The sequence below is a fragment of the Enterococcus sp. DIV2371 genome (assembly GCF_050498525.1).
GTDB classification, from domain to species: domain Bacteria; phylum Bacillota; class Bacilli; order Lactobacillales; family Enterococcaceae; genus Enterococcus_B; species Enterococcus_B mangumiae.
In genome coordinates, this window is sequence record NZ_JBIPAJ010000001.1 from 2,782,475 (window position 1) to 2,897,817 (window position 115,343).

Sequence of the window (115,343 nt, forward strand, 5' to 3'; positions counted from 1 at the left end):
TTGTTTTAACAAAAAAATCATTTTATCTACTGTTTTTTTTAAAAGAGCAACAACACAGAAACCTTGTTTTATAGAGATAAATCAAGAATAAGTTTTTTATATTTGTTATTATACGAAAAACCATACGAAAATATATACCAAAATCCATATTATTTATTTCTAACAAATACAATGATAGTGGTAAGGAGCCTTATCAGGCTTTAAAGAAATTCAGCTGAGGAGATATCCCTATGGAGACAATAAGACAACTCATTGCATCGATTTTTGGTTGGTTAGATTCTTTCGCATTGATTCTTTGCTGTATCACTGTTTTCTTTTTAAGTTTAGAGGTCTCATCTTTGGAAAAAGAAATCAAGGAATTAAAGGATGTTTTTCAAAAACATTCAAAATAAACAAACAATAACCGAAAAGTTTGCTATCTTTTCGGTTTTTTGTTTACTTCCAAGAAATATCTTTTTTTAGTCTTCTATGTTAAAGGTATGTTCGATCTTGTATTGTGATTCAAATTTATGTAAATCAGCTAAAAATTCATTCCTCAGCTTGGTCGCTCCAATCAATTCTAACCCCTTGAAAAAATCCTTTAAATTTTTACTGACAGCCTCTCCTTCAATACGGGCAAGTAAAAGTTGATAAAACCGATGATATATTTCAGTTTCTCGCTGAAAAATAATTCTGCGCCGAGTCTCGAATAGTTTTTCCAAATAATACTTCGCTAATTTTAGCTCTTCTCTTTCCACCATCAGTAAAAACACATTATTATAAATACCTGATAATATAGAATGGAATACCTCAAAATCTCCTTTTTTCATTACATTTTTTTCTACTTCTTTCAACCGCTGCTTGATGTAACTTGTTTCAAATAAATAGAGGAGAGAGGCAAAGGTAGTCATTTCAAATCTTCCCCACTCATCGATTTTTTCCAAATAATCGGATAATCTTTCGAGATAACTCGTATCTTTTTTATTTAATTTTTTTATCCCATCGATCTGTTCATACCACTTGTAAGTTTTAACAACAAGATAATTTCTCATGACTACTAAATCATCTGAGTATTCTAATTCTTGTGCTAGTTTTTTTAATTGATAACTAATTGCACCATTACGTTGTTCTAATTTACGAAACATTTTTTTTAAACTCATATTTTTATTAGAGACTCTGTCACCATCAAGATAAAAGATGAATTCATCAATATTCATATTGAGTCGTTCCAATAATTCTAAAAACACTAGTAATGGTAAATTACTTTGGCCATTTTCATATCTGGCTAACGATTCGCGCGAAACAATTCCATCGGCTAGCTTTTTTTGAGAGATGCCTCTATCAACACGCATTTTTTTTAATAATTCATGGACTTCCATAAATTCCTCCTTATCTTATCAACTAACAGAGCAAAATAATGATCAACGATTCACAAATGATTCGTTACGTTTTCACGGCTACTATCATAAAAAGATAATAAAAAAATAGAGCTTCCAATCGATTAATAACCATGGATAGCTCGCCTTTTATTTGATTAGTATTAATTATTGCAAAATCCACGCAAACAAACTTTGGATCGCTGTATCCATCACGAAAAACATCAATCCGAAGATGATCGCAGTCTCGATAACGACTAACGTATCTTTACGTAGTTGTTTTTTACTTGACCAAGTTACTTGTTTCATTTCGTCTTTTACACTTTTAAGAAATTTCATCGTAATCCTCCTCCTTGTTATTTTGTTTCTTTATGTAATGTGTATTGATTACAATATTTACAAAATTTATTGATTTCCAAACGTTCGCCGCTTTTTCCTTCACTAATCGACTTCGTATAGTTTCGAGAACCACAAACGGAACATGCTAATGCCGCTTTTTTCTTTGCCATCCGTTTCCCCTCCTCACTGAAATCCAAATTTATACCATACTACATTATCATGTAAATTATTTTATGTCAATTAGTGATCGTACGCTCTACTGTTTTTATTTTAGTTATGATATGATTACTTAAAGGATTTTAAAAATGAGCAATCTGGAGGTATGACTATGCTATTAAAAACACTTGTTTACAAGAAAAAAGATTTGACGACTGTCTCTGAGACAAGCAACTTAGAAGAAGCACTAGAAATTTTAGAATCATCCGGTTACCGTTGTGTACCGATCCTTGATACTTCCGGTAATATTTTCCGTGGGAACATCTATAAAATGCACATCTATCGTCATAAAGCAAACGGTGGCGATATGACTTTACCGGTCACTCACCTATTGAAAAACGCAACAAAATTCATTTATTTGGATACCTCTTTCTTTAAAGTATTCTTTACGATCAAAGAGCTTCCATACATCGCTGTACTTGACAGCCAAAACCATTTCTATGGGATTTTGACACACAGCACGTTATTGAGCATGTTGTCTCAATCTTGGAGTGTAGAGCAAGGTAGCTATGTTTTGACGATTGCTTCAACAGGTAAACAAGGCGACTTAGCGGCGATTTCAAAAATCATCGCTAAATATAGCAGTATTGCTAGTTGTATCACCTTAGATGTCGAAAAAGACGAATATATCCGTCGTACTTTGATCACACTGCCTGCGGATACAGAAAAAAGTGTCTGTGATTCGATCGTTAATCACTTAGAGAAGAAAAATTACAAAGTGATCGAAATTGAAAACTTACAAGATTCTGAAAAATAAGAATCTGAACAATCACAAATAGTTATTGATTGCATGCCAAAAAAGCCAGAAACCCCAAAATCATCGATAGATTTTGGAATTCCTGGCTTTTTTAGTCTTTTGCAAACAATCATACTCGATCGTTGAATTTTACTGCTCGATCTAAATAATACATCAATGGTGCAGAGACAGCCATCACGATAAATTCACTTAATGCAAGCGTACCGTAAGTCGTCCAAAATGCTTGTCCTCCGGTTGGTACTAACATATAAGCGATCATAAACATACTGATTGTAAAGAAAGCTGTATTTAATGCTAAACGGACTTTGACATTTTTTACTTTATTCTGGATAAGTGCAGTCAATCCCAATGCCAACAATGTTTGGCCACCGCCAAAAATCACATCCATGACACCAAAACCATAAATCGCATTATAGACGATCACGCCACCTAAGACACCCCATAATAACTTCCGATTGAATACAACTAAATGATTTAAACTCTCTGAAATCCGAAATTGGATTGGTCCTGAAGACACTGGTGCAACCAAAATCGTTAAAGCTAGATATAAGGCCATGATCAGCCCATTGACAACTACTACCATCAGTCGTTGCCTACTTTTTGTTCTCTCCATTTTCTATTCCTCATTTCTCCTAGTTTTGTTAACGCGGGATGGTCGACGAACCGCAAGGCGTATTATAACACACCAAATGAAGATTACAACCTTCACTCTAAAAAGGGATTCTTTGTATGTTTTTCATTCAGAAAAATTATCCCAGTGACTATTCGCACATTTCTCAGACCAAAAATTGGCAGAAATAGTGAGGCAAAAACAGGCGTTTGTGAAAAATGTTATAAAAAGCAAAGCAACAACGAGCAGTGACTCTTAATGATCAGCCAATGTCAAAACGAATGTCTATACACAAAGCAAAGCGCAAAGCTTGCTAAGTCAAGGGATGTTAGTATACATGACAAAAAAATCAGCCTAAGTATTGGCTGACGACACTTGAATGATTTTTCCAGTCCTTTCTTTTACCTACGTTTTTTGCTTGTTCTTTATTCTGTTTTCTAATTGAACTTCTTTTTCATTTGCCTAAACCTCTGCTATAATAACCAAGATTGTAATTCTTTTGATCACATTGACGAGGCGTATCGTTAACTATTCAATGACCGATTCACCCTTAAAAGCTTAAAGCTTTTTTTGTTGCGAAAACATTGATCGAAGTTTCGTCAATCTATTTACATGATTAAAACCACAAGTATTCACGGATGCTGAATAAACAGGGCAATGATTGCTTTTCCTTTTGCTACGTTGTTAGCGTATGCCAACGAAAAATCTTAAAAGGCTTGTTTCCACCAACCGTACGTTCGATACTTTGGTGTATTCCAGGAGGAAAAAATGAATTTTCATTATCACCTATTAATTAACGAAGCCGCTGGCAGCGGGAACGGAAAGAAAACAGCTGAGAAGATCTTACCGATTCTCGATAAAAAGCAACTTTCCTATACTGCCCACTACAGTGAATATAAAGGACACGACGCTCTAATAGCGGAACAATTAGCAAAAGATACACTTATGGAGTGGGAGGCGGAACAAGTTACTGATTCTTTAGGGTGGTTTCCACTTCTAATCGTTGTTGGCGGCGATGGCACCCTTCATCAAGTACTGAACACTTTTCATCAGTTATGTGTATCATTTCCTGTAGGCTTCATTCCAGCCGGTTCAGGTAATGACTTTGCTCGGGGCATTGGTATCAGTCGAGACCCTGAAAAAGCATTAGAAGCGATTTTATCGACCAATGAACCCCAAAAAATAAATGTCTTGCACTATGAAGAAAAAGTCAGCGATCGAGAAGGTCTTGCGCTCAATAATTTTGGGATCGGTTTAGATGCAGCGATCGTCCATGCAACGAATCATTCGAATGCAAAAAAAAGACTGAATAAATACAATCTAGGCTCACTTTCTTATTTATTTTCTTTATTACATGTCCTTTTCACACAAAAAGGATTTCCGATTCTTGTCGATATCGGTGGGAAACGGGTTAATTTTAAAAAAGCTTTCTTATGTACAGCTACCAATCATCCCTATTTTGGTGGGGGGATCTCAATCGTTCCTACGGCGGATATCACAAAACCGACGATTGATTTTGTCGTAGTTGAACGTATCAACCCATTGAAAATCATCTGGCTGTTTCTTTTGTTACTCCAAAAAAAGCAAATGAACTCTAAGTATTTTCATCACTATACAACAAGTAAGCTTCGAATCGTTTCCACCCTTCCTCAATATGGCCAAGAAGATGGCGAGGATTTGGAAAAACAATCTTTCGATCTACAATTAGCGAATAAAACGCAATTATTATGGTGTGAAAAAATAGTCATCCGTGAGGAAGATCCAAATTCTTGATACGCTCAGTCCTAAGATTGCTTGTTAATCATACCGTCTAAAAAAGACATCCGAAATTTATAGTTTCGGATGTCTTTTCGTTTTTTATGATTTACAATCTCAACTTACGCTTGTAGTTTGATGTTTTCCATACCGATCATCGGATCGATCCATTGTTTTTCTACAGCTTCGGTTGTCAGGATGTAGTTTTCAGGCAACTGTGGCGCTTCAGCTTCTTTCGCTTCATTTTTTTCTTCTTCCACAGCAAAAAGTGACACTTCTTGTGCTGGTTCTGTGGTCTCATTGTGGTCAACCAGTTGTTTCTTAGGCTCAGCTGCTTGTTCAATGGAGGCTGAATATGTTCCTTCTTCAAATGGATCATCACCTGTCAAAGAATCTTCATAGGCGGCTAGTTTCGTCCGCAAATGAAGCGTCATTTCGTTGTCTTCAATCCGTTTTTTTAGTGTCGTCAAACGAACGGCTGATTCGTTTTTAGCGCAAGTCAAATACGCTTGCTCTTCCCCTAATAGGATCAACAACTCCTTACTTCGAGTCACGGCTGTATACAACAGATTTCGTTGAAGCATCCGTTGATATTGATGGACCATCGGCAAAATCACCATCTTAAATTCGCTACCTTGCGATTTATGGATCGAGCAACAATAAGAAAGGGTGATTTTATTCCATTCATTTCGTTTATAGGTGACTTCATTGGCATCAAACTGGATGACAAGTTCATCTACTTTATCTTCCGAATCCTTCGCTAAAACGATCCCAGTGATCACGCCCATGTCCCCATTGAACACATTTAATTCCGGTGTGTTGACTAAATGAAGGACTTTATCGCCAATCCGATAAATCGTATCATTCCAGTGAACTTCCTTGCGATTTCCTCCACCTGGATTGAAAATATTTTGCATCATTTTATTAAAAGCATCGATACCAGCTGCCCCTCGATACATTGGTGCCAACACTTGGATATCTTGTGCTGTAAACCCTTTGTTTTTGGCTTTTTCCACGATTTTAGAAATCAGTGGTTCGATTTGATACGCATCACTTGCAAAGAACGAGCGATCTTTTTGATTTTTGGTAAAATCCGCTGGTAATCTCCCTTCTTTGATTTCATGCGCTAATGGGATGATACTCGAGCCATCTCCTTGTCGATAGATCTGATTCAGTTCGATTTTAGGGATCTGGTCGATTTCTAATAGATCATGTAGTACTTGACCTGGTCCTACTGATGGCAATTGATCTTTATCCCCTACTAGTATGACTTGCATATTTGTGGGGATTGCCTTGAATAACGTGTTCGCTAACCAAGTATCGACCATCGACATTTCATCGACGATCAATAAGCCTCCGTCTAACTCTTTCGTACTGATCGAAGGCGTTTTTTCACGTCCATTCAAACCTAAGAGGCGATGGATCGTACTAGCCGGCAATCCAGTGGTTTCATTCATTCGTTTAGCGGCTCGTCCCGTTGGCGCCGCTAATAAGATCGGAAAAATCTCTTGCGTGTATTTTGTGGGATCAAGATCTAAGCCATTCAATTCGGCAAACAAATGAACGATCCCATTGATTACTGTCGTTTTCCCAGTCCCAGGGCCCCCCGTCAAGATGAACAGTGGCGAGCGGATGGCTTCAGAAATTGCTTTTTCTTGCGAATCTCCATACTGGATGCCGAACATTTTCTCGATTCGTCGAATATTTTTTTTGACTTCTTTTGATTCGTATTTGATTTCCTTTTTCCGACTCAATAAGCGCTGGACCGAGTTACCGATGCCCCATTCAGAAAAATACAAACTATTTTCATATAGATTTGTTTCTTCTTGTTGGATCTTTCCCTCTTCGACTAATTGGATAATGACCGTTGCGACTTGATCCGGTTCGATTTCAATCGGACGACTCGATTCTAAGATTTTGATCGTCTGCTGCAATAAAGATTCTGCGGGGACATACGTATCACCCGTTTGGATCGCCTGTTGAAAGATCTGATGTAAGATCGCAGCCCTGATTCGACGCGGCGAGTCCGCCGCTATACCGATCTGTTCTGCTAAATTATCTGCACGCTTGAACCCGATCCCTTCAATCTCTTCAACTAATTGATAAGGATTTTCCTGGATGATATCCAACGCTTCGTTTTTATAGGCTTGGTAAATACTAAAGGCCAGTTGACTACCAAAACCATAGCGGTTCAACCCCATGATCACTTGATCCATCCCATGATTTAAGCGGATCGTTTCAGCAATCATCTCTCTTTTTGGTTTTGTTAACCCAGAAATCTCTTGTAATTGTGACGGATCTTCGATGATTTTTTCAATCGCGTCTTCACCAAGCAATTCCACGATTTTTTCTGCGGTTTTTTTACCAATACCTGGAAACTTGTCACTTGATAGATAATTGACGATCCCATTTGCTGTCGTTGGTTTTTCCTGTTCGTATCGTTCTACTTTCAACTGTCTGCCATACTTGGGATGATCGACTAACTCGCCATAAAAGCGATACAACTCGTTTTCTTGCACATCGCCAAAACTACCCGTTGCGACGATTTCTTTTTCTCGATAATCGGCACTTGTCTCGCTGACTTGGATCAGCAAGACTTTGTAAAAGTTGCTAGGATTTTGAAAAAAGATAGCGGCAACTGTGCCGACAAAATAAGGCATTTCTTCTGGCTGCATCGAGGCCGCCTCCTTCATTTATAGTAAAGGCTCTGGCTGTCCATTACCTAAAAAATCGACCTCATTCCATACTTTCAGCTCGTATGGTAAAAGGTTATTGGGTTCTCCTGTTTCTAAAATCGTCAAACTACTATTAAACAGTCCGCCCATTTCTCGCAATTGGCTCAAGTCTTTCCCAGTCATCCACTGGATCGCAGCCGTCAATGACGCCCCGTGACCAACGAAGAGAATGGGCCCTTGATGTTGACATACCGCATCAGCAACGACTGCTTCGATCCGTGTGATCGCTTCGGTGATCGGCTCACCATCAAAAGGTGTTGGGTCATATTTATCTAAATGGTTACGTAAGTTAGGTAAATTCTCTGGAAATTTTTGGTACATCGCTTCGATCGATTGCCCTTCCAGTTTTCCTAACCCTAGTTCTCTTAATTTATCTGTATAAATGATTTCTGTCGGATGTACTAATTCTTGATTGATTCCTTTTGCCGTATCTCTCGCACGCTTTGCTGTACTGCAATAGATGGCTTCAAAAGGAATCGACTTGACCTTTTGACCAAATGCTTTGATTTCCTCATAACTTTGAGGTAACAACGGTGAGTCTCCTTGGCTCCCTTGAAAGCGTCTTTCAAGATTCCATTCCGTTTTACCATGTCTTGTAAAGTATAGTTCCATAGGTTTTAGACTCCTCACTCTGTACTTCCTTTTTTTCGCTATACTATCTATCATATAGGATTTTGCCAGTGGATTGTGTAGAAAAGCTTATTTCTTCAAAAAAATAGAAGCTTTCGCCAACCGATGCTCACTGAAATCAATTGTAAAGAAGCTCCCCTGCCAATTATGTAGTTTCGTTTTCAATCAGCGATACGCAAGAAGCAACACTTCATTCTCAGTGTCGATAAACGGTGTTCGCAAGGAAGCTCCTACTATACGCCAAGCGAAGGTCAAAAAGTCCTTCACTTCGCCTTGATATTAGGAGCAAATCCTTTCTCACAACCTTTAGTCTAGCTTATCATTTTCGTAGTGATGTGTTAACTCTAAATTTGGGAAGCCTTGTTGGCGCAATGCTTCATACACGATCATCGCAGCTGTATTCGATAGATTCAATGAGCGGACATGGGTGTCATTCATTGGGATGCGTAAGCATTTTTCTGCATGTTCGCGCATAAAGGATTCCGGTAATCCAGTTGTTTCTTTGCCGAATAAAAAGAAATGCTCTTCGCCATCCGCAAAATTTTCATCACTATATACTTTATTCGCAAACTTAGAGATCAAATGCAACTTCCTATCTCCTAAATAAGACATAAAAGCTGGTAGATCTGCATGGTACGTAATATCTACATCATGCCAATAATCAAGCCCTGCTCGTTTCAACTGTTTATCATCTGTTGAAAATCCTAGTGGTTCGATCAAGTGTAGCGGGGTGTTCGTTGCCGCACACGTTCTCGCAATATTTCCTGTATTTGCAGGGATCAAAGGTTCAAATAAAACAATATGGTTCATACTATCCATCCTCTCATGTATATGTGAAATCCATTTTAGACTAAATCTTGATTTTTGCATAAAAAAAAACGTATCAACTCGGTGTCAGTCACTGCGAGTCGTTACGTTAGTGAAGCTCTTCTCACTATCTTTTATCAGAACAGGAACCTGATAAAAACCAATGAAAAAACAACTTGTTGCTACTATATCACCATTAAACGCATTTTGCAACCTTAACTCTACAATATTCTTATTGGAATCGTTTTCTCTTATTTCCTTTTAACAATTCTATGTCAATTGTAATTTTTCTAAGAGGTTCTGCCATAAGTGCCTCTTTTATTTCTTTTGTTACTTGCCATTCGAGTGGCGACATTGCTAAGAGATCTCGTCGATTCTGTTCAGGGATCGAAAACTCATAAGTCACACGCTGACGTTCTACCAACTCCATTGATTCCATGAATTTGTCAACGACACGCTGATTCGAATAATGGTGTTTTTCTGGTTGATCGGGATAAAAGGCTTGGCGTAATTCTTTTAAATAGCCTGATTGCGGAACAACTTTCAACACCACACCGTCATCTGCAAGCACTCGGTGAAATTCCTGATAATGAGAAGGCGAAAAAATATTCAATATCGTCGAAAATTGCTGATCAGCAAAAGGGAGATTCGTTAAATCTGCGACACACCAAAATGCCTTTATTGGCTGTTCAGTTGCTGCATAGACGCCTTCTTTAGAAATGTCAAAGCCGATTGCTTGTTTTAACGGCTGTAATTGATCGATGGCAGTCAAAAAGCTGCCTTCTCCACAACCGACATCTAACACACTTGCATCAGCCGGCAGATGTTGTGCTAATAATTCGATCACAGGCTGATACATACCCGCTTGGATCATTCGCCGTCTTGGTTCAAACATTCCTTGGTCATAGTCCGTTTTAACAGCGTGGGACAAAAAATACAACGTCCCTTTTTTTGATAAATCAAAACGATGATTATTTTGACAAATGAGCCCGTTCGTTGTTGAAGTAATCGCTTCATGACACAACGGACAGCGAAACAGCTGAGCATTCTCTGATAAAAATAGTCTACCTTGGTCTATTTTTTTTAACATAATGATTATTCATTCCTTTAAAAACTTAGTGAGAAAGCAATAACAAGACAAAATAGCTTTTTAAAACATACGTTACGTATTAGTGCGATTGTACTATTCACTTCATCTTACCGTTTGATGAACGCTTTAGCAACTGTAAAAACTATGGTATACTTTCAAAAAAGTAGGCATCACAAAGGAGTAAGAATATGATCAAAGAATTTTGTGCGGAGAATTATACATTGATTCCCTTAGCGATTGCTAAAGGTGCGAGTCGAATCGAATTGTGCGACAATCTGGCAGTAGGTGGCACTACGCCAAGTACTGGCGTGATCGAAGAAGTCCTAAGCTACGCGAGTGAAAAAAGCGTACCAGTCATGACGATCATCCGACCACGTGGCGGTGATTTTGTTTATAACGATATCGAATTGAAAATCATGCACACTGACTTGATTGAATCAAAAAAACTAGGAACTGACGGTGTGGTCATCGGTTGTTTAACGCCTTCTGGCTGGTTAGACGAAGAAGCTTTGGAAGTCCTTATAGATTCCGCAGAAGGCTTGCAGATCACCTTTCATATGGCTTTCGATGCGATTCCTCAAGAGCGTCAATTCGAAGCAATCGATTGGTTAGTGGAACATGGTGTTCATCGCATCTTGACACACGGTGGCGCTGCCGGCACGAACATCGAAGAGAATTTGGAGCATTTAAAACAATTGATTGCTCATGCAAATGGCCGGATCATCATTTTACCTGGCGGTGGGATCACTTCTGAAAACGCACAAGCAGTTGCAGATGCTTTAGAAGTCCACGAAGTCCATGGCACAAAGATCGTTCCTTTATCTGAGTAAAACTAAAAGATAGACGAAACCTCTCCTTGTCTCAAACAAGAGAAGCTTCGCCTATCTTTTTTATCTCTTACATAAAATACCCCATAAACAAAGAAGCGATATTGAAATAGATCAACACACTGGTCAAGTCACTCAAAGTGGTAATAAATGGCCCACTCGCAACGGCAGGGTCAAAGCCTAAGCGATCCATCAACATAGGGATCAAACTTCCCGCAAGATTCGCCACTGTGATCGCAAAGAGCATCGCAATACCAATGACAAAGCCTAAAATAAAGTTTTGTTTCCAAATCCCTACGATCAAGAAAATCGTTAAACCAGTCACAGCACCAGTGACTAATCCAGTCAACACTTCTGCTACGATCAAGCGGACAAAGCCATGGTTTTTATCATCAGAGATCGCTAAACGCCGCACAGCGACCGCCAACGATTGCGTGCCGGCATTCCCAGCAGTACCTGTGATCAAAGAGATAAAGACAGCTAAAATGCTCGCTTCACTGACCAAAGCTTCGTAGTGACTGATCAAAGAAGCTGTTGACATACCTAAGAATAACAAAGTGATCAACCAAGGCAATCGCCGAGAAGCAGACTTCACTGGATTCTCATTGATTTCTTCGACATTGACCCCCGCCAACCCGGAGTAGTCACTCGCTGCTTCATCATCGATAACGTCGATGATGTCATCGACCGTAACGATCCCTAACAAATGATCATCATAATCAGTTACGGGCAAAGCAAGAAAGTCATAGTCACGGAAGGTTTGTGCTACGTCTTCTTGGTCGTCGCCTACGTGAACAGACAACACCCGCTCACTCATTAAATCAGAAATCATGGCATCATCATCATTAACGATCAAATCACGTAATGAGATAACTCCAACCAGTTGATTGTCTTGATTGACGACATAGATATAATAAATCGTTTCTGCTACATCAGCTTCATTTTTCAAGACATACATCGCCGAACGGACCGTTTGATTAGCAACGATCGAAATAAATTCGGTCGTCATGATCGCCCCTGCTGTTTCATCTTCATAATGTAAGAGGTCTTTGATCTCGCTTGCATCTTCTGCTGGCATCAGGCTAAGGTATTTCGCCACTTGTTTCTTATCTAATGTATTCAGCAAGTCGACCGCGTTATCGGTATACATCTCAGAAAGCATGTCTGCTGCATAATTAGGGCGCATTTCTGCCAAATATTCTTTCATGTATTCATTGTCTTCTTCAATGACATCGAACATATCCGCCAATTCCTTAGGCGAAAGATAGGTATAAATCTGTTGACGATCTGCTTCCTTAAGGGATTGATAGAATTGCCCCTGCTCGTAGATGTGCATCTCTAGGAAGTTGTTTCTAAAATCCTGGATGTTGTTTTCTCTTAGATCCAGAGCCAACTGGGCAAATCTTTCCTCTAATTCTTGATTTTCGTCCAAACCAATCTCACCTCACCTTAATCTTCAAATCGTTTCACTATTGTCGCCATATCTTTTGCTAAAGGCTGTTTGAATTCTAATAATTTTTCTGTAAACGGATGATAGAACCGTAAGTCATAGCAGTGCAAAGCTTGTCTAGCAATACCTAGATCCATTCTTCCGCCATACATGTCATCCCCTAAAAGAGGGCAGCCGATTTCAGAGAAATGCACTCTGATTTGGTGCGTGCGACCTGTATGCAGTTGGATATCCACTAATGCTACATCCGTTGATTTATTTTCTAACCAGTATTCCGTCTGCGCACTTTTTCCTGTAGGAGAAACTTTGCGTTTCAATAATGATGTCATATCCCGAGCAATTGGTAAATCGATTTGCCCGTGATCTTGCAAAGTATCTACAACCCCACTGACCAATGCTTGATATTTTTTGACGAATTTCTTTTCACGAAGCTGTACATCCAGCTTGGCATGAGCAAATCCATGCTTTGCAAAAAGCATCAACCCTGAAGTATCGCGATCCAGTCTAGTCACCACATGGATCACCTGATCCTCATAGTCTTGTTGTTGATAATATGCTTTCACTCGATTCGCCATTGTTCCATTCGGATGATACTGTGCTGGTATCGAGGATATCCCAGCTGGTTTATCCACGACTAAAATGTGCTCGTCCTCATAAACGATCACGATCGGTGTTTCATCTAACAGAACAGTTTCATGTTCACCTTCAGCCGGAATCACAATGGTTACCTTATCATTTTGCGTCAGAGAAAACAAGACGTTTTCCACCCGATCATTGACCATGATCGTACCGCCTTGGAACTTGATTTTTGCTAGCAAGCCTTTCGATATCCCTTTTTCTTTCAAAAAATATTTCACTTGCTGCGGCTGTTCTTTTTCGTAGGTCCATGTAAACTCCATTGCTAGACCTCACCGATAAAGGCATCTTTCACGCGATGCCAAAAGTGCATGTGCCGATACGAAGCGAAGTGGATTCTTTCTTCTGCGATCCGATAATAAATGGCTCGGATATTGTCTTTTGAGACATCCAGTTGATCGATCGTAACTAAATAATCTGCTGTATTCTCTAAACGGATCTCTACCCATTCATCTTGAGCGATGACCATCGGCGCACCTAACGTACGAAACACACGGTTATTCAATGAAGCAATTTCTGCTAATTGAAACGCATTGATACTTGGATGGATCACGGCTCCACCCACACTTTTATTATAAGCAGTCGATCCTGTAGGCGTAGATAATGCTAAGCCGTCTCCCCGAAAGCTTTCAAAAAATTCGTTCTTGATATAGACATCCGCGACCATTGTACGGTTGGAACGTTTGATCGTGGACTCGTTCAACGCAAAAAAATGTTGGTCGGGTTTGTCATCTAAATAGCTGATTCGGACATCCAACAAAGGGTAGCTAACGCTTTGTTCACGATTAGTTTTCAAGCTATCGACTAATTCTTCTAACTCATAGTCGCGCCAGTCCGTATAAAAGCCTAGATGGCCCGTATGGACGCCTAAAAAACGCACATCGTTCAAAGCATGGCTAAAGCGATGGAACGCCGCTAACAGCGTCCCATCACCGCCCACAGAGATCACTAATTCTGGTTGTTGGTCATCGATTTTGATATTTGCTTGAGCCAAAAGATTTTTCAATCGTTCGGTGACTGCTAATGTTTTCGGTTCTTTGTTATGAACGATCGCTACCTTCATCTTTGGCCTCCTCTTGTTTATTCTCTTGGTCGATCAAAGATCGGTAATAGGCATCTTCAGATCGTCCTCTTCCATGAGAGAATAATCGTTGTGCTTCTTGGATCTCTTCTCGGATATTCGACATTTCTTCATCCAGTTGATAAGCGGCTTCAGCTGCACGCTGCAATCGTTCACTCATCTCTTCTGGGAATACTCCCTGATATTTATAATTCAAGGAATGCTCGATCGTTGCCCAAAAATTCATGGCTAATGTGCGAATTTGGATTTCTGCCAAGATTTTCTTTTCACCACTGATCAGTTGGACTGGATATTCGATCACTAAATGATACGAGCGATACCCACTCGCTTTTTTGTTGGTGATATAATCTCGTTCTTGTATGACTTTCATATCTTTACGGTTACGGATGATGTCAACCACTTGATGGATATCTTCCACAAATTGACACATGATCCGCAACCCAGCGATATCTGACATTTCTTCTTCTAAACGTGCCATTGGGATATGGCGTAATTGGGACTTAGTAATGATACTTTCTACCGGTTTAACCCGTCCCGTCACGAACTCAATCGGAACATGTCGGTTTTGTTCTCTGAATTGTTTTCGTATTCCTCGTAATTTTACTTTTAACTCTGACACTGTCTGTTCATAAGGTGCTAAAAACTCTTCCCAGTCTCGTTCCATAATCGTTACCTCTACTTTGTTAACATTCATAGTTATTCTAACATATAAACATAGTTTTTTTGCACCTTCTGTCTTTGAAGTTGACCAAAAACAAAAAATTAGGCAAAATAAAAGGAAAGGGGCGAAGCCAATGACAGAAATGGTAGAGATCGAATTTAAAACACTACTAACAAAAGAGGATTACATGCGTTTGCTTTCGCACTATCAGCTTACAGCAGACCGTTTCCATAGCCAAACGAACTTCTATTACGACACGCCCGATTTCCAACTAAAACAAAATGGCTGCGGCTTACGTATTCGTGTGTTAGATAATTATGCAGAATACACGTTAAAAACGCCAGCTATAGAAGGTAAATTGGAAACAACGGATTCCTACACGGTCCAAGAAGCCACTAAAATGATCGAAGAACACAGGTTGCCACGAACTGGAGCTGTCTTTCAAAAACTTCAGGAGTTGTCGATCGATTCAAGCCAACTGATCAACATTGGGCATCTCACGACGAAGCGTGCCGAATTTCCTATTGAAGAAGGCTTGTTAGCGATTGACGAAAGTTGGGGAGAGCAACTTCACGACTATGAATTAGAACTAGAAGTCACTGATGCTAAAAGCGGTAAAAAAGCATTTGAGCACTTTCTTCAGCGACAATCGATTCCTTATCATCCTTCCAAAAATAAAATCCAACGAATGTTCGAGGCTAAAAATTAGAATTCTATCATTTTCCCAAGGCACTTGAGTTCATTTTTTCGAGTTTTTCTGGTAAGTTATACGATGTGAATATTATTCATCATTTGCATAGAATCTAATTTGGGGGAGATTCGTATGATCGAAATCTATTTTTTTGTTAATCCATTGGGGAAAAACTGCTTTCATTTAGAGCAACAGCTTGTTCAGTTTATTGATGAGGAATATACTAAGAAACCTAAATTCAAAATACAATTTCGTTTTCTTCCACTAGTTAACTTGCAGACAATCGGGGATGTCATGCAAACTAACGGAATTTCTCAAACTAATCTAGAAGAGCGTAACAAACTATTTTCAACGACTTATTCAGCCGCATTAGATTGCAAAGCGGCGCATTTCCAAGGAAAGAAAAAAGGAAGACAATTTCTTAGTCGATTACAAGAAGCCGTCAGCTGTAAAAAAATTCCATATTCTCAACATCTTGCTGAATCGATATTTTCAGAAATCGGAGATCTAAACATGTTCAAGGAAGATCGTCAATCTGAGTTTGTCAAAGAAGCATTTTTCTCAGACCAAAAAATGGCCCGTGAAATGGGAATAAAGAAACATCCATCAGCTGTTATTTACAATTATGATCGTGAACAGAATTTTGGTGTATTAGTAGAAGGCTTGAATAGCGTTCGCCAAATCAAAGCAATTTGTCAAGGCGAAGACAATTATCACCTATTTGACAGCCACTCATTACAAGCAACGAATGCACAACTCCATTCCGGAAATAGCCATTTATCTTTGCTTTCAAATTAAATCATAGATGTGTGTATCACACAAAATAAAAAGACACAAAACAAGGTAAACTGTTTTATGTCTTTTTTCGTTTTTTTTGATTTAAATAGCTAATGATTAAAGATTGCCTGTTACTCTAATAATAAAGCGTTGACTAGCTGTTCCGGTGCCTTGTCCTTCACGCGCAACTAGTCCTTGTGCATCGTATGGGTTACCATTTGGTAGGTCTAATACTTTACCCGATTCAACATTTTTTAAAACATAAACACCAGCGCCAACAGCATCTCCTACTCTATAAAGTTTCCAATTCGCTCTTAATCCAGTCGTAGCAATCTTTGGATTTCCTTGACCGTCAAACACTCTTTCAGATACACACAAGGATGCTGCTTTGATAAAACCATTGAATTGGTGAGGATCGGTTAAAAAACTATACGTATCAGAAATATCATCATAAAACATATTCCATTTTTGATTCCATAAACCATTATTATTATACATGATTACTTGATCAAGATTCGCTTGATCCCAATCAAGTGCCTTTCCCAAATCCATACCACTTTCAATTCTTACAACTTTGTTACTAAAGAAGTTGCCAACATTAGATCCTGGTATATTTGGGTCCAAATCTGCCGAAACTGTTTGACTTCCTCCAATTACACCTAATGTCGTTGCTACAAACGCTCCTACAATAAATTTTGTTACTGTTTTCATTTTTTAGTTCCCCTTTTATTTTATGTATTTTTTCAGTTTTCGTCGATTTATAGGAAATAATATATGTCTAAAGATTAAACGTCACCTACTATTTTAATAACAAAACGTTGACTAGCTGTTCCTCTTCCTTGGCCTTCACGGGCAACTAGTCCCTTAGCATCGTAAGGGTTTCTGTTTTCCATATCTAAAACTTTACCCGATTCAATATTTTTTAATACATATACGTCACCCTCATCGACTTTGCCTACTTTGTATAATTTCCAATTCACTCTTAATCCAGTCGTAGCAATCTTTGGATTTCCTTGACTGTCAAAAACTCTTTCAGATACAGCCAACTGTGCTGATCTGATATAGCCATTAATTTGGTGAGGATCAGTTGAGATAGTATATGTCTTAGCATTAAAATCATAAAACATGTTCCATTTTTGATTCCATAAGCCGTTATTATTGTACAAGATTACTTGATCAAGATTCGCTTGATCCCAGTCCAATGCCACTCTTCTATCCATTTCACTTGAAATCGTTACTACTTTGTTATTAAAGTAATTAGAAACATCATGACCAGGTATGTTTTCTTCTATATCTGCCGAGACTGTTTGACTTCCTCCTACTACACCTAACGCCGTTGCTACAAATGCTCCTACAATAAATTTTGTTACTGTTTTCATTTTTAGTTCCCCTTTTTGTTTTTATTTGATACAAATCGATTTGTTGAACATAGTATGCCATGTTTTTATTTGTTAAATTTCTTTTGAATGGTAATACAACACTATTTATTTTATATTTAATAAGTGTGTTAATTATGATAAAAAGCGATTGAATTCTATCCTTTTTTTCTTCTTTTTGTTTTATTCTATAAATATAAATATATATTTTTTTGAATCTGAATAAAAAAGAGAATCGTCGGCTTCTTGACACACCTACGATTCTCCAAAGGCTTCTATTAAGTTATAAATGATACAAATAGCTACCAAACTATCTATCTGAATTAGCAGAATCATTCAACTTTCTTTTTTTATTGACAACAATTAATAAAATCAAACATATGATGATACTAATGATTCTCAGCGCAGGAGTAAACAATAGTACGATCATCAAATTGGCAAATCCCTGAACAATGGCAGAATCGGATTGATACAATTGATCCAAAGGCTCTACAAACACACTCACATGTCGATAAACGTACTCAGTAAATAAATACATGGCAATCCCAAATCCTACTATAAGGATATTCTTTGTTAATTTCGACAACGCCTATTCCTCCATTTAGTGTTTATTGATTTATTCTCCACTGAGAAATCAATTTCACCTTTTACTAAAAAAAACATATGTACATACTTCCGTCTTAGATTAATAACCTATACTTGTTGATCGAACATTTACTTACCCGCTTTCTTATCAGTTAGTCAACACACTTTCATTTCCCAAATTTTATGACGTATGCAATAGATTTCTTTTATACGTATTCATTATATAACTAGTAGATCATCCACTCAACAAGGACAAAAAAGGAGTAACACAGGATCAGCTCTCCTTTGTTACTCCTCATTCGCTATCAAATAATAGTTCACTTATTCAATGATTTGCTTTTGTATACTCGCAACATCCAACCCAAATTCTCGTTGCAAGAAATCTGGTGTGCCCACTTGACCGAAACGTTCATTGACGCCGATTCGTTTCAGCGGAACGCCAACCCCTTCTTCTGCAAGAACTTCAGCGACTGAACTTCCTAACCCGCCCGTGATCGAATGGTTTTCAATGGTTACGATTTTTTTCTTACCGACTGATTCACTGAGAATCAGCTCTCGATCAATTGGTTTGATCGTAAACATATCGATCACTTCACAGCTGATTCCTTGTTCCATCAATTGTTCGGCTACTTGCAACGTTTCAGAAACAAGTTGTCCCGCCGCAATCAGCAGATAATCGGTACCTTTACGTAAAACATTTCCTTTTCCTAACACGAACGTTGAGCCTTTTTCATACACAGGTGTGACACCTTTACGATTTCCACGAATATAATGGATGCCTGACATTTGATGGAATTCTTTGAGAATCCATGCCATTTGGACGTCATCTGCGGCATCGCAGACTACGGAATGAGGAATGGCTTTCATCAATGCAACATCTTCCCAAGTCGTATGAGTCCCACCATTATGGCCGGCTGCAAATCCTGGGTCTGAACCGTAGATGTTGATCGTGTTTCCGCCATAACCACCTGAAATAAACAGTTGATCAAATACCCGCCGTGTCGCAAATGGACCAAAAGTATGGATAAATGGTGTGTATCCCGTCAAACTCAATCCAGCAGCAACACCTACCATATTTGCTTCGGCGATGCCCATGTTGATGAAACGGTCAGGGTGTTCTTTCCCAATTGCAGTCCAGCCACTTGCCGAACCTAAATCAGCATCTAACGCAATGACTTGCTCATCGATGTCCATCAGTTCATTGATTGTTTCTACTACACAAGTTCGTAATTCTTTTTCAATAGCAGTTGATTTACTTAAATGGAACATCCCTTATCTCATCCTTTCGATTTTTTCTTCAAGCATTCGAATGGCGTCATCTGCGGCTTGATTGACTGATTCCGTATTGAATTTTACAGAATGATTGGCATCTAACGTTTCAAAATAAGGAATCCCTTGTCCCTTCACGCTATCAAGTACAATACACACTGCTTGATCAATCACTTCTTTACATTCGTTGATTGCAGCATCGATTCCTTGTAGATCTGACCCTTTTACTTTTAAGGTATAGAAACCGAATGCTTCCATTTTTTTCTGTATATCGAACGGGTCAAGGATGTCCTTTGTTTCCCCATCTAATTGTTTTTTATTATCATCGATGATCACGATGCAATGATTTAATTTAAAGTGAGCGATATATTGGAATGCTTCCCAACATTGCCCCTCATTCAATTCTCCATCGCCCACGATCAAGTATACATAGTTATCTTTTTTTGCGTGCTTAAAACCGGTAGCGATCCCCGCAGCTATAGAAGTGCCTTGTCCTAAAGAACCCGTAGTTGCATCAACACCAGGCGTTTTTTGGCGATCTGGATGAGAAGGCAAGCGTGTTCCACCTTCATTGATCGTCAATAACCATTCTCTGTCGAAATATCCAACATTGGCTAATGCACTATATAAACCGGCACCTGCATGTCCTTTAGATAAGACTAATCGATCACGTTCTTCCCACTGTGGATTTTTCGGATCGATCTTCATCTGTTTGCCATATAAAACCGCTAGCAATTCAACAATCGAAAATGATCCACCTAGATGTCCTTGCCCCATATGTTTGATACTGATCAACGTATCTAATCGTATTTTTGTCGCTAATCGTTCCAGCTCTTTTAACTGTTCCTCATTGACGGTCAAAGTAATTCCTCCTTACTCTGCTACTGTATCTGTTTTTTTACTTTTCTTTAAAAGCGTCAAACCGATCAAGACAGCAAGTACAGCGACCACACCAGAAATAACTGCAATTTGTCCGCCCATATTTGCTAAGTTTCCTAAAAAGATTCCTGCAACACCGTAATCTGTATCTGAGAAAGTCGATCCTTGGAAACCAAGATCGCCCATTACTGGCATCAACAAAATTGGCATGAAACTAATGATGATCCCGTGGATAAATGAACCGATGACCGCTCCACGTACACCGCCAGTCGCATTTCCATAAACGCCTGCTGTCGCTCCGCAGAAGAAATGTGGCACTACGCCAGGAATGATCACTGTTGTTCCTGTGAAGACCATGATCACCAAACTTACCAAGCCACCAACAAAGCTTGTTAAAAAGCCAATCAAGACAGCATTCGGTGCATATGGAAATACGATTGGGCAATCCAATGCTGGAATTGAATTTGGCACTAATTTTTCAGAGATTCCTTTAAATGCAGGCACGATTTCTGCTAAGATCAAACGGACACCGGCTAAAATGACAAAAACACCTGCGGCAAATGAACCTGCTTGTTGTAAGGCATAAATAATATAATTCGTGCCATCGCTCAATGTGCTAGTGATATAGTCACTTCCAGCAAACAACGCAACGATCACATAAACGATCGCCATCGTAATCGTGATACTTACTGTTGAATCACGTAAGAAAGCTAAACCTTTAGGAAAGTTGATGTCTTCGGTTGATTTTTCTTTATTTCCCACATATTTACCGATCAACCCACTCAACGCATAACCGAAATTCCCTGTATGTCCTAAAGCAACAGAGTCATTTTTGGTGATTTGACGAGTGAAAGGCTGGGCAATTGCTGGGAAAATCGTATTACAAATCCCTAGTGCTAATCCACCAAATAAAACAAGACTAAAAGTGCTCATCCCTGTAACATTTAAAATAACTGCGATCATACATGCCATATATAGTGTGGCATGTCCTGTCAAATAGATATATTTGTAACGAGTGATTCTAGCAATCAAGATGTTGAATGCCATACCCGCTAACATAATAAGAGCAGTTAACGTTCCATAAGTCGTTAGCGCTAAAGCCACGATGGCTTCATTATTGGGAACAACCCCTTGCATGTTGAACGCTACTTGAAACATCTCTCCAAATGGCGCCAAAGAACTTTCGATGACTCCCGCACCAGCTGTGACAACAAGAAAACCTACAAATGTTTTGATTCCGCCTTTAACAATCGTTGCAACGTCTTTTTTCTGCAACATATTCCCTAGTACCGCAATCAATGCAACTAAGATCGCTGGTGTACTTGCAATATCGATTAACACATCTAAAATACTACTCATTTATTTTTCCTCCCCCAAAAAAATTGTTTATAGTAATCCTTTTTGTCTACATGTCTCAGCTACTTTTTCTTTCAATTCATCTAGATCGATGATACTCTCCAACACGACGATTTCTCCTAAATGCTGGGCACTATCTGCTAGGTCTCTCTCTACAAAAAAGACATCCGCCAATTCTGGTGCTGCACTTCCTAAATCGTAATGAGCGACTTCCACGCCACTCACGCCTAGATCACTTAATACTGAATTGATATTCATCTCCACCATAAAACTTGATCCTAATCCTGACCCACATACTGCTGCAAATTTCATTTTTCATCTTCCCCTTCTTTGATCACATTGATTATTTCTTCTACATCTTTTGCTTCGAGTAATAACGCTAAACGTTCTTTATTCGACAAAATTTTCGTCAAGCTAGCTAAAGCTTTCAAGTGCATCTCGTTGTCCACTGCGGCTAGGCAGATAAATAACTGGATCGGATGTTTTTCATCATCGTTCAACAAGACTGGATCGACTACCTTCAATAAGGACATACCGATTTCTTTGACCCCCTCTTCCGGTCGTGCATGAGGTAAAGCAATCCCTTGGCCAATATGAATAAAAGGCCCATGTTCATTGACCTTTTCGATCATTGCTCCCACATACTTTTCTTCAATTTTATTGGTCGCTAACAAAGGCTGTGCTGCTTCAGTGATAGCTTCTTGCCATGTCAGTTGTTCGTTCGTAAATTGGATCGTTTCTTTTGTTAATAATTCAGATAACATCGGCCGTTGATCTTCCCTTCTGTTCAATTCTTTATTTATTTTTCTCTCGACGATCTGTCGTAGTTTCGTCTTTGTCATTCCTTCTCTCAATTCGATATAAGGAAAAATCACTTCCAAAATCTCTTCGATTGAATGAACGCCTCTTCCTGAAGCATAAAATGCTTGTTGGACTTTTTTTACTAACTCATTTTTCTCTAAAGGTGTCATGATGGGTTTCACGACATAACTTGTCACCGGCGTTTTCAACGGGACACTGGAAAAGACCATATCAATATCTTCTGAAAAACGAAGCATCTGATATTCTTCTGTCGATCGTGCCGGCAAAAACTCGATTTGTGGAAACAACTCTTGTAATTCTGATTCCATGATCAAACCAGAACTGATGCCACTTGGACACACGATCATCGCCTTTAATCGCTGATAATGGTGTCGCTCTTTTTGTTTTCTGATCTCTCCTCCAAACAGAATCGTAAAATAGCCGATTTCTGCGTCAGGGATCTCACCAACTAATTGTTTGAGCGGATAAAGGGCTAAACGAGTCAATTCGAATAATTCATGATATTGATTTTTGATTTCATCGATCAACACATTATTCAATGTGAATCGATAGCGGATACGAAAATATGCTGGGACAAGATGATAAAAGAAATTCATCAACAATTTCCGATAATCGACAAACCGTACCGCTGATAAACGTTCCATCTCGTGGATGATCTCTCTTGCACATTCCAATAGAAACTCTACAGAATGGTCCTCGATATCTCCTTGGATCACGGTCTTTAATAGCACAGTCATGTAACATTCTTCTTCTGCTTGGTTTTTGATCTGTCCAAAGTCTGTTAAAAATTTCTTGCTGGCTTGATAGACAGTCAAAGAAGTCAACATTTGCTTGTCTTTTTCAGTTAGAAAAACTTCTTTTTTGGTGATACGTGACAATAAGAAACTAATCAGATACAACATTTCCTCAAATCGACTAGGAACGATAACTAAATCGAATTCCTCTAAAATGCGAATCAGTCGATCTCTCACTACAACATAGTTCGTTCTTGAACTACCATAGATTCCCTCAAAAAGTAACCAGTGACCGGTCTTAGTATCTGTTAGTAGCCCAACGGTAGAAGAAGCGACACGTCGCAGTGCAAATTCATCCCCGTCTAAGTAGAAGCCTTTTTTTCTCGAATAAAGCAAACGGATATGCTCCTCTTGAAGTTTGACTCTTAAATTCCTGACATCTTTCAAAACCGTATTCTTACTTACATTAAAGAATTCTTGAAAATAATATACGGATAGGTCATCGACCATCGAGAATGCAAGAAGATAAATCATGGCTTGCCTTTCTTCTTCTGAAAAGTACAGCTCTTGCTTCGATACTTCGAAAAGGACTTCCGACCATCGTCGTCTAATCCCTTCTGGAATCAGTAATTCGTCGCCATTGATTCTTATTTTTTGCCCAAACGTTTTTTCAGAAAAAACATGGATTCTTGTTAATTCCTTTTTTAGTGTTTCTTCCTCCAACTTCGTTAGATCTATCAATTTCTGTAGATTTGTTTCTTCAAACAGATAACTCAAGCGGTAATTGATCATTCCCGTCCCCCCATTTCAACTATAGTATCTCTCCGTTGGAAACGCTATCACATTTCAGCGCAGTTTGATTCCTGACTTTCTATTTCGATGGACCGAACAGAATCAATCATGCGTGATTACGTTAAAAATAAAAACAAAAATGAAATTTCTCAAAATATTTTCTTTGAAATAAGCAGTAGAATCCAAAGTAGTTTTTTCCTAATTTGGATTCCACTGCTTCTATTATCTAGACCTCTCTAGCATGACTCATTCAATCTCGTCGAATCAATTTCTGGTCGTTGATTTCATAAATTTGATCTGCCACTTGTTGAACAAAATACGGATCATGTGAAGTAAACAAAACAGTTCCGTGATATTGTTTTAAAAAATACGCTAAGGCATTCATTGTCCGTAAGTCGATAAAATTAGTTGGCTCATCTAAAATCAAAACATTCGAGGGCTTTGCAAATAGCACAGCCAAGGATAATCGTGTTGCTTCTCCTCCACTTAGCGCACAAACAGATCGATGAATCGTCTCTGATGAAAAAGCCAAATGATGAAGCATACTGCGGATCAAGCTTTCTGGATATTCCGTTTGACGTAGCAAATACTGCAAAACGCTCACATCCTCAACAAGGTGATAATCCATTTGTTCATAGACAGCAAAGATTACTTTAGGACTTACTTTGACCCCATTTTTTTGTTGCAAGATATGACGCAATAAACTAGATTTCCCACTCCCATTTGATCCAATAATGGCAATTTTTTTCCCTCGGTCAAAAGCAAAATCAACTTGATCAAGTAAGATTTTTTCTTCGTACTGGAGGATCACGGATTCTCCTGCCACCGGAAATTTATTGTGTAGGACGGTCGTTTTAGATTGTGGAAAATCAATCGGACGGTCTTTCTGTACGCTTGCTACTTCCGTTAATTTTTCTAAACGTTTCTCGATTGATTTAGCCGCTCTCATTACACTTTTTTGGCTGCTCTCTTTTTGCTTGGTCCCTGACAAACGATCAGGTTTACGACTATTTTTATTACTCCTGCTTTTTTGATTAGCCGATTGCGCTAATTTTTTCGCTTGCTGCTCTTTTTTGATGATGCTGTTTTCTAACTTTTTTCGTTCTCTTAAATAGTCGTCATGCGCGTTTTCTTGCGCAATTGCTTCTTGCTCTTTTTGCTTGAGATAATCATCATAGTTGCCTTGATATTCTTTTATCGTCTGCTCCGATACTTCCCATATTTTGTCAGCCAACTCATTTAAAAATAAGCGGTCATGGCTCACGAAGATTAAGGTTCCATAATAATAACGGAGTTCCTCAATCAGCATTTGCACACTTCGTTGATCTAAATGAGTTGTCGGTTCATCTAGTAAAATACCTGGTGTATACGTAGATAATACTTGTGCCAAACGATATTTTGTTTCTTCTCCGCCACTAAAATGAGCAGTTTGATCGGGCACTTGGAAACGACTAAGCAATTCAAAATCGATTTCTGCGATTGGATTTTGCTCCAACGCTTCAATCTGCGCAAAATAGTGGAAATCCACCCTTCGATCCACTCTTCCTTTTTCAGCATCGATTTCTCCAGCTAACAGTTTAAGTAACGTGGATTTGCCACTGCCATTATCCCCAACGATACCGATCCGCGCATTTTCATAAATTGCTTGTTCTTTGATTGCTAAAATTTCTTTTCCATCATAACTAATCTCAATATCTTTTAATTTTACTGCTAATGCTTCCATTGTTTGCACTCCTTTTGTGCAAATGAACAGCTTTCTGACGGAAACACAAAAAAGAAGCAGCCTGTGAAAGACTACTTCTTCAAGAAATTTGTCCATACTAAAATAAGCATAGAAAAACAGCAAGGTTCCCGTGAATTGTCATTTACAAGTTGTTTTTAAACGATTCAATTAATTGTTTAAAAATACTTGATCCAAATAAAACAACCACATGTCACATCGCTCCTTTTCTCTAATATACTTTCAGTTTATCATGATTGAAACCGTTTGACAAACGATTTCAGGGCTGATGAAGTGTGTTAAGCAACAAGATCCTTAACTCCTCAACTGTTCAAATTTAAGGATTACGAGATGACCAACAAGGATTTGATTGCTTTTCGTTCATCCATCGCTTCATAAGCAGCTTGGATTTGATCTAACTCGAATTGTTGCGTAAAGACTTTTCCTGGTTCGATTTCATTTGATAAGACTGCTTCTAATAGTGAAGCTCGGTCGTGGGTCGTCACCGCAGTGATCCCTCCACGTAAGCCAATATTTCGATAGAACAAAGCATTCGTATCCAATTCATCCACATGAGGAACACCTACACGTCCAACTACCGCACCAGGGCGTCCAACTTTTACTGCCGTTTCAACCGCTTGTTGCGTGCCAACGCATTCTAACACTGCATCTGCGCCAGCCCCTGTCATTTTCATGACTTCAGCGATTGCTTCTTCCCCGCGAGCCGCAATGATATCTGTTGCCCCAAATGACAAAGCTAGCTTTTGGCGGTCTTCGTGTCGACTCATCGCAATGATTCTTGATGCGCCTAACAATTTTGCGCCAATCACGCCACATAAACCTACAGCACCATCGCCGATCACGACGACCGTATCTCCTTCTTTCACCTCAGCACTCACTGCTGCATGATAGCCAGTCGCCATGACATCCGCCAACGTAACAAACGAATTTAACATGTCTTCAGAATAATCTTCTGGTTTTCCTGGGATCTTCACCAATCCCCAGTTCGCATTACGATAACGAATATATTCTGCCTGATAACCTGTTGAACCCGAAGTATCTGATAAACAGTCGCCATCAAACCCAGCTAAACAAGCCTCGCATTCCCCACAGCCATGAGTAAATGGCACAATGACAAAATCTCCTGGCTGAACATTTGTTACATCTTTCGCTACCTCTTCCACAACACCGATCGCTTCATGACCTGCTGAAGAACCTGCTTCTTTTTTAGAGATTCCCCGATACCACCATAGATCAGAACCACAGACACTCGCTCGTACCACACGAATGATGGCTTCGTTTTCTCGTTGCAACTCTGGCTTTGGAATTTCTTTAATGGCCATTTTCCCTGGCTCTAAAAATACTGTTGCTTTCATAGCTTCCACTCCTTCGATTGATTGCTTCTAGTATAGCCCCTTGAGTCAACTCCAAGTCAAATGAAAACAATTATAATCCTCTTATTACCAACGAGACGGGAGAAAATGTCTTCGCTTTTATGTATTCGCTATGGTATTATGGCCTTGAAAAAGAGCGTTGCGCCAACAACTCTCTCTTCAGATAACACCGTTTTACTGGTGACTAGTTTGGTTATCTTGTCGCTGATTATCAGAACCAATGTTGCAAATGCCAATGCAAATATCAATGCCTCAAACACAGACATGCTTATTCCTTTTCTAGGAGAAAGCCACAGATCAACATAGGCATCACCTCTTTTCTAAAGGCTAGCCACCGCATAAACTATACGATCCTTGTCAGGATACTATAAACTGAAAATCTAAACCTTAATTTTTAAATTTTCTTGTTATTTTTAGTATTGCGATTTCTACCTCTTTTTGTTCTTCTACCAGAACAAAAGAAAGTGAACTCGCTTTTATGTAGCAACTATGGTATCATGACGTTGAAAAGAGGAGTTGCATCAACAACTCCCCTTCAGATAGCATCGTTTAAAACAATGGCTAGTTTAGATATTTACAAAAAATAACCGTTAAACCTTCCAAAGTTTAAGTGGCGGTTATTTTTTGTTGTCTTTGTCGCTGATTATCAGAACCAATGTTGCAAATGATAATGCAAACATCAATGCCTCAAACACAGACATGCTTATTCCTTTCCAGGAGAAAGCCATAGATCAACATAGGCATCACCTCTTTCTTAAAGGCTAGCCACCGCATAAACTATACTATCTTTGTCAGTATACTACAAACTAAAAATCCAAACCTTAATTTTTAGATTTTCATGTTATTTTTAATGATGCAAAAACGGAAAAGCCTGCGAGTTCCTCACTCCATACTTTTCCGTTTTTTGCTAAGATTAAAAAGAATGATTAATGATCAAATCAACAAAATCCCTCAGCTCAAGCTTTTTATAGCTTTTCCACTAATGCTTCTAATTCATTCAATCGTTGTTCAAACATAGCCATCGCATCTTCAATGTAAGCAGCTTCTGTCATATCGACACCCGCTTTTTTCATTACTTCTACTGGATAATCGCTATTTCCTGATTTTAGATAAGTTAGGTAAGCATCTAACGCACCTGGTTCTTTATCCCAGATTTTTTTCGCTAAAGCAGATGCCGCAGAGAAACCAGTTGAGTATTGATAGACATAATAATTATAGTAAAAATGAGGGATACGTGCCCACTCATATTTGATCTCCGGATCTTTCTCAACAGCTGGACCATAATATTTGGCATTTAATTCGCCATAGCTTTCACTTAGATATTCACTAGTCAAAGGTGTTCCTTTTGCATCTTCTTGATGCATGAAATGTTCAAACTCAGCAAATTGTGTTTGACGGAAAATCGTGCCTTTGAAGCCATCTAAATAATGATTCAACACATAGGCGCGGACACGAGGATCTTCTTCGGTTGCTAATAAATGTTCAGTCAAAATATTTTCATTTGTAGTTGAGGCAATCTCTGCTAAAAAGATTGAGTAATCACCGTAGACGAAAGGTTGATTCGAACGTGTGAAATAGCTGTGAACACTATGTCCCATCTCATGGACCAACGTGAATAATTGATCCAACGTGTCATGCCAGTTCATCAAGATGTATGGATTTGTATCATAGCTGCCAGAAGAATAAGCGCCACTGCGTTTTCCTTTATTTTCAACCACATCGATCCAACGGCTTGAAAAAGCTTCTTTGACAACCGCAAGATATTCTTCGCCCATTGGTGCAAGTGATTCAATCGCTTTTTCCACTGCTTCTTCATACGTGAATTTGATTGGCGCTTCACCTAATACTGGGGTATATAGATCGTACATGTGTAATGTATCTACGTCCAATAAACGTTTACGTAATTCCATATAACGATGCAATAGTGGCAAATGTTTGTTTACAACAGTCACCAATGTGTCATACACACTTTCAGGGATATGGTTATTACTCAATGATGCTTCTCTTGCAGAAGTGTAGTTACGTGCTTTTGCTTTGAAATTATGCCCTTTGATATGTGTGCCAAGCGTAGAAGCAAAGGTATTTCTAAATTGCTCATATACGCTGTATAGACCTTTAAATGCCGCTTCACGTACTTCACGATCGGTACTCTCTAATAGTTGACCATATACACCATGTGATAGCTGGATTTTTTCACCATTTTCACCAGTGATCGTTGGGAACTCTAAGTCAGCATTATTCAATACTGCAAACGTACTACTTGAGGCGCCAAAAATTTCTCCAGCTCCAGCAAGTAACGCTTCTTGGTCCGCTGATAAGACGTGTTTGCGGTTATCGACCATTTGTTTGACGTAATGACGATAAACCTCTAATTTTGGCTCTTCTTCAAAATAGCGCCAAATTTGCTCGTCAGAAAGTTGTAGTACTTCTGGCTCATACCAAGCAATCGCTTCACTGACTTTTGAAAGTAAGCTTCCTGCGCGTGCGTATAGTGCTTGATACGTTGTGTTTGTCGTATCTTGGTCATTTTTCAAATGGGAATAGACATAAATAAGCTCAACTTTACGATACATCGCTAAGACAAATTCAAGCGCATCCAAAAATGCTGTTGCGCCATTACCCAATGTACCTTTGTAATGCTCAGAATTTTTTAATTCTTCAGTCAATTCTTGGTATTTTTTATCAAATTCTTGATCACTTGAGAAGATCGGTGTTAGATCCCACGTCAATTTCTCAGGCAAATCTTCTCTTTTTGGTAACTTTGTTGTTTCGCTCATCTGTTCCACTCCTTTTGATCATCTTTGTAACCAGACTTATTTTCCTAGAAAATATCAGTTACTTTTTTATTTACTCTCTTGAGTTTATCATAACTCCTTAATGTTTTGTATAGAGAATTCTTCTCCTATTTTTCTACCAATCGTTTACATTCCTCATAAAATAAACGATAAATGTTTTCTTCCTCGATCAAAGGAAATAACCACTCGCTTTTATACTCCTTGATTTTTTGATACCACGTATTGAAATAACTTGTTGTTAAATCAGTCTTTTTACTTATAACCTGTGAAAACAACAGCCGATAAAAGAAGACTTGTTCAGTAAAAAAGAAAAAGAAGTCACTTTCTTTGTAGATCCATGATTCAAGATAAAGCAGGTGCTTCTTTCTTAGGTAACACTGTTCTTGCACTGCTAATACTCTTTTGTTTTTGCGAAGAATTTGTTTTGCTAACCAGTCTTTTGTTTTCACTGAATGTGCGTTTGTTGCTTTTCGCAAGGATTCACTTCCTCGTTCTAACACCGTTAATAGATCCTTCTCAAAAAAGGCCCAAGAAAACTGTTCAAATCTGATCTTTCCCGATAAACCTGTAATGATCTGACTATATAAATAAATCATCTGTGTGGACCAATCGATTTGCCAAAAATGAAGACCTCGTAAATGGTCGTAGTAACAGAACTTTTTTTCTGGAATCAACCGATCTTTCTTTTTGAAAAACTTCATTCCTAACAGCCACCAGACAATATAACCATTTGCTTGATAGTTGGTTGTCCGTTCGATCATTCGAGTATAGGATAGTTGCGAACATTGAATCTCAAACACATGATGTCCAGCTATAATGTCAGGTCGTTGTGCCAATGGTGATAAATAACCTTCCATCTCTACTCTTGGATAGCTTTTTTTTAACCAGCCAAAACATTGTTTTTTCAGATAAAGATGTTCTTCAGATTCTGCCTCACTGAACACTTGGCAGTTCGTTGGATCATGATGAGAAAAATGGGCGATTCTTTTCTTTCCTCTTTTTAAAAAGACTTGATTCCCACAACTTGGACAATAGTACTTGCGCTCTTTTCTCGCCTCAGTTGCTAAAAAAACAGAACCTTCTTTGTCTTTTGCAAGCAGCATCTACTCACTCCCTTTCACTGGGTAAATACGCAAGCCATTAAAATCATACTCATACTAGTAAGCAATTTTAGAAATGGTTCATAAAATCATTTGACCTTAGAGCCACTCTACCCTCTAAACTATAAAAAGTAGTCTTCTAAATAAAATTAGTTGTATACATTAATAGAGCGAGGGAGAAAATTATATGTTAGATAAACAGATATATAGAAAATTATTTTCGGAATCTTTTTCAATCCCTATAGAAGTAACCTATTGGGATGGCAGTAATGAGAGATACGGATCACCAACGACAGATTTAGCAGCATCAATTACTTTTAATGAAGAAATAGCTATCAAAGAAGTGATCAACAATGCATCGATTACTTTTGGAGAAGCATACATGAATAAGAAAATTGAAATAAATGGGAACATCCAAAAAATTATTGCTGATGCTTATCTTCAACAAAATAGCTTCTTGCGATCACGTAAATATATGAAATTCCTACCTAAATTAGCTAGACACACCAAAACACAGAATAAAAAGGATGTTGAACATCACTATGATTTAGGAAATGATTTTTATCGCTTATGGCTAGATCCCACATTGACTTATTCATGTGCATACTTCAAAAATCCTGAAGACTCACTAGAAACTGCTCAATTAAATAAAATTGGACGTATCTTAGATAAATTATTTATAAAAAAAGGGGATACCTTACTTGATATAGGATGTGGTTGGGGAACATTGATTCTTAAAGCAGCGAAGGAATACCATGTGAAATCAACTGGGGTTACATTGAGTAGCGAACAATATCACTATATTAAACAAAGGATAAAAGAAGAAAAATTAGAAGATAAATGTGAAGTGATTTTAGCAGATTATCGTGAACTAAAAGGGAAAAAATTTGATCATATAACAAGTGTCGGAATGATTGAACATGTTGGTCAAGACGGGTTGAATGAATACTTTATGAGTATTGATCAATTACTAGCAGAAAAGGGAACAGCACTTATCCATGGCATCAGCAGGCAACAAGGTGGAGCAACGAATGCTTGGTTGAACAAATACATCTTCCCAGGGGGATATGTTCCTGGGGTCGTAGAATTGGTTGATACAATCACTACAAATAATCTTCATGTTATTGATCTCGAAAGCTTGAGAAGAGACTATCAATTGACATTAGAACATTGGATAAGTAATTTCCATGAAGCCAAAAAAGAAGTGATTTCTATGAAGGGAGACACTTTCTATCGGATGTGGGATCTATATCTACAAGCCAGTGCAGCCGGGTTTCAATCAAGTAATATTGATGTAGTACAATATTTAATCGTAAAACCTGCTAATAACGAGATTCCCATGCGTCGTATATAGTTAATGGTACGTGTCTATTTACTTTGATCTCCTTTATAACATAGAAAATCCGGAAGAAAAATGAAACAACTTTTCTTCCGGATCTTTTTCGATTAAACACTTCAGTCATTATTGATAACGAATTATTTGGTCAAGCAGAGACTCTTTATGGTTTTTGTCTCAGTCTCCACGATAAAGCCTACCTAGCAGTTCCAACTGTCGCTATGGTAACTTATCTTTGCTTTATTCAAAATAAAATTTCACACGTTCCAAAGCATTTCGTTCCATCAATTGTTGCCCATATTCATTCAATGCTTCAGCGGTTCGTGTACTTTTTTCGGCGAATTCTAAAATACGTGCAAATTGATTTTCAACGTCCGTTTGGTTTAGATTCTCCATCCAGAAGTGAACGACTAAATAATAGCGTCCATCTAATTGGTATAGATCTGTCCAAGCTGATTCTAACTGAACGTCATTCGCAAGCTGGATCACTTGTTCAAAGTCACTGAACACAAAGATTGCTCGTTGCTCACTTGCAGTAGTAGATTCTGTTAAGTCGCTTTCCTCTTCATTCGCAAGCATTTGCCCTTGAAGAAACTCACTAACATCTGCGCTATTCAATGTCGATTCATTGTTTTGGCCCAGCTCTTCGTCTGGCATATTCTTACTGATAAACAGTTCTAGGCCATCTCCTTTTGGCAAAACTTGGAAAGTGACAGCTTCGCTACTTTGGAACTCCTCTTCAATATCCACTTCTTCTAAGATACTATAAAAAAAGTTTTCTATTTCTCTGTGGTTACCTAATAAATCTAAAAATGAGACACCTCGTTCTTCTAGGTCCTCATGACCGATCATCACACGAATCGTATTCTCATTGATATGTTCCATTTCCATTTGCTACACCTCACTTTTTCCCAACTATCCATATAGATTAATTGTAGCGAAATAAGAATAAATGTAAAGAAAAAATAATTAAGTCCTCAAAAAACACAATCTATTTTTAATAAAAAAAAACTTAGGAAGACTTCTTATCTTCCTAAGCTTGATCTGTGTTTTCTATAAGCCAGCCATTAGCTGGGCTTGACGTAATTCTAACTGACGAACATCTCGTGGTAAGAAACGACGAATTTCATCCTCATTAAAACCAACTTGTAGACGTTTGTTGTCGATCATGATTGGTCTACGTAACAATCCTGGGTTGTTTTGTACAAGTTCTAAAAGTTCTTGTAATGGTAACTCATCAAGATCCATGTTTAATTTTTGAAAAACTTTCGAACGTGTAGAAATAATTTCTTCTGTTCCGTCTTCCGTCATTTGTAAGATCGCTTTTAACTCAGAGCTATTAAGTGGTTCTGAAAAAATATTTCGCTCTACAAATGGAATCTGATGCTCTTGCAACCACGCACGAGCCTTTCTGCAGGAAGTACAACTTGGGGAAGTATATAGTGTTAACAACGTGCATCACTCCTTTTTGTGATTATAGCCACATTTTTGTAACAGAGGATCATGAAATTCCTCTATCTGTCCCTATTATACCTAATCAACATTTAAATAGCTAGCTTTTTTTAAAATTATTTTTTAAAAAAATGAAAGTTATCTAAGATAGATATACAGTTAAACCAAGGTTTCTCCTTTATTCGCAGTTAAAAAATTAGAGTTTTCAAATACTTTCACAATGTTAAATATATATATAACAGCATATAAATCTGTACCAATCTTTTTTAAATCTCAAAAAATGAGAACGTTTTTTCTACATTAAATGTTTTTTATTTATTTTAATAACAAACAATTTAAAAAACTCAGAAAATATTGAAATTAAAAAAAAGCTTATTTTAACGCTACAACAAAATCGTATGTACACAATCATTCGATCAAAAAGTCAAAAATCACTCGTTATCTTACGCGTTAACGTTATTTTATATTTTACTAATTTTATTTTTTCTGTATTAAAAAAACAAGTTATCTTTTGTTTTATTTATTTTTATAATTATAATCCATTTGATAAAGACGAAATGGATTTGTTGATTTCTTTATAATAAAATTAATTATTTTTAGTTAAAAAAACTAAAAACGATAAACCTTACTCTGTCAAGCAATTAGAAATATAGTAAGAAAAACCTTTAAATTTCAACGTTTTTACCGCCTTTTTTTTGATACAATAAGCGAGGATTTGTGAAAAGATAGAATATTGAAAGGCGTGTAATAATTTGATTAAATCAGTTGTATTTGATGTTGACGATACAATGTATGATCAGCAACAACCATTTAAAAATTCAGTCAAAAACGTAATACCACAAGTAACAGATGAAGATATGCATGACTTATATATCCGTTTCCGTCATCATAGTGACGAGAATTTCCCGAAAGTCATGGCTGGAGAATGGACACTTGATTATATGCGTGCACACCGGATCAGCCAATCATTGATCGATTTAGGTTATTCACCTATCCCAGATGACAAATGCCTCTTTTTCCAAGAAGTGTACGAAGAGGAGTTGGCGAATATCTGCCTTCACCCTGAAGTGAAAAAAACACTTGATTATCTTAAAGAAAATAATGTTCCATTAGGGATCATCACGAACGGCCCAACGGACCACCAAACCAAAAAATTAAATCAACTTCAATTAACAAATTGGATTCCTGCTGATTGCATGTTAGTTTCACAAGCAACTGGCTTTCAAAAACCAGAGAAAGAGATTTTCCAATTAGCGGAAAAAACGTTCAATATGTCACCAGATGAAACACTATACGTCGGTGATAATTACGAAAACGACGTGTTAGGCGCGAAGAGTGCCAATTGGCAGACCTTGTGGTTCAATCACCGGAAACGTTCAATCAATGAATGTCCAGTGTGTGATAGCGAGATCAATGAGTTCGATCAGTTGCTACCAGCTATCAAAGTCGCTTTAGGCGAAGCTCAGCTTGTCTGATCACAAAAGGATTCAACCCTTGAAACAATCATAAAACCAAGGGAGCAAGCTTCGCAGGTTTGCGAAGCTAACTCCCTTGGTTTATTTACAATCTATACTAATAATTAAGCAATAACTATCTTTGGCTTTTATTCGTCCGTTTCACCAATACTTAGAATCAAACGGATATCCTCTTCTGTCAGCTTCGTCAATTGTTCTTCATTTCCTTGGATCACTTTTTGGAATAATTCCCGTTTTTCTTGCTGTAAAGAATCCATCCGTTCCTCAATGGTCCCTTCGGCAATCATTCGCCAGACCTCAACGACATTTTTTTGCCCAATACGATGCGCTCTTCCCGCAGCTTGTTCTTCGATTGCTGGATTCCACCATAGATCATAAAGGATGACTGTATCTGCTCCCGTTAGATTCAATCCAGTGCCTCCGGCTTTGAGTGAAATCAGAAAGACGTCTTTTTCACCTGCATTAAAAGCATCGACCATCGTTAAACGGTCTTGTGCTTTTGTACTTCCTCGTAAATAGAATGTACTCAAACCTAAATCGGCTAATTCCTGTTGCAGTATCGTCAGCATCCCTGTAAATTGTGAGAACAAAAGGACACGACGGTTATTTTCTTTTGCCGCTAATAACAAATCTTTCACTTGTTCTAACTTACCTGATCCCCCTTGGTAGTCTTCGACAAATAAACGAGGGTCACAACAAATTTGACGTAACCGTGTCAATCCTGCTAAAATACCGATCCGATTCTTTTTGAATGACTCTGAATCCATCGCTGATACTTCTTCACGCATTTGTCTTAAATACGCAAGATACACTGTTTTTTGTTCTTCTGTTAATGCAGAATAAAGATTCATCTCTGTTTTTTCTGGCAAATCTTTGAGAACGGTTTGTTTATCTCTTCTTAAAACAAATGGACGGATCATTTGTGCGATTTCATCTGTCGTCAACTCTCTAAATCGTGTCCGATTCGGAAAGAATCCTGGCATGATCGTAGCAAATAACGACCATAACTCTTCAAGACTATTTTCAATCGGTGTACCGCTCAAAGCAAATCGCTGAGGGATATGCAATTCTCTTAAAGCTTGGGCAGTCTTTGTACTGCTGTTTTTCACCATCTGCGCTTCATCCAACACTAAATAATTGATGGTCGATGCTTGATATTCAGCAAGATCTTGGCGTAAGCTCGCATAAGAAGTCACACGAATATCTACTTTTTCAGCTAACAAAGCTTCTCGTTCTTTCTTATTCCCATTGATCACTTGGACACTCAAGGTCGGAGCAAACTTCTTCACTTCCGCTTGCCAGTTATAGATTAAACTCGCCGGTGCGACGATCAAAGCAGCCAGTGAACCTTTTTCTTCCTTCTCTGAAAGTAGAAAAGCAATTGTCTGTAAAGTTTTCCCTAGACCCATTTCATCGGCTAAAATACCACCAAATTGATAATGCCCTAACATTTTCAACCATTGAAACCCTTGTTTTTGATAATCTCTAAGCTCTGCTTGCAAATTTTTCGGCAAAGCGGCTTCGTAATTCGTAGGATCGATCAAGTCACGGGTCATTTGTTGGAAAGAGTCACCAAAGCTGGCATTACTCCCAGAAAATTGTTCTTTGATCAGCAATCCTTGATTTTTAGGTACTTGGATGATGCCATCTTCTGAACGGATCGTTTCTCTAAACTGTTGCAATATTTTGCTCGTTTGTTGGAACTCTTCTGAATCAAACGATAGCACTTGCCCACTTTCTAACGTGTAAAACGCATCATTTCGTAGCAAGCTCTGCAAGACACTGTCGATTTCATGCTCATTGATACCCGTCACATCAAAGCGGATATCTAGCCAGGAGCCTGTTTCTTCTACTTCGATCTGTGGTTGATGTTTTTGCGCATCTAGATATAATTCGCGTAATTTTTTACCTATACGCACTTCGCCAAATTGACGAAAAACAGCTAGTTCTGTTCGGAAAAACAAATACAATGCTTCGCCTTCGGGTAATGGACGTTCATACCCGGTTTGATTTTTCCGATAACGATACATGCGGAACAAATCAAGGACGCGCTGTTCTTGCGCTGTGTCTCTTAATATCTCGGTGGTTTGCTTAGCGTGTGTTTCATGGCGTTCATCCGTCGAAAACACAACGTCACCATATACAAAGTCGATTCTTGCTTGGATCTTTCCTTTCATTTTTTTGAAAACAAAGACAAACTCCACAGGGATATCAGCGATTTCGGCTGTCACTTCTTCTGCGATGTCAACTGTCCCTATTTGATTTAACAGCGGTAAAATTTCTTTGAATAAAGAAGACAGTTCTTTTTTTCGAAAGGCAACTTCTGGCTCTTCAAATCGTTTCATCAGCTGTTTCCAAGTTAAGTAGACTGCCTGTTGTTGTTTCGTCAAATGGTAAAAGGTCCCTTGCCTGATTCCCCACTGATAGTGAGACAAGAACAAATCAAAATCACTCACAGCAGTCAATTGATACTGCGTGTCAATTTTTTTGACTTGAAAACTTAGCGGTTTAGTCTCTTCAGAAAATTGGATGCCATGGTAATTTTGATCATTGATCTGTAATTGCAACCGTGTGGATTGATTCATTCGCTCTAACAAAGATTTCGATTGATCGATTGGCAAAAGCAAGTAACGTTTGTCCAATTTTCCTTTTACCAAGACTCCATTTGCCCCTAATAATGTTTGCGTTTGGGCAATCCCCGCCAGTAGATCCATTAGTCGTTGATCTTCTTGTTGGAAGACGCGACGTTCTAAACGAAATTGGTATTGCTTATTGACGGTATAGGTATCCCCTTCTGCATAAGCCTGTAGAAACTCATAAATATTTTTTACGATATATGTTTTCTTCGGCGTTTCTAAAAAGCCGATACGTAGATACACCGCTAAAATCGAAAGTTCTGGATGGTATTGATTGGTTTCGATCTGCTCGACATGATAATCGATCACTAAAGGTTGCAAAGCTTTCGTAGAACTTTTCCCTTTTAGTCGGGCAAATCCTTTTGTCAATAATTCTCCTTCACTCGTTTTCTTCGTCGGTTCGATCATTTTTTGATCTTTCTGCATGATGCGAGACAGTTGTTTTGATCGTAAATACAACTCTACTGCAACAGTGTGCTTGCAATAATGATGCTCTTCCCAGTAAGGGCATTGACAGTAGTCGATTTCTTTTGCCGTGCCATCTAAATCGACTAAATACAGCTCACTACCTAAAACCTCTGCATGCCACACATATTCTTCTGGATCTGGGACAACCGATAACACACGGTCTTCTTGCAAATATTGACGCCCTCTTGCAATGACTTTTTCCGGAATACTCCATTTCATTTGTTATCAATCTCCCTTCTTAACCAAAATGATAGCGTATCTCGCTTTGTCCACTACCTTTTGTATCAATTCGTATTTGTTGTAAGACTCTTTCTTTCAACTCACGTACATGGCTGATGATCCCAATCATCCTGCCTTCACTTTCAACTGTTTCTAATGCTTCCATGGCCATTTCTAACGCTTCTTCATCGAGAGAACCAAAACCTTCATCAATAAACAAGGCTTCGATCGTGATACCACCGGCCTGTGCTTGGATGACTTCTGCTAAAGCTAAGGCTAAAGACAACGCTGCAATGAAACTTTCGCCACCAGATAATGTATGCGATCCTCGAGTCGTTCCTGCTTCATCATCGTACACATTGATCTCTAAACCAGTCTTACCACGATAACTACCTACTTCTTCATCTAGCTCAAACTGATAACGGCTTTTTGTCAATCGCATCAGATGTTCATTTGCTACTTGTAACACTTCTTGTAAGTAAACTTGTAAGACATAGCGTTCAATACTCGTTTTTTTAGGATTTTCCCCATTCATCGTCTGTGATAATTGTTGCAACTCAACCAACTCATCTAATTGTTCCTGACTATTTTGATAAGATGTCGTATATTCTACCATCACTCTTTGATTATTCCGATGTTCTTGTTGTAAGTGATAAATCAGTTGTTGCTGTTCTTCAATCGCTTGTTTGATTTTTTCGATTTTTTCACTCAAAACAGTTAGATCTTGGGCATTTTCATCGAAGGTCACATGTTTCAATTGTTCCAAACGAGTAGAAAGCACTAATTGCTTTGTTTGATACTCCTTGATCATTGTTTTCGCATGTTCGTAAGTAGCTGTATCTTGTAACAATGCGGCTACTGCTTCTTGTGAAGAAAAATCACTATGTTGTTCCAAGAAACCAGTGATTTTGCGTTGTTCTTTTTCAACTTGAGCAGTTGTCTTTGCAATTTGTTCGGTCAACGTGTCGATTTTAGTTGTCAAAATCGCTGATTCTTGTTGGAGTTTCTCCCCTTGTGTGAGCTGAGCTTCCAAGTCTTTCTTATTTACGACTACCTGTTCAACTAATTGATCCGCTTCTTTTGCTAAAGTATCGATATTCTCTGTCCCTAATTGTTGACTCAATCCTGCAAGTTCACCTTGGATTCGTTGGATTTTTTCATTATGGCGAGTTTGTTGGGCTTTCACTTGCTCGCTTTTTTCCTGATTGCTTGCGAGCTCTTCCACGATCGTCACTTGCGCTTCTTCTGCTTCTTTGATTTTCTGTAAACGATCCTTGAGATTTTTTTCGATTTCTGCAAACGCATGAACAATATCCTCTTTTGCATCAATTTGAAAGATTGCTTTTAATTCTGTACTTAAATAAACGGCTTGTTGCTCCAACTGTTGACTCGTTTCCAATTGTTGCTGCTTCAAACGAGCAAGCTGTTGCTTCATTTCTTCGATTTCCGCTTCTTTTCGACCAATTTCTTGGTGCGTTTTTTCAATCGCTTTTTCTGCTCGCGTCATATTTTCTTCAAGCACAGCGATGTTTTCTTCAACGGAATCATGATGATCCGGTGTCAAAGGATGCTCTGTAGCACCACAAACCGGACATGGTTCACCAGGCACTAGCAATGTTTGTAAATAAGCAATTTGGGACTTTGCCCAATCACTTTTACATTGCTTGAATTCTTGTGTCTGTTGCTCTAATAATTTTTGACTTGCTAATAATTGCTCTGTAGCTTGTTCCAATTGTTGATGATTTTGTCCTAGCTCTTTCTCGAGTTGTTCGAGACGTTGCTGTTGTTCACAGTACCGCTCCTCTTCTAAACGTAAACGTTCATAGGCTAACTGTTCTTCTTGTAATTTCCCTTGGGTAGCTAAGATTGTCTGACTCTCTTGCTGTTTTTCTTGGAGGATCAATTGCTCTGTTGCTAACTGTTGGGTTTGTTGCTGTAAGTCACTAAACGCTTTTTCTAATTCCGAAAGCGCCGATTGTTTTTCTCTAAAAGCATCGGCAACTGGGATCAATCGTTGTTTATCTTGGAGCGCTTGGCTCATTTTCGCTATTTTTTGTTCGAGATTTTCTCGTGTCTCTTGCTGTTCCTGCCAGTTCTGTAAAGCACTTGCCACTTCATTGAAACGTGTCGTCAGTTGTTGCTTTTCCTCATTTTGTTCCGCAAGTGATCCTTGGTACTCTTCGCTACGTTCAAGTGGCATCCGCAATTCTTGAGCAAGTTCATAACGCGTCAGCCATCTTTGTTTCTCCTCGATCATTAGCTGTTGTTCATTGAGTTCTTGCTGTTCTCCTAACAGTTTTTGCTTTTCTTCATACGCAGATTGTTGATTTTTCCCATGGTAATAATCTGTTTCGCTGATTTTTTGTTCTTCTTTCAGTTGCTCGAGCACTTCTTGCTCTGTGGCAATCTTTGTTGCAATTTGGGCTTGTTGCTCTTCCCACTCATTGATGACTGTTTCAAAAGAGTGTAAGCCAGCCTCTTGCTGCTCATCATGGGAACTAAATTGCCTTTGCAATAAGACTAATTCTTGTTCCAAATGATCCAGTTCTTTTTGCTTGTTCTTGGCCTTTTCTTTCAATTGTTCGTTGAATCGTTGAAAAAATTGTGTGCCAAACAAGTTCCGTAAAACTGTTTCTTTTTCACTACTAGAGGAAATCAAGAAATTTCGGAATTCTCCTTGCGGCAATAAAACGATTTGTGCAAACTGTTTCGCATCTAAGTGCAATAATTCTTTAATTTCTTGATCCACTTCGCTGCGTTTTGTTAGTTGTCGGATCTCTTTTCCTTTTTCATCAAAAATCGTCAAACTAACTTTTGCTGCCTGTTTTCTCATTCCCTCGCCTTTGCGTTTCGCTAACAGCTGTTCTGGCTTACGCTCGATTTCATAACGTAACTGTTGATGTTCAAACGAAAAAAGGACGATCGTTTCATCTTCTGGTGTCGCAAACAACGACCGCATCTCTTTACCTGAACGCAATCTTCCCGATGTTTCCCCAAAAAGCGCATAAGTCATGCCATCAAAAATCGTTGTTTTCCCTGCTCCGGTTTTTCCTGTGATCAAAAACAAGGAAGCTTGGGTCAATTTTGAGAAATCAATCGTTTCATTGATAAAAGGGCCAAAATTTTTCAATCGTAACGTCTGTGGTTTCATGCTTGATCATTCCGTTTCTGTGAGTTCTTGCAACGTTTCTTCTAACCAACTCATCTGTTGTTCTGTCATCGGCTCGTCGACCATTTCGGCGAAGAACGTTTCCGCGAGTTTTTTTGGCTGTTTGATTTCAAGTGTCTGTCGTTTGTTCGTGGAACGATGACGACCATTCACACGTTCGACACCCAGTATTCGTGGATAGATCGCTCGTAGTTGATTCATAATATTGGGAATAACTGCGCGGTCTTTTAAATAAATCTGCAAATAGTTTTCGCGGTTGATCGTATGGTAAAAAGTTGGGTCTAATAATTCTTTAAAACTGGCAGTCACTTCCGCAATATCATATAAAGGCGTGATTTCTTGAAAATCCAAAACCAATTCGTCAGTGAGATCAACAATCCAAACACCTTTTTTCTGATTGATCTCTGAAAGTGAGAATTTAAGTGGCGAACCACTATATCTGGCATTGGCTTGTTGCAAAGCTGCTTGATTGTGTAAATGTCCCAATGCGACATAATCAAAAGGAGCTAATAATCCACCTGGAATCGCATCTAAACCGCCCACCTCGATTTTTGTTTCTGAATCCGACTTCTTGCTGCCAGTTACAAAAAAGTGACTGACCAACACCTGTTTTTTCTCAGGGTCAAACGCACCTTGCATCCGCTCAATCACTTTTTCCATCGCTTGTTGGATCGTCCGGATCGTATCATCCTCAAAATAACTTCTAGCGGAGATTGGCTCAAAATAAGGCAATAAGAAAAATTGAGTATTTTGATATTCAATGGGTTCAAAAGCTTCAGCAAAACGTGTTTGTAAAAAAAATTTCGTTTGACTGAACCACTCTGTTCCAGCAGATAACCGCACGCTGCTGTCATGGTTTCCTGAGATGGCAAAAATCGGGAATTTCTCGTTCAAGTTCCAATCGATCATCAAACGATTGAAGATCTCTACTGCTTCTACAGCTGGAATACTTCGATCATATAGATCACCTGCAATGACGATCGCATCCACTTTTTCTCTTTTGGCAATCGCTAAAATCTCAGATAATGCGTGTTCTTGCTCTTTCAGTAAATCGTAGCCCTGCAATTTCTTTCCTATATGCCAATCTGCTGTATGTAAAAAACGCATCTCATCACCTCAAAAAAATATCCTTCTAACTATTATAACACTTCCCCCTAGGACATGACAGCTAGAATCATTTGGAAAAAGAGCATTTTATAACAAAAAAGCGATAAAGAAACGGTGTCTTAGACGCCCCGTTTCTCTTATCGCTTTCATCTTCATTTATTCTGATTCGTTCTTTTTAATGATTTCATATTTGAAATCAGGGTTTACTTCCTTGTCTAATTGATCAAACGCCGCTTGAGTACGTCGTTCGATTTCCGCCATCCCTTCCTTGTCAGTTTTTTTGATGTCTGACAAGTCGATCGGTTCACCAAAGCGAACAATCACACGTTTTCGCTTGAATAGATCACCCAATGTCAGTGGCCCTTGGTACACTGCGGGGACGATTTTTACTTTTGCCATTTTGGCAATCAACGCCATTCCGCCTTTTAATTCAGTCGCATGTCTTGTTCCACTTGGAAACATGATCAATCCCAGATCTGTGGACTTCAAAATCTTGACTGGCGTCTTGATCACACTTGGCCCAGGATTTTCTCTTTTAACTGGAAACGCATTTGAACGGGTCAAGATAAATCGCAGCACAGGATTTTTGAACAGTTCCTCTTTTGCCATAAAACTAAATGATTTAGGTGATGCAGCCACAGCCAGATACAATGGATCCCACCAAGTACGGTGTGGGGCAACGAGTATGTAGTTCTCGTCTTTAGGTAAGACTTCTTTATTCTCATAGCGGGCATTGCCGTTGATAACAGCTAAGATCACTTTAACGACCCCGCGCATAAATCGATAAAACATAACCTCTTCCTTTCTTTGGTTCTCGTTCCTATAGTATGCCTAAAAAAGACTGATTTGACAAGTTCTCTTGGTTCTTTTGATCAAAAATAGTATACTACATACGATTAGTTTTTTCATTTGGAGGGAATCAGATGCTTCACGAACATGAACGTATTGACCAATTATATGCAAAAGATATTAAGATTATTCAAAGTTCCCAAGTTTTTTCCTTTTCTATAGATGCCGTCTTACTTGCCAATTTTGCTCGTGTCCCAAAAACAGGACAAGTCGTTGACCTCTGTGCAGGAAATGGTGCAGTCGGACTATTTTTAAGCAAACAAACAAAAGCAAAGATCGATGCGATCGAACTACAGCCACGTTTAGCTGATATGGCGCGCCGCAGCATCTCACTGAACCACTTAGAACAACAAATGACCGTGCATACCATTGATTTAAAAGAGAGCTTATCAGTTGTGCGGCATAATTCTTGTGATTTAGTCGTTTGTAATCCCCCTTACTTCAAAGGGTTGCCTACTAACAAAAAAAATCCAAATGAACATTTAGCCATCGCCAGACATGAAATCCACACAACACTGGAAGAAGTGATCCAAATCTCCAGTAAACTATTAAAAACAAATGGTCGTTTTGCTCTCGTACATCGGCCAGATCGCTTCTTGGAGATTTTGGCACTTATCCAAACCTATCAGATTGCACCAAAACGCGTCCAATTCGTCTATCCTAAAGCAGGAAAAGAAGCCAATATTTTACTGATTGAAGGAATCAAACAAGGAAAAGCAGACGGTTTTAAAGTCGCTCCTCCCTTATTTACTTATGATGCGCAAGGTGAGTATACACCTGAACTCCGTGAGATGCTTTATGGAAAGTAACCATTACTTTTATGTGCTGCATTGCCAAGACAATACGTTCTATGGCGGATATACCACTGACTTAGCTCGCCGTTTACAAGAACATAATAAAGGCACAGGTGCTAAATACACACGTTTGCAAAAAAGACGTCCTGTAAAAATGATCCATGCGGAAGCATACGCCACAAGAAGTGAAGCCACAAAAGCCGAAGCAGCATTCAAGAAACAAACGCGACGTCAAAAAGAAAGCTATTTGAAGACCCATCCTTCCCTACCTTTGCCAGATCAAACATCGTAAAAGAAATTTTTAGAGAAAAAGAATGCCTCAACAAAAGATCGAAGAACGATTTTTCGTTGAGGCATTCTTTTTTTAGAGATTCATCTGACTGCTCAGGTCAACATCGTCTCTTTTATTCACTTGCTTGAGTACTATCAGAAGTCGTGTCGCTCGTACTAGTTGAAGAAGTCTCACTCGTTTGATTTGTCTCAGACCCCTTTGTTTCACCTAATAGCGCTTCGCTGACTAAATGGATATAATTCAACATTCCATCTGGATTAGGATGGACTTGGTCATCATAGAACCACTCATTATGAGCATTACTATACGAATACCAATCGATCACTGTCATATTGTCATATTTCTTTTCCATTTCTGCCAGCATCGCATTGACTTCATTTTGCCAACGTTTCGTTGGAACGCGGACATTGACCCAATAAACCTTACGATCCCCGATCGCACTCATCAAACTATCGAATTGCGATTCAGAGAAAGAACCATTTGTTCCTAAACCAACTAATACCGTATCCTTCAACAAGTCGCGATTTTTTAATTCTTCGATGTACGGAAGACTTGTGTATAATTGACGACCAACATCACCATCTACGACTACTTGTGGATATAATTCTTTTAAATCCGCTGCTGCATCTAACATGACTGAATCACCAAATGCAGTCAACTCTAATTGTTGCGCTTTTTCACCTTGCTCTTTGGACAAATCGTATTTATCCAAGATCGCTTGGTCAATAGGCGCTACGTTGTTTCCTTGGTTATTCTGACTTTTTTCAGCTAATTTTTTACTTTCAGCAATATTTTTTTGCAATTGCTCCTGATCAGCTGTCACTGCATTTTTAGGTGCGGTTACGAACCCTACTAACGCAATCGCTACGACTAATGTTCCAGGAACCACCCAAGGCTTTTTCCAGCTGAAGATAGGTTTAGTAAACCAACCTTTGACAACACGAAACGTTTGACCATAATCAAAACGCGCCAATGGACGTTCAATAAAGCGGTAGGACAACTCACTGATCAATAAGATCAATGTGATCTCAATGACGGTATGCAAGAAAACATGATCCGCGATCCCTGATACCTTTGCTTCATAAAAAATCATCACTGGAAATTGGTACAAATAAATCCCATAACTTCGCTTACCGATCCAAGTAAATATCGGATTGGTCAACCAGCGATTCAAGCTCGCACCTGGATGCGCTGTAACTGCTACAAGAACCATACATAAAAGACTGACTAAAAATAGCCCCCCATAGTAGATAAAGCTCAAATGATCATCTAAGAAAAAGAAAAAGAGGATCAATGTGATCAATGAGGTGAACCCCGCTATATTCAGTACCTTCTTTGCTTGTTTCGGAATGTTTTTCTTCAATCGAGTACTTGGCCAAATAAAAGCCAACGCACTCCCCATCCAAATCGAGAATAAACGAGTATCAGTTCCATAGTAGACACGAGTCGGGTCACCATTTGGTGAGTACAACACCATCATCAAAATAGCTGAAGCAATCGCTGTTCCCATGATCGTATAAAAAATCCATTTTTTCTTACGGACAACTGCCATCAAAAAAACAAAGATGATCGGCCAAATCAGATAGTTCTGCCCTTCTACTGCTAATGACCAAATATGAGTAAACGGTGACTCATTTGCAAATCGATCAAAATAGGATAAACCATTATTGATCTGCCACCAGTTATTGACATAAAATAAACTACTAAGTACAACGCCCCGAAGATTATTCAATAATCCTCGCTGGAATATCGTAATATATGCTGAAGCAGTAATAAGCAAGAAAACGAGTCCAGGATACAATCGTTTCATTCGCCGCACGTAAAATTGCCAAATACTGATTTTACCATTTTGTTCCCATTCTTGTCGCAAGAGATCGGTAATCAAATAACCTGAAACGACAAAAAATATCGGAACTCCGAGGTAACCACCCTTCATACTTGTTGGCAACAAGTGGTACAAAATAACTCCGATGACCGCTAATGAACGAATCCCATCGAAGCCAGTGATATACCGGCTACTTTTTAATCTTTTTTGTTTTTCCATTCAATATTCCAACTTTTCATAAACTTTTTTCATTCGTAATATACGTGCATTACAAAAAAATAGCAAGCAAAAACTTCATAAAAGTTGCCACTTTATACTATAATCCCATAGTTTGTCTAAAAAGAACACTTTTTTTAGCAACCTTAACAAAATTTCAAATATAACAAGTTGACTTATTATTTCGTATGAAGGAGACAAAAAATCGTAAACAAAAACTATTTACTTTGAATAATAGAAACCAAATCAACTGATATTAGCTTCATTAGAAAACAATTTCTTTCCCTTTACAAGATAAAGCCTGCCATTGATCTTTTTCATAATACTCCGCCTTTTCTTTGCCTTCGAATGGATCTTTGATCTTGGGAATCAGAGTAATTGTTCCATCTTCTGAATAGACGACAATATATACTTGATTTTCGGGAGGTAGATCAATTATTACAGAACTGCGTTGTCGTCTTGATTTCGTTGTAAGCACCCTGTCACTCCTTTTCTATGATTACTTTACGCACTTATGAATACTTATTACGAAAAAACATCACCTGTCCTTTAGCAGACAGATGATTGTTCTCTTTTGTGTCATATCTTTAATTTTTGGACCAAGGCTTCAGACATTGTTTTTGAAAAATTTATACCTTCGTTTGTTGCACGCACATTCAACCAATGAGGAATTTTTATTGTCTTTTTATCTAGTTGGACATCTTTTAAGTAATCATTTAGATCCACAGAAATCAAAGTAGCAAATTCACGCTCAGAATCAATCGAAAGATCATTGATATTAGTTGGTTTTGGCAAAGGTTTATTATTCTCAACTAAATCTCCGAGCATGATCCCTAAAGCATCCGATGCAACTTCTAACCCCTCGATAATATCTTTTGATTGTGTCACTGCTCCTTCGATATCAGGAAAATAAATTCCATATCCAACAGGATCCTTTTCAAAAATAGCTGGATAAACTTTTTTCATTCATCTCCCCTTCTTTCATAAAAGCACAGCGGGCTTAAATGCCCACTGCTTTTCGAACAGAATCTTCTACTCTTCTAGATAACTCTTTTGAATGGCTAGTAAGGATAACGGGTCTAGGATAATCCTTTTTAGTGAATTTCCTATGTGAGCCCTTCCCACCTTTCACTTCAACAAAGCCAGCATCTTTCAGTAGCTTTTCTGCTTCTCTGATTGTCATGGGCATTGCACATACCTCCTGACTATTATATAGTAGCACGTACTGGGCGTACTGTAAAGGTACACACTATACCTTCAACGAAACTTCAAAAATGCTCTTACATTTTTTTTAGTGACAACATCTTAATATGTAAGATAAGTCAGTTTCTATATAATTAATCTATATTAGTAGCGGGCTAGTGGTTTTATTTAACCTTTCTATACAAATTAAAAATAAAGGATTCTACAAAATTGATTTCGAAAAACTGTTCGTATACACTGTATATACAAAAAAAGAGAGGGAGATTCATATGCCTATTAAAGAAAGAAAATTTAGAGAAGTAGGAAATTCAGTGGTCTTGACTATTTCAAAAGACTTTCTTAAAGAAAATGGATTGAAACCTGGGGATACAGTTTTTTTAGATGAAGAGAAACTGAAGGCTGCAATTACAAAGAAACAGCCTATATCTGATGAAATCGATGTGGCAATCGCCCAAGCATTAATGGATTATGACACAACTTTCAAAGAACTGGTGGATAAATGACCGTAAAGTATCTTGAAGCTAGAGATATCATAAAAATGAATGTGATCCAGATAAAGAAATACTCTCCTAATGAACCAATTGGTGTAAAAGATCCTGATGCTTTAGAAATGTGTGTTGGCCAACTACAAGTAACTGCTTTTGGTGAGGAAATTAGCGCTTCCATTTATGAGAAAGCAACGATGCTACTGATACAATTGATTAAGAAACGTCCCTTTCATAATGCAAATAAGAGAACTGCTTTCTTAGCATTATTTGTATTCCTAAAGATTAATGGTTACGTTCTAACTATTCCAGAGAAAAAAGCAATTGATTTAGTGATAAATATTGCTATTTATGATGGTGACTTTGATCAATTAAAAGAAGAAGTCTTGATTATGATAAAAACACATACAAAGCCAAGTTAGTCGACTTTGTATGTGTTTTTATTATTAAATATTAATTTGCATTCAACTGTATAGAAAACGTAAATTTTCTATATAATTGAAATGATAATGCAATATATTACTAACTAGATATTACATTTATTAACCTAAAAACAATTATACTGTCGAATACGTGCAGCCACTTGTTCTGCCATTTCCTTCACCACGATCTCAACTTCTTCTTTCCTCGTGTAGTCCTTCGGTAGCACCTGAGAATCCCCATAAGATTTCTCTTTAGTTGGTTCTGCGATATCCGTTCGAGCAACCCCATTCGCATGAAAATAGAGCTGTAGTCCAATATCCTCTAGTTGCCTCTTGAGCGCGTATGGGTCCAAATTGGCTAAATCTTTAATACTCAGAATCTCCATGTAGTTCAATCTTTTTTTCATGCGTGATCCGATACCCCAAAAGTCCGTCATTTCTTTAATCGCCCAAATTTTTTCTGGCACATTTTGATACGTCCATTCCGCTATAAATCCCTTATTATGCTTGGTTTCATTATCTAAGGCTAATTTAGCTAAAACAGGATTATCACCAATACCTACGGTCGCGATCAAACCAGTTTGACGGTAAACGTGTAACTGTAACTGTATCCATCTTGCGAGCTGTTTTCGTCTCTCACTTCTTGTACCAGGTGTCGTAAATAAGTTCAGCGATTTTGTTACCTTTAGAATCGACTCATTAATCGAATAAATCAATAAGCCTTCATCTGCGACGTATTGCCGAAAAATACTGTTTACTTCCATATTCTTTTTAATATATAAGTTCATTCTTGGGGGTACAATGTGTAATTCTTTGGGCAAAGGATAAGGTAAATCACGTGGTCTACTAACGTTTGTGATTCCATATTTACTTTTGGCAGTTGGTGACGCTGCTAAATTAAGCCCTGCCCCTGTATTATCTGCTCAACTCATAACGACTAAAGCAGTTGTTAATGGATTTAAATTTCTTTCTACACACTCAACACTCGCATAAAACGACTTCATATCAATTAAGTAGTAATCATTTACTGGTTCATTTGAGTAATCAAGCATAATAAATCTCCCCTATTTCAACACAATTAAACAACCGTACGTTCGCTTTTGTAAAGGGGAACTACCGAAAAAAAATCAGACAAAAATGTCTGACTTTTCTTTACTCAACTAGATTAGCTATTAGTAAGTAGGTTCTAATTCGACCTGTTTGACCAACTATATAACCTATAAATCCTAAATGACCTTAGAATCATCGTATGAACACTAAATACCATATCATTTTCTATATTCTATATAGATTCTCTTATCTGGAATAATTGTTATTCTAAATTTGCTATTTGCTAGATCAATATATTTTAGTACGACTTGATCTAAGTTTACAAGTGCTAAATTATTTAATAAAAGAAGTCTCTCGAGTCATATTTTTAAAATGCGTAGATAAAGGACTATTATATACATTAACTTACTAAAATTAATATTTCAGAATAAAATACTGAGGAGATAGTAATTGCAGTAAATACTTAAATAAGATTATTATATGTTTCACCAAATTTTTTCAAAAGTGTTACTTTATTTTTTTTTCGTTTGATTAATTGTTTATTCTCGAAATCTTTTAATTTTCTAGACAATGTTTCTGGACAAATAAATAAGTAACTAGCAACTTCTTTTTGAGTCATCGGTAATGTTACTGTATAACTTTCTTCTACAAAATTAGTTATTCTCGATAAATGGATTAAATATAAGGCTATTCTATTAGAAATGCTATTTATCGATAATAATTTGACTTGTATTTCTAAATCCATAGTTTTCTTTGTATTAATTTTTAGTAATTCGTAACTAAGTTGTGGGTAATCATATAAAATTTTTCTCAATTCAGAATTATAAATCATACAAATTTTGGAGTTTTCTATTGCCTCACCATAAAACATAGTATTTTTTCCATTAAATAAATAATTTTCTCCTTCACAATCTCCTTCTGAAATAATTCTAAATAAATGTTCTTTTCCAGAATCAGACAGTCTATAGATCTTCACTTTACCAGTACATACAATTAATATTTGCTCTTGAGAATTAGGTGAAAATATTAGTTCTTTTTTTTCAAATTCTTTATATAAAAATAATTTTTCAATACGCTTTTTCTCATTTTTCATCAGATGATTAAATATAGGTATATTACAGCTTATTTTTTCTTTCATAATATTTTCTCCAATACAATTTTATCTTTATAAAATTAACAAAAATTGATTAGGAATCAATTGAATAAAACTTTAACTGATATAAGATAAAAACACAATATATAGTGTTAGAAAAAAATAAAAATACTATATATTGTTAATAAATTATACACTAGGAGGAAATCTATGGAACCAATAAGAACTATAAATATTTTCTACATTAGTCTCAGTGGTAACACTACTAATTTTATTGAAAGATTAGATGGTTATATCATGAAAAAATACAGATATAAAGTTCTATATACAAATGTACGTAATATTATTAAGGAAAATCCGGAAGATATTTTTCTTATAACTGATCCTTATTTTCTATTTCTCCCTGCATATCTAGAAGGTGGCAATGGAATCAATAATGGTTTTAAAGAAATTTTAACTACACCATTAAAAAAGTTAGTAGCTTATAAAAATAATGCCACATTTTGTTATGGAATCGTGGGTAGTGGAAATCGTAATTTCAATAAACAGTTTTGTTTAACAGCATATCAATATTCATCCCAGTTTAATTTTCCAATGATAGATGAATTTGAATTAAGGGGAAATGATGAAGATATCAAAAGAATTGGTAATAAATTAATTACTATAATTAATAATAATCAATTGGAGGTATCAAAATGAGTACTAGAGCAAATGATCAAGATTATTTCACTTTAAACAACATGTTAAATTTACCAATTAACGGTAAGATTCCTCTAGAATATGATAAAGCAGCTCTTGAAAAGTATCTGGAGACAGAAATAGAACCTAAAACACTTAAATTTAATAGCATTATAGAAAAAATTAATTATTTAATTGAAAATGAGTATATAGATGTTAACGTATTGCAAAAATATTCAAAATGTACTTTTAATACTAATGATTATGATAAATCTTTTATAAAAAAATTGTATGTACATGCCTATAAATACAATTTCAAATTCAAAAGTTTTATGAGTGCATATAAATTTTACACTCAGTATGCACTAAAGAGTAATGACTCTAATTATTATCTTGAAACATTTGAAGATCGTGTAATTTTTAATGCACTATATTTAGGCAATGGTGATAAAAATCTCGCATTTAAATTAATCGATGAATTACTTTCCCAACGTTATCAACCTGCTACTCCAACCTTTTTAAACGCAGGTAAAAAACAGCGAGGAGAAATGGTATCTTGTTTTTTGATTGATATAAATGATTCTATGCTTTCTATTGGTAGGGGGATCAATTCTTCTCTGCAGCTTTCAAGAATTGGTGGTGGTGTCGGAGTTAATTTATCAAATTTAAGATCTACTGGTTCATCGATAAAAGGAATTCAGAATGCTTCCTCTGGAATATTACCAGTGATGAAACTATTAGAGGATACCTTTAGTTACAGTAATCAACTTGGACAGCGTAATGGAGCAGGTGTGGTATATCTTAATGTTTTTCATCAAGATATTATCTCATTTTTATCTACAAAAAAAGAAAATTCAGATGAAAAAATACGTGTAAAAACTTTATCGCTTGGTTTAATAGTTCCAGATAAATATTATGAACTATTAAAAACAAATCAACCAATGTATCTTTTTAATCCCCAGGACATTGAAAGAGTATATGGGAAACCTTTTTCTTATATAGATTTAACTTCAGAATACGATAAACTTGTTTCAATAAAAGACATTCAAAAGACGTCTATTCCCGCACGTGAATTAGAACAGGAAATTTCACGTTTACAGCAAGAATCAGGTTATCCATATATTATTAATATTGATACCGTCAATAGAGATAATCCTGTAAAAGGTAAGATAATTATGAGTAATCTTTGTTCTGAAATTTTACAACCACAGGAACCATCAGAACTAAACCCTGATTTGAGCTATAAAAATATTGGAACAGATATAAGTTGCAATCTTGGCTCGATGAATATATTAAACCTACTGGATTCACCAGATTTTGAAAAATCAGTTGAATGTGCTGTACGAGCCCTTACAACCGTAACTGATAGTGCGAATATCAATGAAGTTCCATCAATTGCTAAAGGTAATAGCCTTTATCATACTATTGGGTTAGGTGCAATGGGCTTGCATACAGCACTAGCTGTTAATAAAATCGAATATGATTCTAAAGAAGCTTTAGAATTTGTCGATGCTTTCTTCCTAGCATTAAATTACTATTCTTTAAAGATTAGTAATCAAATCGCTATTGAAAAAGAAATGAAATTTCATGAATTTGAAGAATCAACTTACGCAAATGGTAGTTATTTTGATAAATATTTAAATAATGATTTTACTTTCCAATTCAAAAATGTAGCTAATTTATTTGAGCATATCAAACTTCCCACTACCAAGGACTGGCTTTTGCTAAAAGATAGTATCATGAATCATGGGCTATATCATAGAAACCGCCTAGCCATAGCTCCTAATGGTTCTATTTCATATATAAATGAAACAAGTGCATCCATTCATCCAATCACTCAATTAATAGAAAATAGGCAAGAAAAAAAAGTAGGCTCTATTTTCTATCCTGCGCCATATTTATCAAATTCAACTATTGATTATTATAAAAATGCATATGATATGGATCAGCGAAAAATTATTGATGTCTATGCTGTTGCGCAGAAACATATTGATCAAGGTCTGAGTTTAACACTGTTTATGCGATCAGTACTTCCCCAAAATCTATATGACTGGAAAAATGAAAATCAATCCAAGTTAACTACGCGTGATTTGAGTAAATTACGTAATTATGCATGGGCTAAAGGAATAAAAACACTTTACTATGTAAGAACTTATACAGAAGATGATGAATTTGAAAGTATTAATAATTGTGAATCTTGTATGATTTAAAGGAGGAGTTATTTTGAGTAATTATTTACACTACAAAGCAATCAATTGGAATGTCGTAGAAGATGAACTAGATAATGCTACATGGGAAAGAGCAACTTCTCTTTTTTGGTTAGATAATAGAATACCTATTGAAGAAGATAAAAATAAATGGAATAAATTAACTAACAATGAACAAGATCAATTAAATAAACTACTTGCTTTATTAGCTAATCTCTCGACTTTCCAATCTATTAAAGCAGGTGAAATGATTCGAGACAATAAAAAGACTCAACAAGAGATCGCTATAGTAAATAATTTGCAATTTACTGAGATGGTTAACACCAAGGCCTATAATCGTATATTAAAAACTTTTAATCAAAATATTGATTTAACTAGTTTGTTCAATTATATAGATAACGATCCTATAGTAATAAGCTATTTACATGATATTGATTCTATTTATATAGAAAGTGATGATCCTTTAAAAAAACGGTTTATGGCAATTTGTATAGAAGGTATTATAAATTATGCGTACCTTGCTTACCCTTTAGATCTATGGACTAGTCAACACTTTAATAATCTTGGGAAAATTGTAGAAATGATTATTCGCAATGAATCACTCCATTGTTTTTATTTAAGGCACAAAATCAATATTTTACTATCTACTTATGAAAAAGATAAAGAAGACGAATTTAAAGTATGGGTAAAATATCAAATAAATATTATCATACAATATTGTGATCAGCTAATTAATCAGTACTACAATTTAGCAGCAAATAAAACAATAGCAATAAATCTTGTTAGACAAGAAGCAAATAAAATTTTAGAAGGTTTAGATATACCTCTAGTTTATCAAGTAGATAAGACAACTATACTAAATATTAATAATAAGTTAAACAAACTTTGTAAACATTCTCTAATATCTAAAAACTTTAAAAAAAATATCTCTATACATGACGAAATGATTAATGAAGACTATAATTTTTAGGAGGATCTAATGTGCTTAATAAAACAATGAATTGGCAACAAATAGAAGATGAATTAGATGAGTATGTGTGGGATAAAGCAACTACTCAGTTTTGGCTCGACACACGCGTCCCTGTCTCTAATGACCTATTAGATTGGCAGAATCTATCTGAAAAAGAAAAAGAAATCGTAAAAAAAGCAATAGGTGGACTGGCTTTACTTGATACTCTCCAATCTGAAGAAGGACTTTATGCTATTAAAAAAAATGCTAGAACTCAAAAAGAAGTAGCTGTTCTAAGTAATTTTGCTTTTATGGAATCGATCCATGCAAAAACATACGGAACAATCTTAATCTCCTTAAACAATTATAAAGAAATCGAGAAAATCTATACTTGGATGAATAATGATCATAGAATGCAGTTTAAAGCAAAACGAATAAATGATATTTATCAAAATGGTACAGGTTTACAAGTTATGGTTGCTAGTATATTTTTAGAAGGTATACTTTACTATAGTAATTTTTTTATACCACTTTGGTATCGTGGGAAGAATAAATTAGCTAATGTAGCAGAATTAATAAAATTAGTTATTCGTGATGAATCAGTTCATGGTACCTACCTTGGATATAAATTTAGACAAGGATTCGATGAGCTTTCAAAAAAAGAACAAGAACAATTTAAGATTTGGATGTATAATTTTCTAAATGATTTATTAGAAAATGAGTTTGCTTATACTGAAGAAGTTTATCATGATCTTAATTTAGTTGATGATATAAATATATTTGTTAAATATAATGCTAACAAGTCTTTACAAAATATGGGCTTTGACACTTATTTTGATGAAGCTACGGTAAACGATGTTAATCCGATTGTTATCAATGGTATATCTATTGAAACATCTAATCATGATTTTTTTTCGCAAGTTGGAGCTGGTTATTTAATGGGAGAAGCTGAATTGATGAACGAAAATGATTATAATTTTTAAATGTATCTAAAACTATATAAATAAAAGTAAGCAAAAATAATTTCACCAAAATTAAAATTTATTTGATAAAATTATTTTTGCTTCTTATTATACTTTTCTGTTTTAGACACTATATTTAATACGAAGTTTTTTAAATAGCTAACAATTGATCGATTTTTTGTATTTTATTTAGTAAATCTTCTTCATCTGTTGCATACTTCAAATCTGTATCAACATCCCATAAAATATTAAATAGACTTTGGCTATCATTAAATGTAAAAACCACACCAATATATTTTTTAAAAGCCTTATATTCACTTAAATTTGTCATTGGAATATCAATTTGATGTAATTTTTGTTCTAAAGCTTTTTTAGCAAGCCGTAATCCAATCTTTTTCATTTTAGTATTTATTCTATTAGCCCTTCTTCTTTCAGAAATTATTGGCAAGAAAAGGGCAACAATTAAGGCGACTGTTTCTGCGATCCCTTCTATCCATTCTGCAAGGCTTCCAGATTCCATTCGTATTCTCCCCTTTATAAGTTATAAGTGGTTTCCAATGTATAAAGTATTTTTGTTAGTTCAATGTTTTTATCTTCATTACCAATATTTTTTTTTAATATATTACCAACTTTTTCCGAAATCGCAACTAGTATTTGATTATCACTAACAATTGCTAACATTGAATTAAAACTTTCAAGTTGTTCATACGATTCTTTGTCTTGAATGGATATAGCTTCTTTTATTAATACATATTCTCTTCTAGCAAGTCGCTTAACGGAGTTTTCTTCTTTTTTTCGTTGTTGTATGATTGGAAAAGTTATAGCCCCAATAATAGCAATTATCTTTGAAATACCAATTATCCACTCTGCCATACTCCCGAGCTCCATTTTCAGACCCCCTTCAGTATTGTTTTAAGAATAAAATTTAAAATAATTTTTATTTAACTATTAATTGTTAATATAGACTATTCTTTATTTTCTTTCAATACTGAAGCATTGCCTTTTAAAAATAGCGATTATTTACATAATTAATTATTGTTAATAAACGGGCAACTTTTTTGAGCTGACTAAATTTTTATATTTTCTTTGAAGTAACATATTAATCATATGCTAAAATATCTTCTCTATCTCAAAAAATTAATTTTTTATTTTTATTATTTTATGTTATAACGTTTTGATAATTTATTAAGCAACCGCTCTACTTCATTATCGGAAGATTCAAAATTACTATTATTTTTTAATAAATAACTAATTTTATTAGATATATTTGTTAGTTCTACGTCATCATTAATAATCATTAGCAATGAATTGTAATGTTCTAATTGCTTAAAAGATTCAAGGTTAGCACTAGCACTTTGTTTTTCTTTACGTTCCATAATAACGTCATATACTAGTGCATACTCCCTTCTAGCCAAACGTTCTGTTCCGCTTTTTCTCTTTCTCTTTTCTTGTATTAATGGATAAATAATAGCACTAATTATTGCTACTATTTTAGAAACTACTGCAATCCATTGAGCAATATTACCAATGTTCATGCAATGATCCTCCTTTAATATTTTTAATTATTCTTCAGAAACAATGGCCAGTCAATTATCAATAATTCTCCTTTAGAATTTTTAGGTACAATTTCTTCAATTGAATGTTCTTTTAATACAGAAAGATAACTATTTTCTGCTTCTTTTAAAATATCTAATGTTAGATTACCATACTTATCTACAAGTTTATCAGATAAAAACATTGTATGTATAACATCAGTTTTGACATTTTTTAAAAAACTATCTGAATTTTCAACTGCTTTAAAGACATCATAGAATGTGATATCTCTTACTGACTTATTTAAAGAATAGCCACCTGTTTTTGATGCTTCAGATTGAATAATACCAGCATTATTTAACTTTTTAGCAATTTTCTGTAAATATGTGTGGGAAACTCCCATTCGCTGGCTTATTTCAGAAGATTTTAAATGAGACTTTTCCGGTAATTCAGCTAGCATTACAAGAATAGCAACAGATTGGATAAACGAATTACTTAATTTCAAACAATTACACCCTTTCTAAAATCTATTGACTTTTAATGTCTACAGTCGCACATCTAATATAGACCATATTAGTTATTCTTTCAATATAAATGGACTAAAAATTTGTCTTTTATAAAAAAATAGAGAAAAACTAGAGTAAGTAGAACCTAGATTTTTCTCTATCTTTATATATATTTAAAGTAAACTATTTAAATCTATCTTTATTATTTTCTGCCTTCTTTTTAAATTGTTCACCCACTTTTTTACCAAGTTCAGCATATTCTTTTCCTATATCTTTACCTTCTTTTTTATACATACCACCTAAAATTTCTCCTTCTTTTTTTAATTTATCAATTTGTTCTCTAAATGTCATAATATTAACCTCCTTTTTTATGACTATATTCTATGTCAATTTTATTGACTTTTTTATTTTTAGAGGTTATAAAAAATAAATTTAAAAGATATTTAAGATACAAGCATTAATTTAGGTTATTAATAGTATATTCAATTTAATCAAATAAATATAATGTGTAAAAAAATCTTTAAACATTAAGATAGCTTATATTTAATAAAGTAGAAAATATAGACATCCCCCATTAAAGATTATTCTAATAAGAGCAAATCAATTAAATATTTTAATTCCTCATATCCTTTCATATAATCTCTAACTTATTTTTTAAATTCTATTATTCTTAAAATGATAAGTTAGAACTACCTGACAATAAAATCCTTTAATTTATCAACTTCTATAATTCTTTTTCTTTGTTTCTGTCATTTTAAATTTTTAAAAATTTCCAATTTATAAAATTCGTGTTTTCTGTTGACAAATAAAATCTATAGATTTATTATGTCTGTAGTCAAAAGATATCTGCGGTTTACGTGGGTTATAAAAATAAAGAGGTGTTTATTATGAAAAAGAAAATTGTTTTAGGATTTGTATTAATATTCTTATCCCTTATTCCTATGATTTATTCTGGATTGTTTTTAGGTGCATCATTAGATCCATATGGTAATATGGATCAATTACCAGTAGCTCTAGTCAATTCCGAAAAAAATATAATTCAAGATAAATTAGTTGAAGAAAAATTATTTGATTTAAAAGAAGAAACAAACATGGATAGCGCGATGGAAAAGTTAAGAGACGGAAAAGTATATGCCATTATAAGTTTTGGTGAAGATTTTCAAGGTAAAATTACAACTTTTCCAAAGCTAAAAGAAAACGCTGAATTACAATTGATAACTTCTGAAGGACTTAATTCCTTTTCTTCAAAAGTCATCACTAGTACAATGAACCAATTTGTACAACATGTTAATGCAGAACTATCTTCTAAAATTATTGACAAGATGCAAGGCATGAATATTCCAGATTCAACTGGTTCTATCGTTAAATTACAAGTCAAAAATATTCATCCAGTAAAAAATAATGGTGAAGCAATGGCTCCATATTTATTTTCATTAACACTTTTTGTTGCTGGGATATTTGTCAACCAATTTACAATGCGTAATTTGAAGAAAAAAGGAGAAAAATTTACAACGTACTGGACAAAACAATATGTTTTTCCTGTAATAATTGGTTTAGTTCAAGTACTTTTATTACTAAGTGGGAATTTCTTATTTATCCATATTCCAGTTAACTCACTCTATCAATTAATGGCTTTCTTATTTTTAACTTCTGCAACATTCTTGAGTATAATTGTAGGATTTAATAAATTGATTCCAGGAATTGGATCTTTAATTGTTTTAATTTTAACTATGCTCCAAACGTCAGCTGCAGCTGGTGTTTATCCTATTCTCTTAACCAATAGTCTATTTGAAAAAATTAATGCTTGTATTCCAATGACCTATACAATAAGAGGATTGAGAAGTATTATCAGTTTGGAAGGCATTAATTTAGCAGAAAATGTTTACGTATTAATCGGCTTCTTAATTTTTGGCCAATTCTTAATTTTACTTTCCTATTTAATACATGAACGACGCTTCAAAAAAACATCAAACTAAACAATAAAGGTGGGAAATAGTAATGAAAATCTATAAAATTGATGCTGCTAAAAAAAAGAAGACGGAGATTAGAGAAAGACATGATAAATTAGGACAAGAATATACAGATATAGATACTTTTGTCAAAGATCTACTTAAAGAAAAAAGAGAAATAAACAAAAACAGGAATTGCTTTAAATGAATTTACAGATTATTATTCTTCTAAAATCTTATATAATTAACTGTACTTGAATTTAATATTTAGGCAATACTCTAAATATAAAAAGAGACAAACGCTGAGTTCGTCTCTTTTTATATTTAGCTTTAATCTTGAAATTTTTATTAAATCCTATTTGATTAACATTAGTTTATGTGGGATTTTTAAGACTCTGTATAATCCTTAAAATTAGCAGTTGTCGCAATTCTGTCTATAGTCCATTATTTATCTATTGGTAAACATACTTTTTTGGGTAGTCTTCACAAAACAATAATAAACTAATTAGTTTATTATTTAAAATAGTAGAATAAAAATATATTATTTTATAAATTAAAAATAAATAATTTTATTAGTGTGTACATAAAATCACCATAAACGTGCCTGGAAAGAGCTTCAGAAGGACTTATCCATACTCTAATGCAATCATGCCTTGGGGCTGTTTCAAAAGCTACTTTCCCATTTTTTGAAAATTTCTTTGTTTTTTTAATCGCCGTATTCCCGCAAAAAGTGATCAAACAGCTGTATTGTCCTTTAGTATACTTCAAATATTCAAAAGGTTTTTCATTGAAACAAATTCCTGTCGCTTTTATTCTCGTTTGCTGTTTTTCTGCTAATAACCAACTTTTCTTAGTCGAATGCTCTTGCAAGCGTGCTTCTACTGAAATAATCGAGCCATCTTCCTGTTCTAAATAAATGGACGAATAATACTCCTTAGAGATAGGAACTGCCTTACTTAATTCTGAAATCTGTCTCCCTAATAATCGACAACCAGTTTCCTGGGCGAACGTATAAACCAAATATTCTGAACCATCTTTGAACAAGAGAGAATAGACTTGATACACTTTTTTTGGCTTCGCCTTTTCCTTTTTGGGGACTGCGGCCAACTGTTGAATCACTGGTTGTTTCACTTCGTGTGTTTTTTCATACTGCATTAATTGTTTTAAAGTAGGCTGTAGCTTATCTTGGATTTCTTGATACTTCTCACAGTATAGACAATAACGATCCTTACCAATCGGATGAAACAAATCCGGATCAGACTTATGTTTCTTTTTGATTTCTTGCAATTTCTCCTCGTAAAAATATTTCATTGTCAGCATTTGTTTGTACTCTGATCGATTCAATTCTTTTACTCCTTTTGTATATTATCTACACATAATAAATTTTTTCTTCAAATAGCTTTCTATTTATTCTATCACACATCAATTCCCTTTATTTTCATTAAAAGGAATATTCGTTTGCTTTTCGATAGCGAATAAGCTATCATAAAGGTATGGATAAACCACAATTTGATTACGTTAAACGGAAAGACGGAACAAGCGAATTTGAAGATTTTTTGAACTCTATACCTGAAAAGGATTCTTCTAAGTTATTAGCAATAATTGAAATAACAGAAGAAAAAGGATTGCTCATTGCTCAAAGAATGGAGTGGGTAAAAAAATTAGATAATGATTTGTATGAATTACGTTCTAAAGTAGGAAAAAATATTCAACGAGCAATATATTTTCAAAAAATCGACAATGAATTTCTTATCACACATGGTTTTACTAAGAAAACTCAAAAGACCCCACAAAAAGAAATAAACCATGCAAAAAGTGTTAGAGAAAAATATTTGAAGGGAGAACTAATATGAGCATTAAAGATCTAATTGAAAAGAAAAAAGCGGAAAGTCCGACTTTTGCTCAAGAGTTTGAAGCAGAAAAACAGCGCTTAGAAATTGCAGTAGCAGTTACTGAATTAAGAAGCGAACTAGGGGTTTCCCAACGAGAATTTGCTGAAAAAGTTGGGAAACCGCAGAGTACGATTGCACGCATAGAGAATGGAAGCATGAATCCAAGTATAAAAATTTTATATGAAATTGCTACAAAAGTTGGTAAGGAATTGCATGTAGAATTTAAATAATGAATATCCGTCAGGTTTAAACTGACGGAGTTTTTTTTATCTTATTTTACGTATTTGCAACGAGGCTCTTCTCTAAATAGAAAAATAGCCAGACGACTGCCCGACTATAAGATACCTACTTATTTTTTTCGTTTAGTAGTTGAAAGTCTTGATCAATAAATTGGTAACAATTCCCACAATTTTTACAAGGATATTGTTTCGTTTGAATATTGAGCTGAATCAGCTCACCATAATCACAATCGATCAATACAGCCATTCTTCGTTCTAATCCGTATTATGGACGTCTCCAGAAACTATAGCCTAATTGTTTTTCTTTTCAATGCAATTAACCAATCTAGATCCACTTCATCTTCTTTTTTTATTTTTTTCGTAATACTCTTTCATTTCCTCTTTATTCATAAAAACCATCCTATAAATATTATTTAATCATCTAGTCGACATAACCCTAAATTATATCTAGTTATCATCACTGAATTTTATCAAGCAATGGTTTAGCTATTTTATCTTCTAGTCCCACGACAGAACCATCTATATATGCACTAGAATCAATAGAAGTAGTATTTATTTTTTCTTGAAATAAATATGCTTTAAATGGACTTTCCTTTAAAACATAAGAAAAAATAAAATATTTATTGTCATCAAGATTATTGATATAAATTTCATATTCGTAACGCTGACCTTTTGGATAATATTTCATATTAGTTTTTTTTATTTTCTCTTTAGGAATACCTTGTTGGATTGCATAAGAAAACATTCCATCTTCTAACTTTGTTTCGTATGCTTTCTTTCTAATAAAATAAAAAGTAATAGAAAAGAATAAGATACATAAAAATACTACCAAAATTTTAAATTTCTTCTTATACATATAAATACCGCCTTTTTAACGTTTACTAATTTTATCATAGTTATATTAACAATTAGTAAACCATATTAAATTTAACATTTAACATGATATATAATTTTTTCTAGCCCTCTTTGTAATTGGAGTGCATGGAACATTCGTATGAAATAGTGAGGTATAAAAATGATACAAACAAGAGGTTTATCGTTGTAAAATTTGGGTGTACCCTAGATAGACATTAATTGGATATTTTTCACATATATGGTACGGACAAGAATAATTTATTTTTTAATAATATTCATAATAATCATACTTAAATTTTTATTTGAAGTTCACTAACAAATTCCCCATCATGTGAACTATCAAAATGATTTGCCATAGAAACCTCGTAAACAATTGGATTCCCCTTACAACCTAAATTTTCATATGCTTCTTTAAGGACAAGATAGTTCTTCAAATAGTTCTGCACATTCCAATTAAATTTAACACATAAGTATTCTCCCTCAGCTATTTCATCTGTCATACCATGTAGAGATGGATCTTCTGTTGGATAAACATTGATAAAAAGATAGTTATAATTTATTTCATCCAATGAGTCATAGTTTCTTAAAGTAAATGAACAATTGTATTGATAAGATTTTGGAACCCAACTATTCGTTTCAAGTAGATGATATAACTCTGAAAAATAAAGATCTGGTTGAGTCAAAGGTGTAATTTTTCCATTACAAATCTGCTTTACAATTGTTCTCTTTTCAATCATCCTTCGATAAATCTTTCCTTCAGTCTTATCTAACAATTCATTCTGAAAACTAAGTTCTATTCTTTGATTTTCAAGTAAATTTTTTATATGATTTAACTCATTTATTTGACTATTTATTTCTTTTTCCTGTTTTTCTAAAAAATAATTTAATTGTTTAGGCGAAAGCGACATGGCATTTTTAATATCATTAATAGGCATTTTTAATTTTCTCAAATACTTGATTATTTCTAAATAGAATAATTGTTGGATCGAATAATATCTATAGTTGTTTTCTTTATTTATATATTCTGGTTTAAATAAGTTGATTTGATCATAGTATCTTAAAGTTCGAATAGAGATATTACTCAGTTTTGACATTTTCCCAATTGATAAATATTTCATACAAAGTCTCTCCTCTTGACCCTCTAGTAACGTCATAGTTTATTGTAAAAGTAGTTTAACACAAAGGAGAGAATATTATGACTAAAACTTTACGAATACTAGCTGCTGATTGGCAAGGTGGGAATAAGCCAGAATATTATTTTGGCGCAGAACTTTTATCTTGGTTAGCCCCCAAAAATGAAAATCAAAAAGAAGTTCGGCTGCCAATTGAGTATCCTAATACTGCATCATTGTTAAAGGAAAATAATGTGATCGCACAGAAAGTTGTGAAAGAGAATGTTCAAGTCTCAAAAAGAATCCTGGAAAAAGAGCAACCTGAAAAAATCATCACATTAGGAGGGACTTGCTTAGTATCTCAAGCTCCACTTGATTATTTAAAAGGTAAATACAAAGAGGAATTAGGTGTGATCTGGATTGATGCGCATCCAGATATATCAACTCCAAAAATATATTACAATGAACATGCAATGGTTCTAGGCAACCTATTGGGTATGGGAGATCCAGAACTGTCAAAAATAGTAGAAAATCCACTATCATCAGATTCTATTCTGTATGTAGGTTTGCAAGAACCCAACTTTGAAGAAAAAAATATATTATCTGACCTAGATATTAATTATACGATTCAACAAGATAAACATTTGAATTATGCTGAAATCCAAGAATGGATTAATAAAAATAAATTCAAAAAAATTGCAATCCACTTCGATTTGGATGTTTTAGATCCAAATATATTCCGATCAGTTTATTTCTCAGAACCTGGACAAGACAAGTTCCCATCAAGCGCTGGAAATATGTCTCTATTAGAAGTCACAACTATTTTAACTAGTCTATTTGATAATAATGAAATTGTAGGACTAACTATAGCAGAATATTTACCTTGGGACGCCATAGAATTGAAGAAATTACTCAATAAATTGAGTATCTTTAATCAATAATTTTTTCTACAATAAAATGAAGTTTATAATACTTTTTTTAAAGTTTCAAAAGTTTAAATATGCGAGAACCTAAAAAACAGAGTGTCCAGAATATCGTCCGTTTCTGAACACTTTGTTTTTTGTCTATATTTTTCAAAAAAACAATTCATTCCGTGTTCATAAACCCATGCCAAAATCTATGTTCAATTAAACTATATAAATAAAGTTATGGTACAATAGATTTTAATGAGGAGTGATTATTTTGAAAATAGGATACGCTCGAGTATCTACTGGATTACAAAATTTAGATTTACAAGAAGATAGTTTAAACAAATTTGGTTGTGAGAAAATTTTTACCGATCATATGAGCGGTGCAAAAAGTAATCGACCAGGATTAGAAACGGCCATCAATTTTGTTCGTTCTGGAGATATTCTCGTAGTTTGGCGTTTAGATCGGCTAGGAAGAAATATGGAAGATTTGATTTCGATCGTCAATCGATTGAATGAACGTGGTGTAAGTTTCCATAGTCTTCAAGAAAATATTACAATGGATAAATCTAGCTCTACTGGACAACTTATGTTTCATTTATTTGCGGCTTTTGCAGAATTTGAGCGCAATTTGATTTTGGAAAGATCGGCTGCTGGTCGAGAAGCTGCTCGTGCAAGAGGTCGTTTTGGTGGACGGCCTGAAAAACTAACTGATCAAGATTCAGACTTACTAAAAACCTTAGTTGATAACGGTACTCCTATTAAGACAATTGCGGAACGTTGGAATGTTTCTCGAACAACTATTTATCGTTACCTCAACAAAATAGAAGAAAAAAATAAGGAAACACCTAAGTAACCCTTGGGTGTTTCCTTATTTTTCAAGGCAGTGTACCCTAAATATACACTAGCGGATCATTGAAAAATCTCGATTTCTAGTGTGTGATTAGGGTGTATTTTAAATAGTTCGAGAAAGTAGGTAAAAAAATTGAAAGTTGCATATATTCGAGTCTCTTCTCTTGATCAAAATGAACAATGCCAAATTGAAGAAATGAAACAATTTGGAGCAGAAAAAATTTTTATTGAAAAACAATCTGAAGCCACAATTTCAGAACGGCCAATTTTTCAAAAGGCTTTAGATTCTGTACGTGAACAAGATACTTTTATTGTAGAAGCCATTGATCGATTAGGTAGAGATTATGATGAAATTATCGCTTCAGTTAATTACCTAAAAAATAATAACATCCGGCTGATCATTACTAGTCTACCTATAATGGCGGAAGCAATTGGAAATCCACTCCTGGATAAATTCATTAAAGACTTAATCATTCAAATATTGGCCATGATTGCCGAACAGGAACGTAAAGAATCCAAACGACGCCAGGCACAAGGAATTAAGATTGCTAAGGCTAATGGTGTTTATAAAGGCCGTCCTAAGCTATACAGTGCGGACGCAAAAGATCCCCAACGTCGCCTTGTTTATAAAAGCATCGTTGAGGATCTTAATAAGGGGGTTGCTATTTCAAAGATTGCGAAAGACTACAATATTACAAGACAAACAATCTACCGTATCAAAAAAGAGATCTGAACCTATTTCGTGTACATTCTTTTAATGTTATACTTTTTGGCAACTCGCTTCAAAAAAACTAGGCTATTCTTAAAAGAAGTAAAACTCTCTTATACAAAAACATATTTTTTCTTTTACTAAATTAGTTGGCATAATTTTAATTCATTTGTCTTCACTTATATGGTGATTAGGAAAACTAATTTCTATAGAAATTGATACATAATATTCTACTGCATTTTAGTTTAGAGCATCTTAGGTAATTCTTTTAAGAATGCTTTTCTTCGTTCATCGGTTGTACGATTTACTTGAGAGAAATGAATCCACTTCATATTTTTTTGAGGAATTCCTACTCCATTTAATGTGCTGTTCATAAGGACTCCTTCAACAGCATCACCATATTTCGTTAATGACTCTTTTGAGTAAGTGGAAGTTGTTATCACTGTCGTTTTTTCGATATAAGTTAAGAGTGCTTGCCAATATTTTATGCTGGATTTGATATAGTTTGACTTTATGTTATCTTCATTCATATATTTAAAAATATTTATAAAATATTAAAAAAAAGAGACGGTTTTGTTTTTTCACGTAAATTATATCCACTAAGTTCTTTAAAATAAGATTTATAATCGTTACTTATAATTCTTATCATCTCTTCATCTGAAAAGTCACAAATTTCCAGTAATTCTAATACTAAACATAGTTTTGCATCTATTCCTAATATTATAGAAATAGATTTCCAAAAATTATCTTGAGAAATTTGTTCAATACACTTCTCAATTTCCCCAATCTGTTGCTCTATATATTCAATAAATGGGCCTGAGGTAATTTCGTATCTATTAAATTCTTTACAAAAGTCTTCAATATACTTAGGGTAGCCATAAATATAATCCATTTTAGTATCTCTTTTCTCTTAGATTATCGTGTATAACATTAAATTCTAATTTTATTTTGTATACACTAAACCTCAATTTTAAGGAACTATACTTAAAGTCCACAATAAATTAGTATTATATGCCGTTGCATCCGGATTTGAACCTTTGGGGATTTTTAAATATACGCTTTTATTCGCCGTTTCCAAATCACCAAAGCGATAAATCCAGGTTCCTTTTCCTGTATTTTCTTGAGCTTTTAATAATACATGCTTTACGTTAGGGACTAAAGTTATATCATCCGTTTCCTGTAATGAAGGACTATTTCCTCCAATGTTAGTAACTAGCTGTTGATTAGTCATACCTATACTTGCTCCTAAAAGCTCATTTCCTCTGTAATCTGTAAATTGTTTGTTTTGTGTTACTGACAATTCCCAACCTGTTTCACTATTATTAGCTCGACGATCACTTATCTGGATATAATTAGGACGGCTGCCAATGTAATTATTTCCCATGTCATTTAAAATTTTTTGTGAATTAGCATAATAAATTTTATCATTTGCAGAAATTTTTTGTTCTCCAAATACGAATTGAGAAACAAAATCGAGACTCAACAATCCTTGATATTCAGGAACCTCTGGTTTATTTTCAGGATTGACCTCATTTTCAGGATTGATTGGGTCGATAGGATCCGGAGTAGCTTTCTTTCCTTCTACTATAGTACTAGCGATACCATCTTTTCCGTTTAAAAAAGCGTAGGCCGTAACTTCATTACCTGCAGAAAATCTTAATCCTTGCGGTAAAGTATAATTATAATCTCCATTATGATCGGCGATAGTATGAAATTTCTCACTTTCAGAAGTATTTGGGGATAGAATACTTCCTGAAGGTATGGATGAATCTCCTGAAAAACGTATATAACTAAATGGATTCGATTTTCCAGTAATAGTAGTTGAATTTGAAGCTACAGAATCTTCCGACAAAGCATCTATTGTTACTTTTACATCAGGTATCTTTTCAAACAAAACTCTTTGCACATTCTGAGTGGTAAAAAACCTTTCAAAATCCGTAATTATATTTTGGTTAATTGATGAAACACTTTCTATCCTAGATGTAAAATTTGAATAAACTAAATTTAAATTAAAGATTGGTGTCCATGTATAGGTCGGATGCACAGCATTATAGTTCCCTCTAGCCCACATTTTAACTGTCTGAATATCAATTTCTAGTAAACCGCTATCTCCTGCTATTCTTATCAACCCATTTTCCGTAGATGTACCTGATATTTCACTTACACGCTGTAAATTGATTCTTTTTGCATCTACAAATTTAAATTTTGAATTTGAGCTAGTAAAATTCATAATACTTTGATTATTTGACGTACTATCACTTGTTATATCTATAACTGCATCCTTGCCAACACTAAAGTCTGCACTACCCTGTACTTCAATAATATTTGAACTTGATGCTCCCATATTTATTCCTTGAATATGCAGTTTCCCACCATCATCTATTTCAAATTTACTACCTCCATTCATAAAAATAGCATTCCACCATACTCCATTTCTATTATCTTTATCACCTGAAGAAACTACACTTACATAGGAATTTTTTCCAATGCTGACCTTTGAATTCGATGAATAAAGACTAATCCCTCCTCTTTTATTTTGTGTTTTCAATTCAACACGAGCATTTTCTTCCACTATAAAATTTCCATTTCTAAGAAGAATATTTACCCCTTCAATTTCTCCCGCATGACCATTTGCTTCAGCTAGTAAAGTCGAATTCTTTTTTAAAGTCAAGGTTCCACCATTTAAGACATCAATATTCCCAGCACCAATTGTTTTTACATCAAGTGTAGCATTTTCTGAAATCTCTACATTAGATACCTCTAAATTTGCCTGATGGGTAGTATATATTTGCCAGTTTTCTCGAAACTTGGATGTATAATATTGTACTTGATGATTTACAACTGTTCCTTTGATGTATATATCTGTATACGGAGCATGTAATAGCTGATTCCCATAATTTGTAATGTTATAATATGTCATTTTGGATGTACGTTGATTGGAATCACTCAAATTTACCAACGAAATAGGTCCATACCAATTACCGTGGTAAATAGTTAGATTTTTTATTTCTATATCCCATGGAGAAATCTGACTTACAGTTCTATTTTCAAATCCTAACATAATAGACCGAAAATCTATTTGATGATTATTCCCTTCAATTATAACTTTTCTAGATATGGAAGCTTCCCTTAACCGAACAAAGCGCTCGGAATTAGGTACATTGTCAGTATTTCCTTCAGTGATATTCTCAATACCTATTCTAGGATTATTAGGTGTTTCAAAATCCGCAATTATGTTTATTGTATGAATTTCTTTGTTTGAAAAAGCCTTAATGAATTCTTCCCAACTAGCAACATCCTTTATAGTTGGATTTCCAATAACGTTAACCTTCGATTGATTCTTCTTATTATCTTTCAAATCACTATTTTCTTCCAAACCTATTTGATTCGAGTAATTTTCATGCTCTTGTATAATGCTGCTGTTCATTTCATTTCTATCTTCATTTATATTAATGTCTTGGTCCTTATTATGAGCTGCGGCTTCTCTATCTTTGTTATCATTCCACTCTTGAACTTCTATACTATGTTTTACTTCATCAATAGAAAAAGTATGTTTTCCAGAATGTTCTATATTAATTCTGATTTCAAATAAATTTTTAGGTATACTTGATTGTATAACCCATTTTCCATCGCCTGTATTGGTTATTGCTTGATCTGATGTTTTATCATTTATTATTTTGGAATCTAATGGAATACTGATCTCAAACTCTGTTGTCACGTTTCTTGTTTTAACAATCAAAGTAAATTCTTCACCAGCTAAGTATTGTGATTGTGTTTCTTCAAAATAAAAGTCTTCTTTTTTATTTTCTGGATGATCTTTTGAAGGACATGAAGAATCTAGCATTTCATCTAATATAGGTTTATTCTCATCTGCATACAAATAACCTACAGTAAAATTTATAGGGAGTATTATATTTTGAATAAAAACAAATAGTATTGTAACTTTTACTATGATTCTTCGTAGCTTCATTTTTTATAGTCTACTCCTTTATTCTAGATTTTAAAAATAACCATATAATTGTAAGAATTAAAATAATAAGTAATATGGAAACAACCAATGTATTTAATTCATTATTATCTGTAACCGTTACATCTGTGCGATTTAGCTCCCTTGCAACATCCGTCTCTATTTCAAATTCTCTTTTCCATTCCCAAATGTCCTTTCCAGACTGAGCAACTAGTTCTAAAATATAGTCTCCACTTTCAAATTTTTCACCATTTAAAGAAATCGGAAAATTGAAACTAGAGTTTGGCGCCATCTGCATATTTTCCTTTTGAGTGCGATACAAAATTTCATTCTCATTTTTTCGTCTTACAGTTGCATCAACTACTAATTTATTAATAAATGTGGGTGTTATGTTTTGTATTTGTGCGCTTATTACATTACGATAATTAAGTTGATCTGCAAAAACATCTTGTAATTCTAAATATGGTTGCACAGATGATCGGTTGTTGCTTACTAATACTCCAATGATATAAACAAACTCATTTGTAAGTGTAAGGCTATCTTCCTTAGTCTCTTCTCCAATATCGTCATTTATTTCTGCAATTCTCAACCCTCCGGCTAATAAACCATTAAATTGTTCGGTAGGCATATTCAAAGTAATTTCAACATTTTTAGATTCATTGGCAGCAAGCTCAATTGGCTCAATTGGCTCAATCAAATCTTCTAAAGAATGCTCTAACGTAGGGTCAATAAACTCAGCATTTTTTCCGTACTCCACAGAACCTAATACATTGGTAAATGCAGTATGTGCTGTTATTTGTACTTTCTTTTTTCTAGCATTACCGTTTTTTAGATTTAGAGTCAACTTTTGAACACTTCCTGGCTCAGCATTCATGTCAAAGTATCTTACGTTTCCATCAACTTGGCTTTCAGAAAATTCTGGAGTAACATAAAAGTCTAATGACTCTTCAGCAGCTACTACTTTCAGCGGAATAAATATAGCTGTCAATATTAAAAGAATTCCACCTATATAACTTTTAAAATAAAATCTTTCGTATGTATCAATATCTCTCACTTAAATTTCAACCTCTTTCTTTGAGAATAGTAGTATCACAAATTTTGTAATACTACTATATTCGTTATCCTCCACATAAATCTATATTGCTATCTTCTATTATTTCTCCCGTACTCAAATATTTCTATTTGTTACAACAGTGTTGTCTACGTCATCCCCCCCGTCTTCACCATCTTCAACGTCTTCTTCTGGTGTTGTTATTAGTTCCCAAGTTAACTTGGCTTCATAACTTGTAGCATCTTTTGCTGTTGAACCTGGTACAGATAATTGAATAGCATTATTAGTAACAACCTCTACATTTGAAGATGAAAATTGTTCGTTTAAATTTGTTTGATTTCCCCATACAATAGATGAGGATCCGGCTCCTTTTCCTGTCTCAGCAGTCATTACGGAAACTGATCCAACATTAGGAATTAACTTTAATCCTTTTGTATGACCAGTAGGGGCATTATTTTGATTAAGTCCTTCATAACGAACCATTGAATCTACAAAAGTAATTTCTGCTCCGGATAAAACATTGTTTTGTGTATCTGACTTAAAGTCACTTACGCTAACTTTTAAATCCCATCCCGCATTTGTTCCACGCAAATCTTGGACCTGTGCAAATGAAACATATGGTACTAATTCTCCCGTTTCTTTAAGAGGTTGTAATTCAGCAACCATACTGTAGGTTTGATCTTGGTTTGAGATTACTTGCGAACCAAAGCTAATTGTTGCGGCTTTCATAATTGATAAAGGCCCTGTCGTACCTGGAATTTCTGGTTCAAGCTCAACATCTGGACCGCCGCCTTCCGGTCCAACTGGTGGTATAACTATTAGTTCGCCATCTTCATCCGCTACAAATTGAATTTCCCCCTCCGTGATTACCAATCTTGTCTCATCTGCAAAAGCTGAAATCGGTCCTCCTACTAGGATAGTGGATAGTAGTAGAGCGATAGGTGATAAACGTATGGTTTTCATAAAAATATTCCTACTTTCTTTCTATTAAATGTTTGTTGCTTTAGGTCTTATTTCTCCTCTTTAATAATTCGTATCCCAAAATAATTAAAGTTAAGCCTATCCAAAAATTCGTATAAGAACTGAAAAAATTAGTTCTTGGTAAATGTTTTCGATTCTGCGGGCCATTATTCCAAATTTTTTGGGATGTTAAATCGGGAGGGGGAGGGGATGGTTTTCCAACTGGTTCGTAAATACCATAAAATCTAATCGTACCTTCTGTTTTCGTTACATCTAATTCTACGGCCTTTGCATTTAGCGTGAAAAAAATTAAAATCACATAACATACGATCACCCCAAGAAACCTCGGTTTAAAATATTTATTAAAAACTCAAAATTTTATCCCTCCTATTACAGCTTAAATTTAAACTTATTAAATCAATCAGTTTATAGATTAAGATTACAACAATAAAAAAAAATAGGAAATCCATGTTTTTCACCCAGTTGTGAACCCACTTTACTATAATTTAATAGCCCTAGAAGGGCTCACCATTCGCTAGCCCCTTAAAAGGGACTTTTTAAATGACCACCAATCTCTCACACCCCTATCTCTCTTTAACTATTTAAATGGATCTACATACTCTTGTTTACTTATACTATCTCTAATTCGACCACCTGCTTCTTATTCTCGAATATATTTTTCAATTGTTTTTTGATTTAATCCAACCGTTTTCACGTAGTATCCTTTGGACCAAAAGCTTTTATTCCCATACTTATATTTCAAATTCGCATGTTTTTCATGGATTAAGGTTGTACTTTGTCCTTTTAAGTTGCCCATAAAACTAGAATACTAATCTTTGGCGGTATTCTTACTAACATATGAATGTGGTCAGGCATTGCATGAGCTTCAATGATTTCAACGTATTTCATCTCACACAATTTTCTTCATATCTGACCAATACTTACTCTTAACTTTCCATAAATCATTTTTCGTCGATACTTCGGGTTAAAGACTATGTGAACCTTACAATTCCATCTCGTATGTACTAAACTTTTATCGCTAAAACTATTTCGTCCACGCGTAGAAACGTACGTTTTTTTTGTACGCTACGCAAACGAAACTGACTAAAGTCAATAACTAAAAAAGCATACAAAAAGCTGCCTGACAGGCTTTTTGTATGCTTTAAATAATTAATAGTTATGAAAGACTTTACTCATCAGCGGATTCAAGTAAGTAATAATATTTATCCAATCCTGCTTATCAGGAACCTTATTGATTAATAAGTAATCTTTTTTTATAACATAATCTAAAAGATAAGGTCGATAATTTGTTACAATCAAATCAACATCTTGTCCAGAAAGAAAGTTCTCTGTCTGACACTCGATTGGAACAAAAAATACATCGTACTTTGATTGTAAGAATATCTGAGCTTGGGTTCGTATTAATTGAATCAACAAATGATTTCCTTCCAAAATGAATATGATTTTTTTAGAAACCGAGTACTTTGTTAACAAAATCTCCATTAACATTGTTAAGCTAGTTGCGATATCTTCGATATTATCATCAAACAATCGTAGTTCCTTATTTCGCTTTATTATGAAATTAACAAAGCGATTATATTCAATAGGGTAGAATTCTTTCACTATTTGTTTCTCTTCTTTTAATTGCTTGTTCCATATAGGACTAATTACTTCATTTATTTTCCTTGATAAAAAAAACGATAAGAGAAAAGTGAATATCTCTTGTTTTCCTTGATTCAGTATTTGCTCTTCTTTAATGAAATCATTGACTAGAACTGTGATCTGAGGCCATTGATTAAAACGCTCATAAAATAATTTCTCAGCTACCAAATTATCTGAGGTACGTTGACTAGCGGTTAATAAGTGAATTCCTATAACTTCATCTTTTGATAAGTTAATACCATATTCTTTCTTTATAAGTGGTATTAGAGACTCTAGCAATACGAAATCCCTTTTATGATCAAATATCATCTGCCTAACGATTTGAGGCAATTCTATAAATTGTTTTTGAGAGCTTCTTATCATAGAAATGAATAAGTAATAATAAAATGATTGCGCCATAGCTCCCGTATCAATCTCATAATTCCCTAAATCATTTGATAGATGTGATAATACTATCTCATGCAAGCCTTCCGGAGGATATACAGTGTAGGGAGTTTGTTCGCCCTCATAAAAAAAATCATAAAAAAACTTTCTTATATTTGCTTCTTTTCCAGTCAGGTTTACTGGATTCTGTGTTAATCTTATTCCATAATCTGTGAAAATAGGCTCTACTTGAAGAAAAAAGCGTTGTATCTGGCTCTCTGAATAATGATAGTAATCAGCTAAATTAGATAAATTTTCTAAGTCTCCCCAAAATATATTACCTATTACTTCAAACCATAACTCTTCTTCCAAAAGAAGTGTTTTCTTTTCTCTATACAATACACGATCTATTTCTTTAAAAATATATCCAGTATTTTTAGGAATGAATTCAGCAATATTAAAAAAATATTTTTTTAGCTTAGCAATATCTTTTATAATAGTTCGATTAGATGTATCTACACGCTCAGCTAAACCAGCGATTGTAAATTTTTTTTCTTGTTCAATTACCGATAAAATACGCATCCATCGTCGAGTAACCGTATTGGTAATGAATTTTATTTGAAGATCTCGCAAATCTATCCCTCCAGATAGCTTATTCTCTCTTCATACTACCATAAATTTTTTCTGCTTATATATTTCAGCTCTCCTTTTCAAGAAAAATATACTATTCTTCAATTAATATTTTAGATACCCATTGATATACAGAGTATACTTTTTTATCTAGTATGTTTATTTTCAACTGTTCTCAACTGAGTTAATTACTGGAAGAGCTATTAAATGAGGAATATAAATAGATCAAAAAACTGTTAAGTTTCTGACCCTTCAAATGGATTGTTCTAAAATACAATGACTACTATTTTTAGCCTAACATAGATTTTGTTACAAGTTTCTGTAAACGATATTGAATAATCCCCATAGAAATTTGATCAAAAAAAGAGTATCTAGAAACAATGTTTTCTGTACACTTTTTCTCAAAAAATTAACCTTGGATATTTTATGATTCGAGAAATGATTTTGCCCAACCTACATGGCCACTAATAATATTATATATATTTCATCAAAAAGATTGGGCAATAGGGTATACCCTGTTGGCTCAACAATGTTGTTTATATAGCTATGTTGATAACGAAATTTTGATATACAAATACTCTGCCATGCTTGAAATTCTTTAAATGTTAAAAAAAATAAACACAAATTTCCTACATACCTCTTTTCACCTTATTCTTCCCAGGGCAATTAAATAATAGTTGAAAAAATAATAAATAATAACAAAAGTAAAATTCCAACAAGTGGTTCAATCCAAATTTTTTCTGATTTAATAAATACATTCTTTTTATTTTTTACTAGTCCTCCACCATATTCTTTTGGAAGGGTTAGTTCAAAGAGAAAGCCAAATAATAATGGTATCAAAACTGTATACTTAGGTCCTCTTATCAGTAAGTGGACAGCTGAGCAACTAAGGAAGAACTGTATTACTTTGACTATTCTGATAGAACGAATCGTTTTTAATTTCAAGATACTGTCCCCTTTCTTTTATACAAGATCCATAAATTTGTCTTTCCTACTTTCCACTTAAATATATCACGTTATTTTTAAATAATCACAACTCTCTAATGAAGTGTCGTTTTAAACGCAAAACCGCTAAAAATGTTAGAATCTGGACGATAGGATTATATAAAAACTATAAAAACCAATAACTTTTAAGTGCTTTAAATTTAACAAAACAACAAAAAAACACAGCGATAACCATTCAGTTATCCACTGTGTTTTATCTAACTATTTTACTAAATTCCCTCTTCATAAAAACGTCCGAGGATTTGGACATTCTCCGCAATGCTGACAAATGCTTGTGGATCGGATGATTTCATTGCTTCACGTAATAAAGGAAGCTCATAGCGAGTAACGATCGTCATTAGGACCGTTTGTTTGTCGTGTTTATATGCGCCTTCTGCTTCATTGATAATCGTGATGCCACGACGCATACATTTTTGGATTGCTTCGATCACTGCTTCGGGATGTTTTGTCACGATCATGACTTGCATCTTTTTTTGTTTTGTATAGACGACATCGGTTACCTTGCCGCTTACAAAAATCGACAATGCACTATAAAACATATACTGCCAACCGAAGAGCAAGCCCGCAACGAAAACAATCAACGCATTGAAATAAATGGAAATCGAACCGACTGATCGACCGGTTTTTTTGCGGATCGTGATACTCACAATATCTAATCCGCCAGAAGACAAGCCGTTTTTCAACGCTAAGCCAATCCCAACGCCCGTGACTGCACCACCGAATATTGCACAAATGATTGGATCGGTCGAAAGAATCGTTTGCGGCATGATATGAATACTAAGCGATGTTAAGGTCACAGTTATAAATGTAAAAATCGTGAATTTTTTTCCAAGTTTGAACCAAGCTAAAAAAAACAATGGAATGTTTAACAAATACAGTGTAGTTGAAACAGGGATCTCAAAACCAATCACTGATTTTGACAGCGTCGTTAAGATTTGCGCAAGACCTGTTATCCCACTTGAATAGATATTTCCTGGTTGATAAAAAAAATTCAATGCGACTGAAGCAATCAGCGCATAGACGATCGACACCGAAAGTTTGGTCGTATAGTCATGATACGCCCAATTTTCGAAAGTTTTTTTCATGAGAAAAGCCTCGCTTTATCTGGTATGCCCTTATTATAAGATCTTTTAAGATTTAATCAAGAGACATCTTTGAAAAAAAGATTGTAATTTCCAAAATAATAGAAAAAAGGTTGTGTCAGCGTCACACGCACGAATAAATCGCGACTTACCTGTGACACTTTCACAACCTCTAAATTTCTAAAAAAGGAATTTAACTTTACTGCTTGTTACTCAACTTCTGTAACATCGATATTCAATTCAAATAATTGAAGATCAGAAACAGTGCTTGGTGCATCACTCATCACATCGGCTGCTTTACCATTTTTAGGGAAGGCAATCACTTCACGAATATTATCTTCACCTGCAAGTAACATCACAAAGCGATCAAGTCCTAAAGCAATTCCTCCGTGTGGTGGGAAGCCATAGTCTAACGCACTTAACAAGAACCCGAATTGTTCTTCCATTTCTGCTTCAGAGAATCCTAGTGTTTTCAATACTTTTTCTTGTAATTCTCTCGTATGGATACGTAATGATCCTCCGCCTAACTCATAGCCATTCAAGACGATGTCATATGCCTCTGCATAGACTTTAGCTGGATCAGTTGCCAATAATTCAACATCTGATGCTTTTGGCATCGTAAATGGATGGTGAGCGGAAACATAGCGGCCTTCTTCAGCTGAATATTCAAATTGTGGCCATTCTGTCACCCATAAGAAATTGAATTTTGACTCGTCGATCAAGCCTAATTCTTTTCCTAAGCGGGAACGGATCGCGCCAAGCGTTGCGGCAACGACTTCTTCTTTATCCGCACCAAATAATAAAATATCGCCGACTTCAGCGTTGGTTGCTTCAATCAGTGCTTCAGATGCTTCGCCCATGAATTTCGCGATTGGACCTTTCAAGCCATCTTCTTCCACTTTTAACCATGCTAAGCCTTTTGCACCGAACTGAGTGGCATATTGGCCAAGATTGTCTAGGTCTTTACGAGAATACTTGCTTGCTGCATTTTTCGCATTCAATGCTTTGACCACTCCGCCATTTTCAAGTGCCATTTGGAAGACTTTAAATTCAACGTCTTTCACAACAGTACTCAAGTCGATCAATTCCATGTCAAAACGTGTATCAGGTTTGTCACTTCCATAGCGACTCATTGCTTCATCATACGTCATGCGTGGGAATGGCAAAGTGACTTCGATGCCACGTACGTCTTTCATCACTTTAGCAATCAAACCTTCTGTATACGTTTGGATTTCTTCAGCGGTCAAGAACGTTGTTTCGATATCGACTTGCGTAAATTCTGGTTGACGATCGCCACGTAAATCTTCATCACGGAAGCAACGAACGATTTGATAGTAACGATCAAATCCAGCGTTCATCAATAATTGTTTGAATAGTTGTGGTGATTGTGGCAATGCATAGAAATGCCCTGCATGGATACGTGAAGGAACTAAGTAATCTCTTGCTCCTTCAGGTGTTGATTTACCTAGATATGGTGTTTCAATATCCAAGAAATCATGGTCATCCAAATAGTGACGGATCGCTTTTGTTGTATCGTTACGCAATTTGATGTTTTTCGTCATTTTTGGACGACGTAAGTCAAGATAGCGATATTTCAAACGGATCTCATCGTTGATCGTTTGCTCATCTTCAATCAAGAAAGGCGGTGTTTTAGCTTGGTTCAAGATAATGATCTCATCCGCAATGATCTCAAACTCACCAGTTGCCATTTTAGGATTGATTGCTAGTTCATCACGATTTTTGACTGTTCCAGTTACTTCAATGACGTATTCACTACGGCATTTATCGGCGATTTTCCATGCTTCTTTATTGATTTCTGGATTAAAGACGATTTGAACGATTCCTTCACGGTCACGTAGATCGATAAAGATCACGCCACCTAAGTCACGTCTTTTTTGTACCCAGCCTTTTAATGTGACTGTTTGTCCTAACTGCTTTTCTGAAACAAGTCCACAGTATACTGTTCGTTGTGCCATCATTTTTCCTCCTGTTCAGTCGATAACGTCATTTCATCATAAACTTTGTCAAAGTGGTTATAGATTTCTTCTAATGCATAACTTTTCTCTGTACGATTAGCCATTGATTTGACGTTGATTGTTTGATTTGCTAATTCGTCGGCGCCGATCACTAAGACCAACTTCGCATCGGCTTTATCTGCTGTCTTAAATTGGGCTTTCGCTTTACGTCCCATGAAATCACGATCGGCAGAAAAACCAAAATCACGGATTGCTTGAACGATTTTCAATGCTTCGATATTTGTTTCTTCACCTAGTGCGACAACATAAGCATCTAATGAATTCAATACAGGGACAGCGACTTCCTCCGCTTCCATCGTTAATAGAATACGTTCGATCCCCATCGCAAAACCAAATCCAGGTGTCGCTGGTCCGCCTAGTTCTTCAACTAAGTTGTCGTAACGACCTCCAGCACAGATCGTTGCTTGTGCGCCCATTTTAGGTGCGTCACTCATTACTTCAAAAATCGTATGCGTATAATAATCCAATCCACGAACCATGTTGCTGTCGATTTCGTACGGCACATCTAACGCATCCAACATGGCAATCACTGTTTCAAAATGCGCTTTGGCTTTTTCACTTAAATAATCTAAGATCGATGGCGCTTCTGCGACAAATTTTTGATCACGTTTATCTTTGCTGTCTAATACACGCAAAGGATTTTCGTGTAAGCGGCGTTGTGAATCTTCACTTAATTCAGCTTCGAATGGGACAAGATAATCGATCAACGCTTGGCGATAGGCTTGACGTGTTTCTTGATCCCCTAAAGAGTTGATCACTAAGCGGATTTGACTGATCCCAAGTTGTTTGAAGAAGTCTAACGCCATCACCATGCTTTCAACATCTGTCGCAGGATTTTCAGAGCCAAATGCTTCTACACCGATTTGGTGGAATTGACGTAAGCGGCCTTTTTGGGGACGCTCATAACGAAACATTGGTCCCATATAAAATGTTTTGTAAGGTTTAGTATATTCTGGCCCAAATAATTTGTTTTCAACAAACGAACGAACGATTGGCGCAGTTCCTTCTGGTCGTAACGTCACATGACGCTCGCCCTTATCGTAAAAATCATACATTTCTTTTGAAACGATGTCCGTCGTATCGCCTACACTGCGAGCGATCACTTCGTAATGTTCAAAAATCGGCGTGCGGATCTCATTATATTGATAATCTTTGAATAATAAACGGGCAGTTTCTTCAACAAATTGCCATTTTTCGGATTCTCCAGGTAAAATATCATTTGTTCCTTTTGGTCTTTGGAAGTTCATCTTTTTCTCTCCTTTTCTTCACACTATGTAGTCAATGCAAACAAAAAACACCCTTGTTCGCCATGAACAAGGGTGAATGATTATTTCATACACGGTACCACCTATATTTGAAAGATTGCTCTTTCCTCTCACGATTAACGCTCGTCTACGGGACGGCTTTGCACGCGTCCATCTCCAGAGTGTCTTTCAGAAACTACTTGTTTTAGATCGCTCTCAGCCACGACGATCCTCTCTTATAAAGCCTTTAGTTACTTACTCGCTCTTTCATCGATATTTAAATATTAATTATAACCTACTAAAAACACAGCTTAAAGTCAAGTATATTCTTGCTGATTTCTTTTTCAAAGTCTTTTTGATTCAGCTTTTGTTCTTTTTGATTTAGACTAAATAAAAAAGGAGGTAGAAAAATGTCAGAAGTAAAAATTGGTCATTCTCAAGTATATGCCGAAGCAATCGGCTTAGGTGCAAATGCAGTCGGAGGTCATAATCTTTTTTCTGGATTAGCGGATGAAACCGGAAAAGAAGTTGTCAGAGCCGCCTTAGATAATGGCTTGAACCTCATCGATACTGCTTATATTTATGGTGAAGGTCGTTCAGAACAATTGATCGGAGAAGTCTTGCAAGAACCAGCTTATGATCGTTCCCGCATCATCATTGCCACCAAAGCGGCACACCTGCCAGATCAACCGAAAAAATTTGATAATTCTCCTGAATTTTTGAAAAAGTCAGTCGATGAAGCTTTAGAACGTTTGCAGACAGATTACATCGATATTTTTTATATCCATTTTCCAGATGAAGAGACGCCTAAAAACGAGGCAGTTGCCGCTTTGCACGAACTGAAAGAGGCAGGGAAAATCCGTGCGATCGGTGTATCGAATTTCACGTTAGAGCAGTTGAAAGAAGGCAATCAAGAGGGCTATATCGATATCGTACAGGATCAATTCAGTTTGATCCATCGCACAGCGGAAAAAGAGTTATTCCCTTATCTTGAAGCCAATGCAATTGGTTTTGTGCCTTATTTCCCACTTGCCTCAGGTTTATTGACAGGAAAGTATGATTTAGAAAGTCCGAAACATTTTTCTGCTGATGATCCTAGAAAAAACAAACCAAACTTTCAAGGTGAGCGCTATGAACGTATCATTGCAGCGGTCGACCAGCTAAAACCAATTGCTGAAAAGTATCAAGCAACAACTGCTCAATTAGTCTTAGCATGGTACATCGCGCACCCACGTATCTCATTTGTCATTCCTGGTGCCAAGAAACCAGAACAAGTCGCAGATAATGCCAAAGCTTTGGATATTCATTTATCTTTAGAAGATGCCCAAACAATCGATCAGTTATTCCGAGAGTTTGAATAGTACCCAAAAACAACCATCGCAAGAAAATGCGGTGGTTGTTTTTTATTATGTACAAGATGTTTCAGCATAATCCTAGCTCTTTTTTCATTTCGTCATGCGAGACACTTTCATCAAATTTCTGATGCTCCTTCATCGCTTCATTATAGATCGCCAAGTCAATTTGTTTTTCTAGCGTACCTAATATCATCGTTCTGGCTAATTCCGATATTGTCAGTCCTTTCAAATCAGCCATTGCCAATATCCATGCTGTTCCTCTGATACCCGAATGGTAATTTTGCTCATTCATTTATCCCTTCTGTGTATTGTTTTAGAACGAGGTCGGAAGAGAAGGTCTCTATCACCTAAGAGGCTTCTTCTCTTCCACTACCTAATCGATTCTAAGGTGAGAGAAAAGTGAATGATACTTTTGTCTCTCACTCAATGATCAGCTCAAGCTGAAAACCTACGTTACTCTTTATATAACAATCCTCGACTATTCGGATAAGTGGGAAATTGATTGAATGGAATCGTCCAATCTTGTTCTGGAACAGAAAAGGCAAAACGATTCACTAATTGATCAGAAAAGACGCGCAAACTATGCAAAGTGATCCATTCACCTGCGCATCGGTGCATTCGTCGGAAATCACCGCCACCTTGAGCAATCATTTCGTACTCTTCTTCATAGGAAATTTTTTTCGCTTTGTCGATATATCGTTTGATCAAAAACGCCTCGGGGGAATCAATCGTTCGTTCGTCATGATTCGTTCCATACAAATCTAAGATCACCCAGCTGTCTTTAGGGATGCGATAACCATCTACTTCAACATCTTGTAAAGCAAATGCCGGTAACATTGGGAAAAATGGATAGTATCGACGCATTTCTTGGATAAAAGGATCTTGTAACTGAGTAAAATCATTTTTTAGTTGTTGATAGATATCTGGACGACTGAATAGCGCATGTCCCATCAATACTGCCCATACTGTCAATGCCACAGTCGGCCGAATGATATTCAACAATTCCACCGCTGCAATATCCAAAGGCAAAAGATTCCCTTTAAGGTCAGTCGCATTCGCAAAAGCATAGAGCGCTACATTTTCTTTTCCGGCTATTGGATTTTCTCGTGCTTCTTCTAACAACTCTTGCGCCCATTTTTCTGATTTTTTTCGATTCTCTACTCCTTTAAAATGATCGATCGGCGAAGTCACTGTTCCACTGATCATGGCGATTTGATAATCTGCCAATTGGTTGATCTCTTCTTCTGAATAATCCGCTAAGTTGATTCCAGACCATTCACAAATGGCGGTAAAAAGTACTTTTTTACTCAGATCAAATAACTCAAAGGTACCATGCTGTTGTTCCAACTCTTGCGCCAACACTCGATCTAATATTTGATGATAGTCTTCCATTCGCTCTGGCGTCATCAAATCCATAAAAATTGCTTTACGATGATGATGCTCCGCACCATCTAAAGACTGCACCCCATCTTTACCAAACAATGTTTTTTGTACCATTTTAGGCATTGCGCCTTCTCTTTTGAAATTTCTTGGATCATAAAAACGTTTCGCTGCCTCTTCTCCGTAGATGATTACAGCTTCCTTATTGAATATCTTTGCTTTCACAACAGGTGATTGGGCTTCTTCTCTTAATGTTCCTAGCATTTTGTAGCCTTCGTTATAGTATTTTTTGATTTCAGTCATTTTGATATCGACCACTGGAATTTCTTGCATCTTTTTATTCCTCCTAATAAATAACTTTAGATATTATTAGGATACTCCTTGTCAGATAGAACTGACAAAAGAAGTGTTTGAGGCAAAACTCGATCATTTTTCCTCTTGTGCCGCCTATCCTCGAATAAATGACTTCCTCACGACTCATTCAAGTTAAATAAAATTTCATTATAACGTTCCGTCGTTCCGTCGCTCTGTCACTCACTTGTCCTTTTTCACAAAAAGATAATTTTCTTAACTTAGGTACCACTCTTTCCACTCGAATCATCCCCTCGTCTAATTGGGAAGCCAACGAATGTAGTGCTTCTTTAAATCGCACGTCTTTTCTAGCATATTTGTAAAAAGATAGAACATAGACATAATAAAATAAATTGTAGCTTCTAAATGGGTATTCTACTTGCATGAATAGTGTACCAATCCCATGATGGCAAGGTCCGATCGGTTGTTTGATCGTCCAATGCGTCAATAAAAATTCCACTGCTTGGTCCAACTGCTCATCATTGTTGATCCATTCGGAGAAACGAAAAGCATCTAAAACTGTTAAGGTCGTCATCGGTGTAGAAAATTCAGTTTCAGGACCTTTGCCATAACTATACTTATTGCACTTCCATCCGCCATCATCTTCTTGAGTCGCTAGAAAATAATCAAATGTCTTTTTGAGTCTCTTGTCTGTTGCATGATCCAAATAACACAATGTTCGAAGTGCAGCGGCCGTATGGCAGGGGTAGATCGCACCCTTTGGCGAAACTTTGAACCGTCCATCTTCCCGCCATGTTTCAAAGATCAAATTCGCCGTTTCTTGCATGACCTTTTCTCCAGGTAAAACACCGGCATCTAAAAGATACAACGGGCATTCTAACGTAGTAAAAGGGGCGCCTTTGATCAACTTTTTATCTGGTGTTGCCCAGTAATCAAAGCCATTATCGTAGCGATGAGAAAGGATTTCGTCTATCGTTGCTTGATTCTTATTAGCCATTGGCAAGCACCTCCTAGCCTCTATTTTAACTTATCTACGTACTCCTGACGAACAAAAACAGAAAGCGCATTCTCAAATTGAGAACATAGCAAACAAAAATAAGCCTGATTTTGAAATATTCCATCAAAATCAGGCTTGTTCTTTTTATAAAAATCATTTGTTTTGAGAATCGATGATGATCGTCACTGGCCCATCATTGACCAGAGACACAGCCATATCTGCGCCAAATTCGCCTGTTTCCACTGTGATTCCTCGTTGTCTTAGCCCATCATTAAAGGCTTCGTATAAAGAAATCGCTGTTTCCGGGCGAGCCGCTGCGATAAAACTTGGGCGATTGCCCTTTTTTGTATCTGCAAAAAGCGTGAACTGAGAAATACTCAACAGCGCACCTTTGACATCTTCAATACTTAGATTCATTTTCCCTTGTTCATCTTCAAAAATACGCATCTGGGCGATTTTTTTGATCAGATAATCCACATCTGTTTGCGTATCTGTTTCATGAACACCTAGTAAAATCAACAAACCATGATTGATACGACCAACTTCCTGCTCATCGATCGATACAGCCGCTTGACTTACTCGTTGGATCACTGCGCGCAAAATTCTACCTCCTAGCCATTCATCCGGCGTACACTGTATACATCCGGTACGGTCTTGATTTTATCGACAATACTTTTTAGGTGAGACAAGTTCCGTATCCCTACTGTTAAATGGATCGTTGCCATTTTGTCTTTATTCGTTCGTGCCTCAACACTGTTCAGATTTTTAGTCATGGCATTCACCGTCTGCAAGACGTCATTTAACATGCCTGAACGATTGTAGCCATAGATTTCCAAATCAGCATCATACTCTTTGTTCGTATTTGAAGTGTCTTCCCATTCCACGTCAATCAAACGTTCTTCCACATTTGGCTTATCTGGTTGGACATTTGGACAGTCTTTACGGTGGATCGAAATCCCACGTCCTTTTGTAATGTAGCCCACAATATCATCACCTGGAACAGGATTACAACAACGGCTGATTCGGATCAACAAGTTCTCAACGCCTTGGATGACCACGCCACCTTCATGACGAACCTTCATTTTTTCAGGCTCTTTTTTAGGTTGGTTCATCAGCTCTTCTGCTTCTTGTTTTTGTTGCTCGATTTTTTGTTCTTTTCGCTCTTTTTCAGTCAATCGATTGGCCATCGTCAATGGACTCACTTCGCCATAACCGATCGCAGCATACATGTCTTCTTCTGTTTGGAAATTCAAACGTTCTAATGCTTCATTTAATTTGCTTTTCGAAAGGATCTCCTTCGGTACAAAGCCAAGATCTGTAATACACTTCACTAAAGCTTCATGACCTTTTGTCACATTCTCGTCTCGATCTTGTCCTTTGAAGAAACGCTTGATTTTATTTCTAGCTTTACTTGTAGCGACTAACTTCAACCAATCTCGACTTGGCCCAAATGAATTTGGAGATGTCAAGATTTCGATAATATCGCCATTTTTCAATTTGTAATCTAATTGGACCATTTTCCCGTTGATTTTAGCACCAGTCGTCTTGTTTCCAATATCTGTATGGATGCTATAAGCAAAGTCTAGCGGTCCTGAACCTTTTGGAAGCTCAGTGACATCGCCTTTTGGAGTGAATACATAGACTTTATCGCTAAAGATATCGCCTTTCACACCTTCCATGAATTCTGAAGCATCGTAACTTTCATCTTGCAATTCGATGATTTCATGGAACCAACTTAACTGCTTCGTCATCCCATCTGGTTCAACTTTATCGCCTTTACCTTCTTTATACGCCCAGTGAGCAGCAACCCCGAACTCGGCGATTTCATGCATTTCCTGTGTACGAATCTGGATTTCGACAGGATTGCCTGCAGGTCCGATGACAGTCGTATGCAAAGATTGGTACATATTCGCTTTAGGCATGGCAATATAATCTTTGAACCTACCTGGCATTGGTTTCCATTTCGTATGGATCGCCCCTAGCACCGCATAACAGTCTTTGATCGAATCAACAATGACCCGAATTGCAAGTAGATCGTAAATTTCATTGAACTGCTTTTTTTGGTCTTTCATCTTTCTGTAAATGGAATAAATGTGCTTTGGACGGCCGTAGATTTCCGCAAAAATCCCTAATTCTTCCGTAGCTAAACGAATATCCTCAACAGTTCCGCTGATATAGTTTTCACGTTCTTCTCGTTTTGTCTGCATCAAGTGAACGATTCGGTAGTATTGCTTTGGATTAAGATAACGCAATGCCGTATCTTCTAACTCCCATTTGATTCGACTGATCCCTAAACGATGCGCAAGCGGTGCATAGATCTCTAAGGTTTCTTGTGCAATGCGTCGCTGTTTGTCTTCTCGCAAATGTTTCAACGTACGCATGTTATGTAAACGATCGGCTAATTTCACCATGATTACACGTAAATCTTGAGCCATAGCTAGTAACATTTTACGATGATTTTCTGCTAATTGTTCTTCGTGGGATTTGTATTTGATTTTACCTAACTTCGTCACACCATCAACTAACATTGCGACATCATTTCCAAAGGCTTCTTTTAAGTCGTCTAAGGTCACTTCTGTATCTTCTACTACATCATGTAAAAAACCTGTTGCCACTGTATGGGGGTCCATCCGTAAGTCTGCAAGAATGCCTGCAACTTGGATTGGATGGATGATATAAGGTTCCCCTGATTTGCGAAACTGTCCTTCATGTGCAGCCGTCGCATAGTCACACGCTTTTTGCACGAAAGCAACATGCTCAGGGCCCATGTATTGGCTAACCATCTTAATGACAGCAGGTCCCGTCAATATTTCTTCTTTTGGCATGGGAAACATCCCCCTTTCTACTAATTGATCAAATCATGAAACGATCTTTATCGTGAAAATCCTCTTTTTCCTTTACGGATCAGGATTAAATAATTGTTCTTATTATACCGATTGTCTTAGTGTTTTTCAATTCCTTCTCAACTAGGAATGAGCCGCTCACTCTTTTGTAATCGGTCAAAAAATTGAAAATAGTTCTTCGTTCATTTATGCGTAAAATCTTTTTTGATTGTCGCGCACTTATTTTTCTTGTGAGGCTTGTAGTTCTAATTGAAAACTCGCCGCACTTAACAAATACAATGGCGCAGTTTCCGTTCGTAGGATTCTTGGACCTAGACCACAAAGAATACCACCTTGTTCTTCGAAATAGGCAACTTCTTTTGCGGAAAGTCCGCCTTCTGGTCCAAACACTGCGAGGATTCGAGTACCTGGCATAACAGATTGGAGTATCTTCACTAAATTAGCAGCTTCTCCTTGTTTTGCTGATTCTTCATACGCAATCAAAAGGACATCATAAGAAGTGAGACTAGCATAAAATTCTTTCTCTGTTTCCATCAATGTCACTTGCGGTACCACTTGCCGATGCGACTGTTCCGCCGCTTCTTGCGCAATCTTAGCTAACCGTTCTTGGCGCTTCTTCCGTTTTTTTGCATCCCATTTCACGACAGAAGCAGCAGCAGGGAATCCTACAAACGCATGAGCGCCTAATTCCGTCCCTTTTTGTACGATCCAATCTAACTTGTCCCCTTTAGGATAACCGCTAGCAATCGTGATGTTACATGGCAATTCTTTTTGAACACTCTCTTTTGCCACTTCGACTAAGAAGACTTCTTTTTCGGTCATTTCAGTGATTTCCGCAACGATCGCGATTTGGTCGTTAAATGCTAAATAGACGTGATCTTTCGCTGCCATTCGCATGACTCTTGCCATATGATGATAGGCTTCGCCTTCTAATACATAACGTTCTTGTGGGCGATAAGGTTCATCTAGAAAATATCGTTGCATTTAATCCACCTCAGGTTTTTTTAGCATAATAGCATACCAATCTTTTTGTTGGAACACTTGATCAACGACAAACCCTTGTTCTTCCATCGCCGCAAGAACCATCTCTTTTTTCTCTTCAATGATTCCAGAAACGATCAATGTGCCGGTTTGTTTGAGTAAACGCCACGCATCAGGGATCATCAATAAAATGATATCTGCCAGAATATTGGCCACGATCACATCACTTTCGATCTCGATTCCTTTCAATAGATCATTTGCTGCCACATGGACGTCTTTTGCTACTTCATTTAGATCCATATTTTCTTTCGCTGAACGAACCGCTACTTCATCCAGATCATAGGCGTAGACCTCTTTTGCCCCAAGATGTTTCGCTGCAATACTCAACACCCCTGAACCTGTCCCAACATCTAAAAGCGTTTCTCCGCCGCGTAAAGTCGACTCCAAGGCTTGTAGTGTCAAAGAAGTTGTTGGGTGTGTACCCGTACCAAATGCCATCCCTGGATCTAATGTGATGATTTTTTCTAATGGATCATTTGTTTGATAACTTTCCCAACTTGGTACGACAGTTAGTAGACGTGTGATCCGTACCGGATGATAATATTTTTTCCAAGCAGTTGCCCAATTGCTTTCTTCCACTTCGCTTACTGTGACGATGTTCTTGCCGATCGCTAAACCAAACTCTGGCAATTTTGTAACACGCTCTTTGATAAAAGGCAATACTTCTGGTAAAAAGATCGTTTCTGGAAAATAAGCCATGACAATGGCCCCTTCTTCGATCGTTGTAAAATCTTCTTTTGTTAAGATTTCCCCATAAGGATCAGATTTAAAGTTTTCGACATCTAATGAATCTTCGATTGCGACACCACTCGCACCTGCTTCCATTAAAATGTTTGCGACTGCTTCGACTGCTTCACTTGCCGTCTCGATTTTGACTTCATTCCATTTCATATACGTTGCTCCTTAATAGCTAGGATAAGGCAAATATACCTCTTTACCATTTTGTTGTTTTTCTTCGACTAAACGTGCGAATACATGGTTGTCCCATTTCAATTCAAAGACAGCTGAATCGTCTTCTGCATCTAAAAAATCTAACAGATTACTTTGACCTTGTGCTAAAACATCATTCAGGTAGTCGATCAATGCATCGGCTACGGAAGTAGTTAACCCTTTCTTACCTTCATAAGGAATCGCCGCCAGATAATCTTGCTCATCAAATGTTGATTTATCTGGGTTGAATAACAAGACACCATCTTCAAATTCAATAATATCTTCCTCTGAGACAACACCTTCGGCATCATCTAGTTCAAAGTGCGCTTGATTTTCCGCAAATAAACGGACAACGACTTCGATCGTATGGTTTTTTGTATCCCAATCTAACGCCACATCATAGTCTGTGATTTTCTTTTCGATTGCTGCATCAAGATAGTCCAATATGGTTGTTTTCTTCATTTTGTTTCCTCCAACCCCAGTCTTCATCGACTTGGTTCTTTTTTTGTAACGAAAGATATGGATTTCCAGCAACTACAAACCGCAGAGGCATTTCCGTCCATTCTCCTTTATTCGGTATACCGATCCTTGGTAACGCTAAGATTTTTTTTGGTGTCCGTTTTTTCTCAAAAACGAACCGCAACGAGCTATCACGAATCGACTGTCCATATAACTCTGGTGATAGACCTAAAGCCGCTACTAGCTTCCCCGGTCCATTACTAATCTCAGGACCTGCCTTCCCTTTGCGATTCAGACTCATTTGCTCAATCCCTTCCACCGGCTCGATCGCACGGATCATCACTCCTTGTGGTACTCCTTCAGGTTGTGTGATGATATTTAAGATCAAGTGGGTGTGCATCGTGTACAGATAAATCGTTCCTGGTTCTTCATACATGGCACGCACTCGAGGCGTACGCCGCATTCCATAACTATGAGCGGCCAAATCTTCCGGTCCTAAATAAGCTTCTGCATCTACGATATATCCACCTAAGTGTCCATTTGGCGTGTCATATTCCAAATACATTCCTAATAGATCTTTCGCAACTTCAGCCGTTGTTTTATTTAATAAAAGTTCATCTAATTGTTTTTGATTTGTCATTTGCTTCACCACCTTTATCATACACAATATTAGTCAAAGAAGCTATGAAAAAAGCGGGTCAACAAGTTGACGATTTCCGTTGCTAAACTAGCGAAAACTATTTCTAGTTTCTTTCCATATTCTGACTAATCTCCCGCCTTCATCGACCCTTTATCCTACGAAATATGTTATAATAAACGAACGAAAAATCCAAAGGAGGCAAACTGATGCAACAACCATTAGCCTATCGGATGCGTCCGAAAAATATCGATGAAGTCGTTGGCCAGCGCCATTTAGTTGGTGACAGTAAGATCATTCGCCGCATGGTTGATGCAGAAATGTTATCTTCCATGATTTTATATGGTCCCCCCGGCACAGGGAAAACCAGTATCGCTAGTGCGATTGCTGGCTCGACTAATTTTGCCTTTCGGATGTTGAATGCAGCGACTGACTCAAAAAAAGATCTGCAAGTCGTCGCTGAAGAAGCTAGAATGAGCGGTACGGTCATTCTTTTACTTGATGAAGTTCATCGCCTAGATAAAACAAAGCAAGATTTCTTGCTGCCACATTTGGAAAATGGCCGAATCATCTTGATCGGTGCAACGACTGAAAATCCGTATATCACAATCAACCCTGCGATTCGCAGTCGAACACAGATTTTTGAAGTAAAACCCTTAGACGAAGAAGATATCCAATCAGCGATTCATCGCGCCTTGTCCGACAAAGAAAATGGCTTAGGTGAAACGCCGATCGAATTAGACGATAATGCCATGCTCCATTTATCTCGTGCAACTAACGGTGATTTAAGAAGCGCACTCAATGGGTTAGAGCTTGCTGTCCGTTCCACTAAAAAGCAAGAAGACGGCACGATCCATCTGACACTCTCCATTATTGAAGAATGCATCCAGCGAAAAGCCTTAACCCATGATAAAAATGGTGATGCCCATTACGATGTCATTTCCGCATTTCAAAAATCCATTCGTGGGAGTGATGTCGATGCGGCACTACACTACTTGGCGCGATTAGTCGAAGCTGGCGATTTAGCAAGTATTTGTCGACGTTTGATGGTGATTGGGTATGAAGATATTGGTTTAGGCAATCCTGCTGCTGCGGCTCGAACGGTTAACGCTGTTCTAGCTGCCGAACGTTTAGGTTTGCCAGAAGGACGCATTCCTTTAGCAGATGCCGTCGTCGATTTATGTCTTTCGCCAAAATCCAATTCTGCTTACATTGCATTGGATACAGCAATCGCAGACATCCGAGCAGGGAAAGCAGGCGAAGTACCTGATCATTTGAAAGACAGTCATTATCAAGGTGCTAAGGCATTGAATCGAGGCGTAGGCTATCAATACCCGCATAACTACGAAAATGCATGGGTCGATCAACAGTATTTACCAGAAAAATTGAAACATACACAGTATTATCAACCAAAAAATACAGGGAAATATGAACAAGCATTAGGCCAACAATATCAGCGAATCAAAGAATGGCAGAAAAAGTCTAAATAACCACTGTCACTGAAAGCGCTCAAAATTAATGAGCGCTCGCATTGCTCTTTTTGAAACCATGTGCTACTATAGAAGTGGGAAATCTGTGATGTTCGAATTGTCCTCTTTGTGTGTTGACCGAACATTTTTATTGATATCTTGGGACCTGTCTTGTGTCACAGCTGGTAACATGCCTTATCATTTGGTAGTTCAATGCGACGACCATGGGACCCACCTGCTTGAATTCGCGGGATCAATACTACAGGACAAACAACGGCATTAACGGAGATTACCATTTTTTTTAACTTTTAAGAGGCAGTACCGATTCGTCGGTACTGCCTCTTTTATGGTATGATTAGCTTTAGAAAAAAATAGGAGTGAATACGATGATTCGTTTATTGATGGCGATTGCCGCCTTATTGCTATTATTTGTCAGTTATTATTTATTCAAAAAACAACCAATCTTTTTTGTTCTTATCGAGCAGAATAAAAAGAATCAAGATTTTCTTCGGATTTTCGGATCGATCTATGCATTTTTAGGACTATTAGGACTCGTTGTCGTGGGCATCAACCACCGTTTTTTTGCATTGCTTTACTTGGTCATCGTGATCGTTGTCGCCTCTGTCTTCAGTATAGGATTTGCCAAAAAAATGACGAAACCTGACAGTAAATAATTCTCATTTTTTTTAAATTGCTTTACAATAGAATTGTAACCCACGTATCTTTTATAAAGGAGTGAATGCCGATGTTACAACAGTATAGAAAAATCATGGTAGCGGTCGACGGCTCTGCCGAAGCCGAATTAGCGTTTAAAAAAGCAGTAAACGTTGCTTTAAGAAATAACAGTGAGCTTTTATTAGCTCATGTCATTGACACACGATCTTTTCAAACCGTTTCATCCTTTGATGGCATGTTAGCGGAACAAGCAACTGAAATGGCAAAGCAAACACTAGCCGATTATGAAATGAAAGCAAAAAAAGCTGGCTTACCTCAAGTAACAACTGTGATTGAATACGGATCGCCGAAACATATCATCGCTAAAGAAATCCCTGAAGAAAAAGAAGTAGATTTGATTCTTTTAGGTGCAACTGGACTTAATGCCGTAGAACGTCTGTTTATCGGTTCTGTTTCAGAATATGTCATCCGTAACGCAACATGTGATGTCCTAGTCGTACGCACGAACTTAGAAAACCAATTACCGAAAAAAGAAGATAAGTGATTGTTTAGCAAAAAGCATTGAGAAATAAAGATTTCTCAATGCTTTTTTATTAGTCAACTACTACCTTGGGACTCAGCATGAGCAATCTTTCTTTGCTATCTACTGTGCCTTCTGCAATAGGAGTAATTGATTCATACGATAACGAATTGGTAATAATCACCATTACCGTATCATCATAGCCGGCTTGCTTGATCTTTTGCCGATCAAAACGTCCTAACACCTGGCCTTTCTTCACCTTGTCCCCTACCTGAAATTCTGTCGAAAATCCTTGACCATTTAATTCAACTGTATCAATACCGACATGGATCAAAATTTCTCCGCCAGTATCTGTTGTCAAACCATAAGCATGTTGCGATTCATAAACAACTGTCAATTCACCATCAGCCGGTGCATAGATAACCCCCTCCGACGGTTTGATTGCTACTCCTTTTCCCATCATTTCTTGAGAAAACACAGGGTCATTTACTGCTTGCAGAGGTACAATCTCACCAGAAACAGGAGCTACGATGACCTCTTCGACTACTTGTTCATTTTCTTTGGTAACAGTCGGTTTATCAGTTGCTGTTTCCTGTTCTTCATCAGCAAACAGATATGTGTGTTTTTTTCCATAAAAATACGTCGTAGTAAAACCAACAAGTAAACTAATTAGGATTCCCACCATAAAAAAAGGAATTTGATTAGGTGTAATTGAAATAAATCCGATGACACTGGCAGGACCTAATGCAATAGCCAGTACATGGAAAAACCCGATGAACATGGAAGAAACACCTGCTGCAATCATTCCACAAATAAAAGGAAACTTTAATTTAAGATTGACACCAAAAATTGCTGGTTCTGTAATTCCTAATAAAGCTGAGATACTAGCTGAAGTAGCTAAACTTTTTTGCTTTGCATTTTTAGTCAATAACATGATTGCAAGCGTTGCTGCACCTTGCCCCACATTCGCCATTGAAGCAACTGGGAAAATAAACGTTCCCCCCGTGCGAGCCACATCAGCCAATAAAGATGTTTCAATCGCTGGAAAACTTTGATGAAGACCAGTGATCACTATTGGTGAATAGAATAAACCAAAAATGCCTAAGCCAACTGCCCCAGTTGTTTGGTACAACCAACTCAATCCTGCTGTTAAGCTATCTCCAACTGTTTGCATCACTGGACCAACCACAACAAATGTCAAAAAACCGGTAATAATAATGGCTAGCATCGGTGTAAATGTATAATCAAATGCGTTAAGTAACCGTTTATGGAAAAATTTTTCTAAAGTTGCTAAAATCCACGAAACTGCTAAAACCGGTAAAACTGATCCTTGATACCCTGCTTGAGCAATGTTTAAGCCAAAAATATTCCAATACGGCATTGTTCCTTCTGCCACAGCATTTGCTACACTGTATCCGTTAACTAGTTCTGGCATGACCATTGCCATTGCCATCGCTGCCCCTAAATAAGGATTACCGCCAAATCTTCGGGTCGCTGAAAAACCCACTAAGATTGGGAGAAATGCGAATGGTGCAGAAGCTAATAAATTAATAATACCAGTCACATCTTTCAATCCGGGATAAAGCTCAATGACTGATTGAGGACCAAATAAATCTTGTGCAGTCAAAACATTATTGATTGCCATTAGTAACCCGCCAGCAACTAAAGCAGGAACAATTGGGACGAAAATATCCGATAATACTTTGATCAAAGCCATGAAAGGATTTGTTTTCTGTCCTGATTGTGCTACCGCTTTCAAATCAGCAGTCGAAGCCTCTTTTGTACCTGTCAGCTGTATCAGCTCATCATAAACATTGTTCACATCACCTGCACCTATAATAATTTGAAATTGATGATTCGCTTCAAAGGTCCCCTTTACTTCATCAATAGCATCCAATGCCTTTTGATTTACTTTTGTTTGATCTTTTAATACTAAACGCAAACGTGTTGCACAATGTGCTGCTGCTTGAATATTGTTTTCTCCGAGTGCATCAACAATTTCTTTTGCTACTTTTTTATAATCCATTTTTATCCTCCCTTGTATGATCTAAAAATAAAATCTTTTTTGTAACCGCTTTTTATAGGAAGAGTATGTCACGACTTACGAAAAATGTCAAACGTTTATCAATTTTATTTTTCTTTTTTTGCCTTAATATAAATAATAAATAGAAATATAAATAATCAACAAATGATATACGTTTGACATTTCAGGTATTTGGGGCTATCCTATGAAAGAATACGTTTACAAGGAGTTGTACTTATGAATAACAATTTTAACTGGACACGTCAACTACGTTATCAAGCTTATGAAGCATGGCCTCAAGATTATCAAACAATATTAAAGGAACAAATAGTTCGTTCTCCTTGGCGTTTGGATTACCACATTCAACCACCTACTGGTCTATTGAATGATCCAAATGGCTTTTCTTTCTTTAATGGCAAATGGCACTTATTTTATCAAACTTACCCGATGGGAGCAGTTCATGGCTTAAAGTCTTGGTATCACTTGACTTCTGAAAATTTAGTGGACTGGCATGAAGAAGGATTGAAGCTTCTACCAAGTACTCCATTTGATAGTCATGGCGTCTATTCCGGTTCAGCACTTCCGGTTAACGACAAATTATTTTTGGCCTATACAGGAAATGTCCGTGATGAAAATTGGACACGCACTTCGTATCAGTTAGGGGCATGGATGCAACCTGATGGAGAAATCGTAAAATTAACCAACCCGCTGATTTCTGAGCCACCTTTCGGCTATACACAAGAATTTCGAGATCCTCAAGTGATTTTTTTTAAAAATGAATATTTGTTATTGATAGGTGCACAAAATCAAAACGAACAAGGAGAAATTTTAGTTTATCGTAGTCCTGATTTAGACACTTGGTCTTACGCAGGTCCTTTACAGTTTACTCAACAATCAATGGGATTTATGATTGAGTGCCCGAATTTAGTATTCATTGTCGGAAAACCACTATTACTCTTTTGCCCACAAGGCTTAGTACATTCTAGTTTGGACTATCAAAATATTTATCCGAATACTTACGTCATTGGAGAAGCCTATGACATTGAAACGAATCAGCTAACGCGACCTTCAGACCTTAAAAATCTTGACGAAGGCTTTGATCTTTATGCTACTCAAGCATTCAACGCTCCTGATGGTCGTGCCTTGGCTATTAGTTGGATTGGGTTACCTGAAATCAATTATCCGACTGACTCATTCGGTTGGGCCCATTGTCTTAGCATCGTTAAAGAGTTGACAATTGAACATGGGATTCTTCATCAAAGACCCGTCAAAGAAATGAAGCAATTACGCATTGATTCGCCGATTTTCTTAAACCAATCAACCTCAAAGATTGACGCTGGACAGAATCGCTACGAACTCAATTTAGATTTTAAAGAGAACCAAACTGGAGAGATTTATTTGTGCAGTGATTCTACGCAAAATAACGGTTTTATCCTCTCTTTCGATCGCAGTCATGGTAAAATGAAAATAGATCGTAGCTTATCAGGAGAAGTATTTGCAGAAGACTTTGGTGTGACAAGGGAATTTACAATTACGCAAGAACCTTTGTCTTTACAAATCTTTGTCGATACTTCCGTAGTCGAAATCTTTGTCAATGACGGTAAACAAACGGCTAGTGCCCGCATTTTCCCTTCAAGTGAACAAACCACACTCTGGATTGAATGTGATGAAGCCTTCTCAGGGTCGCTTTGGAAGTTACGTAAAATGAATGAATAGAGGATAAGTTAAATGGTTGTTAAATTAACCGATGTAGCCAAAAAGGCTGGAGTCTCGCCGACCACTGTATCACGTGTCATCAATAACTACGGCTCATTGAGCCAAAAAACAATCGATAAAGTGAATCAAGCAATGAAAGAATTGAATTATCAACCTAATTCGTTGGCTCGCTCTCTTCAAGGAAAAAACACCCAATTGATTGGCTTGATTTTTCCTACAGTCGCTAACCCTTTCTTTGGTGAATTAGTCGAACAATTAGAAAGTAAGCTATTTGACCTAGGATATCGTTCAATACTATGTGATAGTGCAAACAATAAAGAAAAAGAACGGAACTACCTCAATATGTTAGCTGCAAATAAAGTCGATGGTATCCTTGCTGGAGCACATAATCTGGGGATCCAAGAATACGAAAATATCGAACTGCCCATCGTCTCCTTCGACCGCTATTTGGCAGAAGGAATTCCAATTATCAGTAGTGACAATTTACGTGGTGGGTACTTAGCTACTGAAAACCTTTATTTAAAAGGCGCTAGAAACATTGCCATCCTAACTGGCTCACAAGAATCAAATTCGCCTACCAATCAACGACTGAACGGATATTTGGCATTTATGGAAGAATTTCAATTAGAACCGCACGTTTTTCATTTTCATTCCACTGCCCGTTCAACTGCTTTAAAAAATTTAGAAATCAAACGCATTTTAGAAATGGAAACAATTGATGCTCTGTTTTGTACAGATGATTTAACCGCTATTTTAGCCTACAATCTCTGCCAAGAGTTACACATCAAAATTCCTGAAGAAATAAAAATCATCGGGTACGATGGAACAAAAATGATCCAAAATTATTTTCCCCAACTCTCAACGATCGCACAACCAATTACAGATATTGCTGATATTTTAGTCGATTTATTGCTCCAACGTATCCAAGATCCGGAAAAAGCACTTGAATCCAATTATGTATTACCAGTAAAATTGATCCAAGGCAGCACGACATGAGATAATCAGCTATTTGAGCGAACGTTGCTCGACTTCGCTCTTATTTACGAAGAAGCTATTTCTGGAACACTATTTATACGATTTTAGAGAATGTGGGAAAAAGGAATGACCTATAACGTACGTACTCCAACAAAAACCCACACAAAAAAAGAGCTGGACAATGTCCAACTCTTTTTTTAAACCCTTTATGTTAATCTGGCTAATTTCTTACCGTTAGCCAAATCACATGAAAAAATCCATTACTTCTTTATTTTGAAGCAACTTAACGCAAGCGCTCTACGTCACGTGCAATCATTAATTCTTCATCTGTTGGGATAACTAATACTTTGACTTTTGAGTCTTTTGTTGAGATATCTAACTCTTCGCCACGTAGTTTGTTCAATTCTGGGTCGATTTCACAGCCAAACCATGTCATACCTTTGATGACTTCGTTACGAACATGACCGTCGTTTTCTCCAATACCAGCAGTAAAGACGATTGCATCGACACCGTTCATTGTTGTTACGTAACCACCGATATATTTACGGATACGGTCAACGAACACATCATAGGCTAAACGGATTTCTTCTTTATCATAGTTATTTTCAAGGTCACGCATATCGCTAGATAGATTTGTTAACCCTAAAAGACCAGATTTTTTGTTTAAGATATCAACCATCTCATTGATATCGATTGATAATTTTTCCATTAGATAAGGTAAGATCGCTGGATCGATATCACCAGAACGAGTACCCATCGTTACACCTGCTAATGGCGTGAAGCCCATTGATGTGTCGACAGATTTTCCACCGTCAACGGCAGTGATCGAAGCGCCATTACCTAAATGACAAGTGATGATTTTCAAGTCTTCGATCGGTTTACCTAACATATCAGCTGCACGTTCAGAAACGTAGCGATGACTTGTTCCGTGGAAACCATATTTTCTCACTTTAAAATCTTCGTAGTAAGCCATTGGTAAGCTGTATAAATAATTATGTTTTGGCATAGTCGCATGGAAAGAAGTGTCAAAGACAGCTACACTTTGGATATCTGGCAAGATTTTCTTGAATGCTTTGATTCCCATCAAGTTTGCAGGATTGTGCAATGGCGCAAATTCTGCTAATTCTTCGATGCGTGTCATTACTTCTTCGTCGATGACTACAGAGTCACCATAAGTTTCTCCACCATGAACAACACGATGTCCAACACCTGTGATTTCATCGTATGCGCCTAAGATATTTAATTCGATCAATTGATCCAATAACATTTTCACAGCAATTTCATGATCATCAATATCCAAGATTTGTTCAAATTTTTGACCTTCACCATACTTGATTGTAAAAATTGAATCATTTAGACCAATTCTTTCAACGATTCCCTTAGCGATTACAGTTTCTTCTGGCATTTGATATAATTGCCATTTTAAACTTGAACTTCCAGCATTGATTGCAATTGTTTTTGACATGTTACTCTCCTTTTTAGTGAATGATTATAACGAAGACGATTTCCAGTTTTCAAATTCTCTGAAAAACTTCGTCACCTTCTCTGGTTCTTTTAGTGAATCAAGTTTAACAAGCAATACCTCTTTGACTTGCTTTGCCTGTTCTCCTTTTTTCTGTAAAATCAAAATACTTTTTTGCGATTGCTTATTTCGGAACAATTCATCAGGTAATTGGATCATTCCTTGAAGATAGCCTTCTTCTTTAAACCATTTTTTTATGTGGTCGCTTTGCTCTGTTTCCAAGAAATTGCTTGGCATCAAGAATAAACCGAATCCATCTGGCTTGACGTATTTCATTGCCTGTTCCAGTAACAGATGATGCGCGTAACTATGGCCTTCTGTTGCGCTGGTCAAAAAGTCTTTTGCTTTTTGATCATTCGGGTAAAATCCGACTGGCAGATCACTGATAGCGACATCGACTGGCTCGATCAATAAATCTTGTAACCCATCTTGATGGAAATACTGAACATTCGCTTGTGTCAACTCACTTGTAGAAGCGGCGACAGACAATAGCGTATCATCGATATCCACACCAAAACCTTCTGTTTGGTATCCGGCAATCTTTAGGTTTAAAAGAACTGTTAATAACAAATTGCCCATACCTGCTGAAATATCTAAGACACCGATTTTTTCTTTATGATCCGAGAATAGTTGCTCGATCAAGAAAACAAACAAGAAACCAATACTATCTGGTGTCAATTGATGGTTGGCTTGCAAGTGTTCCGTCTGACTGCCCTTTAACAAAAGAAGCTGAGATAAACGACGCCATTCTTCCGGTTCAAAAGACAACTCACTCAATTTTTGATAAAGTTTTGAGATCTGTTCAGCTGTCTGTTCATTTGGTACGCCATCTACCACACGTACTTGATAGTTGTCTCGTAAATTTTCGGCATTTTCAACATAAGCTTCTAAAAAAGAAGTTCCCAATGCATTTTGTAAAAGCTGAATAGCTTCCAGGTTTTGCTCAAACCCTTGTTCCATTTTTTCTGGTAACATCGTGCGCCTCATTTCTAGATATATTATAACAATTATTTTACCTGTTTAATTCTAACGAACAATTGCCAAAATTTCAATCGTTTTCATCCTTTTTCTTTGTGAAATTGCGAACATTCAACACCGCAAAAACAGCTGTATTATAGAAAAGAGGGATTACTGCTTTGTAATCCCCTAATCTGTAGTATTTTCTGTACTAGCGCTCCTATTTTCTCTAAATTCAAATTGGAAAGGTGAGACAGTTACCACTAATTCCACTTGTTCCTGTGTTACTTTATACTGGACTGTACCTACATTGTAATCATACTCCCCTTTGCTCTGCTCCTTCAACTGATCGGCTTCCATCAGAAACATTTGCTTGATGATTTTTGCTTGATAATATTTTTTGATACGTACATAGCTGTCTATCTTTAGACGATAACTTTCGAGGAATCCATGCATGAGGAATACACACAACAAAAATAGAGCCAAGGTCGAAAATAGAACATTTCCTCTCAATTGCTTATGTTTTTGGTTTTGTCCAAATACCATACCTAGTTTCTCCATTCATAAATTCGACATGCAGAGAAATCATTTGATCCTCTTCTTTGAAACGCACTCGTTCGACACCAGTCAGCATCGGTTGATGTCCACCAGCAGTTCCACGTTTTCTGATCATTTGCTGATAGCCTTCAATGATGAACGTTCTCTCATTTTCATAATACAAGCGATCCCCCACGAGCGAAACACGTTGACTAGAAGCAAGCTCATTTTCGAATTGAGTTAAGAAAATCAACCATTCTGTTTGTTCGTCTTTTTGTAAGAATGTATTCATCTTCTCAGTTTGCCGGATAAATAAACCAAATGATAAAAGTATCGCATTTAAGACAAGTAAGGCGATCAAGCATTCAATCATCGTAAACGCAGCTAGTCTAGTTCTTCCGTTCAAATTCGATCACTTCGTTTCCATTATTGATTGAGATCTTGTTTATTCTCTGATCTTGCCTATTTATTACTGTAGTCTCTTGGTTCCATTCCACTGGTCTTTTTGGCAACTCTCCATGCAGACGATAGTTTCTCACATCTTCATACAACGTCCGTAACAGAAGTATTTCTCGATCCTTTGTTTTTTCTTGTTGGATCAAAAATAAATTCCCAGAACTCATAATATAAATACTCATTGCTGTGATCATCAATGCTGTTAATGATTCTAGCAATACAAAGCTAGCTAGATTGGACTTTTTTGATATAACGACCACCCCCTAATTGGAATTGATAAATGATTCTTTGCTGCTTTTCTACCCAATAAAATTCATATGCCTTCAATGAACTTTCATTGCCAGTATTTGCAGCGTAAGTGATCATGGCATGACGCTCGACAGTCAACGTCTCAGGTATCGGTACCACTTGCCATTCCATGGACGAGTAAGCAGGGACATCAAATAAAAGACTGTGTCGGATCGGATCATAGTAAAAACGGGTAGCTTGTTGATGGATGATCGCGCTCTGTTGTGCCAGATCGATCCGTTTTTCTAACTGATCAAAAAAACGTTGGGTCGACTGCTCGTGTTCTAAAGAGCGGAAAGATAAGACAGGAAAGACAAAGAAAGACAGGGAGAGGACCAAAACGGTGATTGTTTCTACCAAAGTATACGCTTCAGCGCTGTGCTTTTTAGTTTTTGCGATATGCATCGGCATGTTCCTGTTTGATGTAGCCCTCTCGTAAAAGCTCATCAATACTTGGAACCTTTCCGTCATTTTGTAGTGCGTATAATTCACTTTGCGCATCGATCAGTTGCATGACTGCTTCACGTCCTTCCTTGTTGACATGGTCACGATAACGAGAAATATTTGGGATAAACAATAAAACCAGCGCACTGATAACTAACAAGACGATCAACATCTCTATCAGAGTAAAACTTTTTAGGCGAGCCACTCTTTTTTTGATTTTCATAGTAGAACCTCCTCGATATTTCCATATACTGGTAATAAAATGGCTGCATAAATCAACAGAATCAATGCAGCGATCCCTAAGAAAAGAACTGGTTGGATCCAATGTAACCAACGATGGATCTTTTGAAAAAATTCTTTACGTGTGATTTCACTGTAAAACAGTAATTCCTTACCTAAATTTCCTTTTGCTTCCCCTTGTAGCACGATACGACTGAATTCTGTCGTCAAAAAAGAGTATTGTTCAAATTGTTGCGCCAACGGAATACCTACTTCGAGTCCTTGCATCAACTGATACGCTAAAGACTGGACTAAACTTCCCTCTTTTGTTTCCTTTAAGCAACGTATGATTTGTTTCAAATCAAGTCCTTCATAAAAAAGTTTTCCTATTTCTAGTGCCAGATAGGCCGACTGATAAGAGCGATAGAGCCTTCCGATCGCCCATTGTTTACTGATCCACTCACTTCGTTTGATGGCTTCCCAGTTTTTCAAGCGGAAAAAAATCGCAGATCCACATAAAAAGCAACTACCAAAAACGCCCAAGAACAGCCAATGACTCGATTGAAGCAAGTAAATTCCCCAATGTGTCGTTGATACCATCTCAGTTTGAAGCAATTGAGGCAAGACTAACTCCCGTAGACTGACAAAGATACCTAGTAAAAAAATAAGTAATAGAAGTGGATAGCTGATGACCTTCTTTAGTTCTTTACGGAATGTTTCAACTAGTCGAAATTGCTCGGCGATCCCTTTTAAAGTCTCCACCAAATTTCCATGGATTTCTGCCAATTCTACCTGGACGAGTTGCTCTTGTTTAAACCCCAATTGCTGTAAAACAGAGTGAAAGGATTCGCCAGCTTGCAGATTCTTTTTGGCGAAATGGATATAGACTTGTGGCACTAGCTGAAGCAAATCCACTAAATCCAGTGCTTGTTGTAAGCTGAAACCATTTGACAATAGTTCACCAATGGTTTGGATAAAACGCGCTTGTTGCTTAGGAGGCATTTTTTTAAAATGGATGGGATTGCCAGACACTCTTTTGCGCCTCTTCATAACTAGACCTCCATTCTTTTTTGATTTCACTACCAGAGAAATAATAGGACCACAATGCTGTAGGGTGACCATTGAAATCAGGCAATAGCTCTTGATAGATGACTCCGGCTAAACATTCGTCAAAAGCATCATTTTTCGTTAATTCCTTCATTCGTGCCAATGTTCCATGCAGATCTCGGGCATGAACGGTGGCAAACACTCGATGTCCTGTCAAGGCTGCTCGGATCGCTGCATCTGCTGTCTTTTTATCCCTGATTTCACCAACGATCAATAAATCAGGGCGATGGCGTAGAGCAAGTTTTAACAACTGATCATAAGTCTGATCAATTTTCTCATTCACTTGTAACTGCAAAAACAAAGGCTCTTCAATTTCTACTGGGTCTTCGATCGTGATCACTTGTTCCTCGTTCCTACGAGCAAGGTGATACATCAGCGAAGTTTTCCCCGAACCGACCGGCCCACTAAACAAAAACAACCCCCGATCGATCGTACTGCGTTCAATGATTTGCAAGTCTTCGGCAATGAAGCAACGAAATTGTTTCTCACTCAATGCGTAAAGTAAGCGGATGACCAAACTTTCTCTTTGTAAATAATCCCCTACTGATGAGAGTCTTAACCTGATTTTTTGCTGACCCAATAAATAAGTAAGTGAGCCTAATTGCGCTTTTCTTTTTTCACCAATATCCATTTGTCCTAGATATTTGAAACTAGCAATCAATTGCTGGCCAGCTTCAAGAGAAAGTGCGCGCTGAAATGTTCGGCTTTTACCTATTCGAAAGTAAACCTTGAAATCTTCTGGAAATGGTAAGATATAGATATCTTGTACTTTATTTTTAGTCCCTCCATGGATGATCTCGTTTGCTAAATCTTTTATCTTCATCTCTCTCCCTCCAAAAAAATATACGTCTTTTTCAAATAAATCGTTTATTTTTACAAAATTTAATGAAAATCGTTGGTTAAATCCGAATTTATGTTATACTAGTAAAAATTTATTTTGGGAGGTTTCAGAGTGGATTCGCATTTAAACAAACACATTGCAGTTGCCGGAAAAAAACAACCCGCTGACTTGGTCATCAAACATGCAAAAATCGTCAATGTCTTTACCAAAACGATCATGGAAGGTGATGTCGCTGTCTGTGACGGAAAGATCGTAGGTATTGGGGAATACGAGGGTACGACCATTTATGATGCAAAAGGACAGTATTTAGTTCCTGGTTTGATCGATGGTCATGTGCATATCGAGAGCTCTTTGTTAGCGCCAAAAGAGTTTGCGAAAATCTCTCTGTTACATGGGGTTACGACAGTAGTAACTGACCCTCATGAAATCGGAAATGTGGCAGGAAGCTTAGGTCTTGAATTTATGTTGACAGATGCGAAAGAGACACCGATGAATATATTTATCATGTTGCCTTCTTGTGTGCCTGTCACACCATTTGAAACTAGTGGTGCAGTCTTAGATGCAAAATCACTTGCGCCATTTCTTACGCATCCTGAAGTCCTTGGCTTAGCCGAAGTGATGAACTATCAAGCAGTCGCTTCAAATGAGCAAACGATTATCGATAAATTGCAACTAATGCACCAAAACAATAAAAAAATCGATGGCCACGCTGCTGGTATCCACGGGGACGATCTAAACGTCTACTTGACTGCTGGCATACGTACAGACCACGAGGCAACGACCGCCGAAGAAGCAAAAGAACGTTTAGCACTAGGTATGTATTTGATGGTTCGAGAAGGAACCGTAGCAAAAGATCTACATGCTCTGTTACCTGCGATCACACCGGACAATTCACGACGCTGTTTATTTGTAACTGATGACAAACTGATCAATGATCTAGTAGCAGAAGGCTCGATCGATCATATCGTCCGCGAAGCAATCTTGGCGGGTATGGACCCACTACAAGCAATCCAAATGGCTTCATTGAATGCGGCAGAATGTTTTGGTTTACAACATTTAGGAGCAGTTGCGCCAGGCTATCAAGCAGACTTTTTCTTAACTGATGACTTGAACAAATTGCCGATCAATACGGTTTTCCATCAAGGAGAAACGGTTGTGGTAGATGGACAGTTGGTGCCTGATTCTACAGAAACAAACAATCAGCCTGCTATTGACGCATTACCAAAAATGGCAGTTGCGCCATTCGATTCAAATTCTTTGAAATTGGCTTTAGCTTCATCAACTGCTCATGTCATTGAGATCATCCCAAATAGCTTGTTGACAAATGATTTGTTGGAGCAAGTCCAAGTCGAGGACGGTGCTTTCACTCCTTCCATTGCAGATGATCAACTAAAAATCGCTGTCATTGAGCGTCACCATCGCACAGGAAATATCGGACTTGGCATCGTCAAAGGATTTCAATTAAAAAGTGGTGCCTTAGCGACTACGGTGGCTCACGATTCACATAATATCGTCGTCGTAGGAACGAATGATGAAGACATGCGTTATGCTGCTGAACGTTTGATCGAACGTGGCGGCGGAATGATCGTTGTAGATCAGGAAACCGAATTAGCTTGTTTACCGTTACCGATTGGCGGATTGATGTCTCTAGAACCTTTTGAAACCGTCAATCAACAATTGCTGAACTTGACTGAGCAAGCGCACAAGCTAGGAGCAAGCCAATCATTCGATCCTTTCTTGACACTTTCATTTCTAACGTTATCAGTTATTCCTGAATTGAAGATCACCGATATGGGTCTCTTCTCTTTTTCAAAATTTGACTTGATTTCCGTCTGTGACCAAAAAGAGTAAAAATGAGAACAAAAAAGAAGAGAAAGGAACTTGTTGTTCCCATTCTCTTCTTTTTCTATTTGTTTTTATCTACAAATTGTGCTTCTACACGATAGATCCGTTGTCCACGAGAAGAGAACTTCTCTTCATATTCTGTCATGATATTGTCTTCAAAATCACTTTGATGTAAATCAAGCCAGACTTTTTTCAGGCGCATGCCGTACTGTGAAAAACTAGCCAATGAATACTCAAACAATCCTTGATTATCTGTCTTGAAGTGGATCTCACCATTTGGTTTTAAGATTTCTTCATCGACAGCTAAGAATGTACGGTACGTCAACCGTCGTTTCTCATGTCTTTTTTTAGGCCACGGATCCGAAAAGTTCAAATAAATTTGATCGATTTCATTTTCTGAAAAGTACTCAGTCAAAGCGGAACCATCCACATGCAATAATCTCAAATTAGGTAGTGGTTCTTCCAATACTTTGTCTAACGCAATGGAAACGACACTCACTTGCATTTCGATCCCGATATAATTGATTTCTGGATGAGCTTTTGCCATCCCAGTAATAAACTGGCCTTTTCCCATACCGATCTCAATATGGATTGGTTGATCATTGCCAAACAATTCTTTCCATTTCCCACGCCATTTCGTTGGCTCACTGATGACGATCTCTGGATGAGCGGCTAGCATTTCTGCTGCATTTGGTCGGTTACGAACACGCATCTTTTTCTTCCTCTCTATTCCTATCAAAGATTGTTCCTTAGATTCTACTTATTTTAGCCTAAATTGCTAGGAGTCTTGCCCCTAAAAACAAAAAAATCAACTGAATATCCGAGCTTAACCACTAAAAATACGTTTAAGTTGTAAAATCTCTTCATTCATTCGTCGATAATCTTCACGTTTACAGTAGCGGGTGATTTCTTGTAATAAATTCATCACCGCATACCAATGTAACTTTTCTAAAATCTCATCTGTTGGTCGGATACCATAACTGATCAACCATTGGTTCCAGCTAGACAAAGGCACGTAATTTCCTAGAATAGTCGCAATATCCACAGCAGGATCAGCGAACATGATCGAATCCCAATCAACTAGATATAAATAATTTTTACAGACTAACCAATTCCGATGATTGACATCGCCATGGACGACTGCTAGTTTCTCTTTGTCCACAGAAGGGACTTGTTGGCATAAATAGCGATAAACAAGTTGCAAAAATTGATTATTTTTTAAGCTATCGGGTAAATCTTGTTCATAATATTGAAGCATTTTCTGAGGTGTCAATACCCTACCACCGATCCGAGAAAGCATCGTTTTTAAAGACGTCGAATGATGTAAATGATACAGCACATCTATGACATCATTTCTTTGACCGATCTCATTAGGCGTCAACAAGCGGCCTTCTAGCCACTCTTGTGCGGTCAACGTATCGCCATCCCCTGTTCGCTTTGTCCACACTAATTTCGGCGTAATGCCTTCACGAGAGAGTGCAGCGAGCATTGGCGTTGTGTTTCTCTTGATAAAAACTTTGTCTTTATCACGCATGCCTATGTATGTTTTTCCTGTGTCACCTTTGATGGGGCGTAACCGCCACTCTTGGTCTAACTGAAACTCCATCGCGCATTCTCCCGTCCTCTACTATATGTTTGCAGTACCTATTATTCTAGTCGCCCAAGTCTTGAACGTCAAGCACATATACGTTCTTTTTCCATGTTTTACTCTCTAAAAAACCAACTTTTATCAAAATAAAAAAGTGTCGGGCGATTTATTCTCATACTTTAGGTTTATTACACACGATTTTTACAGGATCAAAAAAGAGGAAAGTTCGAAAAAACATAAAGTGATTTCGGACTTTCCTACATGACATATACAGTCATTATAAAAAAATGAAGTTTTTCAGCTTATTTTTCAACTACTACTCCGCAAGTTTCTTTAAACGAGTTGGCACGTACCATTTGATTAAGAGTCCAGTGACAACAAGATAGACCAAGATTGGCAGCCATCTTTCGTTTCCTTCAAGGACAACCGCAGCAATCAAACCGAATAATAAAGCAACAAAAGTCAAAAGCCATGTCAAGAGACGTTGGATTGCTCCTTGTTTTTGACTTTCCTGAATAGGATACAATTGGACCAAGATCATATAGCGAAATTGACTGTATAAAGGTAATAACTGAAACCCGATCAAATACAGAAAGAGTGAACCAATACCTAAAGTAAAGTATAGATCGTTGATTCCTGCGATAATGATCGAACCGATCACTGTTAAACGCATATATAAGCCGATAAAGTCTGACCCTCTGGCAAAACGTCTAGCAAACAAATAAAGGTATGTGTTTTTTGTTTCTTTTTTGATTCCTTGTAACACAGGATCAAGATAGCGACGTCTTTTGACTTTCGCAGTGATCTCCGGCACATCTGTAAACAAGTTGATGAATTGATAGATTTGGTGCAACCGTTGTTTTTCTAACTGGATCATTTTTTCCCAATCCAAATGGGCGGACATATTTTTCCACAAGAACATATAATAAACGACCGCTTGCACGCTTGAAAGAACTAATCCCGCCCAGATATTCCCATAAAAAGAGAGCAGTAAGATAGCGAAAGACGATAGCCACCAACCATGTTTGAACAGATTTTTTCGTGTTTCTTCCAAACGATAAAAATCAGCACGTTTCACTTGTAAATGACTAGACTTCAAACTCCATAATATAAGTAGATACACAAAAAACATTGAAAAAGGTTGTTGCGTCGAAACAACGACCAACGGCATCGCAAATCCGCCTACAAGCCCTAGAAAAACCAGCGGAAAAATACAAGAATAGCGAAATGCTCGTTGCAAATATCCTCTCATCTCGTTTTCCTTTGGTAAAAGAAAAACGAGATCCGCAGGCTCCGCAAAAGTCGCAATTTTTCCAACGAATAAGCAAAGCAACCAGATCACTGAAACGATGACCCCTCCAATTGAGAAAGGTGCATGAAGTGTTTTTAACCAGTTAGAATAATAAAGCCCTAATCCCCCAATCAAAAACAAACAGACCAATACAAAATGATCGTTGAACACATAGCGTAAATATTTCATCATTTTTTTATGATGTTTTGCTAGTCTTTTTTGAAAAAAATCACTCATAGCCTTGCTCCTTCGTCAGCGCGATGTAGATTTCATCTAGTGACGCTTCTGGCATCTGAAAAGCAACCTGTAACTCTGCCAACGTGCCATCTGCTCGGATCTCTCCTTCATGGAGAACGACAAAACGATCACAATATTTTTCAGCAGTTGCTAAAATATGCGTAGACATCAAAATACCTGATCCTTCATTTTTCATTTCAACCATCAATTCCAGCAACGCATTGATTGCCAGTGGATCCAGACCGAGAAATGGTTCGTCAATGATATACAATGATGGCTCAATCAAAAAAGCACACAGAATCATGACTTTTTGTTTCATCCCTTTTGAAAAATTGGCAGGAAACCACTCTAAACGGTTGGACAAACGAAATGTCTGTAACAACTTCTCTGCCCGTTTCATCGCAACATCCATTGGAATATCATAGGCCATAGCCGTCACTTCGATGTGTTCTTTTAACGTAAGTTCTTCATATAATGAAGGTGTTTCTGGAATATACCCAATTTGCTTACGATAGCTTTCAACATCCTTTTTTAGAGTTAATTGATTGATTTCGATTTTCCCTTTCGTCGGTTGCAATAAACCAATGATATGTTTGATCGTTGTACTTTTCCCGGCGCCATTCAACCCGATCAATCCAACCATCTCTCCTGGCTGAACGGTAAAACTGATATCTTTCAAAACAGGTAAATGTCCATAACCACCTGTAACATGTTCAATATTTAAACTCATCTTTCTTCCTCCGTTAATATACTGTTCTCATTATACCACGAAGAAAATCACGTCCAATTATTTTTTACGCACATTCTCATGAACTTATGTTAAAGTTGAGGTAACGAAATTTGAACGGAAGAAAGGTGTTTTTAATATGGACAATTGTATATTTTGTAAAATCATCAAACAAGAAATCCCGAGCTACAAGATCTATGAAGATGAAAAAATCTATGCGTTCTTAGATATTTCTCAATCAACTAAAGGTCATACGTTGATTATTCCTAAAGAACACGTCACTGATATCTTTGAATACAATGAAGAATTGGCGAGTGATGTTTTTGCTCGCATTCCCAAAATCGCTCGTTCAATTGAAAAAGCATTTCCTGAAATGGAAGGGTTGAATATTATCAACAATAATAGAGAGTTAGCTTATCAGACCGTTTTCCATTCCCATATCCATTTGATTCCGCGCTATAGCAAACAAGATGATTTCTCCATCCACTTTGGGAACCATCAAGCAGATTATACAGCAGAAGAGATGACTGCCATCCAAGAGCAAATCAAAGAGCAGGTGATGAAGCATGGTTAAAAATTTTCTAAAAGGACTAGCTTTCGGTGCCGTTACCGGTGCCGCAGCTGGATTATTATTTGCCCCGCGGAGTGGAAATGAAACAAGAGAAAAATTGATTGAAGAATTAGATGAAGCAACGGAATTGACCAACGAATTAAATAACAGTTTGAATCATTTTAAACAAGCGTTATCCGAAACAAAAAGAACAGCTGAAACCGTTATTCCAACTTTTCAAGAATCGATTGAAAAAGACATTGAAAATTTTAAATTTCAAGCTGAGCCACGAGTTATGCAGATTCAAGAGCAAGCAGAAAAACTGTCTTCGCATTTCCCTGAATCCTTGACAGACGTGCAATAATGAGCAAAAACCAAGCACTTTTGTTATGTATATGTCTTTTTTATGTATCAAGATGATTGGAATGTGACAAAAATTTGAATTTTGTTTGAAACTATCGGGCAGAACGTTTTTATTCACCGGTAGTTATGGTATAGTTATATTTGTGAAAACCAATAATAAATTACAGGAGTGCAAATTTTAAATGAAAAAGAAAAAAATAATTTTAGCTGCGACAAGTGCGTTAGCTATTCTAACACTAGCAGCTTGTTCTGGTGGCGGGGATACAAATAAGGATATCGTAACCATGAAAGGCGGTACGATCACCGTCGCTGATTTTTATGAGAAAGCAAAATCTGAATCAGCAAACCAACAATTACTTCAACAAATGGTCATCTATGATGTATTTAACAGTAAATACAGCGATAAAGTATCTGATAAAGAAGTAGATGCTGAATTCGATAAAACGAAAGAAACTTACGGCGATAGCTTCGAGTCACAATTAGAAGCAGCTGGTTTTACTGAAGAAAGCTACAAAGACTTCCTTCGCAACAACCTTGTCTTCAAAGCAGGGATTGAATCTCACGTAAAATTGACAGACGAAGACTTGAAGAAAACTTGGGAAACATTCCATCCAGAAGTAGAAGCACAAATCATCAAAGTTGCTAGTGAAGACGAAGCAAAAGAAGTGAAGAAATCAGCTGACGACGGCAAAGATTTCGAAGAGCTAGCAAAAGAAAAATCAACTGATACAACAAAAGACGATGGTGGGAACATCAAGTTTGATTCAGAAACACAAACTGTTCCAGCAGAAGTCAAAGAAGCTGCTTTCAAACTTAAAGACGGTGAGATCTCAGATGTGATCACTGCAACAAACACTTCTACTTATGCTACAGAATACTATGTCGTGAAAATGGTCAAAAACCAAGATAAAGGTAACGACATGGATAAATTCAAAGATCAATTAGAAGAAATTGCGACTCAAGCAAAAGTAAATGACAGTGAATTTACAACAAAAGTAATCGGTGAAGAACTAAAAGAAGCTAATGTGAAAATCAAAGATGACGCATTCCAAAACATCTTGACACCATTTACTACAGCTACAACAAATACAACTTCAACTGAAGACTCAGCAACAGAAAGCTCTGAAACAAAGACTTCTGAAACAAAATCTACTGATTCTACTGAAGCATCAGAAACAGAGCAAAGTACAACTGAATCTACAAACGAATAATCCTTTGACTTTTACAGGAAAAATGGACAGGAAGAGAATTCTCTTCCTGTCCATTTTTATCATCGAATAAAAGAAAGTGGCATCGCTATGTTGCACCAGTCACTCCAAAAAGTTCACCTAACTTTTGAATAGAGAGCATTGTTTGTCTTCTGTTTGATGTGTTGAGGATGGCATAGAGGTAAATTAGAGGGACAACTCAAACAGCATTCATCCCCGATTGTGGCTAGAGCTCTTCTACCTAATTTAATTTCCATTCTTTTTCTTTTTACTCACTAATTAACTAATTCTAATGATGGGAAGAATTAGACAGAATCAATCAAATCAGCTTCATCACCCGTTTGTAGCTCAAGGATCTTTTTTGTTAAATTCGCCCAATCGACCACTCTTGGAGGATCTAGCCATACAATGACATTCGTTGATTCACTATCATAGACATCATTCATATTGGTGATCACGATATCTGCCTCATGATGAAGATTTGGATCAATGATTGCCACATTTAAATTCACATACATCGCTAAATTCTTTTTGATAAACTCATTGTAAAGTTCTCCATAAGAAAAATCGATACCAATTTTGACCGGTACTTTCAAATGATCTACTGGGACCGTATGGATCAGTAACATCAAGTAATTAAAAAAAAGAATACTTTTATTTCTTGAGAAATCGCTAAATTCATCTATGATATTCTTCGTATATTCTAGTAAAAAAAGATAGAATTCTGGATAGGTTTGATAAAAGAATTGAGTATCTATTTCTATTCTATTGAACTTTTCTATCGGATAATATTTACTCGTAAAATGTACTCTTTCTAATCCCTTCAATAGCTCACTTTTTATAGCGGGCGCTAATCGAGTAAAATTCTTTTCTACTTTATTCACAAACAATTGATTTAATAATTGGATCTTACTATCTTCATTCCTATTGATATAGCTATCATCTAGCTTATTGTAGCTATATAACCATGCTAAAAGATAGTACGTATAGTTGATAGAACGTAGAGAAAGTGTTTGTTTTAATCTTAATGTTTCTGCTTCATCAAAAAAATGAACGATTTCATCTTTAATGTTGATCTCTTCTCTAGTATTCTCTATTTTTCCAAGCGCTAAACAATGAAACAATTTCTGTTTTTCATAATTAGAAAATACAAACATCTGTTGTAATGAATCCATTATTTGTTCAACTTCCGAAATTATTTTTTGTTCATATACATCTTCAAAAGACGGGTTGATCAGTAAAAATAAATGATACATAAAAAATAAAATGTTTGTTCTACTGCCAATCATCTTTCCTTTTTCAAGTGTGATATTGTAGTAGTTTAATTCTTTTTGTAGACGTTTTATCGTTTTGTACGCCACTGAATAACTGACGTGGTGCTCCTCCATAAAATCTTCTAACGAGGTAAATTCTCTACTAAAAATAGAAATAAGTAATGCAGTGGATAATGATTGTTTAATGTACTTGGATAGAACGTAATTACTTGTATAATCACCATTGATTTCTAAAATAATTTCTACATTTTCAGTCGATAGTTTAAAGCTTTCACTCAAATCCCAGTCGCTAATATCACTTTTCAAATTGTCAATGGTCTTTTTCACAAGAAAAGGAGACAATTCTAGTTCCTCCTGAAGTTTTGACAATGATTCAGTCAAAGTGACACTTCTTTCAAGATACTTTAGTAAGTTGTAGCTTCTTCTATCTTCTTTATTTAGTAAAAATTCATAATCCATTAGTAAATCAACTCTTTCTTCCGTAAATTACTGTTCCTACTAATTCATTCACAAGGTCTAAATAAAAATTAGTTCTTGGCTTACCTCCTGCTCCGCTTGGATCATCTTTCATGATTGCTTCTACTGAGTAATCATTGAACAAATCTTCTGAAAGATCTAGTCTTTTATTACGCTTTGTCTTCTCTGTTTCTTCCTCAGTTGTTTCTGTAGTATGTTCTTCTTCCTCGTTTTCCTGAGGTTCTTCACTTTCTTCTAAAATGGCTTCTACCACCTGATTTGTATTGTCTAAAGGCTCAATTTGTTGGCTAGGATCCGCTGGATTATAGATTGGATTTTGGTTTTCTTCCGCATAAACGCTCGTCTCCAGCCGAAAAAACGATAAGAGCAAGGTACTCCACAATAAAATATTTTTATATCTCTTCATAGGTTTCACACATATCGCCAAATCGTATAGTTTCCTATCATTAAAATGAAAAGGATGATTAGAATAGGAACTACACTATATTTCACAATACTCCTTCTCATTATTTTTCTATCATTGTTTTCATTCCTCTGTTGTATGTGTTCAATATGTTCTTCTACCTCATCTAGCAACTTAGCCACAATAACGATCCTCTTGTCAGTGATTGTTGGCTGATTACAAGTAATAATTGTTAGTTGTGCATGATCCGTATTTTCCAATACACTAAAATCTGTTTCCATAACAAGTTTATTTTCAACAACTTCATAGTTCAGACCCTTTGACAAGTACTTTACATAAATCTTATCACCTACTTCCAAGTTCGTGACATTCCCTAGTAAAATTTCTGCCATGCCCAAATGATGACCGAACAACAACATATTTTCAGTTTCTGGATTTCTTTCCGGATACATCGATCCTACACCAAATAGCATCTGATCATTATTCAATCCTGCAAAAATAGGTGTATTGATATTCTGACTTGGAATAACGATTTCTCCAATCGCTTCTCCTATACTTTCTGAGCTAGTATACAAATAATTCTCTAATGTAGGTAAATGAATGATTTCATTAGGTTTTTGAGGTGGTAATTCTGACGAGACTACCACTTTAGTCGTTTGAATCCTGATCAGGGTTAGCGTGTTTTTTATTACAGGAAATGAAAGCAAACTTACACCTATCACGAAAAGTAGATGAATCACAAATTTAATCTTCTTTTTCCTCATTTTTCTTTTTTCTCCAAAGTAGCCAAAGAATCAACAACACTACTAATAATAAGAGCAATGCTCCTATTAAGAGATACATCCAAGTATGATCTTCTGGGATCGTGACATCTTTTGCATTTAGTTCTCTTGCCACTTGCCCATCAATTGTAAAATCTTTTTCAAAAGTCCAATAATTCCTGTATTTGATTGGTCCCCCCTCAGTTTCTCTAACAAATTCACCTGATTCATCTTC

At 36.5% G+C, this 115,343-nt stretch carries 112 protein-coding genes, 1 other RNA gene, 3 pseudogenes and 1 other annotated feature (1 of these 117 cut by a window edge); of the genes and pseudogenes, 34 read left to right on the top strand and 82 right to left on the bottom strand.

Translation table 11 applies throughout. The features are described 5' to 3' along the window. The first annotated feature begins 230 nt into the window (after positions 1-230). On the top strand, positions 231-392 hold the full coding sequence (locus IGL24_RS13080; RefSeq protein ID WP_207699796.1) for a hypothetical protein: 162 nt from the start codon (positions 231-233) through the stop codon (positions 390-392). Between the two features lie 66 nt (positions 393-458). Here IGL24_RS13080 and IGL24_RS13085 read toward each other — a convergent pair whose 3' ends face one another. The 3 genes from IGL24_RS13085 to rpmG all read right to left on the bottom strand — a co-directional run bounded on the left by IGL24_RS13085 (position 459) and on the right by rpmG (position 1,864). Next, positions 459-1,358: a helix-turn-helix domain-containing protein gene (locus IGL24_RS13085; protein WP_207699797.1), complete on the bottom strand. Its 900-nt coding sequence runs from the start codon at positions 1,356-1,358 to the stop codon at positions 459-461. Positions 1,359-1,523: 165 nt separating this feature from the next. Beyond that, entirely contained in the window at positions 1,524-1,694 is a 171-nt protein-coding gene (gene secE, locus IGL24_RS13090; RefSeq protein WP_206854866.1) for a preprotein translocase subunit SecE, read from the bottom strand. A 17-nt stretch (positions 1,695-1,711) separates the two neighbouring features. Continuing rightward, the gene (gene rpmG, locus IGL24_RS13095) at positions 1,712-1,864 is read right to left on the bottom strand and encodes a 50S ribosomal protein L33 (RefSeq protein WP_005878997.1); all 153 of its coding nucleotides are present in this window, start codon (positions 1,862-1,864) and stop codon (positions 1,712-1,714) included. Between the two features lie 158 nt (positions 1,865-2,022). Between rpmG and cbpA the strand changes: the two genes are divergently transcribed. Continuing rightward, the gene (gene cbpA, locus IGL24_RS13100) at positions 2,023-2,667 is read left to right on the top strand and encodes a cyclic di-AMP binding protein CbpA (RefSeq protein WP_206854869.1); all 645 of its coding nucleotides are present in this window, start codon (positions 2,023-2,025) and stop codon (positions 2,665-2,667) included. A gap of 109 nt (positions 2,668-2,776) precedes the next feature. Here cbpA and IGL24_RS13105 read toward each other — a convergent pair whose 3' ends face one another. Next, positions 2,777-3,280, bottom strand: a complete 504-nt coding sequence (locus tag IGL24_RS13105) for a QueT transporter family protein (protein ID WP_206854871.1) — start codon at positions 3,278-3,280, stop codon at positions 2,777-2,779. 765 nt (positions 3,281-4,045) lie between these two features. Between IGL24_RS13105 and IGL24_RS13110 the strand changes: the two genes are divergently transcribed. Next, on the top strand, positions 4,046-5,050 hold the full coding sequence (locus IGL24_RS13110; RefSeq protein WP_207699798.1) for a diacylglycerol/lipid kinase family protein: 1,005 nt from the start codon (positions 4,046-4,048) through the stop codon (positions 5,048-5,050). Between the two features lie 104 nt (positions 5,051-5,154). On the opposite strand, the gene recD2 is transcribed toward IGL24_RS13110, so the two are convergent. The 4 genes from recD2 to IGL24_RS13130 all read right to left on the bottom strand — a co-directional run bounded on the left by recD2 (position 5,155) and on the right by IGL24_RS13130 (position 10,294). Next, on the bottom strand, positions 5,155-7,707 hold the full coding sequence (recD2, locus tag IGL24_RS13115) for an SF1B family DNA helicase RecD2 (RefSeq protein ID WP_207699799.1): 2,553 nt from the start codon (positions 7,705-7,707) through the stop codon (positions 5,155-5,157). An 18-nt stretch (positions 7,708-7,725) separates the two neighbouring features. Further along, positions 7,726-8,379 (bottom strand): histidine phosphatase family protein, encoded by a 654-nt coding sequence (locus IGL24_RS13120; RefSeq protein WP_206854878.1) that lies wholly within the window; start codon positions 8,377-8,379, stop codon positions 7,726-7,728. A 324-nt stretch (positions 8,380-8,703) separates the two neighbouring features. Continuing rightward, positions 8,704-9,207 carry a tRNA (uridine(34)/cytosine(34)/5-carboxymethylaminomethyluridine(34)-2'-O)-methyltransferase TrmL gene (gene trmL / locus IGL24_RS13125; protein WP_206854880.1) on the bottom strand — a complete coding sequence of 168 codons (504 nt, stop codon included), beginning with the start codon at positions 9,205-9,207 and terminating at the stop codon, positions 8,704-8,706. 229 nt (positions 9,208-9,436) lie between these two features. After that, a complete protein-coding gene (locus IGL24_RS13130) occupies positions 9,437-10,294 on the bottom strand; it encodes a methyltransferase domain-containing protein (RefSeq protein WP_207699800.1) in 858 nt (285 codons plus the stop codon). A gap of 188 nt (positions 10,295-10,482) precedes the next feature. On the opposite strand from IGL24_RS13130, the gene IGL24_RS13135 reads away from it, so the two are divergent. Next, positions 10,483-11,124 (top strand): copper homeostasis protein CutC, encoded by a 642-nt coding sequence (locus IGL24_RS13135; RefSeq protein ID WP_207699801.1) that lies wholly within the window; start codon positions 10,483-10,485, stop codon positions 11,122-11,124. 67 nt (positions 11,125-11,191) lie between these two features. Here IGL24_RS13135 and mgtE read toward each other — a convergent pair whose 3' ends face one another. The 4 genes from mgtE to IGL24_RS13155 are packed head-to-tail and all read right to left on the bottom strand — an operon-like array spanning position 11,192 to position 14,952. After that, positions 11,192-12,553: a magnesium transporter gene (gene mgtE, locus IGL24_RS13140; RefSeq protein WP_206854889.1), complete on the bottom strand. Its 1,362-nt coding sequence runs from the start codon at positions 12,551-12,553 to the stop codon at positions 11,192-11,194. Between the two features lie 17 nt (positions 12,554-12,570). Beyond that, complete coding sequence (locus tag IGL24_RS13145) at positions 12,571-13,470, bottom strand: RluA family pseudouridine synthase (RefSeq protein WP_207699802.1); 900 nt, start codon at positions 13,468-13,470, stop codon at positions 12,571-12,573. A gap of 2 nt (positions 13,471-13,472) precedes the next feature. Further along, positions 13,473-14,270, bottom strand: a complete 798-nt coding sequence (locus IGL24_RS13150; protein ID WP_206854893.1) for an NAD kinase — start codon at positions 14,268-14,270, stop codon at positions 13,473-13,475. After that, complete coding sequence (locus IGL24_RS13155; protein ID WP_206854896.1) at positions 14,248-14,952, bottom strand: GTP pyrophosphokinase; 705 nt, start codon at positions 14,950-14,952, stop codon at positions 14,248-14,250. Before IGL24_RS13155 ends, IGL24_RS13150 begins: the two co-directional genes overlap by 23 nt. Positions 14,953-15,082: 130 nt before the next feature. Between IGL24_RS13155 and IGL24_RS13160 the strand changes: the two genes are divergently transcribed. Together IGL24_RS13160 and IGL24_RS13165 are read left to right on the top strand one after the other, a co-directional pair. Further along, a complete protein-coding gene (locus IGL24_RS13160; protein ID WP_207115211.1) occupies positions 15,083-15,658 on the top strand; it encodes a CYTH domain-containing protein in 576 nt (191 codons plus the stop codon). A gap of 114 nt (positions 15,659-15,772) precedes the next feature. Continuing rightward, entirely contained in the window at positions 15,773-16,438 is a 666-nt protein-coding gene (locus IGL24_RS13165) for a DsbA family protein (RefSeq protein ID WP_206854902.1), read from the top strand. Positions 16,439-16,534: 96 nt separating this feature from the next. Here the strand turns inward: IGL24_RS13165 and IGL24_RS13170 are convergent, their stop codons facing one another. The 12 genes from IGL24_RS13170 to IGL24_RS13225 all read right to left on the bottom strand — a co-directional run bounded on the left by IGL24_RS13170 (position 16,535) and on the right by IGL24_RS13225 (position 31,242). After that, positions 16,535-17,128 (bottom strand): RICIN domain-containing protein, encoded by a 594-nt coding sequence (locus tag IGL24_RS13170; protein ID WP_207115212.1) that lies wholly within the window; start codon positions 17,126-17,128, stop codon positions 16,535-16,537. Between the two features lie 74 nt (positions 17,129-17,202). Continuing rightward, positions 17,203-17,796, bottom strand: coding sequence for a hypothetical protein (locus IGL24_RS13175; RefSeq protein ID WP_207115213.1), 594 nt, complete (start codon positions 17,794-17,796; stop codon positions 17,203-17,205). Between the two features lie 307 nt (positions 17,797-18,103). Further along, positions 18,104-18,379 carry a hypothetical protein gene (locus tag IGL24_RS13180; protein ID WP_207115214.1) on the bottom strand — a complete coding sequence of 92 codons (276 nt, stop codon included), beginning with the start codon at positions 18,377-18,379 and terminating at the stop codon, positions 18,104-18,106. Between the two features lie 320 nt (positions 18,380-18,699). Continuing rightward, positions 18,700-19,647 carry a transketolase family protein gene (locus IGL24_RS13185; RefSeq protein ID WP_207115215.1) on the bottom strand — a complete coding sequence of 316 codons (948 nt, stop codon included), beginning with the start codon at positions 19,645-19,647 and terminating at the stop codon, positions 18,700-18,702. Positions 19,648-19,650: 3 nt separating this feature from the next. Next, the gene (locus IGL24_RS13190) at positions 19,651-20,508 is read right to left on the bottom strand and encodes a transketolase (protein ID WP_207115216.1); all 858 of its coding nucleotides are present in this window, start codon (positions 20,506-20,508) and stop codon (positions 19,651-19,653) included. 12 nt (positions 20,509-20,520) lie between these two features. Further along, positions 20,521-21,885 (bottom strand): PTS ascorbate transporter subunit IIC, encoded by a 1,365-nt coding sequence (locus tag IGL24_RS13195; RefSeq protein WP_206854910.1) that lies wholly within the window; start codon positions 21,883-21,885, stop codon positions 20,521-20,523. A gap of 27 nt (positions 21,886-21,912) precedes the next feature. Then, positions 21,913-22,194, bottom strand: a complete 282-nt coding sequence (locus tag IGL24_RS13200; protein ID WP_429968495.1) for a PTS sugar transporter subunit IIB — start codon at positions 22,192-22,194, stop codon at positions 21,913-21,915. After that, positions 22,191-24,230, bottom strand: a complete 2,040-nt coding sequence (locus IGL24_RS13205) for a BglG family transcription antiterminator (RefSeq protein ID WP_429968496.1) — start codon at positions 24,228-24,230, stop codon at positions 22,191-22,193. Before IGL24_RS13205 ends, IGL24_RS13200 begins: the two co-directional genes overlap by 4 nt. Before the next feature lie 250 nt (positions 24,231-24,480). Then, positions 24,481-25,953: a ribosomal protection-like ABC-F family protein gene (abc-f, locus tag IGL24_RS13210; protein WP_207115219.1), complete on the bottom strand. Its 1,473-nt coding sequence runs from the start codon at positions 25,951-25,953 to the stop codon at positions 24,481-24,483. A 341-nt stretch (positions 25,954-26,294) separates the two neighbouring features. After that, on the bottom strand, positions 26,295-27,326 hold the full coding sequence (locus tag IGL24_RS13215; RefSeq protein ID WP_207699803.1) for a zinc-dependent alcohol dehydrogenase family protein: 1,032 nt from the start codon (positions 27,324-27,326) through the stop codon (positions 26,295-26,297). A gap of 983 nt (positions 27,327-28,309) precedes the next feature. Beyond that, positions 28,310-30,121 carry an oligoendopeptidase F gene (gene pepF, locus IGL24_RS13220; protein WP_206854925.1) on the bottom strand — a complete coding sequence of 604 codons (1,812 nt, stop codon included), beginning with the start codon at positions 30,119-30,121 and terminating at the stop codon, positions 28,310-28,312. 125 nt (positions 30,122-30,246) lie between these two features. Further along, complete coding sequence (locus tag IGL24_RS13225; RefSeq protein WP_207115221.1) at positions 30,247-31,242, bottom strand: competence protein CoiA; 996 nt, start codon at positions 31,240-31,242, stop codon at positions 30,247-30,249. Between the two features lie 184 nt (positions 31,243-31,426). Here IGL24_RS13225 and IGL24_RS13230 point away from each other — a divergent pair, with 184 nt between their 5' ends. Further along, complete coding sequence (locus tag IGL24_RS13230; protein ID WP_207699805.1) at positions 31,427-32,593, top strand: SAM-dependent methyltransferase; 1,167 nt, start codon at positions 31,427-31,429, stop codon at positions 32,591-32,593. A gap of 222 nt (positions 32,594-32,815) precedes the next feature. On the opposite strand, the gene IGL24_RS13235 is transcribed toward IGL24_RS13230, so the two are convergent. Both IGL24_RS13235 and spxA read right to left on the bottom strand, forming a co-directional pair. Then, complete coding sequence (locus IGL24_RS13235; RefSeq protein WP_206854932.1) at positions 32,816-33,466, bottom strand: adaptor protein MecA; 651 nt, start codon at positions 33,464-33,466, stop codon at positions 32,816-32,818. 162 nt (positions 33,467-33,628) lie between these two features. Further along, a complete protein-coding gene (spxA, locus tag IGL24_RS13240; protein WP_019723016.1) occupies positions 33,629-34,027 on the bottom strand; it encodes a transcriptional regulator SpxA in 399 nt (132 codons plus the stop codon). Between the two features lie 752 nt (positions 34,028-34,779). Between spxA and IGL24_RS13245 the strand changes: the two genes are divergently transcribed. Beyond that, complete coding sequence (locus tag IGL24_RS13245; RefSeq protein WP_206854934.1) at positions 34,780-35,502, top strand: HAD family hydrolase; 723 nt, start codon at positions 34,780-34,782, stop codon at positions 35,500-35,502. Between the two features lie 128 nt (positions 35,503-35,630). Here the strand turns inward: IGL24_RS13245 and IGL24_RS13250 are convergent, their stop codons facing one another. The 4 genes from IGL24_RS13250 to IGL24_RS13265 all read right to left on the bottom strand — a co-directional run bounded on the left by IGL24_RS13250 (position 35,631) and on the right by IGL24_RS13265 (position 43,893). Further along, positions 35,631-38,825, bottom strand: a complete 3,195-nt coding sequence (locus IGL24_RS13250; protein WP_207699922.1) for a DEAD/DEAH box helicase — start codon at positions 38,823-38,825, stop codon at positions 35,631-35,633. Between the two features lie 19 nt (positions 38,826-38,844). Beyond that, positions 38,845-41,976, bottom strand: coding sequence for an AAA family ATPase (locus tag IGL24_RS13255; protein ID WP_207699921.1), 3,132 nt, complete (start codon positions 41,974-41,976; stop codon positions 38,845-38,847). 6 nt (positions 41,977-41,982) lie between these two features. After that, positions 41,983-43,101 carry an exonuclease SbcCD subunit D gene (locus IGL24_RS13260; RefSeq protein WP_207699920.1) on the bottom strand — a complete coding sequence of 373 codons (1,119 nt, stop codon included), beginning with the start codon at positions 43,099-43,101 and terminating at the stop codon, positions 41,983-41,985. 156 nt (positions 43,102-43,257) lie between these two features. Then, positions 43,258-43,893: a lysophospholipid acyltransferase family protein gene (locus tag IGL24_RS13265; RefSeq protein WP_206854941.1), complete on the bottom strand. Its 636-nt coding sequence runs from the start codon at positions 43,891-43,893 to the stop codon at positions 43,258-43,260. A gap of 131 nt (positions 43,894-44,024) precedes the next feature. On the opposite strand from IGL24_RS13265, the gene IGL24_RS13270 reads away from it, so the two are divergent. Both IGL24_RS13270 and IGL24_RS13275 read left to right on the top strand, forming a co-directional pair. Continuing rightward, a complete protein-coding gene (locus tag IGL24_RS13270) occupies positions 44,025-44,759 on the top strand; it encodes a tRNA1(Val) (adenine(37)-N6)-methyltransferase (protein WP_207699919.1) in 735 nt (244 codons plus the stop codon). Then, positions 44,749-45,036, top strand: coding sequence for a GIY-YIG nuclease family protein (locus IGL24_RS13275; RefSeq protein ID WP_207115424.1), 288 nt, complete (start codon positions 44,749-44,751; stop codon positions 45,034-45,036). Before IGL24_RS13270 ends, IGL24_RS13275 begins: the two co-directional genes overlap by 11 nt. 112 nt (positions 45,037-45,148) lie before the next feature. On the opposite strand, the gene IGL24_RS13280 is transcribed toward IGL24_RS13275, so the two are convergent. The 4 genes from IGL24_RS13280 to IGL24_RS13295 form a co-directional block, all read right to left on the bottom strand. Further along, on the bottom strand, positions 45,149-47,080 hold the full coding sequence (locus tag IGL24_RS13280; protein ID WP_206854949.1) for an acyltransferase family protein: 1,932 nt from the start codon (positions 47,078-47,080) through the stop codon (positions 45,149-45,151). A 262-nt stretch (positions 47,081-47,342) separates the two neighbouring features. Continuing rightward, a complete protein-coding gene (gene mazE, locus IGL24_RS13285; protein WP_207115423.1) occupies positions 47,343-47,555 on the bottom strand; it encodes a type II toxin-antitoxin system PemI/MazE family antitoxin in 213 nt (70 codons plus the stop codon). A gap of 101 nt (positions 47,556-47,656) precedes the next feature. Continuing rightward, positions 47,657-48,043 carry a type II toxin-antitoxin system HicB family antitoxin gene (locus tag IGL24_RS13290; protein ID WP_206854952.1) on the bottom strand — a complete coding sequence of 129 codons (387 nt, stop codon included), beginning with the start codon at positions 48,041-48,043 and terminating at the stop codon, positions 47,657-47,659. A gap of 34 nt (positions 48,044-48,077) precedes the next feature. Next, positions 48,078-48,266 (bottom strand): type II toxin-antitoxin system HicA family toxin, encoded by a 189-nt coding sequence (locus IGL24_RS13295; protein ID WP_206854954.1) that lies wholly within the window; start codon positions 48,264-48,266, stop codon positions 48,078-48,080. A gap of 283 nt (positions 48,267-48,549) precedes the next feature. Here IGL24_RS13295 and IGL24_RS13300 point away from each other — a divergent pair, with 283 nt between their 5' ends. Both IGL24_RS13300 and IGL24_RS13305 read left to right on the top strand, forming a co-directional pair. After that, the gene (locus IGL24_RS13300) at positions 48,550-48,783 is read left to right on the top strand and encodes an addiction module antitoxin (protein ID WP_207115422.1); all 234 of its coding nucleotides are present in this window, start codon (positions 48,550-48,552) and stop codon (positions 48,781-48,783) included. Next, positions 48,780-49,187, top strand: a complete 408-nt coding sequence (locus tag IGL24_RS13305; RefSeq protein WP_207115421.1) for a type II toxin-antitoxin system death-on-curing family toxin — start codon at positions 48,780-48,782, stop codon at positions 49,185-49,187. Before IGL24_RS13300 ends, IGL24_RS13305 begins: the two co-directional genes overlap by 4 nt. 131 nt (positions 49,188-49,318) lie before the next feature. Here IGL24_RS13305 and IGL24_RS13310 read toward each other — a convergent pair. Next, positions 49,319-50,239, bottom strand: a pseudogene (locus IGL24_RS13310) (type VI secretion protein ImpB); the annotation flags it as partial. Between the two features lie 461 nt (positions 50,240-50,700). Continuing rightward, the gene (locus IGL24_RS13315; RefSeq protein WP_207116036.1) at positions 50,701-51,375 is read right to left on the bottom strand and encodes a Crp/Fnr family transcriptional regulator; all 675 of its coding nucleotides are present in this window, start codon (positions 51,373-51,375) and stop codon (positions 50,701-50,703) included. Positions 51,376-51,540: 165 nt separating this feature from the next. Here IGL24_RS13315 and nrdI point away from each other — a divergent pair, with 165 nt between their 5' ends. From nrdI to nrdF, 4 genes are read left to right on the top strand one after another with little or no spacing between them, the layout of a single operon-like run. Then, entirely contained in the window at positions 51,541-52,029 is a 489-nt protein-coding gene (nrdI, locus tag IGL24_RS13320) for a class Ib ribonucleoside-diphosphate reductase assembly flavoprotein NrdI (RefSeq protein WP_242542672.1), read from the top strand. Then, a complete protein-coding gene (nrdE, locus tag IGL24_RS13325) occupies positions 52,026-54,218 on the top strand; it encodes a class 1b ribonucleoside-diphosphate reductase subunit alpha (RefSeq protein ID WP_207116037.1) in 2,193 nt (730 codons plus the stop codon). Before nrdI ends, nrdE begins: the two co-directional genes overlap by 4 nt. 10 nt (positions 54,219-54,228) lie before the next feature. Further along, positions 54,229-55,185: a ribonucleotide-diphosphate reductase subunit beta gene (locus IGL24_RS13330; protein ID WP_207116045.1), complete on the top strand. Its 957-nt coding sequence runs from the start codon at positions 54,229-54,231 to the stop codon at positions 55,183-55,185. 11 nt (positions 55,186-55,196) lie between these two features. Then, positions 55,197-56,147, top strand: a complete 951-nt coding sequence (gene nrdF, locus IGL24_RS13335) for a class 1b ribonucleoside-diphosphate reductase subunit beta (RefSeq protein WP_207116038.1) — start codon at positions 55,197-55,199, stop codon at positions 56,145-56,147. Positions 56,148-56,277: 130 nt separating this feature from the next. Here nrdF and IGL24_RS13340 read toward each other — a convergent pair whose 3' ends face one another. From IGL24_RS13340 to IGL24_RS13360, 5 genes are all read right to left on the bottom strand, one after another. After that, on the bottom strand, positions 56,278-56,646 hold the full coding sequence (locus IGL24_RS13340; protein WP_207116039.1) for a hypothetical protein: 369 nt from the start codon (positions 56,644-56,646) through the stop codon (positions 56,278-56,280). Between the two features lie 14 nt (positions 56,647-56,660). Beyond that, positions 56,661-56,999, bottom strand: a complete 339-nt coding sequence (locus IGL24_RS13345; RefSeq protein ID WP_429966340.1) for a hypothetical protein — start codon at positions 56,997-56,999, stop codon at positions 56,661-56,663. Between the two features lie 281 nt (positions 57,000-57,280). Next, entirely contained in the window at positions 57,281-57,661 is a 381-nt protein-coding gene (locus IGL24_RS13350; protein WP_207116041.1) for a hypothetical protein, read from the bottom strand. 23 nt (positions 57,662-57,684) lie between these two features. Further along, a complete protein-coding gene (locus IGL24_RS13355; RefSeq protein ID WP_207116042.1) occupies positions 57,685-58,164 on the bottom strand; it encodes an RrF2 family transcriptional regulator in 480 nt (159 codons plus the stop codon). Between the two features lie 184 nt (positions 58,165-58,348). After that, a complete protein-coding gene (locus IGL24_RS13360; protein WP_207116043.1) occupies positions 58,349-58,516 on the bottom strand; it encodes a hypothetical protein in 168 nt (55 codons plus the stop codon). A gap of 536 nt (positions 58,517-59,052) precedes the next feature. Between IGL24_RS13360 and IGL24_RS13365 the strand changes: the two genes are divergently transcribed. Together IGL24_RS13365 and IGL24_RS13370 are read left to right on the top strand one after the other, a co-directional pair. Next, the gene (locus tag IGL24_RS13365; protein WP_207116087.1) at positions 59,053-60,141 is read left to right on the top strand and encodes a YhgE/Pip domain-containing protein; all 1,089 of its coding nucleotides are present in this window, start codon (positions 59,053-59,055) and stop codon (positions 60,139-60,141) included. A gap of 22 nt (positions 60,142-60,163) precedes the next feature. Beyond that, entirely contained in the window at positions 60,164-60,322 is a 159-nt protein-coding gene (locus tag IGL24_RS13370) for a hypothetical protein (protein WP_207116088.1), read from the top strand. A 338-nt stretch (positions 60,323-60,660) separates the two neighbouring features. Here the strand turns inward: IGL24_RS13370 and IGL24_RS13375 are convergent, their stop codons facing one another. Beyond that, entirely contained in the window at positions 60,661-61,458 is a 798-nt protein-coding gene (locus tag IGL24_RS13375; RefSeq protein ID WP_207116089.1) for a hypothetical protein, read from the bottom strand. 149 nt (positions 61,459-61,607) lie between these two features. On the opposite strand from IGL24_RS13375, the gene IGL24_RS13380 reads away from it, so the two are divergent. Further along, complete coding sequence (locus IGL24_RS13380) at positions 61,608-61,967, top strand: type II toxin-antitoxin system RelE/ParE family toxin (protein WP_207116090.1); 360 nt, start codon at positions 61,608-61,610, stop codon at positions 61,965-61,967. Then, a complete protein-coding gene (locus IGL24_RS13385) occupies positions 61,964-62,236 on the top strand; it encodes a helix-turn-helix domain-containing protein (RefSeq protein ID WP_207116091.1) in 273 nt (90 codons plus the stop codon). The genes IGL24_RS13380 and IGL24_RS13385 overlap by 4 nt, the downstream gene beginning before the upstream one ends. Before the next feature lie 466 nt (positions 62,237-62,702). Here the strand turns inward: IGL24_RS13385 and IGL24_RS13390 are convergent, their stop codons facing one another. After that, positions 62,703-63,101 carry a hypothetical protein gene (locus IGL24_RS13390; protein ID WP_429966341.1) on the bottom strand — a complete coding sequence of 133 codons (399 nt, stop codon included), beginning with the start codon at positions 63,099-63,101 and terminating at the stop codon, positions 62,703-62,705. 289 nt (positions 63,102-63,390) lie between these two features. Next, positions 63,391-64,218, bottom strand: coding sequence for a MerR family transcriptional regulator (locus tag IGL24_RS13395; protein ID WP_429966342.1), 828 nt, complete (start codon positions 64,216-64,218; stop codon positions 63,391-63,393). A 77-nt stretch (positions 64,219-64,295) separates the two neighbouring features. Here IGL24_RS13395 and IGL24_RS13400 point away from each other — a divergent pair, with 77 nt between their 5' ends. The 3 genes from IGL24_RS13400 (at position 64,296) to IGL24_RS13410 (ending at position 66,705) form a co-directional block, all read left to right on the top strand. Beyond that, positions 64,296-65,153 carry an arginase family protein gene (locus IGL24_RS13400; protein WP_207115857.1) on the top strand — a complete coding sequence of 286 codons (858 nt, stop codon included), beginning with the start codon at positions 64,296-64,298 and terminating at the stop codon, positions 65,151-65,153. 232 nt (positions 65,154-65,385) lie between these two features. Beyond that, positions 65,386-65,976 (top strand): recombinase family protein, encoded by a 591-nt coding sequence (locus tag IGL24_RS13405; protein WP_207115856.1) that lies wholly within the window; start codon positions 65,386-65,388, stop codon positions 65,974-65,976. A 129-nt stretch (positions 65,977-66,105) separates the two neighbouring features. Further along, positions 66,106-66,705 carry a recombinase family protein gene (locus IGL24_RS13410; protein ID WP_207115855.1) on the top strand — a complete coding sequence of 200 codons (600 nt, stop codon included), beginning with the start codon at positions 66,106-66,108 and terminating at the stop codon, positions 66,703-66,705. Between the two features lie 221 nt (positions 66,706-66,926). Here the strand turns inward: IGL24_RS13410 and IGL24_RS13415 are convergent, their stop codons facing one another. The 11 genes and pseudogenes from IGL24_RS13415 to hisS form a co-directional block, all read right to left on the bottom strand. Continuing rightward, positions 66,927-67,124, bottom strand: coding sequence for a hypothetical protein (locus IGL24_RS13415; protein WP_429968497.1), 198 nt, complete (start codon positions 67,122-67,124; stop codon positions 66,927-66,929). Between the two features lie 101 nt (positions 67,125-67,225). Continuing rightward, complete coding sequence (locus IGL24_RS13420) at positions 67,226-67,573, bottom strand: DUF7006 family protein (protein WP_207700407.1); 348 nt, start codon at positions 67,571-67,573, stop codon at positions 67,226-67,228. A gap of 78 nt (positions 67,574-67,651) precedes the next feature. Beyond that, positions 67,652-70,651 carry a WxL domain-containing protein gene (locus IGL24_RS13425; protein ID WP_207115853.1) on the bottom strand — a complete coding sequence of 1,000 codons (3,000 nt, stop codon included), beginning with the start codon at positions 70,649-70,651 and terminating at the stop codon, positions 67,652-67,654. Between the two features lie 10 nt (positions 70,652-70,661). Next, a complete protein-coding gene (locus tag IGL24_RS13430; RefSeq protein WP_429966343.1) occupies positions 70,662-71,702 on the bottom strand; it encodes a DUF916 and DUF3324 domain-containing protein in 1,041 nt (346 codons plus the stop codon). Between the two features lie 114 nt (positions 71,703-71,816). After that, the gene (locus IGL24_RS13435) at positions 71,817-72,662 is read right to left on the bottom strand and encodes a WxL domain-containing protein (RefSeq protein WP_207700139.1); all 846 of its coding nucleotides are present in this window, start codon (positions 72,660-72,662) and stop codon (positions 71,817-71,819) included. 595 nt (positions 72,663-73,257) lie between these two features. Continuing rightward, a pseudogene (tnpA, locus tag IGL24_RS13440) lies at positions 73,258-73,655 on the bottom strand (IS200/IS605 family transposase). A gap of 174 nt (positions 73,656-73,829) precedes the next feature. Beyond that, positions 73,830-75,317 carry a helix-turn-helix domain-containing protein gene (locus IGL24_RS13445; RefSeq protein ID WP_207700138.1) on the bottom strand — a complete coding sequence of 496 codons (1,488 nt, stop codon included), beginning with the start codon at positions 75,315-75,317 and terminating at the stop codon, positions 73,830-73,832. A 663-nt stretch (positions 75,318-75,980) separates the two neighbouring features. Next, positions 75,981-76,259: a hypothetical protein gene (locus IGL24_RS13450; protein ID WP_207700137.1), complete on the bottom strand. Its 279-nt coding sequence runs from the start codon at positions 76,257-76,259 to the stop codon at positions 75,981-75,983. Positions 76,260-76,528: 269 nt separating this feature from the next. Next, positions 76,529-77,404: a YitT family protein gene (locus tag IGL24_RS13455; RefSeq protein WP_206856343.1), complete on the bottom strand. Its 876-nt coding sequence runs from the start codon at positions 77,402-77,404 to the stop codon at positions 76,529-76,531. Positions 77,405-77,610: 206 nt separating this feature from the next. Continuing rightward, positions 77,611-79,377 (bottom strand): aspartate--tRNA ligase, encoded by a 1,767-nt coding sequence (gene aspS, locus IGL24_RS13460; protein ID WP_206856339.1) that lies wholly within the window; start codon positions 79,375-79,377, stop codon positions 77,611-77,613. After that, on the bottom strand, positions 79,377-80,684 hold the full coding sequence (gene hisS / locus IGL24_RS13465; RefSeq protein WP_207700136.1) for a histidine--tRNA ligase: 1,308 nt from the start codon (positions 80,682-80,684) through the stop codon (positions 79,377-79,379). Before hisS ends, aspS begins: the two co-directional genes overlap by 1 nt. 65 nt (positions 80,685-80,749) lie before the next feature. After that, positions 80,750-80,961 (bottom strand) — a binding site (T-box leader). A gap of 130 nt (positions 80,962-81,091) precedes the next feature. Here hisS and IGL24_RS13470 point away from each other — a divergent pair. Beyond that, positions 81,092-82,042, top strand: a complete 951-nt coding sequence (locus tag IGL24_RS13470) for an aldo/keto reductase (RefSeq protein WP_207115821.1) — start codon at positions 81,092-81,094, stop codon at positions 82,040-82,042. A 61-nt stretch (positions 82,043-82,103) separates the two neighbouring features. Here IGL24_RS13470 and relB read toward each other — a convergent pair whose 3' ends face one another. From relB to IGL24_RS13515, 9 genes are all read right to left on the bottom strand, one after another. Then, positions 82,104-82,328, bottom strand: coding sequence for a type II toxin-antitoxin system RelB family antitoxin (relB, locus tag IGL24_RS13475; protein ID WP_242699785.1), 225 nt, complete (start codon positions 82,326-82,328; stop codon positions 82,104-82,106). 161 nt (positions 82,329-82,489) lie between these two features. Next, positions 82,490-83,749 (bottom strand): cytochrome P450, encoded by a 1,260-nt coding sequence (locus IGL24_RS13480; protein WP_207700135.1) that lies wholly within the window; start codon positions 83,747-83,749, stop codon positions 82,490-82,492. 148 nt (positions 83,750-83,897) lie between these two features. Continuing rightward, positions 83,898-84,725, bottom strand: coding sequence for a prenyltransferase (locus IGL24_RS13485; protein ID WP_207700134.1), 828 nt, complete (start codon positions 84,723-84,725; stop codon positions 83,898-83,900). Positions 84,726-84,878: 153 nt separating this feature from the next. Further along, positions 84,879-85,325 (bottom strand): D-aminoacyl-tRNA deacylase, encoded by a 447-nt coding sequence (dtd, locus tag IGL24_RS13490; RefSeq protein ID WP_207700133.1) that lies wholly within the window; start codon positions 85,323-85,325, stop codon positions 84,879-84,881. Between the two features lie 11 nt (positions 85,326-85,336). Next, a complete protein-coding gene (locus tag IGL24_RS13495; protein WP_207115825.1) occupies positions 85,337-87,550 on the bottom strand; it encodes a RelA/SpoT family protein in 2,214 nt (737 codons plus the stop codon). A 237-nt stretch (positions 87,551-87,787) separates the two neighbouring features. Beyond that, entirely contained in the window at positions 87,788-88,552 is a 765-nt protein-coding gene (locus IGL24_RS13500) for a 16S rRNA (uracil(1498)-N(3))-methyltransferase (RefSeq protein WP_207115826.1), read from the bottom strand. Continuing rightward, positions 88,553-89,500, bottom strand: coding sequence for a 50S ribosomal protein L11 methyltransferase (prmA, locus tag IGL24_RS13505; RefSeq protein ID WP_207700132.1), 948 nt, complete (start codon positions 89,498-89,500; stop codon positions 88,553-88,555). Positions 89,501-89,512: 12 nt separating this feature from the next. After that, complete coding sequence (locus IGL24_RS13510; RefSeq protein WP_207700131.1) at positions 89,513-90,001, bottom strand: DUF3013 family protein; 489 nt, start codon at positions 89,999-90,001, stop codon at positions 89,513-89,515. Continuing rightward, positions 89,970-90,638 carry a DNA-3-methyladenine glycosylase gene (locus IGL24_RS13515; protein ID WP_207115828.1) on the bottom strand — a complete coding sequence of 223 codons (669 nt, stop codon included), beginning with the start codon at positions 90,636-90,638 and terminating at the stop codon, positions 89,970-89,972. The genes IGL24_RS13510 and IGL24_RS13515 overlap by 32 nt, the downstream gene beginning before the upstream one ends. Positions 90,639-90,844: 206 nt before the next feature. On the opposite strand from IGL24_RS13515, the gene IGL24_RS13520 reads away from it, so the two are divergent. From IGL24_RS13520 to IGL24_RS13535, 4 genes are all read left to right on the top strand, one after another. After that, positions 90,845-92,125: a replication-associated recombination protein A gene (locus tag IGL24_RS13520; RefSeq protein ID WP_207700130.1), complete on the top strand. Its 1,281-nt coding sequence runs from the start codon at positions 90,845-90,847 to the stop codon at positions 92,123-92,125. A gap of 77 nt (positions 92,126-92,202) precedes the next feature. Further along, positions 92,203-92,397, top strand: a non-coding RNA gene (gene ssrS, locus IGL24_RS13525) — 6S RNA. 93 nt (positions 92,398-92,490) lie between these two features. After that, on the top strand, positions 92,491-92,778 hold the full coding sequence (locus IGL24_RS13530) for a hypothetical protein (RefSeq protein WP_206856312.1): 288 nt from the start codon (positions 92,491-92,493) through the stop codon (positions 92,776-92,778). 71 nt (positions 92,779-92,849) lie between these two features. Beyond that, entirely contained in the window at positions 92,850-93,323 is a 474-nt protein-coding gene (locus IGL24_RS13535; protein ID WP_206856310.1) for a universal stress protein, read from the top strand. A gap of 49 nt (positions 93,324-93,372) precedes the next feature. Here IGL24_RS13535 and IGL24_RS13540 read toward each other — a convergent pair whose 3' ends face one another. Then, positions 93,373-95,325 carry a sucrose-specific PTS transporter subunit IIBC gene (locus IGL24_RS13540; RefSeq protein ID WP_206856308.1) on the bottom strand — a complete coding sequence of 651 codons (1,953 nt, stop codon included), beginning with the start codon at positions 95,323-95,325 and terminating at the stop codon, positions 93,373-93,375. 234 nt (positions 95,326-95,559) lie between these two features. Here IGL24_RS13540 and IGL24_RS13545 point away from each other — a divergent pair, with 234 nt between their 5' ends. Both IGL24_RS13545 and IGL24_RS13550 read left to right on the top strand, forming a co-directional pair. Then, positions 95,560-97,038, top strand: coding sequence for a sucrose-6-phosphate hydrolase (locus tag IGL24_RS13545; RefSeq protein WP_207115831.1), 1,479 nt, complete (start codon positions 95,560-95,562; stop codon positions 97,036-97,038). A gap of 12 nt (positions 97,039-97,050) precedes the next feature. Then, the gene (locus IGL24_RS13550; RefSeq protein ID WP_207115832.1) at positions 97,051-98,034 is read left to right on the top strand and encodes a LacI family DNA-binding transcriptional regulator; all 984 of its coding nucleotides are present in this window, start codon (positions 97,051-97,053) and stop codon (positions 98,032-98,034) included. 262 nt (positions 98,035-98,296) lie between these two features. Here the strand turns inward: IGL24_RS13550 and IGL24_RS13555 are convergent, their stop codons facing one another. The 9 genes from IGL24_RS13555 to comGA all read right to left on the bottom strand — a co-directional run bounded on the left by IGL24_RS13555 (position 98,297) and on the right by comGA (position 104,366). Further along, the gene (locus IGL24_RS13555; RefSeq protein WP_206859398.1) at positions 98,297-99,478 is read right to left on the bottom strand and encodes an acetate/propionate family kinase; all 1,182 of its coding nucleotides are present in this window, start codon (positions 99,476-99,478) and stop codon (positions 98,297-98,299) included. Between the two features lie 24 nt (positions 99,479-99,502). Further along, positions 99,503-100,510, bottom strand: coding sequence for a class I SAM-dependent methyltransferase (locus IGL24_RS13560; RefSeq protein WP_206859390.1), 1,008 nt, complete (start codon positions 100,508-100,510; stop codon positions 99,503-99,505). Between the two features lie 171 nt (positions 100,511-100,681). After that, the gene (gene comGG / locus IGL24_RS13565) at positions 100,682-101,038 is read right to left on the bottom strand and encodes a competence type IV pilus minor pilin ComGG (protein WP_206859388.1); all 357 of its coding nucleotides are present in this window, start codon (positions 101,036-101,038) and stop codon (positions 100,682-100,684) included. Further along, positions 101,010-101,435: a competence type IV pilus minor pilin ComGF gene (gene comGF / locus IGL24_RS13570; RefSeq protein ID WP_277990901.1), complete on the bottom strand. Its 426-nt coding sequence runs from the start codon at positions 101,433-101,435 to the stop codon at positions 101,010-101,012. Before comGF ends, comGG begins: the two co-directional genes overlap by 29 nt. Then, on the bottom strand, positions 101,419-101,703 hold the full coding sequence (locus IGL24_RS13575) for a hypothetical protein (protein ID WP_242542628.1): 285 nt from the start codon (positions 101,701-101,703) through the stop codon (positions 101,419-101,421). The genes comGF and IGL24_RS13575 overlap by 17 nt, the downstream gene beginning before the upstream one ends. 7 nt (positions 101,704-101,710) lie before the next feature. Continuing rightward, positions 101,711-102,178, bottom strand: coding sequence for a competence type IV pilus minor pilin ComGD (gene comGD, locus IGL24_RS13580; RefSeq protein ID WP_207115833.1), 468 nt, complete (start codon positions 102,176-102,178; stop codon positions 101,711-101,713). After that, positions 102,159-102,440, bottom strand: a complete 282-nt coding sequence (comGC, locus tag IGL24_RS13585) for a competence type IV pilus major pilin ComGC (RefSeq protein ID WP_206859383.1) — start codon at positions 102,438-102,440, stop codon at positions 102,159-102,161. Before comGC ends, comGD begins: the two co-directional genes overlap by 20 nt. Then, a complete protein-coding gene (gene comGB / locus IGL24_RS13590; RefSeq protein WP_207115834.1) occupies positions 102,437-103,486 on the bottom strand; it encodes a competence type IV pilus assembly protein ComGB in 1,050 nt (349 codons plus the stop codon). The genes comGC and comGB overlap by 4 nt, the downstream gene beginning before the upstream one ends. Continuing rightward, entirely contained in the window at positions 103,443-104,366 is a 924-nt protein-coding gene (gene comGA / locus IGL24_RS13595; RefSeq protein WP_207115835.1) for a competence type IV pilus ATPase ComGA, read from the bottom strand. Before comGA ends, comGB begins: the two co-directional genes overlap by 44 nt. Positions 104,367-104,600: 234 nt before the next feature. Between comGA and ade the strand changes: the two genes are divergently transcribed. Then, complete coding sequence (gene ade / locus IGL24_RS13600; RefSeq protein ID WP_429966360.1) at positions 104,601-106,235, top strand: adenine deaminase; 1,635 nt, start codon at positions 104,601-104,603, stop codon at positions 106,233-106,235. Between the two features lie 55 nt (positions 106,236-106,290). On the opposite strand, the gene trmB is transcribed toward ade, so the two are convergent. The 4 genes from trmB to IGL24_RS13620 form a co-directional block, all read right to left on the bottom strand. Continuing rightward, the gene (gene trmB, locus IGL24_RS13605; protein ID WP_104776326.1) at positions 106,291-106,941 is read right to left on the bottom strand and encodes a tRNA (guanosine(46)-N7)-methyltransferase TrmB; all 651 of its coding nucleotides are present in this window, start codon (positions 106,939-106,941) and stop codon (positions 106,291-106,293) included. Positions 106,942-107,055: 114 nt separating this feature from the next. Continuing rightward, positions 107,056-107,835, bottom strand: a complete 780-nt coding sequence (locus tag IGL24_RS13610) for a phosphotransferase family protein (RefSeq protein WP_066025820.1) — start codon at positions 107,833-107,835, stop codon at positions 107,056-107,058. 298 nt (positions 107,836-108,133) lie between these two features. Further along, entirely contained in the window at positions 108,134-109,345 is a 1,212-nt protein-coding gene (locus tag IGL24_RS13615; protein ID WP_207115837.1) for an ABC transporter permease, read from the bottom strand. Beyond that, on the bottom strand, positions 109,338-110,075 hold the full coding sequence (locus tag IGL24_RS13620; RefSeq protein WP_207115838.1) for an ABC transporter ATP-binding protein: 738 nt from the start codon (positions 110,073-110,075) through the stop codon (positions 109,338-109,340). Before IGL24_RS13620 ends, IGL24_RS13615 begins: the two co-directional genes overlap by 8 nt. A gap of 127 nt (positions 110,076-110,202) precedes the next feature. Between IGL24_RS13620 and IGL24_RS13625 the strand changes: the two are divergent. The 3 genes and pseudogenes from IGL24_RS13625 to IGL24_RS13635 form a co-directional block, all read left to right on the top strand. Beyond that, positions 110,203-110,646, top strand: a pseudogene (locus IGL24_RS13625) (HIT family protein); the annotation flags it as partial. After that, positions 110,639-110,986, top strand: a complete 348-nt coding sequence (locus tag IGL24_RS13630) for a YtxH domain-containing protein (RefSeq protein ID WP_206859361.1) — start codon at positions 110,639-110,641, stop codon at positions 110,984-110,986. The pseudogene IGL24_RS13625 and the gene IGL24_RS13630, both read left to right, overlap by 8 nt. A 181-nt stretch (positions 110,987-111,167) precedes the next feature. Then, positions 111,168-112,196, top strand: a complete 1,029-nt coding sequence (locus IGL24_RS13635) for a peptidylprolyl isomerase (protein ID WP_206859359.1) — start codon at positions 111,168-111,170, stop codon at positions 112,194-112,196. A 302-nt stretch (positions 112,197-112,498) separates the two neighbouring features. Here IGL24_RS13635 and IGL24_RS13640 read toward each other — a convergent pair whose 3' ends face one another. The 4 genes in view from IGL24_RS13640 to IGL24_RS13655 are tightly spaced (at most 7 nt apart) and all read right to left on the bottom strand, a layout consistent with a single transcriptional unit that may run on beyond the window. Continuing rightward, complete coding sequence (locus IGL24_RS13640; RefSeq protein ID WP_207115839.1) at positions 112,499-113,926, bottom strand: helix-turn-helix domain-containing protein; 1,428 nt, start codon at positions 113,924-113,926, stop codon at positions 112,499-112,501. 7 nt (positions 113,927-113,933) lie between these two features. Next, positions 113,934-114,350 (bottom strand): hypothetical protein, encoded by a 417-nt coding sequence (locus IGL24_RS13645; protein ID WP_207115840.1) that lies wholly within the window; start codon positions 114,348-114,350, stop codon positions 113,934-113,936. A gap of 5 nt (positions 114,351-114,355) precedes the next feature. After that, on the bottom strand, positions 114,356-115,111 hold the full coding sequence (locus IGL24_RS13650) for a class A sortase (protein WP_207115841.1): 756 nt from the start codon (positions 115,109-115,111) through the stop codon (positions 114,356-114,358). Beyond that, a protein-coding gene (locus IGL24_RS13655; RefSeq protein ID WP_429968518.1) for a DUF916 and DUF3324 domain-containing protein crosses the window boundary here: on the bottom strand, positions 115,092-115,343 show its end. 873 nt of this gene lie beyond the right edge of the window; only the last 252 of its 1,125 coding nucleotides appear in the window; the start codon falls outside the window, past its right edge; it ends in the stop codon at positions 115,092-115,094. The genes IGL24_RS13650 and IGL24_RS13655 overlap by 20 nt, the downstream gene beginning before the upstream one ends.

What these genes read in the sequence shown, in the direction of transcription:
- IGL24_RS13455 (WP_206856343.1), bottom strand. Translation starts at nt 77,404, where the DNA reads ATGAAAAAAACTTTCGAAAATTGGGCGTATCATGACTATACGACCAAA.
- IGL24_RS13185 (WP_207115215.1), bottom strand. Translation starts at nt 19,647, where the DNA reads ATGTTCCATTTAAGTAAATCAACTGCTATTGAAAAAGAATTACGAACT.
- IGL24_RS13555 (WP_206859398.1), bottom strand. Translation starts at nt 99,478, where the DNA reads ATGTCAAAAACAATTGCAATCAATGCTGGAAGTTCAAGTTTAAAATGG.
- IGL24_RS13485 (WP_207700134.1), bottom strand. Translation starts at nt 84,725, where the DNA reads ATGGCTAATAAGAATCAAGCAACGATAGACGAAATCCTTTCTCATCGC.
- hisS (WP_207700136.1), bottom strand. Translation starts at nt 80,684, where the DNA reads ATGAACTTCCAAAGACCAAAAGGAACAAATGATATTTTACCTGGAGAA.
- IGL24_RS13205 (WP_429968496.1), bottom strand. Translation starts at nt 24,230, where the DNA reads ATGATCAATTACCGCTTGAGTTATCTGTTTGAAGAAACAAATCTACAG.
- IGL24_RS13395 (WP_429966342.1), bottom strand. Translation starts at nt 64,218, where the DNA reads ATGAAATATTTATCAATTGGGAAAATGTCAAAACTGAGTAATATCTCT.
- IGL24_RS13650 (WP_207115841.1), bottom strand. Translation starts at nt 115,111, where the DNA reads ATGAGGAAAAAGAAGATTAAATTTGTGATTCATCTACTTTTCGTGATA.
- nrdE (WP_207116037.1), top strand. Translation starts at nt 52,026, where the DNA reads ATGAGTACTAGAGCAAATGATCAAGATTATTTCACTTTAAACAACATG.
- IGL24_RS13270 (WP_207699919.1), top strand. Translation starts at nt 44,025, where the DNA reads ATGCTTCACGAACATGAACGTATTGACCAATTATATGCAAAAGATATT.
- IGL24_RS13380 (WP_207116090.1), top strand. Translation starts at nt 61,608, where the DNA reads ATGGATAAACCACAATTTGATTACGTTAAACGGAAAGACGGAACAAGC.
- comGC (WP_206859383.1), bottom strand. Translation starts at nt 102,440, where the DNA reads ATGAAAATCAAAAAAAGAGTGGCTCGCCTAAAAAGTTTTACTCTGATA.
- cbpA (WP_206854869.1), top strand. Translation starts at nt 2,023, where the DNA reads ATGCTATTAAAAACACTTGTTTACAAGAAAAAAGATTTGACGACTGTC.
- IGL24_RS13540 (WP_206856308.1), bottom strand. Translation starts at nt 95,325, where the DNA reads ATGGATTATAAAAAAGTAGCAAAAGAAATTGTTGATGCACTCGGAGAA.
- IGL24_RS13170 (WP_207115212.1), bottom strand. Translation starts at nt 17,128, where the DNA reads ATGAAAACAGTAACAAAATTTATTGTAGGAGCGTTTGTAGCAACGACA.
- IGL24_RS13200 (WP_429968495.1), bottom strand. Translation starts at nt 22,194, where the DNA reads ATGAAATTTGCAGCAGTATGTGGGTCAGGATTAGGATCAAGTTTTATG.
- comGB (WP_207115834.1), bottom strand. Translation starts at nt 103,486, where the DNA reads ATGAAGAGGCGCAAAAGAGTGTCTGGCAATCCCATCCATTTTAAAAAA.
- secE (WP_206854866.1), bottom strand. Translation starts at nt 1,694, where the DNA reads ATGAAATTTCTTAAAAGTGTAAAAGACGAAATGAAACAAGTAACTTGG.
- IGL24_RS13550 (WP_207115832.1), top strand. Translation starts at nt 97,051, where the DNA reads ATGGTTGTTAAATTAACCGATGTAGCCAAAAAGGCTGGAGTCTCGCCG.
- IGL24_RS13135 (WP_207699801.1), top strand. Translation starts at nt 10,483, where the DNA reads ATGATCAAAGAATTTTGTGCGGAGAATTATACATTGATTCCCTTAGCG.
- IGL24_RS13365 (WP_207116087.1), top strand. Translation starts at nt 59,053, where the DNA reads ATGAAAAAGAAAATTGTTTTAGGATTTGTATTAATATTCTTATCCCTT.
- comGD (WP_207115833.1), bottom strand. Translation starts at nt 102,178, where the DNA reads ATGCATATCGCAAAAACTAAAAAGCACAGCGCTGAAGCGTATACTTTG.
- IGL24_RS13610 (WP_066025820.1), bottom strand. Translation starts at nt 107,835, where the DNA reads ATGGAGTTTCAGTTAGACCAAGAGTGGCGGTTACGCCCCATCAAAGGT.
- IGL24_RS13150 (WP_206854893.1), bottom strand. Translation starts at nt 14,270, where the DNA reads ATGAAGGTAGCGATCGTTCATAACAAAGAACCGAAAACATTAGCAGTC.
- aspS (WP_206856339.1), bottom strand. Translation starts at nt 79,377, where the DNA reads ATGGCACAACGAACAGTATACTGTGGACTTGTTTCAGAAAAGCAGTTA.
- ade (WP_429966360.1), top strand. Translation starts at nt 104,601, where the DNA reads ATGGAAGGTGATGTCGCTGTCTGTGACGGAAAGATCGTAGGTATTGGG.
- IGL24_RS13145 (WP_207699802.1), bottom strand. Translation starts at nt 13,470, where the DNA reads ATGGAGTTTACATGGACCTACGAAAAAGAACAGCCGCAGCAAGTGAAA.
- IGL24_RS13615 (WP_207115837.1), bottom strand. Translation starts at nt 109,345, where the DNA reads ATGAGTGATTTTTTTCAAAAAAGACTAGCAAAACATCATAAAAAAATG.
- IGL24_RS13175 (WP_207115213.1), bottom strand. Translation starts at nt 17,796, where the DNA reads ATGAAAACAGTAACAAAATTTATTGTAGGAGCATTTGTAGCAACGGCG.
- IGL24_RS13425 (WP_207115853.1), bottom strand. Translation starts at nt 70,651, where the DNA reads ATGAAGCTACGAAGAATCATAGTAAAAGTTACAATACTATTTGTTTTT.
- IGL24_RS13470 (WP_207115821.1), top strand. Translation starts at nt 81,092, where the DNA reads ATGTCAGAAGTAAAAATTGGTCATTCTCAAGTATATGCCGAAGCAATC.
- IGL24_RS13560 (WP_206859390.1), bottom strand. Translation starts at nt 100,510, where the DNA reads ATGTTACCAGAAAAAATGGAACAAGGGTTTGAGCAAAACCTGGAAGCT.
- IGL24_RS13260 (WP_207699920.1), bottom strand. Translation starts at nt 43,101, where the DNA reads ATGCGTTTTTTACATACAGCAGATTGGCATATAGGAAAGAAATTGCAG.
- IGL24_RS13530 (WP_206856312.1), top strand. Translation starts at nt 92,491, where the DNA reads ATGATTCGTTTATTGATGGCGATTGCCGCCTTATTGCTATTATTTGTC.
- relB (WP_242699785.1), bottom strand. Translation starts at nt 82,328, where the DNA reads ATGAATGAGCAAAATTACCATTCGGGTATCAGAGGAACAGCATGGATA.
- IGL24_RS13340 (WP_207116039.1), bottom strand. Translation starts at nt 56,646, where the DNA reads ATGGAATCTGGAAGCCTTGCAGAATGGATAGAAGGGATCGCAGAAACA.
- IGL24_RS13515 (WP_207115828.1), bottom strand. Translation starts at nt 90,638, where the DNA reads ATGACAAATCAAAAACAATTAGATGAACTTTTATTAAATAAAACAACG.
- IGL24_RS13195 (WP_206854910.1), bottom strand. Translation starts at nt 21,885, where the DNA reads ATGAGTAGTATTTTAGATGTGTTAATCGATATTGCAAGTACACCAGCG.
- IGL24_RS13275 (WP_207115424.1), top strand. Translation starts at nt 44,749, where the DNA reads ATGGAAAGTAACCATTACTTTTATGTGCTGCATTGCCAAGACAATACG.
- prmA (WP_207700132.1), bottom strand. Translation starts at nt 89,500, where the DNA reads ATGAAATGGAATGAAGTCAAAATCGAGACGGCAAGTGAAGCAGTCGAA.
- IGL24_RS13305 (WP_207115421.1), top strand. Translation starts at nt 48,780, where the DNA reads ATGACCGTAAAGTATCTTGAAGCTAGAGATATCATAAAAATGAATGTG.
- IGL24_RS13165 (WP_206854902.1), top strand. Translation starts at nt 15,773, where the DNA reads ATGATCGAAATCTATTTTTTTGTTAATCCATTGGGGAAAAACTGCTTT.
- comGG (WP_206859388.1), bottom strand. Translation starts at nt 101,038, where the DNA reads ATGGTATTTGGACAAAACCAAAAACATAAGCAATTGAGAGGAAATGTT.
- recD2 (WP_207699799.1), bottom strand. Translation starts at nt 7,707, where the DNA reads ATGCAGCCAGAAGAAATGCCTTATTTTGTCGGCACAGTTGCCGCTATC.
- IGL24_RS13315 (WP_207116036.1), bottom strand. Translation starts at nt 51,375, where the DNA reads ATGAAAGAAAAAATAAGCTGTAATATACCTATATTTAATCATCTGATG.
- IGL24_RS13085 (WP_207699797.1), bottom strand. Translation starts at nt 1,358, where the DNA reads ATGGAAGTCCATGAATTATTAAAAAAAATGCGTGTTGATAGAGGCATC.
- pepF (WP_206854925.1), bottom strand. Translation starts at nt 30,121, where the DNA reads ATGAGCGAAACAACAAAGTTACCAAAAAGAGAAGATTTGCCTGAGAAA.
- IGL24_RS13535 (WP_206856310.1), top strand. Translation starts at nt 92,850, where the DNA reads ATGTTACAACAGTATAGAAAAATCATGGTAGCGGTCGACGGCTCTGCC.
- IGL24_RS13520 (WP_207700130.1), top strand. Translation starts at nt 90,845, where the DNA reads ATGCAACAACCATTAGCCTATCGGATGCGTCCGAAAAATATCGATGAA.
- IGL24_RS13290 (WP_206854952.1), bottom strand. Translation starts at nt 48,043, where the DNA reads ATGAAAAAAGTTTATCCAGCTATTTTTGAAAAGGATCCTGTTGGATAT.
- nrdI (WP_242542672.1), top strand. Translation starts at nt 51,541, where the DNA reads ATGGAACCAATAAGAACTATAAATATTTTCTACATTAGTCTCAGTGGT.
- IGL24_RS13385 (WP_207116091.1), top strand. Translation starts at nt 61,964, where the DNA reads ATGAGCATTAAAGATCTAATTGAAAAGAAAAAAGCGGAAAGTCCGACT.
- comGA (WP_207115835.1), bottom strand. Translation starts at nt 104,366, where the DNA reads ATGAAGATAAAAGATTTAGCAAACGAGATCATCCATGGAGGGACTAAA.
- IGL24_RS13250 (WP_207699922.1), bottom strand. Translation starts at nt 38,825, where the DNA reads ATGAAATGGAGTATTCCGGAAAAAGTCATTGCAAGAGGGCGTCAATAT.
- IGL24_RS13645 (WP_207115840.1), bottom strand. Translation starts at nt 114,350, where the DNA reads ATGAAGAGATATAAAAATATTTTATTGTGGAGTACCTTGCTCTTATCG.
- IGL24_RS13350 (WP_207116041.1), bottom strand. Translation starts at nt 57,661, where the DNA reads ATGAACATTGGTAATATTGCTCAATGGATTGCAGTAGTTTCTAAAATA.
- IGL24_RS13230 (WP_207699805.1), top strand. Translation starts at nt 31,427, where the DNA reads ATGTTAGATAAACAGATATATAGAAAATTATTTTCGGAATCTTTTTCA.
- IGL24_RS13345 (WP_429966340.1), bottom strand. Translation starts at nt 56,999, where the DNA reads ATGGCAGAGTGGATAATTGGTATTTCAAAGATAATTGCTATTATTGGG.
- IGL24_RS13280 (WP_206854949.1), bottom strand. Translation starts at nt 47,080, where the DNA reads ATGGAAAAACAAAAAAGATTAAAAAGTAGCCGGTATATCACTGGCTTC.
- IGL24_RS13300 (WP_207115422.1), top strand. Translation starts at nt 48,550, where the DNA reads ATGCCTATTAAAGAAAGAAAATTTAGAGAAGTAGGAAATTCAGTGGTC.
- IGL24_RS13160 (WP_207115211.1), top strand. Translation starts at nt 15,083, where the DNA reads ATGACAGAAATGGTAGAGATCGAATTTAAAACACTACTAACAAAAGAG.
- IGL24_RS13500 (WP_207115826.1), bottom strand. Translation starts at nt 88,552, where the DNA reads ATGCAACGATATTTTCTAGATGAACCTTATCGCCCACAAGAACGTTAT.
- IGL24_RS13620 (WP_207115838.1), bottom strand. Translation starts at nt 110,075, where the DNA reads ATGAGTTTAAATATTGAACATGTTACAGGTGGTTATGGACATTTACCT.
- IGL24_RS13390 (WP_429966341.1), bottom strand. Translation starts at nt 63,101, where the DNA reads ATGTATAAGAAGAAATTTAAAATTTTGGTAGTATTTTTATGTATCTTA.
- IGL24_RS13255 (WP_207699921.1), bottom strand. Translation starts at nt 41,976, where the DNA reads ATGAAACCACAGACGTTACGATTGAAAAATTTTGGCCCTTTTATCAAT.
- IGL24_RS13360 (WP_207116043.1), bottom strand. Translation starts at nt 58,516, where the DNA reads ATGACATTTAGAGAACAAATTGATAAATTAAAAAAAGAAGGAGAAATT.
- IGL24_RS13630 (WP_206859361.1), top strand. Translation starts at nt 110,639, where the DNA reads ATGGTTAAAAATTTTCTAAAAGGACTAGCTTTCGGTGCCGTTACCGGT.
- IGL24_RS13215 (WP_207699803.1), bottom strand. Translation starts at nt 27,326, where the DNA reads ATGAAAGCAACAGTATTTTTAGAGCCAGGGAAAATGGCCATTAAAGAA.
- IGL24_RS13495 (WP_207115825.1), bottom strand. Translation starts at nt 87,550, where the DNA reads ATGCCAAAAGAAGAAATATTGACGGGACCTGCTGTCATTAAGATGGTT.
- trmB (WP_104776326.1), bottom strand. Translation starts at nt 106,941, where the DNA reads ATGCGTGTTCGTAACCGACCAAATGCAGCAGAAATGCTAGCCGCTCAT.
- IGL24_RS13480 (WP_207700135.1), bottom strand. Translation starts at nt 83,749, where the DNA reads ATGCAAGAAATTCCAGTGGTCGATATCAAAATGACTGAAATCAAAAAA.
- IGL24_RS13130 (WP_207699800.1), bottom strand. Translation starts at nt 10,294, where the DNA reads ATGTTAAAAAAAATAGACCAAGGTAGACTATTTTTATCAGAGAATGCT.
- IGL24_RS13080 (WP_207699796.1), top strand. Translation starts at nt 231, where the DNA reads ATGGAGACAATAAGACAACTCATTGCATCGATTTTTGGTTGGTTAGAT.
- IGL24_RS13370 (WP_207116088.1), top strand. Translation starts at nt 60,164, where the DNA reads ATGAAAATCTATAAAATTGATGCTGCTAAAAAAAAGAAGACGGAGATT.
- IGL24_RS13155 (WP_206854896.1), bottom strand. Translation starts at nt 14,952, where the DNA reads ATGGAACGAGACTGGGAAGAGTTTTTAGCACCTTATGAACAGACAGTG.
- IGL24_RS13225 (WP_207115221.1), bottom strand. Translation starts at nt 31,242, where the DNA reads ATGCTGCTTGCAAAAGACAAAGAAGGTTCTGTTTTTTTAGCAACTGAG.
- IGL24_RS13110 (WP_207699798.1), top strand. Translation starts at nt 4,046, where the DNA reads ATGAATTTTCATTATCACCTATTAATTAACGAAGCCGCTGGCAGCGGG.
- IGL24_RS13640 (WP_207115839.1), bottom strand. Translation starts at nt 113,926, where the DNA reads ATGGATTATGAATTTTTACTAAATAAAGAAGATAGAAGAAGCTACAAC.
- trmL (WP_206854880.1), bottom strand. Translation starts at nt 9,207, where the DNA reads ATGAACCATATTGTTTTATTTGAACCTTTGATCCCTGCAAATACAGGA.
- IGL24_RS13510 (WP_207700131.1), bottom strand. Translation starts at nt 90,001, where the DNA reads ATGAAGAAAACAACCATATTGGACTATCTTGATGCAGCAATCGAAAAG.
- IGL24_RS13295 (WP_206854954.1), bottom strand. Translation starts at nt 48,266, where the DNA reads ATGCCCATGACAATCAGAGAAGCAGAAAAGCTACTGAAAGATGCTGGC.
- IGL24_RS13420 (WP_207700407.1), bottom strand. Translation starts at nt 67,573, where the DNA reads ATGGATTATATTTATGGCTACCCTAAGTATATTGAAGACTTTTGTAAA.
- IGL24_RS13545 (WP_207115831.1), top strand. Translation starts at nt 95,560, where the DNA reads ATGAATAACAATTTTAACTGGACACGTCAACTACGTTATCAAGCTTAT.
- IGL24_RS13435 (WP_207700139.1), bottom strand. Translation starts at nt 72,662, where the DNA reads ATGAAAACCATACGTTTATCACCTATCGCTCTACTACTATCCACTATC.
- IGL24_RS13635 (WP_206859359.1), top strand. Translation starts at nt 111,168, where the DNA reads ATGAAAAAGAAAAAAATAATTTTAGCTGCGACAAGTGCGTTAGCTATT.
- IGL24_RS13235 (WP_206854932.1), bottom strand. Translation starts at nt 33,466, where the DNA reads ATGGAAATGGAACATATCAATGAGAATACGATTCGTGTGATGATCGGT.
- IGL24_RS13105 (WP_206854871.1), bottom strand. Translation starts at nt 3,280, where the DNA reads ATGGAGAGAACAAAAAGTAGGCAACGACTGATGGTAGTAGTTGTCAAT.
- rpmG (WP_005878997.1), bottom strand. Translation starts at nt 1,864, where the DNA reads ATGGCAAAGAAAAAAGCGGCATTAGCATGTTCCGTTTGTGGTTCTCGA.
- abc-f (WP_207115219.1), bottom strand. Translation starts at nt 25,953, where the DNA reads ATGGAAGCATTAGCAGTAAAATTAAAAGATATTGAGATTAGTTATGAT.
- IGL24_RS13400 (WP_207115857.1), top strand. Translation starts at nt 64,296, where the DNA reads ATGACTAAAACTTTACGAATACTAGCTGCTGATTGGCAAGGTGGGAAT.
- IGL24_RS13265 (WP_206854941.1), bottom strand. Translation starts at nt 43,893, where the DNA reads ATGTTTTATCGATTTATGCGCGGGGTCGTTAAAGTGATCTTAGCTGTT.
- IGL24_RS13120 (WP_206854878.1), bottom strand. Translation starts at nt 8,379, where the DNA reads ATGGAACTATACTTTACAAGACATGGTAAAACGGAATGGAATCTTGAA.